The organism is Pseudomonas fluorescens (assembly GCF_040448305.1).
In the GTDB taxonomy this organism is placed as follows: domain Bacteria; phylum Pseudomonadota; class Gammaproteobacteria; order Pseudomonadales; family Pseudomonadaceae; genus Aquipseudomonas; species Aquipseudomonas fluorescens_BH.
In genome coordinates this window covers 3794541-3907300 of sequence record NZ_CP148752.1, presented here as the reverse complement: position 1 = coordinate 3907300, position 112760 = coordinate 3794541, and the positions used below count along the sequence as shown (strand labels likewise).

113 protein-coding genes and 6 pseudogenes (2 of these 119 cut by a window edge) are annotated in these 112760 nt (G+C 58.2%); 57 read left to right on the top strand and 62 right to left on the bottom strand.

Annotation, left to right across the window (positions count from 1 at the left end):
* Positions 1–191 carry the beginning of an electron transport complex subunit RsxC gene (gene rsxC, locus WHX55_RS17765; protein ID WP_353740932.1) on the bottom strand. It extends 1210 nt beyond the left edge of the window, so only the first 191 of its 1401 coding nucleotides appear in the window; it begins with the start codon at positions 189–191; the stop codon falls past the left edge of the window.
* Between the two features lie 360 nt (positions 192–551).
* On the opposite strand from rsxC, the gene WHX55_RS17760 reads away from it, so the two are divergent.
* Positions 552–1565 carry an FAD:protein FMN transferase gene (locus WHX55_RS17760; protein WP_150725613.1) on the top strand — a complete coding sequence of 338 codons (1014 nt, stop codon included), beginning with the start codon at positions 552–554 and terminating at the stop codon, positions 1563–1565.
* A 147-nt stretch (positions 1566–1712) separates the two neighbouring features.
* Here the strand turns inward: WHX55_RS17760 and puuE are convergent, their stop codons facing one another.
* The 5 genes and pseudogenes from puuE to WHX55_RS17735 form a co-directional block, all read right to left on the bottom strand.
* Positions 1713–2606 (bottom strand): allantoinase PuuE, encoded by an 894-nt coding sequence (puuE, locus tag WHX55_RS17755; RefSeq protein WP_353740931.1) that lies wholly within the window; start codon positions 2604–2606, stop codon positions 1713–1715.
* Positions 2606–3478 carry a GNAT family N-acetyltransferase gene (locus WHX55_RS17750; RefSeq protein ID WP_353740930.1) on the bottom strand — a complete coding sequence of 291 codons (873 nt, stop codon included), beginning with the start codon at positions 3476–3478 and terminating at the stop codon, positions 2606–2608. The genes puuE and WHX55_RS17750 overlap by 1 nt, the downstream gene beginning before the upstream one ends.
* A 168-nt stretch (positions 3479–3646) precedes the next feature.
* A complete protein-coding gene (gfa, locus tag WHX55_RS17745) occupies positions 3647–4225 on the bottom strand; it encodes an S-(hydroxymethyl)glutathione synthase (RefSeq protein WP_150725622.1) in 579 nt (192 codons plus the stop codon).
* 405 nt (positions 4226–4630) lie between these two features.
* Positions 4631–5821: pseudogene (locus tag WHX55_RS17740) on the bottom strand (patatin-like phospholipase family protein); the annotation flags it as partial.
* A 725-nt stretch (positions 5822–6546) separates the two neighbouring features.
* Positions 6547–7500: a LysR substrate-binding domain-containing protein gene (locus WHX55_RS17735; RefSeq protein WP_353740929.1), complete on the bottom strand. Its 954-nt coding sequence runs from the start codon at positions 7498–7500 to the stop codon at positions 6547–6549.
* Positions 7501–7632: 132 nt separating this feature from the next.
* Between WHX55_RS17735 and WHX55_RS17730 the strand changes: the two genes are divergently transcribed.
* The 5 genes from WHX55_RS17730 (at position 7633) to WHX55_RS17710 (ending at position 11938) form a co-directional block, all read left to right on the top strand.
* The gene (locus WHX55_RS17730; RefSeq protein WP_150759622.1) at positions 7633–8802 is read left to right on the top strand and encodes a M20 aminoacylase family protein; all 1170 of its coding nucleotides are present in this window, start codon (positions 7633–7635) and stop codon (positions 8800–8802) included.
* Positions 8803–8861: 59 nt separating this feature from the next.
* Positions 8862–9650 (top strand): ABC transporter substrate-binding protein, encoded by a 789-nt coding sequence (locus WHX55_RS17725; RefSeq protein WP_353740928.1) that lies wholly within the window; start codon positions 8862–8864, stop codon positions 9648–9650.
* A 100-nt stretch (positions 9651–9750) separates the two neighbouring features.
* Positions 9751–10440 (top strand): histidine ABC transporter permease HisQ, encoded by a 690-nt coding sequence (gene hisQ / locus WHX55_RS17720; RefSeq protein ID WP_353740927.1) that lies wholly within the window; start codon positions 9751–9753, stop codon positions 10438–10440.
* The gene (locus tag WHX55_RS17715; protein ID WP_353740926.1) at positions 10437–11150 is read left to right on the top strand and encodes an ABC transporter permease; all 714 of its coding nucleotides are present in this window, start codon (positions 10437–10439) and stop codon (positions 11148–11150) included. The genes hisQ and WHX55_RS17715 overlap by 4 nt, the downstream gene beginning before the upstream one ends.
* Positions 11151–11170: 20 nt before the next feature.
* Positions 11171–11938: an ATP-binding cassette domain-containing protein gene (locus WHX55_RS17710; protein ID WP_151215151.1), complete on the top strand. Its 768-nt coding sequence runs from the start codon at positions 11171–11173 to the stop codon at positions 11936–11938.
* A gap of 292 nt (positions 11939–12230) precedes the next feature.
* Here WHX55_RS17710 and WHX55_RS17705 read toward each other — a convergent pair.
* The 3 genes and pseudogenes from WHX55_RS17705 to WHX55_RS17695 form a co-directional block, all read right to left on the bottom strand.
* A pseudogene (locus WHX55_RS17705) lies at positions 12231–12365 on the bottom strand (hypothetical protein); the annotation flags it as partial.
* A 56-nt stretch (positions 12366–12421) separates the two neighbouring features.
* Positions 12422–13318 (bottom strand): EamA family transporter, encoded by an 897-nt coding sequence (locus WHX55_RS17700; RefSeq protein ID WP_150725642.1) that lies wholly within the window; start codon positions 13316–13318, stop codon positions 12422–12424.
* Complete coding sequence (locus tag WHX55_RS17695; protein WP_353740925.1) at positions 13315–14598, bottom strand: MFS transporter; 1284 nt, start codon at positions 14596–14598, stop codon at positions 13315–13317. Before WHX55_RS17695 ends, WHX55_RS17700 begins: the two co-directional genes overlap by 4 nt.
* Positions 14599–14735: 137 nt before the next feature.
* On the opposite strand from WHX55_RS17695, the gene WHX55_RS17690 reads away from it, so the two are divergent.
* Positions 14736–15194: a helix-turn-helix domain-containing protein gene (locus tag WHX55_RS17690; protein ID WP_353740924.1), complete on the top strand. Its 459-nt coding sequence runs from the start codon at positions 14736–14738 to the stop codon at positions 15192–15194.
* Positions 15195–15428: 234 nt separating this feature from the next.
* On the opposite strand, the gene WHX55_RS17685 is transcribed toward WHX55_RS17690, so the two are convergent.
* Positions 15429–17087, bottom strand: a complete 1659-nt coding sequence (locus WHX55_RS17685; protein ID WP_150725683.1) for an arylsulfatase — start codon at positions 17085–17087, stop codon at positions 15429–15431.
* A gap of 373 nt (positions 17088–17460) precedes the next feature.
* Between WHX55_RS17685 and WHX55_RS17680 the strand changes: the two genes are divergently transcribed.
* On the top strand, positions 17461–18234 hold the full coding sequence (locus tag WHX55_RS17680; protein ID WP_224789168.1) for a transporter: 774 nt from the start codon (positions 17461–17463) through the stop codon (positions 18232–18234).
* Between the two features lie 87 nt (positions 18235–18321).
* Here WHX55_RS17680 and WHX55_RS17675 read toward each other — a convergent pair whose 3' ends face one another.
* Positions 18322–18981 (bottom strand): MarC family protein, encoded by a 660-nt coding sequence (locus WHX55_RS17675; protein WP_150754882.1) that lies wholly within the window; start codon positions 18979–18981, stop codon positions 18322–18324.
* 249 nt (positions 18982–19230) lie between these two features.
* On the opposite strand from WHX55_RS17675, the pseudogene WHX55_RS17670 reads away from it, so the two are divergent.
* A pseudogene (locus WHX55_RS17670) lies at positions 19231–19445 on the top strand (IS110 family transposase); the annotation flags it as partial.
* A 65-nt stretch (positions 19446–19510) separates the two neighbouring features.
* On the opposite strand, the gene WHX55_RS17665 reads toward WHX55_RS17670, so the two are convergent.
* Entirely contained in the window at positions 19511–20368 is an 858-nt protein-coding gene (locus tag WHX55_RS17665) for a TauD/TfdA family dioxygenase (protein WP_150754881.1), read from the bottom strand.
* Positions 20369–21030: 662 nt separating this feature from the next.
* Between WHX55_RS17665 and WHX55_RS17660 the strand changes: the two genes are divergently transcribed.
* Entirely contained in the window at positions 21031–22362 is a 1332-nt protein-coding gene (locus tag WHX55_RS17660; RefSeq protein WP_353740923.1) for an MFS transporter, read from the top strand.
* Positions 22363–22511: 149 nt separating this feature from the next.
* On the opposite strand, the gene WHX55_RS17655 is transcribed toward WHX55_RS17660, so the two are convergent.
* Both WHX55_RS17655 and WHX55_RS17650 read right to left on the bottom strand, forming a co-directional pair.
* Positions 22512–23546: an AraC family transcriptional regulator gene (locus tag WHX55_RS17655; protein ID WP_353740922.1), complete on the bottom strand. Its 1035-nt coding sequence runs from the start codon at positions 23544–23546 to the stop codon at positions 22512–22514.
* Between the two features lie 446 nt (positions 23547–23992).
* Positions 23993–25030, bottom strand: a complete 1038-nt coding sequence (locus WHX55_RS17650; RefSeq protein ID WP_353740921.1) for an AraC family transcriptional regulator — start codon at positions 25028–25030, stop codon at positions 23993–23995.
* Between the two features lie 111 nt (positions 25031–25141).
* Between WHX55_RS17650 and WHX55_RS17645 the strand changes: the two genes are divergently transcribed.
* Positions 25142–26185 (top strand): alpha/beta hydrolase, encoded by a 1044-nt coding sequence (locus WHX55_RS17645; RefSeq protein ID WP_353740920.1) that lies wholly within the window; start codon positions 25142–25144, stop codon positions 26183–26185.
* A gap of 60 nt (positions 26186–26245) precedes the next feature.
* Here the strand turns inward: WHX55_RS17645 and WHX55_RS17640 are convergent, their stop codons facing one another.
* The 3 genes from WHX55_RS17640 to WHX55_RS17630 all read right to left on the bottom strand — a co-directional run bounded on the left by WHX55_RS17640 (position 26246) and on the right by WHX55_RS17630 (position 29536).
* Positions 26246–27895 carry a 3-(methylthio)propionyl-CoA ligase gene (locus WHX55_RS17640; protein ID WP_353740919.1) on the bottom strand — a complete coding sequence of 550 codons (1650 nt, stop codon included), beginning with the start codon at positions 27893–27895 and terminating at the stop codon, positions 26246–26248.
* A gap of 180 nt (positions 27896–28075) precedes the next feature.
* Positions 28076–28555: a 2,4'-dihydroxyacetophenone dioxygenase family protein gene (locus WHX55_RS17635; protein WP_353740918.1), complete on the bottom strand. Its 480-nt coding sequence runs from the start codon at positions 28553–28555 to the stop codon at positions 28076–28078.
* A gap of 108 nt (positions 28556–28663) precedes the next feature.
* Positions 28664–29536 carry a TauD/TfdA family dioxygenase gene (locus WHX55_RS17630; RefSeq protein ID WP_353743063.1) on the bottom strand — a complete coding sequence of 291 codons (873 nt, stop codon included), beginning with the start codon at positions 29534–29536 and terminating at the stop codon, positions 28664–28666.
* 610 nt (positions 29537–30146) lie between these two features.
* Between WHX55_RS17630 and WHX55_RS17625 the strand changes: the two genes are divergently transcribed.
* Positions 30147–30392 carry a hypothetical protein gene (locus WHX55_RS17625; protein WP_353740917.1) on the top strand — a complete coding sequence of 82 codons (246 nt, stop codon included), beginning with the start codon at positions 30147–30149 and terminating at the stop codon, positions 30390–30392.
* A gap of 475 nt (positions 30393–30867) precedes the next feature.
* On the opposite strand, the pseudogene WHX55_RS17620 reads toward WHX55_RS17625, so the two are convergent.
* Both WHX55_RS17620 and WHX55_RS17615 read right to left on the bottom strand, forming a co-directional pair.
* Positions 30868–31074 (bottom strand): annotated as a pseudogene (locus WHX55_RS17620) (GDCCVxC domain-containing (seleno)protein); the annotation flags it as partial.
* Between the two features lie 7 nt (positions 31075–31081).
* Complete coding sequence (locus WHX55_RS17615) at positions 31082–31267, bottom strand: cation transporter (protein ID WP_150754874.1); 186 nt, start codon at positions 31265–31267, stop codon at positions 31082–31084.
* Between the two features lie 81 nt (positions 31268–31348).
* Between WHX55_RS17615 and merR the strand changes: the two genes are divergently transcribed.
* A complete protein-coding gene (gene merR / locus WHX55_RS17610; protein ID WP_150754873.1) occupies positions 31349–31747 on the top strand; it encodes an Hg(II)-responsive transcriptional regulator in 399 nt (132 codons plus the stop codon).
* Between the two features lie 84 nt (positions 31748–31831).
* Here merR and WHX55_RS17605 read toward each other — a convergent pair whose 3' ends face one another.
* The 4 genes from WHX55_RS17605 to WHX55_RS17590 all read right to left on the bottom strand — a co-directional run bounded on the left by WHX55_RS17605 (position 31832) and on the right by WHX55_RS17590 (position 36789).
* Entirely contained in the window at positions 31832–32317 is a 486-nt protein-coding gene (locus tag WHX55_RS17605) for an adenosine-specific kinase (protein ID WP_150725658.1), read from the bottom strand.
* Between the two features lie 309 nt (positions 32318–32626).
* Positions 32627–34843: a DUF3604 domain-containing protein gene (locus WHX55_RS17600; protein ID WP_353740916.1), complete on the bottom strand. Its 2217-nt coding sequence runs from the start codon at positions 34841–34843 to the stop codon at positions 32627–32629.
* 39 nt (positions 34844–34882) lie between these two features.
* Complete coding sequence (locus WHX55_RS17595; RefSeq protein WP_353740915.1) at positions 34883–35881, bottom strand: HupE/UreJ family protein; 999 nt, start codon at positions 35879–35881, stop codon at positions 34883–34885.
* Positions 35881–36789, bottom strand: a complete 909-nt coding sequence (locus tag WHX55_RS17590) for a peptidylprolyl isomerase (protein WP_353740914.1) — start codon at positions 36787–36789, stop codon at positions 35881–35883. The genes WHX55_RS17595 and WHX55_RS17590 overlap by 1 nt, the downstream gene beginning before the upstream one ends.
* Positions 36790–36973: 184 nt before the next feature.
* Here WHX55_RS17590 and WHX55_RS17585 point away from each other — a divergent pair, with 184 nt between their 5' ends.
* Entirely contained in the window at positions 36974–37321 is a 348-nt protein-coding gene (locus WHX55_RS17585; protein ID WP_353740913.1) for a hypothetical protein, read from the top strand.
* 201 nt (positions 37322–37522) lie between these two features.
* Here the strand turns inward: WHX55_RS17585 and WHX55_RS17580 are convergent, their stop codons facing one another.
* The 6 genes from WHX55_RS17580 to WHX55_RS17555 all read right to left on the bottom strand — a co-directional run bounded on the left by WHX55_RS17580 (position 37523) and on the right by WHX55_RS17555 (position 43049).
* Positions 37523–37858, bottom strand: a complete 336-nt coding sequence (locus tag WHX55_RS17580) for a hypothetical protein (protein WP_223446778.1) — start codon at positions 37856–37858, stop codon at positions 37523–37525.
* 439 nt (positions 37859–38297) lie between these two features.
* Entirely contained in the window at positions 38298–38696 is a 399-nt protein-coding gene (locus tag WHX55_RS17575; RefSeq protein WP_150725659.1) for a hypothetical protein, read from the bottom strand.
* A gap of 307 nt (positions 38697–39003) precedes the next feature.
* Positions 39004–39720, bottom strand: a complete 717-nt coding sequence (locus WHX55_RS17570; RefSeq protein ID WP_150725660.1) for a gamma-glutamylcyclotransferase — start codon at positions 39718–39720, stop codon at positions 39004–39006.
* A 39-nt stretch (positions 39721–39759) separates the two neighbouring features.
* Entirely contained in the window at positions 39760–40719 is a 960-nt protein-coding gene (locus WHX55_RS17565) for an alpha/beta hydrolase (protein WP_353740912.1), read from the bottom strand.
* Between the two features lie 16 nt (positions 40720–40735).
* Positions 40736–42148, bottom strand: a complete 1413-nt coding sequence (locus WHX55_RS17560; RefSeq protein ID WP_353740911.1) for an FAD/NAD(P)-binding protein — start codon at positions 42146–42148, stop codon at positions 40736–40738.
* A 199-nt stretch (positions 42149–42347) separates the two neighbouring features.
* The gene (locus WHX55_RS17555) at positions 42348–43049 is read right to left on the bottom strand and encodes an EthD domain-containing protein (RefSeq protein ID WP_353740910.1); all 702 of its coding nucleotides are present in this window, start codon (positions 43047–43049) and stop codon (positions 42348–42350) included.
* 271 nt (positions 43050–43320) lie between these two features.
* Here WHX55_RS17555 and WHX55_RS17550 point away from each other — a divergent pair, with 271 nt between their 5' ends.
* Entirely contained in the window at positions 43321–44478 is a 1158-nt protein-coding gene (locus tag WHX55_RS17550; RefSeq protein ID WP_353740909.1) for a two-component system response regulator, read from the top strand.
* Positions 44479–44529: 51 nt separating this feature from the next.
* Positions 44530–48939 (top strand): response regulator, encoded by a 4410-nt coding sequence (locus WHX55_RS17545; RefSeq protein ID WP_353740908.1) that lies wholly within the window; start codon positions 44530–44532, stop codon positions 48937–48939.
* A gap of 14 nt (positions 48940–48953) precedes the next feature.
* Here the strand turns inward: WHX55_RS17545 and WHX55_RS17540 are convergent.
* Positions 48954–49187: pseudogene (locus WHX55_RS17540) on the bottom strand (glutamine synthetase); the annotation flags it as partial.
* A gap of 463 nt (positions 49188–49650) precedes the next feature.
* On the opposite strand from WHX55_RS17540, the gene WHX55_RS17535 reads away from it, so the two are divergent.
* Complete coding sequence (locus WHX55_RS17535) at positions 49651–50754, top strand: GlxA family transcriptional regulator (protein ID WP_150754866.1); 1104 nt, start codon at positions 49651–49653, stop codon at positions 50752–50754.
* Positions 50755–50832: 78 nt separating this feature from the next.
* Here WHX55_RS17535 and WHX55_RS17530 read toward each other — a convergent pair whose 3' ends face one another.
* From WHX55_RS17530 to WHX55_RS17500, 7 genes are all read right to left on the bottom strand, one after another.
* On the bottom strand, positions 50833–52284 hold the full coding sequence (locus tag WHX55_RS17530; RefSeq protein WP_353740907.1) for an NAD(P)(+) transhydrogenase (Re/Si-specific) subunit beta: 1452 nt from the start codon (positions 52282–52284) through the stop codon (positions 50833–50835).
* Positions 52281–52637: an NAD(P) transhydrogenase subunit alpha gene (locus WHX55_RS17525; protein WP_150728424.1), complete on the bottom strand. Its 357-nt coding sequence runs from the start codon at positions 52635–52637 to the stop codon at positions 52281–52283. Before WHX55_RS17525 ends, WHX55_RS17530 begins: the two co-directional genes overlap by 4 nt.
* Positions 52638–52648: 11 nt before the next feature.
* Positions 52649–53770 (bottom strand): Re/Si-specific NAD(P)(+) transhydrogenase subunit alpha, encoded by a 1122-nt coding sequence (locus WHX55_RS17520; RefSeq protein WP_353740906.1) that lies wholly within the window; start codon positions 53768–53770, stop codon positions 52649–52651.
* Positions 53771–53843: 73 nt separating this feature from the next.
* Complete coding sequence (locus WHX55_RS17515) at positions 53844–54965, bottom strand: GlxA family transcriptional regulator (protein WP_150756599.1); 1122 nt, start codon at positions 54963–54965, stop codon at positions 53844–53846.
* Between the two features lie 101 nt (positions 54966–55066).
* Entirely contained in the window at positions 55067–56467 is a 1401-nt protein-coding gene (gene gabP / locus WHX55_RS17510) for a GABA permease (RefSeq protein ID WP_353740905.1), read from the bottom strand.
* A gap of 549 nt (positions 56468–57016) precedes the next feature.
* Positions 57017–57571 (bottom strand): YdeI/OmpD-associated family protein, encoded by a 555-nt coding sequence (locus WHX55_RS17505; protein WP_150723575.1) that lies wholly within the window; start codon positions 57569–57571, stop codon positions 57017–57019.
* Positions 57572–57618: 47 nt separating this feature from the next.
* A complete protein-coding gene (locus tag WHX55_RS17500) occupies positions 57619–58074 on the bottom strand; it encodes a VOC family protein (RefSeq protein ID WP_353740904.1) in 456 nt (151 codons plus the stop codon).
* 47 nt (positions 58075–58121) lie between these two features.
* Here WHX55_RS17500 and WHX55_RS17495 point away from each other — a divergent pair, with 47 nt between their 5' ends.
* Both WHX55_RS17495 and WHX55_RS17490 read left to right on the top strand, forming a co-directional pair.
* Positions 58122–58280 (top strand): hypothetical protein, encoded by a 159-nt coding sequence (locus WHX55_RS17495; protein WP_223442844.1) that lies wholly within the window; start codon positions 58122–58124, stop codon positions 58278–58280.
* A gap of 173 nt (positions 58281–58453) precedes the next feature.
* Entirely contained in the window at positions 58454–58936 is a 483-nt protein-coding gene (locus WHX55_RS17490; protein WP_353743062.1) for a GNAT family N-acetyltransferase, read from the top strand.
* A 186-nt stretch (positions 58937–59122) separates the two neighbouring features.
* Here the strand turns inward: WHX55_RS17490 and WHX55_RS17485 are convergent, their stop codons facing one another.
* From WHX55_RS17485 to WHX55_RS17415, 15 genes and pseudogenes are all read right to left on the bottom strand, one after another.
* Positions 59123–60016, bottom strand: a complete 894-nt coding sequence (locus WHX55_RS17485; protein ID WP_353740903.1) for a LysR family transcriptional regulator — start codon at positions 60014–60016, stop codon at positions 59123–59125.
* Positions 60017–60096: 80 nt separating this feature from the next.
* Positions 60097–61152: an alpha/beta hydrolase gene (locus WHX55_RS17480; RefSeq protein WP_353740902.1), complete on the bottom strand. Its 1056-nt coding sequence runs from the start codon at positions 61150–61152 to the stop codon at positions 60097–60099.
* A gap of 52 nt (positions 61153–61204) precedes the next feature.
* Positions 61205–62275 carry an alpha/beta fold hydrolase gene (locus WHX55_RS17475; protein ID WP_353740901.1) on the bottom strand — a complete coding sequence of 357 codons (1071 nt, stop codon included), beginning with the start codon at positions 62273–62275 and terminating at the stop codon, positions 61205–61207.
* 2 nt (positions 62276–62277) lie between these two features.
* Positions 62278–63063 (bottom strand): carboxymuconolactone decarboxylase family protein, encoded by a 786-nt coding sequence (locus WHX55_RS17470; protein WP_353740900.1) that lies wholly within the window; start codon positions 63061–63063, stop codon positions 62278–62280.
* Between the two features lie 75 nt (positions 63064–63138).
* Positions 63139–63630: a cupin domain-containing protein gene (locus WHX55_RS17465; RefSeq protein WP_353740899.1), complete on the bottom strand. Its 492-nt coding sequence runs from the start codon at positions 63628–63630 to the stop codon at positions 63139–63141.
* A 40-nt stretch (positions 63631–63670) separates the two neighbouring features.
* Positions 63671–63766: pseudogene (locus WHX55_RS17460) on the bottom strand (flavodoxin); the annotation flags it as partial.
* 308 nt (positions 63767–64074) lie between these two features.
* Positions 64075–65814 carry a dipeptidase gene (locus tag WHX55_RS17455; RefSeq protein ID WP_353740898.1) on the bottom strand — a complete coding sequence of 580 codons (1740 nt, stop codon included), beginning with the start codon at positions 65812–65814 and terminating at the stop codon, positions 64075–64077.
* A 160-nt stretch (positions 65815–65974) separates the two neighbouring features.
* Entirely contained in the window at positions 65975–66274 is a 300-nt protein-coding gene (locus WHX55_RS17450; RefSeq protein WP_150756590.1) for a hypothetical protein, read from the bottom strand.
* Positions 66275–66441: 167 nt separating this feature from the next.
* Positions 66442–67656, bottom strand: a complete 1215-nt coding sequence (gltS, locus tag WHX55_RS17445) for a sodium/glutamate symporter (RefSeq protein ID WP_353740897.1) — start codon at positions 67654–67656, stop codon at positions 66442–66444.
* 225 nt (positions 67657–67881) lie between these two features.
* A complete protein-coding gene (locus WHX55_RS17440; RefSeq protein WP_150723586.1) occupies positions 67882–68442 on the bottom strand; it encodes a lipid-binding SYLF domain-containing protein in 561 nt (186 codons plus the stop codon).
* A 302-nt stretch (positions 68443–68744) separates the two neighbouring features.
* Positions 68745–72065, bottom strand: coding sequence for a multicopper oxidase domain-containing protein (locus tag WHX55_RS17435; RefSeq protein ID WP_353743061.1), 3321 nt, complete (start codon positions 72063–72065; stop codon positions 68745–68747).
* 674 nt (positions 72066–72739) lie between these two features.
* On the bottom strand, positions 72740–73789 hold the full coding sequence (locus WHX55_RS17430) for a tyrosine-type recombinase/integrase (RefSeq protein ID WP_150756587.1): 1050 nt from the start codon (positions 73787–73789) through the stop codon (positions 72740–72742).
* A 1-nt stretch (position 73790) separates the two neighbouring features.
* Entirely contained in the window at positions 73791–74033 is a 243-nt protein-coding gene (locus WHX55_RS17425) for a DUF4224 domain-containing protein (protein WP_150756586.1), read from the bottom strand.
* A gap of 764 nt (positions 74034–74797) precedes the next feature.
* On the bottom strand, positions 74798–75154 hold the full coding sequence (locus tag WHX55_RS17420; RefSeq protein WP_151213765.1) for a hypothetical protein: 357 nt from the start codon (positions 75152–75154) through the stop codon (positions 74798–74800).
* 57 nt (positions 75155–75211) lie between these two features.
* Positions 75212–75400 carry a DUF4406 domain-containing protein gene (locus tag WHX55_RS17415; protein WP_353740896.1) on the bottom strand — a complete coding sequence of 63 codons (189 nt, stop codon included), beginning with the start codon at positions 75398–75400 and terminating at the stop codon, positions 75212–75214.
* 187 nt (positions 75401–75587) lie between these two features.
* On the opposite strand from WHX55_RS17415, the gene WHX55_RS17410 reads away from it, so the two are divergent.
* The 3 genes from WHX55_RS17410 (at position 75588) to WHX55_RS17400 (ending at position 77125) form a co-directional block, all read left to right on the top strand.
* A complete protein-coding gene (locus WHX55_RS17410; protein ID WP_150755814.1) occupies positions 75588–75791 on the top strand; it encodes a hypothetical protein in 204 nt (67 codons plus the stop codon).
* Between the two features lie 345 nt (positions 75792–76136).
* Positions 76137–76358, top strand: a complete 222-nt coding sequence (locus WHX55_RS17405; RefSeq protein WP_150755812.1) for a hypothetical protein — start codon at positions 76137–76139, stop codon at positions 76356–76358.
* A gap of 329 nt (positions 76359–76687) precedes the next feature.
* A complete protein-coding gene (locus WHX55_RS17400) occupies positions 76688–77125 on the top strand; it encodes a hypothetical protein (protein ID WP_151213763.1) in 438 nt (145 codons plus the stop codon).
* Between the two features lie 3 nt (positions 77126–77128).
* On the opposite strand, the gene WHX55_RS17395 is transcribed toward WHX55_RS17400, so the two are convergent.
* From WHX55_RS17395 to WHX55_RS17360, 8 genes are all read right to left on the bottom strand, one after another.
* Positions 77129–77446: a hypothetical protein gene (locus tag WHX55_RS17395; protein WP_151213762.1), complete on the bottom strand. Its 318-nt coding sequence runs from the start codon at positions 77444–77446 to the stop codon at positions 77129–77131.
* An 81-nt stretch (positions 77447–77527) separates the two neighbouring features.
* Complete coding sequence (locus tag WHX55_RS17390; RefSeq protein WP_151213761.1) at positions 77528–77989, bottom strand: hypothetical protein; 462 nt, start codon at positions 77987–77989, stop codon at positions 77528–77530.
* Complete coding sequence (locus tag WHX55_RS17385) at positions 77986–78258, bottom strand: hypothetical protein (protein ID WP_353740895.1); 273 nt, start codon at positions 78256–78258, stop codon at positions 77986–77988. The genes WHX55_RS17390 and WHX55_RS17385 overlap by 4 nt, the downstream gene beginning before the upstream one ends.
* Positions 78259–78408: 150 nt before the next feature.
* Positions 78409–78609 carry a carbon storage regulator CsrA gene (csrA, locus tag WHX55_RS17380; protein ID WP_151213759.1) on the bottom strand — a complete coding sequence of 67 codons (201 nt, stop codon included), beginning with the start codon at positions 78607–78609 and terminating at the stop codon, positions 78409–78411.
* A gap of 65 nt (positions 78610–78674) precedes the next feature.
* A complete protein-coding gene (locus WHX55_RS17375) occupies positions 78675–78878 on the bottom strand; it encodes a hypothetical protein (protein WP_151213758.1) in 204 nt (67 codons plus the stop codon).
* On the bottom strand, positions 78875–79324 hold the full coding sequence (locus tag WHX55_RS17370; protein WP_353740894.1) for a TerB family tellurite resistance protein: 450 nt from the start codon (positions 79322–79324) through the stop codon (positions 78875–78877). The genes WHX55_RS17375 and WHX55_RS17370 overlap by 4 nt, the downstream gene beginning before the upstream one ends.
* Before the next feature lie 318 nt (positions 79325–79642).
* A complete protein-coding gene (locus tag WHX55_RS17365) occupies positions 79643–79891 on the bottom strand; it encodes a DUF1654 domain-containing protein (RefSeq protein WP_353740893.1) in 249 nt (82 codons plus the stop codon).
* Positions 79892–80053: 162 nt separating this feature from the next.
* Positions 80054–80776: a S24 family peptidase gene (locus tag WHX55_RS17360; protein ID WP_154859726.1), complete on the bottom strand. Its 723-nt coding sequence runs from the start codon at positions 80774–80776 to the stop codon at positions 80054–80056.
* 106 nt (positions 80777–80882) lie between these two features.
* Here WHX55_RS17360 and WHX55_RS17355 point away from each other — a divergent pair, with 106 nt between their 5' ends.
* The 7 genes from WHX55_RS17355 to WHX55_RS17325 are packed head-to-tail and all read left to right on the top strand — an operon-like array spanning position 80883 to position 85324.
* Positions 80883–81104: a Cro/CI family transcriptional regulator gene (locus WHX55_RS17355; protein ID WP_154859727.1), complete on the top strand. Its 222-nt coding sequence runs from the start codon at positions 80883–80885 to the stop codon at positions 81102–81104.
* Between the two features lie 40 nt (positions 81105–81144).
* Positions 81145–81642: a YmfL family putative regulatory protein gene (locus tag WHX55_RS17350; protein ID WP_151213754.1), complete on the top strand. Its 498-nt coding sequence runs from the start codon at positions 81145–81147 to the stop codon at positions 81640–81642.
* A gap of 1 nt (position 81643) precedes the next feature.
* Positions 81644–82498 (top strand): DNA-binding domain-containing protein, encoded by an 855-nt coding sequence (locus WHX55_RS17345; RefSeq protein ID WP_223543904.1) that lies wholly within the window; start codon positions 81644–81646, stop codon positions 82496–82498.
* The gene (locus tag WHX55_RS17340; protein WP_218543924.1) at positions 82479–83261 is read left to right on the top strand and encodes an ATP-binding protein; all 783 of its coding nucleotides are present in this window, start codon (positions 82479–82481) and stop codon (positions 83259–83261) included. Before WHX55_RS17345 ends, WHX55_RS17340 begins: the two co-directional genes overlap by 20 nt.
* Positions 83262–83292: 31 nt before the next feature.
* Positions 83293–84570 (top strand): site-specific integrase, encoded by a 1278-nt coding sequence (locus WHX55_RS17335; RefSeq protein WP_353740892.1) that lies wholly within the window; start codon positions 83293–83295, stop codon positions 84568–84570.
* 39 nt (positions 84571–84609) lie between these two features.
* Positions 84610–84930 carry a hypothetical protein gene (locus tag WHX55_RS17330; RefSeq protein WP_150755799.1) on the top strand — a complete coding sequence of 107 codons (321 nt, stop codon included), beginning with the start codon at positions 84610–84612 and terminating at the stop codon, positions 84928–84930.
* 4 nt (positions 84931–84934) lie between these two features.
* Positions 84935–85324: an antiterminator Q family protein gene (locus WHX55_RS17325; protein ID WP_178082417.1), complete on the top strand. Its 390-nt coding sequence runs from the start codon at positions 84935–84937 to the stop codon at positions 85322–85324.
* A 337-nt stretch (positions 85325–85661) separates the two neighbouring features.
* Here the strand turns inward: WHX55_RS17325 and WHX55_RS17320 are convergent, their stop codons facing one another.
* A complete protein-coding gene (locus WHX55_RS17320; RefSeq protein ID WP_150755798.1) occupies positions 85662–85976 on the bottom strand; it encodes a hypothetical protein in 315 nt (104 codons plus the stop codon).
* Positions 85977–86531: 555 nt separating this feature from the next.
* On the opposite strand from WHX55_RS17320, the gene WHX55_RS17315 reads away from it, so the two are divergent.
* The 28 genes from WHX55_RS17315 to WHX55_RS17180 all read left to right on the top strand — a co-directional run bounded on the left by WHX55_RS17315 (position 86532) and on the right by WHX55_RS17180 (position 112109).
* A complete protein-coding gene (locus tag WHX55_RS17315) occupies positions 86532–87983 on the top strand; it encodes an amidase family protein (protein ID WP_353740891.1) in 1452 nt (483 codons plus the stop codon).
* Between the two features lie 75 nt (positions 87984–88058).
* Positions 88059–88550: a DUF302 domain-containing protein gene (locus tag WHX55_RS17310; RefSeq protein ID WP_150723658.1), complete on the top strand. Its 492-nt coding sequence runs from the start codon at positions 88059–88061 to the stop codon at positions 88548–88550.
* Between the two features lie 64 nt (positions 88551–88614).
* On the top strand, positions 88615–89187 hold the full coding sequence (locus tag WHX55_RS17305; RefSeq protein ID WP_150723659.1) for a TetR/AcrR family transcriptional regulator: 573 nt from the start codon (positions 88615–88617) through the stop codon (positions 89185–89187).
* A 726-nt stretch (positions 89188–89913) separates the two neighbouring features.
* On the top strand, positions 89914–90237 hold the full coding sequence (locus WHX55_RS17300; RefSeq protein WP_150755794.1) for a phage holin family protein: 324 nt from the start codon (positions 89914–89916) through the stop codon (positions 90235–90237).
* A gap of 81 nt (positions 90238–90318) precedes the next feature.
* Complete coding sequence (locus tag WHX55_RS17295; protein WP_353740890.1) at positions 90319–91059, top strand: hypothetical protein; 741 nt, start codon at positions 90319–90321, stop codon at positions 91057–91059.
* A gap of 162 nt (positions 91060–91221) precedes the next feature.
* Positions 91222–91776: a terminase small subunit gene (locus WHX55_RS17290; RefSeq protein ID WP_353740889.1), complete on the top strand. Its 555-nt coding sequence runs from the start codon at positions 91222–91224 to the stop codon at positions 91774–91776.
* Positions 91739–93820 (top strand): terminase gpA endonuclease subunit, encoded by a 2082-nt coding sequence (locus WHX55_RS17285; RefSeq protein ID WP_353740888.1) that lies wholly within the window; start codon positions 91739–91741, stop codon positions 93818–93820. The genes WHX55_RS17290 and WHX55_RS17285 overlap by 38 nt, the downstream gene beginning before the upstream one ends.
* Complete coding sequence (locus tag WHX55_RS17280) at positions 93811–94023, top strand: hypothetical protein (RefSeq protein ID WP_057714284.1); 213 nt, start codon at positions 93811–93813, stop codon at positions 94021–94023. Before WHX55_RS17285 ends, WHX55_RS17280 begins: the two co-directional genes overlap by 10 nt.
* Complete coding sequence (locus WHX55_RS17275; RefSeq protein ID WP_353740887.1) at positions 94020–95564, top strand: phage portal protein; 1545 nt, start codon at positions 94020–94022, stop codon at positions 95562–95564. The genes WHX55_RS17280 and WHX55_RS17275 overlap by 4 nt, the downstream gene beginning before the upstream one ends.
* Positions 95503–97593: a ClpP-like prohead protease/major capsid protein fusion protein gene (locus tag WHX55_RS17270; protein WP_353740886.1), complete on the top strand. Its 2091-nt coding sequence runs from the start codon at positions 95503–95505 to the stop codon at positions 97591–97593. The genes WHX55_RS17275 and WHX55_RS17270 overlap by 62 nt, the downstream gene beginning before the upstream one ends.
* A gap of 68 nt (positions 97594–97661) precedes the next feature.
* The gene (locus WHX55_RS17265; protein ID WP_353740885.1) at positions 97662–97982 is read left to right on the top strand and encodes a capsid cement protein; all 321 of its coding nucleotides are present in this window, start codon (positions 97662–97664) and stop codon (positions 97980–97982) included.
* The gene (locus WHX55_RS17260; RefSeq protein ID WP_353740884.1) at positions 97979–98344 is read left to right on the top strand and encodes a hypothetical protein; all 366 of its coding nucleotides are present in this window, start codon (positions 97979–97981) and stop codon (positions 98342–98344) included. The genes WHX55_RS17265 and WHX55_RS17260 overlap by 4 nt, the downstream gene beginning before the upstream one ends.
* A complete protein-coding gene (locus tag WHX55_RS17255) occupies positions 98337–98888 on the top strand; it encodes a hypothetical protein (RefSeq protein WP_353740883.1) in 552 nt (183 codons plus the stop codon). Before WHX55_RS17260 ends, WHX55_RS17255 begins: the two co-directional genes overlap by 8 nt.
* Complete coding sequence (locus tag WHX55_RS17250; RefSeq protein WP_353740882.1) at positions 98855–99415, top strand: phage baseplate assembly protein V; 561 nt, start codon at positions 98855–98857, stop codon at positions 99413–99415. The genes WHX55_RS17255 and WHX55_RS17250 overlap by 34 nt, the downstream gene beginning before the upstream one ends.
* 58 nt (positions 99416–99473) lie before the next feature.
* Positions 99474–99695: a hypothetical protein gene (locus WHX55_RS17245; RefSeq protein ID WP_353740881.1), complete on the top strand. Its 222-nt coding sequence runs from the start codon at positions 99474–99476 to the stop codon at positions 99693–99695.
* A gap of 13 nt (positions 99696–99708) precedes the next feature.
* Positions 99709–100035 carry a GPW/gp25 family protein gene (locus WHX55_RS17240; RefSeq protein ID WP_353740880.1) on the top strand — a complete coding sequence of 109 codons (327 nt, stop codon included), beginning with the start codon at positions 99709–99711 and terminating at the stop codon, positions 100033–100035.
* On the top strand, positions 100032–100910 hold the full coding sequence (locus WHX55_RS17235; RefSeq protein WP_353740879.1) for a baseplate J/gp47 family protein: 879 nt from the start codon (positions 100032–100034) through the stop codon (positions 100908–100910). The genes WHX55_RS17240 and WHX55_RS17235 overlap by 4 nt, the downstream gene beginning before the upstream one ends.
* A 1-nt stretch (position 100911) precedes the next feature.
* Positions 100912–101523, top strand: a complete 612-nt coding sequence (locus tag WHX55_RS17230) for a phage tail protein I (protein ID WP_353740878.1) — start codon at positions 100912–100914, stop codon at positions 101521–101523.
* On the top strand, positions 101516–103819 hold the full coding sequence (locus WHX55_RS17225; protein ID WP_353740877.1) for a phage tail protein: 2304 nt from the start codon (positions 101516–101518) through the stop codon (positions 103817–103819). The genes WHX55_RS17230 and WHX55_RS17225 overlap by 8 nt, the downstream gene beginning before the upstream one ends.
* A complete protein-coding gene (locus WHX55_RS17220) occupies positions 103819–104406 on the top strand; it encodes a hypothetical protein (protein WP_353740876.1) in 588 nt (195 codons plus the stop codon). Before WHX55_RS17225 ends, WHX55_RS17220 begins: the two co-directional genes overlap by 1 nt.
* A gap of 102 nt (positions 104407–104508) precedes the next feature.
* Positions 104509–105672 carry a phage tail sheath family protein gene (locus WHX55_RS17215; RefSeq protein WP_353740875.1) on the top strand — a complete coding sequence of 388 codons (1164 nt, stop codon included), beginning with the start codon at positions 104509–104511 and terminating at the stop codon, positions 105670–105672.
* Between the two features lie 12 nt (positions 105673–105684).
* Positions 105685–106188: a phage major tail tube protein gene (locus WHX55_RS17210; RefSeq protein ID WP_353740874.1), complete on the top strand. Its 504-nt coding sequence runs from the start codon at positions 105685–105687 to the stop codon at positions 106186–106188.
* A gap of 11 nt (positions 106189–106199) precedes the next feature.
* Entirely contained in the window at positions 106200–106505 is a 306-nt protein-coding gene (locus WHX55_RS17205) for a phage tail assembly protein (protein ID WP_353740873.1), read from the top strand.
* Between the two features lie 152 nt (positions 106506–106657).
* Entirely contained in the window at positions 106658–108976 is a 2319-nt protein-coding gene (locus tag WHX55_RS17200; protein ID WP_353740872.1) for a phage tail tape measure protein, read from the top strand.
* Between the two features lie 9 nt (positions 108977–108985).
* Positions 108986–109843, top strand: coding sequence for a phage tail protein (locus tag WHX55_RS17195; protein WP_353740871.1), 858 nt, complete (start codon positions 108986–108988; stop codon positions 109841–109843).
* Complete coding sequence (locus tag WHX55_RS17190) at positions 109818–110024, top strand: tail protein X (protein WP_057716592.1); 207 nt, start codon at positions 109818–109820, stop codon at positions 110022–110024. Before WHX55_RS17195 ends, WHX55_RS17190 begins: the two co-directional genes overlap by 26 nt.
* A 52-nt stretch (positions 110025–110076) precedes the next feature.
* Positions 110077–111111, top strand: coding sequence for a contractile injection system protein, VgrG/Pvc8 family (locus WHX55_RS17185; protein ID WP_353740870.1), 1035 nt, complete (start codon positions 110077–110079; stop codon positions 111109–111111).
* Positions 111112–111314: 203 nt separating this feature from the next.
* Positions 111315–112109: a DNA adenine methylase gene (locus WHX55_RS17180; RefSeq protein ID WP_353740869.1), complete on the top strand. Its 795-nt coding sequence runs from the start codon at positions 111315–111317 to the stop codon at positions 112107–112109.
* Positions 112110–112338: 229 nt separating this feature from the next.
* Here the strand turns inward: WHX55_RS17180 and WHX55_RS17175 are convergent, their stop codons facing one another.
* On the bottom strand, positions 112339–112760 hold the 3' portion of the coding sequence (locus WHX55_RS17175; protein WP_353740868.1) for a DUF4435 domain-containing protein. 610 nt of this gene lie beyond the right edge of the window; the window shows 422 of its 1032 coding nt (coding positions 611–1032); the start codon falls outside the window, past its right edge — the gene reads right to left on this strand; it ends in the stop codon at positions 112339–112341.

The following is a 112760-nucleotide window of genomic DNA, read 5'->3' as shown; positions in this document are numbered from 1 at the left end:
GCGACCGGGGCAACCGGCGTGGCGTTGGATAATTCTTTGTAGCCCCTGAGCTCGACCCCTCCGTGCCAACTCCGCTGTGAGGGTGAGGCGATGGCCAGCAGGCTGCGCCAGAAGGGTTTCTGTTGCGGCTGACGCTGGGCGCGGACGCGGCTCTGCATGCGTTCGACGCTTTGCAACGAATGGCTAGACATTTTCTGTCCTCCAATTTTTTGGCAAAAAACACCCCTGTGCACTAATGCACATAATGGTTTTTTTGCTTCCGGGACGTGGAGCGGAAAGGGAGGGGGACAATTGATCACCCGCGGAACTCAGAGTGCCGAATGGAGGCTTTGTTCATTTTTTGATCAGGCTTGCTGATGGACGGTTGGTCATCCCGTGCGGGCGCGTGGGAGCGGTCAGGCAGTGATCGGGGCGGGTAGCGCCAACGTGCGGGGCGTGCCGGGCGCTATTTCCGGCAATGCAGCTTTAATCTCTTGTAAGCAGTGGTGCCCGCAGTTTGGGTAAAAAAGCGCGCCGCGAAGGGGCAGCCGGGATCAGAGAGGTGGTGATTGATGCGCGTAAGCCTGCTGGTGATGCTGTTGACGTTGCTGTATGGCTGTGGCGAACGGATCGAGCGCGTTTCCGGACCGACCATGGGGAGCACTTTTTCGATCCAGTACGTACCCGCCGCGCAGACGCCCGACTCGCAGCGAGTAAAGGCCGAAGTCGAGACGATACTCGGGGCGCTCGACCAGCAGTTTTCCAACTGGCGCGGCGACTCCGTGGTTTCCCGCTTCAACGATCTGCCGGCCGGCGCCTGTCAGGCGTTGCCGGAAGATATGCATCGCTTGCTGGCGTACGGTGAGTTTCTGTTCCGCGAGAGTGGCGGGGCTTTCGACCTGACGGTGCAGCCATTGATGAACCTCTGGGGCTTCGGTCCGCAGTCACGGGGGGAGCACTTGCCGGATGCTGGCGCGCTGGCACGGGAGCGGGCACGGGTAGGGCATCAGCACTTGCGCCTGGATGGCGAAAAGCTGTGCAAGGATGTGGCGGCGCAACTGGATTTCGACAGCATGGTCGCCGGCTATGCGGTGGATCGGGTCGGCGATAGGCTTTCGGCCCTGGGTATCCAGGCCTATCTGGTCGAGATCACCGGCGAACTCAAGGCGGTCGGTCGCAAGCCGGATGGCTCGCCCTGGCGCATCGCCCTGGAGGTGCCGAGCGGCGCAAGCGAGCAGCAAGTGGAGCGCGCCATTGCACTGGATGGCTACAGCGTTTCCACCTCCGGCGATTATCGCAACTATTTCGAGGAAGGTGGTCAACGCTATTCGCACACCTTCGATCCACGTGTCGGCAGACCGGTGAAGCACGCGCTGGCGGCAGTGACGGTGGTCGACCCTTCGGGGCTGCATGCCGATGGCTTGTCTACGCTGTTGATGGTGCTCGGCCCGGAGGAAGGCTATGCCTTCGCCGAGCGGCATGACCTCGCAGCCTATTTCATCATGCGCCAGGGGCAGGGTTTCGTTGCCCGGGCGACGCCGCGATTCGAGTCGTTGTTTCCAGGGCAGGGCAAGACGAAGCAGTAGTTGAAGGAAGCCTCGCCTTTCTAAACGCTTGCTCCCAAGGTTACCAGGATATCCCCCCAGGCTACCTTCTTCCTCGATTACACCTTGGTGAAGGATAGTCACATTGATACGCCAGCGTGGCTCAGGCCGCTCCGAACCACATACCACTCAGGCGGGGAATTGGGCTATCCAGTGCCTGGCAATCTCTTCGCGCCGGCAGATCCACACCGCGTCGTGGCCTTGCACGTAATCGAGAAAGCGCGCCAGTGCCATCGCACGACCAGGATGGCCACTGATCCGCCCATGCAGGCCGACGCTCATCATCTTCGGGTGTTGCGCGCCCTCCTGCCACAGCAGGTCGAAAGCATCCTTGAGTAGCCGGAAGAAGTCTTCACCGCAGGCGAAACCATTGGGCAGCAGGTAGCGTGCGTCGTTGTTGACCAGTGTGTAAGGGATCACCAGGTGGGCGGGCGAGCCTGGGAGCCAATAGGGCAGATCATCGTTGTAGGCGTCTGAGCTATAGAGAAACCCACCTTCCTCACGCAACAGGCGACGGGTGTTCTGGCTGACCCTTCCTGTGTACCAACCTGTGGGGCGTTTACCGCAGATCTGCTCGATCACGTCGAGGGTGAGGCGGATATGGCGCCGTTCCTGGTCTTCAGGCATGTCGCGATAGTCCAGCCAACGGTAGCCATGCCCGGCAATCTCATGCCCGGCAGCGCAGAGCGCATGGCCAATCGCCGGGGTGAGTTCCAGTGCCCGGCCGACGGCGAAGGCGGTCAGCGGCAGGCCTCGGGCGCTGAACAGCTGCAGAATGCGCCACACACCTGCGCGCGATCCGTATTCGTACATGCCCTCGACGCTCAAGTCCGGTTCCCCCACGCGCGGCGGGCGGCCCGGTAGCTCGTGAAGCCAGGCCTCCGACTGTGCATCGCCATTGAGGATGCATGACTCCGCGCCTTCTTCGATGTTGAGTACGAACTGGACCGCGACGCGCGCTTCACCGGGCCATCGCGGGTGGGGTGGGCAGCCGCCATAACCGACGAGGTCGCGAGCGGACATCAGCCCAGCTCGAAGGTCGTGACGCCGAACACACGTTCGTGCGCGATCGCCGGAGGAGGGCCGAGGTACATGCGTGCGCAGCCGAAAACCTCGATCATGCCCTGTTGGTGCACGAGCGCCATCGCGGCGGGGTTATTCTCCGGCGCATCGAGAAACAGCGGGCCACCCTCGGCAAATTCCGCCAGGCGCGCGTAGAGGGCATTGGCTGCCAGTGCGTCATCGGCGAACAAGGGGCCGATCTTGTAGCCTTCCCGGCAGCGCCTTGCTACGCCATAGCCGCTTAGCCTGCCCTCGCGCTGGCAGCCCACGGCGAGTGCATCGGCCTGGGCTATCCACCCGCTCAGGAAGGTTGCGCGCGCGGCGGGGAAGCAGGTGCGGTCGTAATCGACAACTTGATCGAACGGGAAGGTGGCCAACGGAACGATGTCCTGGTCGTCTACCTGCGAGTTCGTCGGGCGGGCGGTGAGATCGGCACGAAAACGCATGTTGCGATGGGAGAAGACGAAACCACCCTTGGCGTAGTAGTCCTGCATCGCGAAGACGCCGTCCATGCCGATGCTCGCGCCTGGGCGCAGGCGGGCGAGGAGTCGCTCACGGCGTGCGTGCCAGAGGGTATTGCCCAGACCTTGACCGCGATATTCAGGCCGGACGATGAAAAAACCCATGAAACCGAATTCGCCGTTGTAGGAGGTGATGGCACCGCCGCCGATCAATTCGCCGCCCTGGTACGCCGCGATGAAGGCGGCAGGGTCCGTAGCCCAGAACAGCTCGGCATCGTGAAGGCCGGGATTCCAACCCTCACGGGCAGCCCAATCGACGAGCTCGTCCAGCTCGGGACGGGTCATGTTGCGTATGACCAGCTGATTCGACACCGCGAAGTTCTCCTCAGTCGCTAATCGAGCGTGTGGTCCATCCCACTCTGAACCCTTTCGGTATAGCTTCAACCGGAGTATTGATCCAGGCCGTCACGTCACCTGCAGGCGCCTGGCCTGCCTGAGTCGCAGCCGCGGTCCGGAAAAGAAACCGCGGCGACCGATCAATCAGGCGGCGGGGAGCAGGCCTTTCTGTTTGGCGACATGAGTCGCCAGTGCGTCCATCAAATCCGGGGACAGGCAGTCGTAGGGTTCCAGGCCGATCGAGCGCAAGCGCTCGCGGATAGCCTTCATTTGCGCTGGCGGTGTGCCGGTTTCGATGATGGAGGAGACGAACGCCGCGAATCCCGGCGCAGCCCATCCGCGCTGTGGCGAAAGCTCGGTGTGGACGAAGTCCAGGCCATAAAACGCATGGTTCTTGTTCTCGATGCGCCCAAAGAGATGAGCGTGACACTGCTTGCAGGCGTGGCGCTGGATGGTGGCGGATTCGTCGACAATCGCCAGTTTTTCGCCGTGGGCAATAACGCTGACCTTATCTCGAGGCACCACGGCGATGACGGCGAATGTCGCGTTTTGTGGTTTCCAGCATTTGCTGCAGCCGCACGCGTGGTTATACAGCGTTTGTGCGTCGATCTTGACCTCGACCTTGTCGGTCGCACACAGGCATTGCAGGGTGCCACCTGTGAAATTCGCGGCGGCGGGTTGGATACCATTGTCCAGTGCTGGGTGAAGTTGCAAGGTGCTCATGCTGGCGTCTCCGTTTCAGGGGGGCAGACAAAAGTGCCTGGGGCCGTGCCCCAGACCGGTAGTTCATCGGAACTCGATGACGGCGCGGATCGATTTGTCTTCATGCATCAGATCGAACCGCGGCGGGTTTCGAAAAGGGCACAGTGCATAAACGAGCGACCTCCTTCGGTGCGACCGGTCGGTTACCCAGATCAAGAATAGTCTGCGATGACGCCTCGAGCGCGGCCAGGGCCAGCGCACGGGCGAGGGTGCAGAATTCAGAGGGAATCCACACACACATGTCCAAGGGTTTTCAGGTCTGCTTCTGGCCGATTGCTGCCCATCGCGACGGGCCGCAATCGACTGTGGATTCAACCGGTCGACGCAACTGATGGGCTAAATCGTTCCGCCGGTGTTTCGTAGTTTAGTGTTTTCCGAGGGCGGCGATTTATGCCACGGATAGCCCTTCGCGCTGAGTTGAAAGGCGTAATCGAATAATCGCCTCATGTACTCGCCATCGAATTTCTGATTGTGCGGAAAGTAAAAGTCGGAGCCAATGTACGCAAGATTGAAATCCGCTCCATCCTGCTGCGCCATACGGTAAATTCGCTCCAGGTCGCTGATCCCCTGAGTTTGAATCAATGCACTGATGGCTCGACCACCGATGCTCAATGTACGGCGTTTCGTCCCGGACCACTGCGGCTCCAGTGTCCCATTACGAATGACATAGAAATGACGTTCGAGTCGCAAAGGTGCTCCGGTGACTCTGTTCAGCGCCATCTTGGTGCCAGGCGGGTAAAGGAACACCTGAGTGATTACCCCTCCGTCCACGTGCATTTCCTGAAACTGTTTGCCGTCAACGTCCACATCGATCATGACGGGTGAGACTGCGCCGGGAATACTCATCGACGCGATCATGATGTTTCGGAAGAGGTCGAGCGCTCCCGGTGCTTCGCTAGAGGCAATAGTGCCCATGTTCCAAGTGACTGGCCGCCCTGAATCAAGGTCGGTTGTGCCGATCAGCAGAATTCTTCCTTTGGCGTATTCCGACGCAATCGCTGCAAGAATCTCCGCAGTGACGTACTTTGTAATGAGCCGCGACAGTGGCTTGCTGTCCGCTATACCGTCGCTGGCAAGACGGGTTAATACGTTTCGCGCATGAAAAACGTCTTTTGGACCGATGGCGTTGGCGATATACCGAATGACGTCGTCGTACCCGGATCCCAGGTAAGCGAACGGGGCGACCAGGGCGCCCGCGCTAATGCCCGTGACGACCTTGAACATGGGTCGAGTCCCATGCGTGGTCCACCCCGTAATGAGTCCTGCTGCGAATGTGCCTGCGTCACCGCCTCCCGAAACTGCCAGCATATTTGCCAGCGGCAGGATGTTGTTCGGTTTCCCTGCCTTGGCGAGAGCCTCGCTCTCGCGTTTGTTGCCCTCAGTTGCATCCTGAATGAACAGAGTCAGGTCGTTGTCCAACCAGTAGCGAGCATTGGGAATGCCTGGGATGACCGCTTTTTCCGTTAACGTTTGCGGCACAGCATCACGGCGTGGCAAGCCCCCTTGCAGGAACATGTTCAGAGTTGAGGCGCCAGGTCTGAGCGGGAATGGTTTCAAAACGCCTCCTCCGGCCCCTGCAGTCGACAGCAAGCGCGCTCATCGTCCCCGAGAAAGTCCTTACCCATGGTGCCCGAGATGACTACACGCCAGCCGACTGCGACACGTCATTCGAACGCCAGGCAGCTCATTTTGCGCTCCTTTACATGATAAAAAAACTCATTGGCTGCGCGCTCCAGGTTCTATACGAAAGCCCTTGAAATCTCCAGGTTAAGGGGCAGAGCGTGATATTCAGGATGGGTCACATCTCAAAAGGAACAGTGTTTGCACAAAATTTTCGGAGTTTCTCTGACGAGTTTCTCCATCAACTCGCGCGCGCTGTCGTGATGAATCAGCGCCGACACATCAGCTGATCTCCAAGGATGCGATCTTGCCGTTGTCGAGTACAAAGGTGTAGGTGAGCTCGACGGGGCTACCAGGAAAGTTCCCGCTCAGCCGAGCGAGCAGGGTGACGGTCTGTCCTTCCTGTGAGCTGCTCAAAGGTTCGATACTGTATTGGTACTTGGCCTGCGAGGCTTGCTTCCAGGCTTTGATAGGGAGACGTTCAATCCAGATGCTTGAGCCCCCGAGATTTCGCAGCCTCACATGAGAGGCAGCTCCTGGTCGAGAGCCGCCTCTGGCCACGTGCAGAAATCAGTCAGAAGTGAACGCTCGGCGGCGGTACCTACAGCCATGTTTGACCCAAAGACGTCCTGAGGTATCAGACATAAAACCGTAGGGTCACCTCACAGCCGCAGCCGTAAGGTTTCAAACAGCGCGCGGTCTTCCTTTTTGGCCGAGCGCGCATGGCGTCGAATGACCTGCAACAGGCATTCGGTGAAGCAGACCGCCGAATTGCTCAGTGCGCCATTGCGGCGCGTCACGATGCTCAGCTGTCGGGGCTCGAACTGCTCGGTCAGCCCCAGGGATACCACACGCCCCAGAAATGGCGGAGCTGTGCTCACGATGGACGGCCCCCAGGTGCACATGTCGGCCCGCTCGACCATCATCTGCAAAATGGCCAGCGAATGAGCACGCACGATTCGATTCTCATCAATCTGCGCGCCGTGTTTCCAGAACAGTTCCTGCATCAGCCCATCGTGCCCGTCCGGCGCGTAGTTCAGGGTCCAGTTTTCTTCCAGTAACTCGTGGATCGATCGCGCATGCTGTCGGGCGTGACCCTCGCGGACCAGCACCGAGGTCTGGTAATCGAGCAAGGTTTCGCAGGCGAATTCCTGGGCCGATTGTGTGGGATGGAGTTGGCCAATCGCGAAGTCCATGCTGCCGTCGCGCAGCAGCGGTTGGGCAACGGCCATCAGGCTTTCGAACAGTTCCAGCTTGATTTGTGGCATACGTTCGCGAAAAGCCAGCACGACTTCGGGCAGGAAGGTCAGGGCGACCCATGGGGTGATCCCGACGCAGAGCCGGCCTTGAGCCTTGCCACGCATGTGATCAAGCTCGGTCTGTGCGTGCTCCAGTTGCTTGATCACCAGCCGGGCGTGAGTCAGTAGCACTTTGCCGTATTCGGTGAAGTTCAGACCGCTGGCGGTTCGGGTAAACAGCGGTAGCTGTTGGCTGGTTTCCAACTCGCGCAGCGCTTTGGTCACAGCGGCCTGGGAAATCTCCAGCGAACGCGCGGCCGCGCGGATACTGCCGGTTTCGGCGCTGGCAATCAGCGCCTGTAATTGATGCAGTTTCATCTGCCCACCTTGGTGACAACTGATGGTTGTCATCATAACCAAACTGCGCCTCCCCAGCCCAGCGTCCGTTCCCTAAGATCGACCCCAACAGCGCTTTCGCTGCTGCACAGCCCCTGTCGAAGGAGAACACCCATGAATGCCGGCCTGGTCCTGCCTGGTATTGCCGCGATGCAAGATGAAATGATCGCGATACGTCACAGCATTCACGCGCACCCTGAACTGGGTTTTGAAGAATTCGCCACCAGTGAACTGGTTGCAGCGTGTTTGACTCAGTGGGGCTTTGAGGTCAGCACCGGGGTGGGCAAGACCGGGGTCGTTGCCACCCTGAAAAATGGCGAGGGTCGGTCCATTGGCTTGCGCGCGGACATGGATGCGTTGCCGATACAGGAAACCTCCGGTTTGCCTTATGCCAGCCGGATCGACGGTGTCATGCATGCCTGCGGTCACGACGGTCATACAGCAGTCCTGCTGGCAGCCGGTCAGTATCTGGCCCGGACACGGGCGTTCAATGGCACAGTGCACCTGATTTTCCAACCGGCGGAAGAAGGGCTGGGCGGTGCCAGGAAAATGCTCGAGGACGGGCTGCTCGAACGGTTTCCGTGCGACGCGATCTTCGCCATGCATAACGTGCCGGGTTATCCCGTCGGGCATTTGGGGTTTTACAGCGGACCGTTCATGGCGTCCGCCGACACGGTGAACATCAAAATCATCGGCAACGGTGGCCATGGCGCGGTGCCGCACAAAGCCGTCGACCCGGTGGTGGTCGGTGCCTCGATCGTGATGGCCCTGCAAAGCATCGTCTCGCGCAACGTCAACCCGCAGGAGATGGCGATTATCACGGTGGGCTCCCTGCATGCCGGGAGCGCCTCGAATGTCATCCCGTCCAGCGCCGACCTGAGCCTGAGCGTACGCGCCCTGACCCCCGAGATTCGCCACTTGCTGGAGGTCAGAATCACTGAATTGGTCAAGGGCCAGGCCGAGAGTTTTGGCGCCCGGGTCCACATCGATTACCAGCATTGCCATCCGGTGTTGATCAACGATCCCGAACAGACAGCATTTGCCCATGAAGTCGCCCGCGACTGGCTGGGAGAGGAACACTTGATCGATGACTTGCGACCGTTCACGGCCAGTGAGGACTTTGCGTTTGTCCTGGAAAAATGCCCCGGCAGCTATCTGGTGATCGGCAACGGTGAGGGAGAAGGCGGGTGCCTGCTGCACAACCCCGGCTACGACTTTAATGACGGCTGCCTGCCGGTGGGCGCGAGCTATTGGGTCAAGCTGGTCGAACGTTTTCTGTGTTGAGACGGCGCATTTTCGCCTGTTGTGCCGGTAAAAAATCTGCGGCCTGAAGAGGAATAAAAATGAACAAGATGATTGCTGCCGTTTCCCTGGTGCTCCTGACGGCCTCGAGCCTGGCGGGGGCGGCCGACTGGTCTGGCAAAGTGTTGAAGTTGGGGGTGGACCCGACGTATCCACCGCTGGAATACAAGAACCAGGATGGCACGCTGACCGGCTTCGGGGTCGACATCGCCGAGGCGTTGTGCGCCGAACTGAAAGCCCGATGCGTCTGGGTGGAAAGCAGTTGGGACGGGATGATCCCGGCACTGCTGGCGCGCAAGTTCGATGCGGTGGCGTCGTCGATGACCGTCACACCCAAACGCCTGGAGCAGATTGCGTTTACCGACAAGGTGTCCAATGCACCGACACGGTTAGTGGCCAAGCGTGGATCGGGATTACAGCCGACCCTCGAATTGCTCAAGGGCAAGCGCATTGGTGTAGTGCAGGGTTCGACCCAGGAGTCCTACGCCAAAGCGGTTTGGGGTTCCAAAGGCGTGGACGTTCTTTCCTATCAAAATCAGGACCAGGTGTACGCCGACCTGGTCGTGGGGCGACTTGATGCCTCGTTGCAGGGTTCCATTCAAGCCAGTTACGGCTTCTTGAAGACAGCGGCGGGTAAGGACTATGAATTTGCCGGTGCCACTCTGGATGCCCCGGGCTTCTTCGGCGTCGGTGATGGCCTTGGTCTGCGCAAGGAGGATGTCGCGTTGCGCGAAGACTTGAACAAAGCCCTGGCCACCATTCTCGCCAACGGTACTTACGCGCGGATCAACAACAAGTACTTCGATTTTGACGTCTACGGTGCCCGGTAACGGCGCCAACTGACGCGTCGTTGTTACCTTGAACAGGGCGCTCGTTCGAGCGCTCTATTGCCCCCCTTCACCTCACCCTAACAAGAACAAGGAGAGTGAGATGCTTCTGGAAGGTTTTGGCCCGCAGATTCTGCTGGGCACCCTGGCTACCATCAAACTGGCGCTTTGTTCATTGCTGATCGCCGTCCTGATCGGGCTGATGGGCGCCAGTTCCAGGTTATCGTCCAATCGTTTGTTGTGCACGCTGGCCACGGCCTACACGACCATGATCCGCAGCATGCCGGACCTGGTAATCATGTTGCTGCTGTTCTTCAGCCTGCAGATGGTGCTCAACCGGATGACCGATTGGCTGGGCATTGCCCAAATTGATATCGACCCGTTTCTGGCCGGTGTCGTGACGCTGGCATTCATTTACGGGGCCTACTTTACCGAGACTTTTCGCGGCGCCTTCCAGGCAGTCCCAGCGGGGCAGATGGAAGCGGCGAGGGCCTACGGCATGACCCACGGGCAGACCTTTCGCAAAATCCTGTTCCCGCAAATGTTGCGCCATGCGCTACCCGGCATTGGTAACAACGTGCAGGTGTTGATCAAATCGACTGCGCTGGTCTCGATCATCGGCCTGACAGATGTGGTCAAGGCCACCCAGGATGCGGGCAAGGGCTCGATGCAGTTCTTTTACTTCACGCTGGTCGGCGGCCTGATCTACCTCGCCATTACCACGGTGTCCAATGGTGTGTTGCTGTGGCTGGAGCACCGCTACTCGGTCGGTGTCAGGAAGGCTGCGTTATGAACGGCATTCTCCAGGACTACTGGCAGGCTTACCTGTGGAGTGACGGGCCATATTTTTCCGGGTTGGCGGTGACGTTGTGGCTGCTCATACTTTCGGTGGTGATTGGTTTTGTGCTCGCGGTGCCGTTGTCGATTGCCCGCGTCAGCCGCAACCCGCTGCTGCGCCTGCCGGTCTGGTGTTACACCTACGTGTTTCGTGGCACCCCGTTGTACATCCAGCTGCTGTTCTTTTACACCGGGGTGTACAGCTTGCATGTGGTGCGGTCCCAGGACTTTCTCAACGCGTTTTTCCGTGACGGTTTCAACTGCACTGTACTGGCTTTCGGGCTCAATACCTGTGCCTACATGACCGAGATTTTCGCCGGCGCCATCAGAGCGACAGCTCACGGCGAAATCGAGGCCGCCAGCGCCTACGGGATGAGCCGGTTCACGCTTTATCGGCGGATCATTCTGCCGTCGGCGTTGCGCCGCGCACTGCCGTTCTTCAGCAATGAAGTGATTCTGATGCTGCATTCCACTTCGGTGGCCTTTACCGCCACGGTGCCTGATTTGCTGAAGATCGCCCGGGATGTCAACTCGGCGACCTATGCATCCTTTACCGCCTTTGGCATTGCCGGGGTGTTGTACGCCGCCAGTGCTTTTTTCCTGATCTGGCTGTTTCGACGCGGCGAATTGCATTGGCTGGCCTACCTCAAACCGCGGACGCACTGACCCCTATCGGACTTGCTCAAATGTATAAATTGATCGTTGAAGATGTTCATAAAAACTACGGCAGCCATGAAGTGTTGAAAGGGGTTTCGCTCAAGGCCAGGGCGGGTGATGTGATCAGCATCATCGGCTCCTCCGGGTCCGGGAAAAGTACCTTCTTGCGTTGTATCAACCATCTGGAACAACCGTCGGCCGGGCGCATTGTCGTCAATGACGAAGAGTTGCTCACCCGCAGAAACTCAAGGGGCGAGTTGTGTGTGGTTAACCCCGGGCAGTTACGGAGCCTGCGCAGCCGGTTGTCGATGGTGTTTCAGCACTTCAATTTGTGGAGCCACATGACCGTGCTGGAAAACATCATCGAGTGCCCGATGAGCGTGCTCGGTATCAGTCGGGCGCAGGCGCTGGAAAGGGCCCGTCATTACCTTGCCAAGGTGGGGCTGCCACAAAAAGTCGAGGCCCAGTACCCGGTGCATTTGTCCGGCGGTCAGCAACAGCGGGTGGCCATTGCCCGTGCGCTGGCCATGGAACCTGAGGTGATGCTGTTCGACGAACCGACCTCAGCCCTTGACCCTGAACTGGTGGGCGAGGTGCTCAAGGTCATGCAGCAACTGGCCGAAGAGGGCAGGACGATGGTGGTCGTCACCCACGAAATGGCGTTTGCCAGGCAGGTGTCGAACCACGTCATGTTTCTGCATCAGGGGCGGGTGGAGGAGTCGGGAGCGCCAGGCACGCTGCTGGAACAGCCTCAAAGCGAGCGGTTGCAGCAGTTCCTGGCCGGGAGCCTCAAGTAGTTACCCGTGGTGAGCCTATCAACGCAGATTTGCCCTTGGAGCTGATTCCGCTCGGCGGCCCCCCCCAAAAAAAAGGTGAATTGCCAATGCCTCTCAGGCTTTCGCCGCCGATAAACAAAGGGAAGGGGCTTCGCTGATCAAGTCAACAACGAATCTGCGAAAGAAAGTCACTGCATCGCCGGGCTCGCGACCGACCATGAGTCACTTATGTGTGACCCTCAATCCGACCCTCCCTGCCTTCAGCGTCCCGAAGGGATACTCAACCGTCCGTTTTCGGACTCGCATCATCTTCCAGATTGACCAGGTAGAGTTCGTCGACAAAGACGTCGACTACGCGCATCGGATTGGTATCGCTGACGTAGTCGTCGAGGCTCTCGGGAAGTAAGGTGCCTTGGCCTCGATGTTCACCTTGGACAAAGCGCTTCATGGGCGATCCCTGCGATGAAATCCTCAGAAATCATAGCTCCAGCGCGTGCTGTTACATCACGATGGGCATCGGTCAGAACGCTTGAGCACCGCACTTAGGACACGCTGTCCGTATAAGCCGACGCCAAGACCCGACACGATGAGAACGACTGCAACGATTTTGTTGACTGACAGGCTCTCATTGAAAATCATGACTGAACCGAGCAGGCCGAATACCGGCACCAACAACGACAATGGCGCGACGGTGGACACTGGATATCGTTTCAGAAGTGAGTTCCACACCCAGTAGCCAAACAGTGTATTGGGGTATACCTGGAACAGGATCGAAAGGACGGCGCGGTAGTCGAGTTGATTCACCAGTGCGTAGTACCCCGTCGAGCCGTTAACAGCGTAATCAAGTGCGAAAAGGGGGATGGGCGAAAACGCGCTCGACCACACCAGGAAGGCGAAAACCTGCGTGGTCTTGGCTTTTTTGTTGATTACGTTGGCCGCACTCCAGGCGACCGCTCCCAGGAGCACCAGAATCAACCCGACCGTTGTTACTGTCCCGTCAACGATGGAGAGGATGTTCAATAAACCACACAGAGCGAGACCCATGCCCGCGTACTGAAAGCGGGAAATGGTTTCCTTGAATATCCATGAGCCCAATACAATGGTGAAAAACGCGCTGAACTGCAGCACCAGTGAAGCGATGCCTGCGGAAAGACCGGACTTGATGCCCAGGTTAACGATGCCCCAAAGTCCGATACCGAAGACCAGGCCGTAACCGATGATATAGCGCCACTGTACATCAGGTTTCGGAATGAAAAAGATCGCCGGGAGCGCGCATAGCGTGAAGCGAATGCCGGCAAGAATGAATGGGTCAACGGTGGTGAGCCCCAGTTTGATAACCGAGAAATTCACGCCCCATATGGCAGTAATCGAGATGGCGAGTAGCAGGTGCCTGGCTTTCATGTTGATCTTCCTTGATTGACCGTTGAGAGATGAAATGTGAGAAACCACAGCACCAGGGCAGCAGCGCTGATCAAGGCACCCAGCAGGCTGACTGCCATCCAGCCCCAAAGCGCATAAATCTGGGTCGCGGCTGCGGCTCCCAGCGCGCTACCGACCGCGTAGAAGCACATGTAGGCGCCGACCATGCGACTTTGGGCGTCGGGGCGTGCAGCGAAAATGATGCTCTGGTTGGTGACGTGTACTGCTTGCACCGCGAAGTCGAGCAGGACTACGCCGCAGACCAGCGCGATCAGGGAAGTCTCGGCAAACGTGATGGGCAACCAGGACAGCGTCAGGAGCCCCAGCGAAAAGCCGGTCACTCGCTGTCCCAGACCTTGATCGGCCCAGCGTCCGGCTCTTCTGGCAGCCAGGGCACCGGCGACGCCGGCCAGGCTAAACATGCCGATGGCAGTGTGTGAAAGCGACAGCGGCGGGGCGCTCAACGGCAGTACCATGGCGGTCCACAGCACGGAAAAAGCGGCAAAGATCAATAGCGCCAGCAGCCCCCTGGTGCGCAAGGTGCGTTCGGTGATGAACAGTTTGAAGAGAGAACTGATGAGCGCGAGGTAGCCGTCTTGATGCCTCGGCGACGGGGTGTCAGGAACCACTCTCCACAGCACCGCCGCGAGGGTCAGCATCAATCCTGAGGACACAAAGTAAACGGCGCGCCAGCCCGCGATGTCTGCAATCAGGCCCGAGGTAAACCGCGCCAGAAGAATGCCCAGGACAACTCCACTGGTTACCGTCCCCACGGCATGCCCGCGTTGTGCTGGCGTTGCCAGTGCGGCGGCATAGGCCACAATCACCTGAACGACCACTGCCAGTAAGCCCGACACGATCATGGCACCCAACAGGGCCAGCCATTGCTGTGCTGTGCCGACCGCCGCGAGCGCAACCGCAGACAGCAGTACTTGAGTCAGAATCAGCCGCTTACGATTGACCAAATCGCCCAGCGGGACGATGAACAGCAACCCGAGTGCGTAACCAACCTGAGTAGCCGTCACCACAACCCCGATCATTGATGAGGTCACACCCAGGCTCTGAGCCATTGAATCGAGCAAAGGTTGTGCGAAATAAACGTTGGCTACTGCAAGCGCGCAGGTGACAGAAAACAACAACGTGAGCAACGGCGAAAGCCCCGCAGTCCGGTCGGTCCTGCTGCTTTCTCCGGTATCCGGATGCCGCAATCCCGAAGGCTGCCTGGAGAGCTGTTTGGTGGCTGAGTTGGCATCTGCTGTCATGAACACCTCCATGGCGTTAAACTGGTTTCAATTAAAAACTAGTTTCAATTGTTGCTGTATCAGGTTTTAAATTGCAACCACATTGCGCCAGGCTGATGGACAGACTTGGCAAATCCACATTCCGGAAGGTCAAAAAGATGGTCAAAGACGCTTTTCCGCAAAGCAGCGAATGCCCGGTAGCAAGGACACTGGAGGCAATTGGGGATCGCTGGTCGCTGATGATCATCCGCGACGCTTTTGATGACATTCGCCGATTCAGCGAGTTTCAAAAGAGCTTGGGCGTGGCCAAGAATATTCTGGCATCGCGACTGAAAACGTTGGTCGAGGTCGGGGTATTCGACGTTCGACCGGCGTCAGATGGAAGCGCCTACAAGGAGTACGTCCTTACGGACAAAGGACGGGAGATCTTTCCGGTTGTGGTCTGTTTGAGGCAGTGGGGCGAACGTTTCCTGTTCAAGCCGCAGGAGACGCGTTCTGTGCTGATGGACAACGAGTCCGGCCAGCCTCTGATGCCGATTGATGTTCGCTCATCAAACGGTCAAAAACTTGGACCGTCTGACTGCCACAGAGTGAGACTTGTTGACGGTGAGTCGTGAATCAACAGCAGACTTGTCTCATACCAGAACGACGCCAGGGGAATTAGAGCCAGTGTGCTGGGCGTAGTTGACAAGAGCATGTCCGCTTTTGGCCGGTTTCTGCCCGTCGCGACAGGCTGAAAACGACCCAATATAGCCATTGAAGACGGCTAAGGATCTCAAGAATGACACTACTCGCAAACATCATATTGAAGGGGCGACCTCTGATGAGGCCGCCATTTTTCAGCTGATTGATCAGTTGCCCGCTGGCAAAGGCAGGTTGATGCCTTCTTTTTTCAAGGTGTCACGCACGTATTGGAATTTCTGGTACTGCGATAGCTCGATCGGCCCGTCGTAACCCATGCTTTGCAATTTGCGTGGCGGGTAATCGACGTAGGTTTTCATAAGTTTCATGATCGCCATCGAAATCGGCACCATTGTCCAGGTGCGCTCAGTAAAGTTGTTCATGAAGAGGTCATAGCGCTCTTGCGGGTCTTGCCACAAGTCAAAGACTTGCGGCACGGTGGCCACATATTTTTGTGCGCCTTTCCATCCCAGGTTAGTGTCTACGGCCAGACCACCGGTTGGCGCGCCATCATCACCCCGCAGGTTGAACACAGCCTTATAGTTTCCGACACGGGCGGCACCCGGGGACAATTCGTTTTCGGTGAAGTAGAACCACTCCTTACGCGGCGAAGGGCCACTGCCAGTGAGCACTGACGTCATGTCATAACTGTCGAAGATGATCGGCTGACCTTCGCGATCTTTCTCGGGCAGCTTTACACCGGCAACAGACGCGAACGTCGCCATCAAATCCAAGCCGCCGAGAATCTCGTGATTTTTCGTGTCCGGCTTGATCTTGTCTGGCCAGACGGCAATTGCCGGAACCCGGTTTCCGCCCTCACGCACTGTGCCCTTGGTCCCGCGGAAAGGGGTGTAGCCGGCATCTGGATAAACATCTTGCCAGGCCCCGTTGTCAGTGGTGTAAACCACCAGGGTGTTTTTATCCAGGCCGAGCGCCTTAAGTTTGTCCATGATGCGGCCAATGTGGGTATCGAGTTCGACAACAGAGTCGGCGTACTTGGACTTGGACATGGACTTATGAATGAATTCCGGTGCCGGCAAGTTCGGTTGGTGCACTTTCATGAAGTTGACGTTGATGAAAAACGGCTTGTCCGATTTGGCGGCGGTGTCGAGAAACTCCAGTGCGGCTTTTTCGACATAATTATCAAAGAATGGAATACCGACCACGCCAGGTTTGCCGTCCACGACAGGCGTGTCCACGTACTGGCCGTTGACCTTGAATTCTTCGATCGGTTTTTCACCGGCCTTGCCGGACAACGCGCCTTTGGTCACCTTTTGAAACATCGCGCGGGTTTCCGGATCCATATCGGGGAACCATGTCGGGTCCGCGTAGGTGTAGGCATTGAGGTGATAGAGGCCGACGTACTTCATCACGTCATAGCCCTGGGCATTGGGCAGTGCGTAATCGGCTTCGCCCAAGTGCCATTTGCCGGTGAAGTAGGTGTCGTAGCCACCAGTTTTCAGCACAGAGGCCAGCGTCCATTCGGCGGCGGGCAAGCCACCACCCTGACCCTGGAAGGCTACGGTAGTCATGCCGCTGCGGTTGGGGATACGCCCGGTTTGCATCGCCGCCCGACCGGGCGTGCAACTTGGCTGGGCATAGAAAGAGTAAAAAGTGACGCCTTCTGCCGCCAACTGATCGATGCTGGGCGTAGGCATGCCTCGACCGACCCCACCGCCGTAGGGACCGAGGTCGCCATAGCCAGTGTCGTCGGAGACGATAAACAGGATATTGGTTTTTTCCGTTTGAGCGGCGTGGGTAAGCCCGCTCAATGACAATAATGCAGCAAACACGACAGACAGCTTGAAACGATCTGATAGCTTGTCCATATCAGCAATCCTCGTTGTTTCATTGTGTTGGCAACCGGGTGATGAGTGCACAACCACATTGACTCTTGGTGCATTGACCACCGAGTAATTAGCCTAGGTACTGCGTACAGAATCATTTCCCCCTGACTGCATGACCATGCACAAGTTAAGGCGCAGGTAGAGTCTAGTGCGGTTTTCCAGTTTAACGGGTAATTACCCGGCTGCATCTACTGTTCTTTCTGAACACGGTTCAAAAACCTGATCTACGCTCAACTTGCGCTAGGGCTAACCCTCAGCCTTACAGTAGCGATGCAGTTGTCCAATTCTCTCCCCCCTGAGAAAGGAGCTGGCAATGAACAAAGGCTTTCAGCTTGCTCGCTTTATTGCCTTAGCGATGGTCTGGTCTGAATCTGGCGTCGCTGCCGATAGCCAGGCAGAGCTAGCCAAACAATCCCTGAACCCGGTCGCCGCGCTATACAGTTTGCCGATTCAATACAACTGGAACCAAAAACTCGGCCCCAGCGGTGAGGGCTATCAGAGCGTCACTAATATCCAGCCGGTGCTCCCTTTCAGTCTCAACGAGGAATGGAATCTGATTTCCCGAACCATCCTGCCCGTCATCGATCAGCATGGCCTGGTGCCCGGCGGGGTTGCCGATAAATCAGGTGTGGGAGACGTCACTCAAAGCTTCTTTTTTTCACCCAAAAAGGAAACCGCCAACGGTTGGATCTGGGGAGTAGGCCCAGCCATATTGGTGCCCACCGGCAGCGACGAACTGCTGAGCAGCGAGCAATGGGGATTGGGCCCTACAGTGGTGGCGCTCAAGCAACATGACGGCTGGACCCGCGGTATTCTTGCCAACCACATCTGGTCGCTGGAAAACAGCCCGCCGGATGACAAGGACAAGGTCAACCAGACGTTCCTGCAACCCTTCTTCAGCTACACCACCCATACCTACACCACTTTCGGTATCAATACCGAGTCCACCTACGATTGGCAAACCCGGGAGTGGTCAGTGCCGATCAACTTGTTCGTCACTCAGTTGTTCAAAGTGGGTCATCAACCCATGACCCTGCAAGCCGGCCCGCGTTACTGGGCCGACAGCCCGGAAGATGGACCCGAGGGCTGGGGATTTCGGGTAGCGTTTACGCTGTTGTTTCCTAAATGAATGCAACGCTGTAGGGCCATTGAGTTAGGAGTGGTCGGGATACTCCTTGCTTTTCGGAGCAAGGCAAAACCCAAAGCTTTTGCAGTCCTACTTCGCTACTCCGTTGAGCAACACCCCATACGACTGAAGAAACTCTACCGTCCCGTGGAAGATCAAGCCTACACCCATCGCCGAAACGAAAAAGCCGACGATCCGGGTCGCGGCGTCGATGCCTTGCGGGCCAATCTTTTTGAGGATGGTATTGGCGTAAGCCAAAGACAGATAGGTGACGAACATGGTGGCGCAGATCGCCAGTGCGATCACGGCAAAGGACAGTATGGCGCGGTCGGAATCCTTAATGGTGCTAGTCAGGCCAATCACTGTGGCGATGGCACCGGGGCCGAACATGATCGGCATGGCCATGGGTATGAAGGATACGTCCTGGTCACTTTTGCCACCGCTTGGAATCAGGTTGCTGTTGGGCGACGGGGCAAAAAGCTCGAAGCCGATGCGCATCAGAATCACCCCGCCGACTACCCGAATCATACTCAGGGGAACCTCGAACAAACGCAGCAGCAGGTTGCCGAAAATCAGAAAGAAAAACATCAGTAGTAGCGCATAAAGGCAGGCCTTGCGTGCCACATGACGCTGCTCAGCGACGTCCTTGTCTTGCAGCAGACCTAGGAAAACTGGAATGGCCTCAAGTGGATTGATGATTGCCAGCAGGGTGGTGAACATGCCGAAAAACAGGGTGAGATACGCGTTCATGGATGATCTGCCAAGTGCGTTGTGTACCGATTCACCATAGCTGATCAAGAACAGTTCGCCTCAATCATTGCCGTAAAACCCAAGAGTTGGGGAGTGGAACTTTACAGAGAGGCATAAAATGGATGAAGGCAGAATTGGGCGATGGATATTGTTTACCATGCTCTAAGGCGAGCCCATTAGCGCCGAGGATGCACTTGCTATGGACTGGTCAGCCGTATGGTGAAGAGCAGAAGTTGGGAATGGACGGGTCAGACCATCAATAAATCCTTTTGGGCTGGAGCTTTCTACCGGCAGCAACGCGCCAAAGGGAGCACCTACCAGGCTGCTGTACGCGCACTCGCGTTTAAGTGGATTCGGATTCTGTATCGGTGCTGGCAGACCAGGACGCTCTACGATGAAACCACCTATTTGAATGCCTTGAGGAAGCGTGGTCACCGCTGCTGAAGAACCTCGATTCAGGTTGACTGACTTCCTCAGGGCGTGAAGCAGGCGCTCAGCAGCGTCTCTGGACTCCGGGCCGTTTTACTTGTCAGTAGGGTTTGTCGCCGATAATGGCCGCGCGCTCCATCTTGCGATGGCAGGGCGGATAGTCCATCACTGCATAGTGCTGGGTGCAGCGGTTGTCCCATATCGCCACGCTGTTTTTCTTCCAGCGCCAACGGACCTGGTACTCGGGGTTGTAGGCCTGGCTGATCAGGTACTTCAGCAGGTCGACGCCTTTTTGGTTGTAGTCCTGGCCGACACGCACACGTCCCTGGCTGTGGTAGTTCACGAAATGCGTAGCGTAGGCATTGACGAACAACACCTTCTCGCCCGTTTCGGGATGGGTACGCACCACCGGATGCTCGGCATCCGGATAATGCGCCTTCATCGCCAGGCGCTTTTCCTTTGGCATGGCGGCGGCGAAGGAGGAATTGAAGCTGTGGTTGGCGATCAGGCTGTCGATTTCCTGCTTCACATCTATGGGCAGGTTGTCATAAGCCAGCACCATGTTGGCCCACATGGTGTCGCCACCGGTCGGTGGGCATTCGATGCAACGCAGTACAGCGCCCATCGGAGGCGATTCACGCCAGGTGGCATCGCAGTGCCACGCATTCTCGTAGCGATCCGCTGGATTCTCCGGGGTCTTGTAGATTTGCACGAGACCAGGGGCCTCCGGGTGGCTGGGGAGCATCGGATGGGTTTCAAGCTGGCCGAGGCGCATGGCAAATGCTTCGTGATCGCGGCGCGAGAGCTTGTCCAGATCCTGGTCGCGCAGGAACAGCACCTTGAACTTCAATAGCGCCGCGTAAATTTCATTGAACAAGCCATCATCGCGCACTGCGTCGCCAAGATTCACGTTGAGCAGTTCCGCACCGATGGCACAGGTCAGTTGTTCGACTCGCATGGCGTCTCCGTTTCGATGGTTTATGGCCGGACCGTGGGCGGGGCAGGTGAAATCGTGCCTTGATACACGGTGGCGCTTTTTATTGTTGATCCAGTCTTTGCGGGTTCGGTGAGTGGGGGTACGCGTGCCCGGCATACGCTCTGGCCCGATCAGCAGAGCGATTGCGGTCCCATGGTAGATTGCTCGATAGCGACGTCATGGGCATTGCGGGACAAACTCTTCGCATATTGGGACGCTGATTGCGCAACAACATCTAGCGAGTTTGAGTTTGCAAGAATGCGCGCAATGGTTGGTTCTTCGCGGGTGAGCAGCGCGAGCATGCCCAAATTGGAAGGTGTCTCATTTGCGCGTCAGGGTGTACCGGGATTCTCCTGTCCCAATATCACAATATTGTGTCCTGAAAAGCTGAGTGCAAGGCGCCCTGTCGGGACTACCTTCAAGCCGACTACTGAAAATAGATGGAGGTAGAAAGTGGATGCACGCACTGCAATGCGCATTGGTCAACCCTGACCGCCGAATCCCTGCCCAAGAACGTTCTGCCGGGCAACAGCATGGCCCTGGCCATGTAGATGCACCCGCGTGCGGGTTTTGAAGACACCATTGCTCGCCGTCCGGCTACACGCTTGATAACAACAATAAAATAAAGACTTCGAGGAGGCTGCATGGCCTTTCACCCAATCGCCGCTGACGATGACGACGCAGGTTGCGTCGGCGTTGCGCGCCAATATGCCTGGATCGTTTTTGCCTTGACGTTCGGCCTGTTGATTTCCGATTACATGTCGCGTCAGGTACTGAACGCGGTGTTCCCGTTGCTCAAGACTGAGTGGGCGTTGAGCGACGGACAACTCGGTCTGCTCAGCGGCATCGTTGCCCTGATGGTCGGCCTGCTGACGTTTCCCCTGTCGTTGCTGGCGGACCGTTTCGGCCGGGTCAAGAGCCTGGCGCTGATGGCGTTGCTGTGGAGCGTGGCCACCCTGGGTTGCGCGCTGGCGCAGGATTACCAGCAGATGTTCATCGCGCGGTTCATGGTCGGTGTCGGTGAGGCTGCCTATGGCAGCGTCGGCATCGCCGTGGTGATCTCGGTGTTCCCCAAACATATGCGGGCCACCCTGGCCAGTGCCTTCATGGCCGGCGGTTTGTTCGGCGCTGTTTTAGGGATGGCCCTGGGCGGCGCCATCGCGGCCAAGCTGGGCTGGCGCTGGTCGTTCGCCGGCATGTCGCTGTTTGGCCTGGCGCTGGCGATGCTTTATCCGCTCATTGTCAAGGAAGCACGCATTGCGCCGCCACGTGCCGCGCAGATTGCGAACAAGACGGCCGCCGCGGTCAAGCGTCCGCTGCGCACGCTCTGGTCCAGCCGTTCGGTGGTAGCGACCTATGTCGCCAGCGGTTTGCAGTTGTTTGTCGGCGGTACGGTGATGGTGTGGATTCCCAGTTACCTCAACCGCTACTACGACATGCCTACCGACAAGGCCGGTGGCATGGCGGCGGGCATCGTGCTGTGCAGCGGTGTGGGGATGATCCTGTGCGGCATGCTCAGCGACCGGCTGTGTCGCCACTCGCCGGAGCGCAAGGTCAGCCTGGCCATCGGCTTCTGCCTGGGCAGTTGCCTGTTGCTGTCGTCAGCCTTTGCCTTGCAAGCGGGACCGGTGCAACTGCTGCTGATCTGCCTGGGCATGCTGATTGCCACCGGCACCACCGGCCCCAGCGGCGCGATGGTTGCCAACCTGACCCATTACTCGGTGCACGGCACGGCGTTCGCCACACTGACCCTGGCCAACAACCTGCTGGGGCTGGCGCCGGGGCCGTTCATCACCGGCCGGGTGTCGGACCTCATCGGTCTGCATGCCGCGTTTCAACTGGTGCCACTGGTCAGCCTCGTGGCGGCGGCGGTGTTCTTTTATGCCAAGTGTCATTACCACAAAGACATTGCCCGCCTTCAGGGGCAGAGCGTGCCTGAGTCCATCAGCGAAGTCGGGTTAGAGGTGAAGTTGTGAGTCGTCGTTTACATCTCGACGTGTGTTTCATTTTCATAGGGGGCTGATTGGCAAATGCCGGTGGGAGGGAACGCGAGGTTCCCGACCTGTTTCACAAACACCGTTTTTGCGGCGACTGTACCAGCAGTCGCCGTTTTTTTGCCGTGTGTTCAGAATGACTTGGAGGCGGCAGCGTCCGAACCGGACTGTTTCTGCGTGCTGCGCCACACCGCTGGTGGCATGCCGAACTGGTTGATGAACCAGCGGGTAAAGGAGCTCGCCATGGAGAAGCCGAACATGTCGGCAATGTGGCTCAGCGAGTGGTTCGGGTTTTCCATATAACGCAGTACCAGGGCGCGGCGCACATCGTTGATCAGATCGCTGAAGGCACAGCCATGGTCCTTGAGGCGACGTTGCAGGGTGCGCACGTTCATCCCCTGGTGCTGGGCGATCTGCTCAATGGTGGCGCGGCCCATGGGCAACAGCAGGTAGATGGCCTTGCGCACTTCGAACAGCGTCGAGGTGGTCTCGGGGCTTTGCAGCGAGTCGAGGTAGCTCTGGGCATGACGGGCCATGGTCGGGTCGGCATTGAGGTTGATCATATCGAGGCTGGCGGCAGGGCAAACGATGCCGTTGAACTCGCTGCCGAATTCCAGGTTGCAGCCGAACACCCGCCGATGCAGGTATAGGTTGTCCGGCGGCTGGTGCATGAAGTTGACGCTGTAAGGGCGCCAGTGTGAGCCGAGCAGGGCCGAGCACAGACCGAACGTCACGCCAATGGCCAGTTCCGTGGCCTGGCGACTGGGCATCGGCGACTCGGTGACCATCTCTTCACGAACGATCACCATCTTGCCGCACTCTTCAACGAAGATGGCCAGCGAGTCGTTCATCAGATGACGGTAGCGCACCATCACCTGCAACGCTTCGCGCAGGGTGCGTTGATGACTGAGCAGCAGGCTGACCACGCCGAAGTCCGAAAGCTGGCGCGACTCGGCCATGCTCAGGCCGAAGGTCTGGCAACCGCTGGCGGTGGCCGAATCTTCCAGCAGTCGCACGGCGGCATCGATGGGGATGCGGGATTCGGGGTCTTGCAGCTGAGCCTTGTTCAGGCCTGCGACTGCCATGACGTCGTGCGGGTTGAATCCCAGGTCCTGGGTAACTTCCAGGTATTTGGTCAAAACGGCGGCGCGAACAAGCGTGGGCATGCGTAGGACTTCCCTCGGCCGATGGTGACGTTTCATTTCCATTGAAGATGTGTTGCGCGATCGGGTGCTGTTCTGATGACGTTTGCGTGGCTTGCGCGTAGATCCCGGTGGAGGACTGCAAGTGGCGCGATCAGATCCAGGATCGTATTTTTTGCATCACCATCGAATTGGTTGCTGGACCCGAATTCACGAACCGCTGGAGCCATCAAGGACCCAGGATCCTGGGCGGTCTACGTGTATCCGGTAGGTGTTGTGGCCCCCATCAACGGAGCAGGGGCCACTGACCCATAGTAGGTTGTACGAGAGTCATGCAAGGAGCATTGTGGGACAGAATCTTCGCGTATTGGGACGCTTGCGCAGGGATGGCGGGGTCAGATACGTCGGGTGTGCGAGGCTCTGGCAATGTGGCTGGCCAACAGGCTTGAGTCGGCCATTAACCTGCTTTTTTACTCAAGCGATAGGGGGCTGGATGCCGTCTTGCTCGCTCGGTAGGAGACGGCCCAAGCCGAGGGTGTCTTGCCAAAACGGCTGCGGAACCAGCGTGAAAAGTCACCGGCAGAGGAAAAGCCGAGGAGTTCGGCGACTTCATACAATCGGCGCTTGCTGTTGGCCAGATACTCTTCGGCGAGTTCGGCGCGTACGGCATTGATGATCGTCGTGACACTCTCTCCCTCGGCCGCCAGGTGTCGGTTAAGGGTGCGTCGGTGCATGCCAAGATGCTGGGCCACGCCATCGACAGAGCACAGTCCGCTTGGCAGCAGCATCTTGACGATCTGGCGTACCCGCTGCGCCGGTTCGTCGCGCAGGTTGGCCAACTGCATGTCCAGCGATCGCTTCACCTCGCGATGCAACGCGGGGTCGGCCATGGGAATAGGCATGTCCAGGTCGCGCCTGCGGCAAACGATGGCATTGAATTCCTGGGAAAACTCGATAGTTGATCCCAGCACGCGCTGGTGCACTTCCAGGCTGGAAGGTCGGTCGTGAGTGAAACTGACCCTTACCGGCCGGAAGGTATGGCCGCTCAGAATGCTCAACGTCCGAAGCATAATACCGGTTGCCTGTTCAATCGCCTGGCGCCAGACGCCATGATGGCCCTGCATGTTCACACCCACATGCAGCAGGGTCAGGTCGCCTACATCCTCGAGCCACAATTGCACACCGGCGTTATGCAAGCGCGTATAGCGAAAGCACGATTGCAAGGCTGCGCGAAGCGTTGGCTCCTCGCGGATGAGTAGCGCGAGCAAGCCAAAGTTGGAAAGGTGCCTGGTTTCCGCGAGCAGCAGTCCGAAGGACTCATGGCCGGACAGGCGGGCTGACTCCTCCAGCAGCCAGCCTACCGAATCGCTACTGATCATGATGTTCGGATCGTCTAGGACACTGGCCGGTAGCCTGGTCATGCGCAGCATGCGAAATGGATCGAGCCCCACTGAACGGGCAACTTGCTCAAAGTCGGTAAGGCTGGCGCTTCGCGTCAAGGTATACATGCTTGGCCTCGTGTCCCAGTTTCACCAGATTGTGTCCTGAGAAGCTTAGTGCAGGACAGCCGCTCAGGGCTACCTTCACGCCGACAATGACAACAAAGCTGGAGGTAGATAATGGACACCCGCACCGCTACAGGTATCGGTCAGCCACTCGCGGCAAGGACGCAGGTGGACGCTGACGACCCGGATGCATTCAACCACTGCTTTGCCGAACTCAACGGCATTCGCATGCATTACATCGATGAGGGGCAAGGTCCTCTCGTCATCCTGCTGCACGGTTTTCCTTACCTTTGGTACATGTGGCGGCGCCAGATCGCGGTGTTGGCTGAGGCCGGCTATCGAGTCGTGGTCCCTGATCAACGGGGTTTTGGCCAAACCGATCGCCCCGATGCCATTGAAGCCTATGACATGAGTCAGGCGGTCGGCGACATGGTCGGCTTGATGGCGACGCTGGGCGAAACATCCGCGGTGATCATCGGGCACGACCTGGGCGCCTGGGTGGCCCAGGCGGCGGCGATGCTGCGGCCGGACCTGTTCCGTGGCCTGGTGATGCTCAATACGCCGGTGCCACCGCGCGGCAAGGTCAAACCGACTGTAGGTTTGCAGGCAATGGCGAAGGGCAGGGTGTATCACCACCTGTATTTCCAGCAGCTCGACAAGCCGGACCGCGAGTTGGTCAGCGATCCGCGCAAGACCTTGCGCAGCGTCTTCTACTCGATCTCCGGCAGTGCTGTCGGGGCTGAACGCTGGCGGCTGTTCGTCGAGCCTGGTGAGCCCATTCTCAACGCGTTCACTGAGCCCAAGGGCGAGTTCCCGTCATGGCTGAGCGCGCGGGCGCTCGACTACTACGTCGCTGAATACACGCGCACAGGGTTTACCGGTGCCTTGAACTACTACCGCTGTCGTGACCGGAATTGGGAGATCACCGCGTTTCTCGACGGTGCAGTGGTACGCCAGCCGAGCCTGTTCATTGGCGGTGCCGCCGACCCTTCGCTGGAGCCGATCGAAATCCGCGCGCTCTACGAACAGCTCGATACTTATCTGCCCGGACTACAGAAGAAGGTATTGCTACCCGGCGTGGGCCATAGCGCCGCGGAAGAAAGCGTCGATCAAGTTAATGAATTGCTCCTGACGTTTCTCGAGCAGTTGGAGCGCTAGAAACGAGTGCACTGTGCGCGGTCGCGATCACTCGCGGCCACGCACAGTGCATGCACTTGCTCAGCCGGTAGCCTTGACCAGCAGATGGTCACCGAACTGCTCCCGAAGACGGTTCTTTTGGACCTTGCCCGTAGCGCCCAACGCAATCGTATCCACAAAGATCACATCATCCGGCGTCCACCATTTCGCGATCTTGCCTTCATAAAAGGCGAGCAGCTCTTCCCGCGTCAGTGTCGCTTGCGGCTTCCTGACGACGATCAGCAATGGGCGTTCGTCCCACTTGGCGTGTTTGGCGGCGATGCAGGCCGCCTGGGAGACTGCCGGATGGGCCATCGCAATGGTTTCCAGTTCGATGGAGCCTATCCATTCGCCACCCGACTTGATCACATCCTTGCTGCGATCGGTGATCTGCATGAAGCCATCGACATCGATGGTCGCTACATCGCCGGTTGGGAACCACCCTTGGCCTGCGTGCTCGAGCAGCGGCGAACTGTTTGCTTCGTTCCTGAAATAATCGCGCACCACCCATGGCCCACGCACCAACAGCTCACCTGAGGTGGCGCCGTCCCAAGGCAATTCCATGCCATCAGCGTCAACGATCTTCATGTCGACGCCAAACACCGCTCGGCCTTGCTTGGATTGCACCGCATAACGCTCTGCCGGGGACATTTCGACGTGCCTGGCCTTCAGGGTGCCGACGGTTCCGATAGGGCTCAGTTCCGTCATCCCCCAGACGTGCAATACCGCTACACCGTAGGTTTGCTGAAATGTGTGCAGCATGGACGGGGGGCAGGTGGCACCACCAATGATGCTGCGTTTCATGCTGGAGAACTGCCGGCCGGTTTTTTCCACATGACCAAGAAGGCTTTGCCACACGGTCGGGACACCCGCGGACAGTGTCACCTGTTCGGCTTCGAGCAGTTCGAACAGCGATGCTCCATCCAGGGCAGGTCCGGGAAATACAAGCTTTGCCCCGACCATGCACGCGATGTACGGAAGTCCCCAGGCGTTGATATGGAACATCGGCACAACGGGCAGGATCACGTCGTGCGCCGAACAATTCAGGGCGTCCGGCAGCGCGGCCGCATAGGTGTGCAGCACCGACGAGCGATGACTGTACAAAACCCCTTTCGGGTTGCCCGTCGTGCCAGAGGTGTAGCAGAGCGTACTGGCGGCATCCTCGTCGAAAATCGGCCAGGCGTAGTCAGGGGATCCCTGTTGAAGGAGGTCTTCATAGCACAGCAAATTGTCGATGCCGGCATCTTTGGGCATATGCGCCTGATCGGTCATGGCGACGAACGCCTTGACCTTATTGCAGCTCCCGGCGATGACCTTGATCAGCGGCAAGAAGGTCAAGTCGAAGAAGATGTACTGGTCTTCGGCGTGATTGGCAATGTAGGCGACCTGGTCTTCATGCAGACGAGGGTTGATGGTATGCACAATGGCACCCATGCCGGCAACGCCGTAGTACAACTCCAGGTGCCGATAGCCATTCCATGCCAATGTGCCGATCCGTTCGGAAGGCTTGACGCCCAGGCGGGTCAGCGCGCTGGCCAGCTGGCGCGCGCGGCGGTGGCAGTCGCGGAAGGTGTAGCGATGGATATCGCCCTCCACCCGACGGGATACGATCTGCCTATCGCCGTGATGGCGGTCGGCATGTTCAATGAGTGAAGAAATCAAAAGCTGCTTTTGCATCATCAGGCCTTTCATGGCATCGCTCCGTTCGCTTGTCTGTGATCGGGGAGCGAGCAGGCGGCCAGGCCCGGGTCAGATTTCGCGTCAAGACCGCGACCCGACACAGCCTGTTTCCCTCCCCTGAATGATTGCTATCCGGCACCTGGCCCGGTCGCCCCTTGAACCAGAGGCGCCGGGTTTCCTATGAAATCCGGATCAGTTGAATGCCGTCAGGTCTTTCGGCGCGATGTCATGCTGCTCGCAATAAGCAAGATAGCGATGCAATCCAGACTTCCAGTTTTCGAGGGCAACGATGTTGTCGTTGCCGTCCAGGAACGCGAGATCGCCATTAACCTGAACCAGGGTGAGCACATAGCCGTCTGTGCTTCCCGTGCTGACGACTTCAGGCGTGTGAGTCGATCCGGCAGTCTCATACACGATACTGCCAGGGCCGGCGATCCAGTCATGCTCCTTGTATTTCCATTGGCCTTCGATCGTGTAGACCATCACCGTACCCGTGTGGTGGTGCTTGGGCAGTTGCATGTCGATCGGCGACTTCATCATGACGATCCATTCACCGCGGATCGGGTCAAGCTTGAAGTACTTGAGCAGGACGTTTTCGGCGTAGGGCGTAAAGGGTATCCACGGCAGCGATTCGCCATCGATGACTGCGGTGTCGACGTGTTCATAGAGCATGTCATTTCTCCAATGATGCGGTTCAGATCGAGTTTTCGTCGGCAGCCAAGGCCGCCCGACAATTTCTGCTGGTCGGGTGCCCCGGTTTATCTGGGGAGACTGTTCGGATCAGGTGAGCGGGGTACCCGCGAGGGTCGCGCGCAGCATCTTTCTTGGCGCATTGCCGTAGTCAGCTACCGCGTAGTGCTGGACTTGCAGGTTGTCCCACATGGCAACCGTATTGGTTCGCCACTTCAGACGTACCTGGTACTCCGGAATGGCGGCCTGAGACATCAGGTAGTTCATCAGGTGATGAGCCTCTGGCATGAAGTCCTGGCCGTAGCGGATATTCTCGAAGTTGAAGAAATTCGAGAAGTGGGTGGTGAACGCGGAGTTGACGAACAAGACCTTTTCGCCAGTCTCTGGATGGGTAAGCACCACCGGGTGTTCAGCGGCAGGGTTCTTCGCGGCCATCGCATGACGTTCTTCGCGTGGCAACTGGGCGCCAAAGGTCTGCTCGGCACCATGTTTTGCGTACAGGCCGTCGATTCGTTGCTTGATGGCCTGCGGCAGGTTTTCGTAAGCCATCACCATGTTGGAAAACAGGGTGTCGCCGCCGGCCTCCGGTCCCATCTCGCAACGCAATACCGCTCCGCGGGGCGGCGCCTTCTTGTAGGTGACATCGGCATGCCAGAGGTTTTCGCGGCTGGCCTTTTCAACATAGCTCTTGGGTTTGTCCGGATCGAGATTGCGATACAGCATCAGCAGCTTGTCCGCCTCCGGATGGCTCGGCGCCAGGGGATGGGCTTCCAGCTCAGCGAATTGCGCGGCGAAGTGCTGTTGCTCCAGGGGGGTGATGTCCTGGTCGCGAAAGAACAGTACTTTGTGCTTCAGCCACAGCGCCCTGATTTCTGCGATCAGTTCGGGATCCTGGGCAGCGTCGGACAGGTTGACGTTGCTGAGCTCGGCACCGATGGCGGGGGAGCAAATCTGCACCTTGATCGAATGCTGGCGCACTGACGACCGGATAATGGCGGGTGCGGAGGGGGTGAGGGGTGAAGGAGCGTCTTGGGTTGCGGCGACTTTTGTCATTGTTGTCTCCAATCCGTGCTGTACGGCGGTGCGCAATTTGTGCATCCGGTATAGGTAACTGCCTCCTGCTGATTGGGCAGGGGTGGCGGTCCTATAGTAGGTATCCCGGGCGCGATGCCATGGGCGTAGCAGGACAGTTTCTTCGCATATTGGGACGACGAGCCGGGTTCATGACTGGAAGCGATGACGGCCACATCAAGTCGTCGGTTTGCTTTCTGGTTCCTTCGAACATTGCCGTTTTGTCATGGCGATAGCCTGTCGTTCGCGAAGCGATGTGCAGATTGAAGGGGGTGTGGCGGTGATAGTCGAGAACCTGCGAAGAGAGAGTGAGGGGATGTCTTTGTTGAATCTGGTCGACAGGTCAAAGGGTTATTAGTTCACGAGTGTGACCATCACTTGTCTGTATTTTTCAACGGAATCATTAAGTTAGTCAGTGGTCACAGTTACGGCTGAACGTTGTCCGGATGAAGATTTCCAGCAGCCATAACCATTCAATACCCCCGATGTTTTGGACGTTCCTATGAATCGCGCAGTCATCACGATCCTGGCCATTTTCAGTTTCTTGTTGTTGGGAGGCTGTGGCCCTCACTGGGATGATGGAGAAAGGTACGGCCGATATCACGACCATGATCATCGACGTGGTTACGACCAAAGGGATGACGATGATCAAGGTTATGGCCGCCACTATGATCGTCGTGGCTATGATTCTCGTGACTATGATCGCGATCACCGTCGCTACCGCGATCGCGACGACAACGACGACTGATGCATTAAACGTCCTGGAAGGGTGGGGCGATTCAGCGTCGTAGCGGTGAGCGGGCGCTCTGTTTTGCAAAAAATCATCGGGCGTCTGCTTTTGGCCATAGCTGCCGGTCATCTGTGTTTATAAAATCAGGTGGTGATTCACTTTTCCCATTGGTTCAAAGCCAATACAGGACAGCAATGGACCACAACCAGCCGATGCTGAGGGTGATCGTAAGGTAGATCACCACAAGCATCAGAGGTTGATTCCACATGACACACCTCCCATAACCGCTGCTTTTACATGGGTGCCTGGTAAGTTGGGAGCTCGTATGAGCAATAACGCAATAATCAAGCCATTTGAGTGAAAGACGCTTGTCCGCAAGCCTGGGGCCTTTTGCGCTACCTTCCAGGCTACTTCCTGCAGACGAAAGCTGACCCTGAATCTCCCCCCCGAAAACGGGATTTCCCCCAGGTGGAGGAACATTCGTGCGAATGCCACAGCATCCGCGCTGCTCCTGGATCGGCGGGCACTTCATCGAGCCAAACGAGCAGAACACACAGCAGTCACCGGGATTTGGGCGTAGCAGAGTCCTGCAATTGTCACATTCGTAGAAAAACTGACAGGCATTTGTGGGCATGGCCTCCTGCTTGGCGAAGCTGCAATGCGGGCAGGTCAGCACGGATTCGAGGATGACGGGACTCATGGCTGCCTCATTTGTGCACGGTGGAGGGATAGCCTGCATTCGTCGTCGCTTTGGTCAGCGCCTCGGGATCGGCTTTATCGGGGTCATAGGTGACGATGGCCATCCTCTCGGCTAAATCGACCTTGACGGTACTCACGTCGGGCAGCTGCTCCAGCGATCTCTTGACCGTGATCGGACATACCGCACAAGTCATGTTCCGCACGTCGAACCTGATGGTTTCTAACCTGGAGTCACTCTACACTCCGTACCCAGGTACGGAATCAAGGGGCGCGTGATGGCGACAGGAATGAGTATCGGCAAGTTGGCGGAAGCTGCCGGCGTGAACATCGAGACTATTCGTTATTACCAGCGACGCGGCTTGCTGGATGAGCCGCCAAAGCCGCTCGTCGGTTATCGGTGCTATCTACCGGAGCAGGTCAAACGGCTGCGCTTTATCAAACGGGCACAGGCGCTGGGATTCACGCTGGATGAGGTGGGTGCACTGCTGACACTGGATGCGGCCTGCAGTTGTAGCGAGACTCGGGCACTGGCCGTGCGCAAGCTGGCCCTGATCGAGCAAAAGATGGCCGACCTTGCAGCAATGCAGCAGGTGCTGGGTGGACTGGTGCGGCAATGCGATGCAAGCGGCGGCGGGGCCGTATGCCCTATCATCGATGCGCTCGACAGGGAGTGATGCCTGGTGGCAGGGCACCCTGCATAGGCGTCAGGCCAGCACCCCGTGCAGGGTACGCAGGGCCGAGCGTGCTCGCTTTGCCATTCACAGCTTGTAGCCAATCTGCCGCAACAGGTTCTTGCGCCACAGGATGTCTTCATCGCCTTCAATGTCTTGGGCACAGAAGCCATCCACTACGCCCAGGATTGCTCGCCCTTGTTGCGTCTCGGCGAGAATCACTTCGGTTGGATTGGCTGTTGCACAAAAAATACGGCAGACCTCTGGAACCATTTTGATGGTGTTCAACACGTTCAGCGGATAGAAACCATCACCCAGGAAAATGATGAAGCTATGGCCTGCGGCGATGGCTTTCGCATTCTTCTGTGCCAGTTCAATCATTGAGGTATCGGTGCCAGACCATCGCACCAGGCATTTGCCAGAGGCTTCACAAAAGGCCACGCCAAACTGGATACCTGGCACGGCATTCACCAGCGCTTCGTGGATGTCCTCGACGGACTTGATGAAGTGCGTCTGACCCAAAATGAAGTTCGTCACATCCGGCTTATCGATTTTCAACGTGATGAGTTGCATCTCAAACGCCTCCTTTCACGATGTTGCTATCAGAGTCTGGCAACAAAACAAGCATAGCTACTCATTTGTTATTGCTCCGTCAACTGACGGCTTCTGGCCGATTGCTGCCTGTCGTGAAGGGCTGTATCCGACCCAAAGCGAACTACCATCGATGACTGCTTTCGGTAACAGCGCCTATTCAAGTATCAATGTCTGAATAAGTACATTGGGGCCGATTCGCGAACAGCTTTTTTTCTGAACTACGGCAATATCGGTTCGCGTCAATCTGCCAGTACCGATGTATGCAGAACATCGGTGCTGGCTTCGGCGCTACTTGACCTCCTCAACCTCATAATTCACATAGCCGAACTCGTTGCTGCGAGCCGCCATGTATTTGCCGTTTTGCTCGAATACTGTGGCCTCGAAGGGTGTGCCGCCGAGTGTTATCACTAGATGCCCGTCCTTGATTTCATAGTTGGCCGGCACGCCAAACTGGCCGTCATGCAGCATGTTCAGGTATTCCCCATGCGTAGGCGGCTTGCCATCGACGCTGGTGACCAGGCGTTGGCCTTCGGTGCCATAGACGATCTCGAACGTCTGGCCGGTGACGGTATTGCGCACCTTGATGGTTTTGCCCACCACATAGGCTTGCAACTGCTCGTTAGTGAGCGCTTTGGCTCCTTCGGTTTTCAGCTGATCGATGGTTTTGCCAGCAGCGACAAGCTTGCTGTCCTCAACTGTCGGCGTGTACCAGATCGGCGAAGTCCACGCACGTTCCTGGACGGTGGCCGAGACGTCGGCCGGCGGCGGTACTTGCAGCTTGGCCGCGTCATAGGTGCTCCAGCGCGGGGTCGGAATCTGTAGCACGCGAGCGTAGTAAAACGCGTGCCGGGCCGGATCGAAATCCGGATCGACCCAGATTTTTTTCAGCTCGGTGGCACCAATGGTATTGGTGTAAGTCGCCTTGGAAACATCGACCGTGGAGCCCACCAGTGGGATTTTGCCGGTGGCCTGGTCCAGTTGGCGATCACCGGACCAGGCGACGTCGTAGATCTTCTCGAAGGTCTGGCCGTTTTTGGTCCAGCCCTTGATGATCTGGATTCGGTCGAGGTTGCCATCGTCGACATCCTTGACCGCCCACACCACGAAGGACGGCGTCTGTTTACCCTGTTTTGCCGGCAAGTCGCCGCCCATGGGAACGCCCTTGGCGTAGGCGGCATGCACCCAGTCTTTTTCATTCCACAAACTGCTGTCGAAGCCCCAGCCACCAAACATGCGCACGGGGATGCGCACGCCGCTGGTGCCATAGACTTCTTTACGCTTCATGGCATCGAAGATCGATTCACGGGTGTTTTCTTCGGCCCAGACACCGGCCAAACCGGACGTGCTGGTTTGCAAGGCCAACAAGCCTGAGTTCTGTTTGCCGGAAAGGCGCGCCGCCGGGGTGCTGTCGGTAAAGCCGTGGGAGCCGAAGTTGTAGCTCTGCGAATAAGGAATTACTCCATTGTGCGAGTCGCTGGCGCCGACCACGCCCATTTTGTAAGGGTTGTATCCACGAGCTTGCTGCAAAGCCATGCCGTTTTGCCAGGCTTGCCTGATGTAACTGCCATTGAGTTTCGATGTGCTGTTGTCGATGCCAAGCAGGAAATTCATGATTTCATAATTGGCAAATTCGTCTGTCGGCGATAGTTCGGGGTGGGTTTCCGAGGTGCCCTTTACCTGGTGAATTTCGGTGAGGGATTCATTGCGCATCCGCGTCTCGGCCCAGGCGGCATCAATGGGGCGGCCACGGTCATCTACGTCCACCGCAAACATCAGGCCGTTGCTGAGGTTGGCATTGTGGGAGATCGCCAGCACCTCGTTGCCTTTTTTACGTTGATCGTCCATCCAGCCCCACAAATCCTCCGGTTTGTCCGAATCGAGGGCCGTGAAGGGCAGGTCCGGCACCTTCTTCGAGTCGCGGAAAAACACATTGCGGTGCATGTTTTGATTGTTGGGGGCTGAGGTCCATTCATAGGCGACAAACGTAGTGAACTTACCGGGTTTGTAGTATTTGTCGGCGATGGCGATGCTCTGCTGCCAGATACTGCCGGCAACCTTCGGATCAATCAGCTCCTTGATCGGGTGGCTCAAGCTGCCAGCGATCCATTTGAACACCCGGTTGAAATCTTCCGGGGATTTGACAATCAGCTTTTGCGCGATGGGCAGCTTGCTGAAGTCTGACTTCGGATCGTTGGCCAGGGCAATCACGCCCACGTATTCCGAGTGGTCGGTCACGCCATGGAAATCCAGCGGGCGACCCTTGAGTTGCACTTCAAACCCCATTGGATGCTTGATCGGCATCCCAAGTGAGTATTGGTACGTCTGCTCGGGATCGACCTGGTGGTTGCCGATCAGGTAGGCATCGATCGACCAGGAGGTGTGCGAGTGCGTCTGGCCAAAGTAAACCTCGCGATCCGGGTTGCCCTCTGCCAATGCCAGCGCGCTGACTGTTAACACTGCGCAACCGAGCAGTGTTGGCGCGGTGAAGTGTGTAGGGTTTTTCATATTCCACGTCTCCGGAATACGGCAATGACAGGGCGCAACTCAGGACAAGAAACTCGAGACTCTTTGGAAAAACCAGAAGGCAGCCAGCGTACCCAACCCGTAAGAAGCAATCGGTCGGGCATACAGGACCGCGGGCCGTGGCAGTCGACAACGCAGCAACAGTGCGCGCAGGCTCAACGCGGCGGCGATGAACATCAGCTGGCCGATCTCGACGCCGACATTGAAGGTGAGCAGCGCCAGCGGCAGATCACGCTGCGGCAAACCGATTTGCGCCAGCGCACCGGCAAAACCGAAGCCATGCAACAAGCCAAAACAGAACGCCACCACCCATGGCCACTGGAGGGTGAAACTGGTTTCGTCACGGTTCTTGCGGGCGATTTCCACTGCCAGCAACAGAATGCTCAGCGCAATCGTCGCTTCCACAGGAGGACCGGGCAGCCGCACCGCACCCAGTGTAGCGAGTGCCAGAGTGACGGAATGGGCGAGGGTGAATGCGGTGATGGTCTTCACCAGCATCCAGCCATTACCCACCAGCAGCAGGAGAGCGAAGACGAACAGCAGGTGATCGAAGCCCACCAGGATGTGTTGGATACCATGAACCAGAAATGCACCGGCCACCGAAAACGTTCCCGGCGTGGCCGCGATCTCTATCCAGGGTTGCGCAGGGTGGACGAGGGTGGTCGTCAGACTGCCGTCCAGGCGCGAGACACGCACCAGCACATCGGTGATGCTCGCTTGCAGGCCGATGAATTCAATACGTTGCCCGACCAGTCCTGCGGGGCCGGCATCAATGACCCGACGCTCGATCAGTGAATCGTTCAGTTCGCTTTCCACGGGCTCAACGACAGTACGCACACCTTCGGCAAACCGGAGCGCAATCGGCAACCGCATGCCTGAAAGCACAGGCGTGCGCCAGAGTACGTCATAGCGCCCGGCGGCCGTTTCGTTGAGTTCCAGGTAAGCGGGGCGCGACTCATGGGCCATGGCCGTCAGCCCCACGAACCAGAGCACCAACAGCAGCCATACCGTACACCGCATCACGGCTGCTCCTTGTGTGTGGCGGCAATCGCACCGGCGGAAGCAGGTACCATCAGCACGACCTCATAGCGTGCTTTCAGTGCATCGAAATTTGCGCGTTTCGATGCGCTGCGTTGTTCGGACAACCAATCGGACTTGACCTGCTGGGCCACTGCTTCGAAGGGCGGAGGAGGTGATTTGGCCAGCGCATCAATCCACACCAGGTGCCAGCCAAAACCCGACTCCACAGGCCCCACCCAGCTACCTGGCGTGTGCTTGAACAATGAAATGGCGTACGTTGAACCAAAGACCCGCGCCACCTGATCCTGGGATTGTTCTGAGTAGGCGTTTTTAAACATGAATGCATCGCCTTCACCACTGTTCTTGTCAGACAGCCCACTGAGTGCGGACTGAGCCTGCGCTTGCGCATCCGCACCACGTTTGTCCAAGGCGAAAAACAAATGATGGAAGGTCACAAGTGGCGGCGGAGCATATTGGTCCTGATGCTGGTTGTACCAGGCCTCAAGTACACCGGGTGCCGGCTCGCGAAGTGACGCTACATCTTCGGCGAGGAAATCCATTTTTTGCGCCAGTCGGCGGCGAATAATAGTGTCGTCTTTATCCAGGCCAAGTTTCAGTGCTTCGCGATAGAGGATTTCCTCTTTCACATACTCCTCAATCAGGCCCTGCAACTGTTGCTCCGATGCGGGTCGTTGCCATCGCGCCAGCCAGGAAATCGCGATCCGCTGAATAACTTCTGGGGTGATTTCGATGCGTTGCGGATCTTGATCAAGGGTTGAGCGGTGTAAACCTCCGTACAACACAAAGAGTGCAAAACCGGCGATTAGAAAGTGCAATAGCGGCTGGCGAATGCATCGCTTGATTAACGAAAGTCGAGATTCTTTCGCTTCGCAGACGCTTAAGTTCATGACTTATTGCCCCACGCTATACTGCGAATAGTTTTCGCGGCCGAGTGGAGTATTGCTGCTGTACCGGAACTTTCCACCAAGACTAATCACGATAAGCACTAAGGCTTAGTAGCAATCGGATTAACCAATTCCCCAGGGCCGTCCAGTCTTGCACCTATACAGCCCGGGACGGAGCGCCCATGTGATGAAAGGACTGCTTGTTTTCGCCGCGATCATCGAGGCAGCCACTGGTGTGGCGCTCTTACTTGTCCCATCGCTGGTCGGGCAACTTCTGCTTGGCATCGAACTGACGGGCGTCATCGTCCCCTTGGCCGGCATCACCCTCATCGCATTGGCCATCGCCTGCTGGCCCGGACCAGCAATGCTCGGGATGTTGATCTATAACGCAGCCGCTACGCTTTATCTCGCCTACGTTGGTATCTCAGGGGAGTCGAGTGGGGCTTTATTGTGGCCAGTGGTCGTATTGCACGGGATCATGACGGTACTTTTGATTCGAGCAATGACAAGCCAGACGAGGAACTCACAGACGTAGTCAACGCCTGGCAATATGCGTTTTCAGGCGCCGGCAAATCCTGCGGTTTTAAGGGGCACGGTCATCTACTCCTTGTCGGTTGCAGTACTCCTGAAGATTCGAAGCCAGGGCAACAGTGCAACGACTGCTTTTGGTCGATTTCTGCCTGATGCAAAAGGCAAAAAAAGCCCGCTTAATGGCGGGCTTCGTAATCGGCTTTTCCTATAGCGCGTGATCCAGACTCTTGCGGAATTCGTCCTCCAGCTTTCGACAAACCTCTGCGATTACGCCTTTCCCGACTGCTGGGCCGGAGTAGCTGTCTACTTCCTCGCGGCATCGTTCGGCGGCATCTCGGGCCTGCATTCTTTCCTTGCCTTGCGATGTGTTGCTGACATAAAAACCAAAAGCCAGGTACAAGGTAATGGCGATAATGATTCCGGCGACGATCTTGCTGACCAGGCCAATTCTCTTTTCTGACGGCAGTGGCCACCCAGGTGGGATGCGTATTTTTTGTCTGAGGTCAGATTGGCAGTGTTTGCATAAAATGGCTTCAGTCATGATGACTTCCGCGCAATAGGGGCAACTCTTTTTTCCAGCCTCCACAGATGAAACTCCTTTTCCAAAACAAGATTCTATCATTGGGCCTGAGGGGCGAGGAGCGAGGGGCTGTTTTCCACTAAAAGATATTCTGGGGGCGTAATGTCACACCAGCCTCAATCGCTCCCAGTAGGCCAGGCAAAACAAAATCCGATATTGAATGAGTGCTTCTGGCCGGTTTCCGCCAGTCACGAAGGGCCGCAAACGACCTGAAGCGGACGGTCAGACTTCACTTGGGAAGCGCTGAACAAATATCCGATTCATACCTCGTCGACGTTTTCCGCTTGATGTCTACATCCTGGTGGGCGAGCACTGCCATTTCGGGTCGGTTTGAGTCCTGGTTTCGCGAGTTGGCGGTGCATCGCCCGTGTTGCAGGCGGATTGATCCCTAAGCGTCGCACTAGCGACGATAGTAGCGGCGATCGTCCTCGTAGCGGTGCCGCATGGCCCGATCCTGGTGGCGCTCCCAATCACGACGGCGTTCTGCTTCTCGGCGGGCTTGCTCTCTGCGCCAGTTATCTCTACGCCAGTCGTCTCGGCGCCAATCGTCTCTACGATTGTGCCAACGGCCGTCATGCCAGTATCGGTCGTCATGGGCAAGCAACGACCCTGGCTGCTTGTCGGCCGTACTGACCAAGGTCGGCCAAGGGTTGCCGGCAGCGTGGACCGGAACCTGAACTACTGCGACTTCAGTTGCGAAAACAGGGGTTGGGGTCTTCATCTGTGTTGCTGATGCCGAGCCCACTGCCGCGAACGCGAACAGGCCGAAGAGCACCATCCGTGGGTCATGGAATTTCATGAGCGAAGACAACCTCTGATTGACATTTTGACGTGTGATCATCTGGCTGCGGGAAGCAGGTGAGTTCGCGCTTACCGAGCGGATGTGCCTATTCACATAGACCGATAAATAGGGAAAAGTTCTAGGGGCCGCTGCTTAAATAACCAACAGCGTCAGTGTGCGGCCCCTTTGAGGTTTGCTATCTCGATGTCCGCTCCTGGCTGTGGATTCAAGCGGTCACAATGGACCGCAATCGACCCATTACAGGTTTTGTCGGGTGGATAACCCTCAAAGGGCGAGCATCGCGGGATGCGCTCGCCCAACCTGGCTATTGCACAGCAAGCAGGGAGTCTTCGATTTCCTGTGCGACAAGGCTTTGTATCCGCCACATATTTCGGTCCCGAATGCCATGCTCCTCGAGCATTGTCACAGTCCGGAACAGGTATTGGGCCGCCGAGCCCCAGTGCCCGGCTGCGCGAGCCAATACATGGGCAACCTTTTCCATGGGCAACTTTCCGGCATAGGCCATTCCGTCGCGTGCTGCGACAAAAGCTAATGCACGCACTATCCCGGACTCGGTTTTAACCGAAATCCAGCGCGGAACATTGGTTGGTGGGTTTGCGTCTATTTCCCGGACCATCAACAGTCCCAATTGCTTGAAATGGTCTTGCGTTGGCAGCCGGTATGCCAACCCGTTGCAGCTTCCGCCCCGGTCGAGGGCCAACATCAGGGCTGGCAACTCGCGTGTGCCGCGCCAGCGCGTCAGTTTGAGGCAGAACGATCGATGCCAGCCGAAGGCGGTGGCGCTGCGGCTCTCCAAAAAATCGAACTCTGGATTCCAGATCAGTGAGCCGTAAGCAAAGATCCAGAGCTCCTGCGGTTTGTATTCAAACAACAGTGCCTCCACCATCGCATCAAACTCTGCTTCGGTGTGTTCGGTCGTGCCCGGTTCGGGTCCGGGATCGGGCTCAAAACGCTCAACGCGAGCGACGAGTTCTGCAGTCAGGTTCCGTCCTTTAGCGGGTGTGGTTCTCAGGGGTGCCATACCGGCCCTCCCACCATGGGTAAAAATTGAACCTCCTGATCAGAGTTTTTTCAGGAAGCCCAGTAGCAACTCATTGACCTCGGTCGCGCGTTCTCGCTGTATCCAGTGGCCAGCACCTTCGAGAATATGACACCCGTGCAGGCCCGGCAGTGTCTGCGCAAAGGCTTCGATCTGCTGCGGGGCGCCCGGAAACTTCAGCACGGCGTCGCGGCTCCCGGCAATGAACATCGACGGCTGCCGGATAATGCAACCGCGCCAGGGTGCCAGCAGTGCCCATGAGCGCGTCATGTTGCGGTACCAGTTCAAGCCGCCGCGAAATCCGCTGCGGGTGAATTCGCGAGTGTAGTAGGCAATATCCGCAAGGCTTAGCCAGGCTGGCAGGGTTTCGGGCTCGATCATCCCCCCCAGGAAGCCCTGGCCCGGCTGCAGCCGGCCAAACACCGGACCATCGGGCCCGTCACCCGAGCCATTGAAGTAGATGCGCCGGATCGACGACTCGACGTCCCTTTGCAGCTCGGCCTCGGCCACACCCGGCGTCTGGAAATACTGGATGTAGAAGTCGCTGATACCCCGCGAGGTCAGCGCGCTCAGGAGCTCCACGCGCCCCGGTGGCGAGAAGGGAACGCTCATGCCGACCACTGCGCGGAACAGATCGGGCCGCATCAATGCTGCGCTCCAGGCCACCAGCGCGCCCCAGTCATGGCCGACGATCACGGCTTGCTGTTCGCCGAGTGAATTGACTAACTCCACCATGTCGCCCACCAGGTGGAGTGTGGTGTAGGCGTCGGGTTCGGCCGGCGCTTCGGTGCCGCCATAGCCACGCATGTCGGGCGCGACCGCTCTATAGTCGGCGGCCGCCAGCGCAGCAAGCTGGTGGCGCCACGAGTACCACAGCTCCGGGAATCCGTGGCATAGCAAGACCAACGGACCTGAGCCCTGAATGGCGACCTGCATGCGGATGCCGTTGATGTCGAGTATTTCGAGGTGTGGTTCGTTCATGTGTGCTTCCTGCAATTCAAGCGATGGACCCCAGCAACCGCGGCAGATTCGCCGCAGCCTGCTGCCTGCTGACAGAGAGGCGATGCAGCTGTGCCAGTTTCTCGGTGTCGGTTTCCTGCAGGCCCCTGACCACCGCCGTCAGAAAGTACAAACGCGACTGCCTGATCCAGCGGGCCAGGCCTTCATGTTCTCCCCAGCGTAGTTGGTTACCCAGGTAGACCGCCCACATTCTGATCCAGTCCGTGGGGACGTGAGGCGGGGGGACCATGGTGCAAAGCGCGTTCATTTGCGCTTGATCGTCCAGGTGGCTTTCCACATAAGCGATCAAGGCCGCGCTGAACAAGGGTTGGCAGGTGCTTACCATCAACAGGTTAATCTTGCCGCCGTCGAACACCTTCATTTCAGGCAGTGACGGGATGGCACTGGCGCTGCAGTCAATGTGCAGAGTACCCGGGCTCGTGGCGATGCTGCCGTGCTCGAGCACAATGCGCGTTGGCTCGATCACTCGCACCCGCCCCAGGCGCACAATGTTGTCGATGCGTCGAAGCTCACGTAATTCCGCCTGTGTGACGGTGGCGCAGCGGTAAGCAGTGGGTTCCACTGACTTGTCTATGCGCAGGAGCTGGCCCGTCGCCTCAAGCCTGGAGAACAGGTCCGGGATCGAGTCTGCGGTTGTGATGGCCTCAAATTGTGCCGTGAGGCCGCCGATTGTTCGTTCGAAGCTGTCGAGGCCAGGTTGCAGGTTGGCCCGGTCGATCAACCACGGGTCATTCGGCATGATCCAGCAGATTTTTTCGGGCGCAATACCGTTTTGCAAACACCACAGGCAAGCGTCGATCCCGGTCTTGCCCGATCCCACCACTACGTAGCCAGAGTGCGGGTGCCGGATCTTCGGCAGGTCGTTCAATGGCACGCATTCCACGCCGGGTTCCACCCTGTACCTGGGCGGGTGGGTCGAGGGAACTGCCGTCTGGGCATGGGTGGCGTCCACCACCTTTTTGTGCACCCGGACCTGATGGTGTGCGCCGCTGACCAGCGAGGTAAAGCGGTGGTCGTCAATGCGGTCGCCGGTGTAGTTGCACATGGGGAAGTAACGGACTCGACCTGACGGCAGAAACTGCTGATTCATCACCTGGTCGAAGTAGCTCACCACCTCGGCGCCGGAGGCTAGCTCATACAAGCCCTCGTTCAGTTGCGCCTGGTCTTTCGTTGCGCTGCCCAGTTCCCGTGAGTTGACGCCATAGAAGGCCGAGGGCTGGTGCAACCGGACGAACGGGTAGGCATCATTCCAGTGCCCGCCAGGTCGCTCGTGTCGATCCACCATCATGACGCGTGCATTGGTTTCCTTGAGTAGCGTATCGACGAAAGCCATGGCCGTCGCGCCAGCACCAATGATCAGGTAGTCGGTTTCGATCAGATTTTCGTCCATATGCTTGCGCCTTTCTGAAGGTTGCTCCTTCTCAAGTTCAGTAGATTAGCTACCTGTACCAAGCCCAATAGAACGAATGCTCCTCACTCAAATAACCGATGGAATTAATGGCTGCGGCCGCAGTGATCATTAGCGCCGGCGGGCATGCTATTGCAGTGAATTCGCGTGAGGGGCCTTCACGCATGACGATTTCCCGGTCCTACAGGCAGTACTGGCTGGTGGGTAGCACGTCGATCCTGTCGAAATCGATGAAGCGGCTGCAGCTGTCCATCATCGCGGCCAGGTTGCGCTGGAATTTCGCTTCGTCGCCCACCGCATCGAAAAAGGCCATGGGGTCGGTCATGGCCGCTGGCGGAAAACATTCTTCGACTATGGCATCGATCCGTGGGGCACCATGCGTCAGTGCCGACACCACCAGGTTTTGCACGTACTGGAAGTTGGCTTGCGTGTCCACGGCCACCGTCGTGTGATGGTTGCGCCAGATGTCCAGCCAGGCCTCGGGGGTCAGGCGTGGAGGGCGGGTCAGCAGGGCCAGTTGGGCAAAGCCGTGGGTACGCTCACCGAGCGTTGCAGGGAAGCGAGTATTGGCGATGGCGACCGACTCGCAGACCAGGTAGGCGGCCATGCGCGCCGTTGCCGCGCTGATCAAGTGGTCGAAAGGGCGACGAGCCGGCCCGTTGGCACTGTCCAGCCACAGCGACAGGCTGCCATCGGGCAATGGCCGGTTGTTTTCCTGGCGCAGGCCGGCTGCAGGCAGAACATCGGCATCGGCCAGGTTCAATTGCACACCACGGGCACCGAGTGCCTGCAATTGCCCGGCGACCTCACTGCGCAGGCGATGGGCGAAGGTATCAGGACTGACTTGAGTATCACGCCACAGCAGATAGATGACTTTTTCCATAGCTATCAAACTCCTCGTTGCGGTTGATGGATGGAGCAGCGGTCGTGCTGCCGGGTCCATCCGGATGACCGAAAATCCCTGGCGTCATAGTCATTCAAGGTCCGCGCCGGGTAATACCTCAAACAGACTATTGACCCGCAATATGAGGGCAATGGCTGCGCCGCTCGACGCCGGGCAGCCCTGGAGAACAGCAGCTAAGCTTTCCTGCGCTGGGGCGGCAGTGGAAGTGTTGCCTTGGGATGGTCCATGTCTGGCAAGGGAGCCCCCCGCCATGAGTGCCGAACAGCGTCATTACAGTCCACCAACCCTCCTGGTGGTCGATGACACGCCCGATAACCTGATGCTGATGACTGATCTGCTCAAGGATCGCTACCGGGTCAAGGCCGCCAATAGCGGTGAAAAGGCTTTGCGCGTACTACAGGGCGACACACTCCCGGACCTGATCCTGCTTGACGTGATGATGCCCGGGCTGTCCGGCCATGAAGTGGCGCAGCAGCTCAAGCGCGACCCGCGTACCCGCGATATTCCGATCATCTTTCTGACGGCCATGGCCGCGACCGAAGATGAGATCCATGGCCTGGAACTGGGCGCTGTCGACTACATCACCAAACCGATCAGGCCGGCGCTGGTCCTGGCGCGGGTGGATACCCAGCTCAAGCTCAAGGCGGCGCAAGACTTCCTGCGTGATCACAACGACTATCTGGAGCGGGAAGTGGAGCGCCGGACCCGCGAGGTGATTGCGATCCAGGATGTGGCCATCCAGGCCATGGCTTCACTGGCCGAGACTCGCGATAACGAAACCGGCAACCATATCCGGCGGACCCAGCATTACATCAAGGTGCTGGCCGAGCATCTGCGTGATCATCCGCGTTTCAGTCATTTTCTCACCGAGGACACCATCGCGTTGCTGTTCAAGTCGGCGCCGCTGCACGACATCGGCAAGATCGGTATTCCCGATCATATCCTCCTCAAGCCGGGACGCTATACCGAGGAAGAATTCGAGATCATGAAGACTCATACAACGCTGGGACGCGACGCCATCCAGCATGCCGAGGATCAGCTCGGTATTCGCGCCGAGTTCCTCAGCCTGGCCAAGGAGATTGCCTACAGTCACCAGGAAAAATGGGACGGCAGTGGGTATCCGCAGGGGCTGGCGGGTGACGACATCCCCGTCAGCGCCCGGTTGATGGCGGTGGCTGACGTCTATGACGCGTTGATCAGCCGTCGGGTCTATAAAGCGGGGATGCCCCACGCGCAGGCCGTCGAGATTATTCGTCAGGGGCGAGGCACGCACTTCGACCCGGACATCTGCGATGCCTTCCTGGTCTGCGTTGAACAGTTCCAGACCATTGCCGAGCGCTTCGCCGATACCGAACAGGACATGGCCGGCCAGCGGGCTGCCCTGGAGCGTATCGGCCAGACTCCGTGAACCCGTTACTGCCCTATATCAGTGTTTTCATCAGGTCCACGAGGACAGGTCATGGCCGGATTGCGCACCCTGCTTGAGCGCCTCGCGCTGCGTCACAAACTGATCCTGGGTTTTGCAGCGCTGCTGCTGTTGGTGCTGGTGCTCGGCGTGCAAAGCCTGCGCACCCAGCAATCGCTGAAGCAGGACATGCAGAACCTCTACCTGCAGGAACTGGTCGGCATGGAGCACTTGCAGGAAGCCCGTGTGCAATTGCCCCATATGATGCAAGCACTGCAACGTGCGGTGGGCACCGACAGCGCGCAGATTCGCGTCGAATCCCTGCAGCAACTGCATGAAATCCGCGAAGGCCTGCAGCAGGCTGTGGCCCACGCCAAAGTGACCCTCAGGCGTGCGGAGAATCTGGCGCGTCTCTCCGAGTTCGACCTGCTGCAGCAACAGTTGCAGCGTTATAGCGACCAAGCCTTTGTATTGATCGACCAGGGCCAGCAGAGTAGGGCGTTGTTGCTGCTCAATAGCAGTGAGTTCCAGCAACTTGCCCAACAGGCCGACAGCCTTTTGTACGCGATCGCCCAGATCAAGGAAGCCTCGATTCGCGACACGGCCAAGGACATTGCCGAGTTTGCCGAACACAGCACCATGCTGACTTACGTACTGTTGTTCGGTGGCTTGTCGCTGGCGTTGCTGTTGTCCTGGGTCGTCAGCCAGTCGATCCGCAATCCGCTCAACCGGGTGCGAGTGGCGGTAGACCACTTGGCCGCCGGGCAGCTCGATCAACCGATTCCCCACACCGACATGAACAACGAAACCGGCGATCTGGCGCGGGCCATCGCCAAACTGCAGACCGAGTCCCAACAACTTGAGCGTCAGCGCTGGATCAAGGCGCATACCGCCCAATTGCAGGTCGATCTGCAGCAGGCAGAAACCCCAGCCGAACTGGCGCAGGTGTTCCTGCAATGCATGGCCAGCCTGCACGGAATCTGCCAGGGGGTGCTGTACAGCGCACAGGAGGACGCCGGTACGCTGCTGCTGATGGGCCGCTATGCCACCGATTCCGAGCGGCCGCCCGAGGCGCAAGTCATGTTCGGCGATGGCCTGTTGGGGCAGTGCGCGGTGGATCGCCTGCCGCGTCAGTTTCAGGCGATGCCGGAGCAATACTGGCGTTTGCGCTCGCCGCTTGGCGAGGTCCCGGCCCGTTGCCTGCTGCTGCAACCCATTGTGCGTGGCGAGCGGCTGCTGGGCGTGCTCGAACTGGCTGGCCTGGAGCCATTGGGTGAGCGTGAATTGCTGCTGTTGCAGGAAGCCACCCCACGCCTGGCCGCGGCCATGGCGATTCTGGAGCGCAATCAGGCGGTCAAGACCCTGTTGGCGGAAACCCGGCGTCAGGCCAATGAAATGGCGGAACAGGCGCTGCAACTGGAGCAGCAGGCGCAGGCACTGGAAACCCAGCAATCGGCGTTGCGTGCCACCGAGGCCTGGTATCGCGGGATTATCGAAGCGGCGCCGGACGGCATGCTGGTGGTGGATGCCGAAGGGCAGATCCTGCGCACCAATCGTCAACTGGATCAGCTGTTCGGCTATAGCGCCGGTGAGTTGCTCGGCGAGTCCATCGATCGTTTGGTGCCGTTGGCCAGTCGCGGGCGCCACGAGGCGCTGCGCAAGGGCTTCACGGCCCACGGCGCCACTCGCCAGATGGGGGCCAACCTGGACGACTTGCAAGGCGTGCGCAAAGACGGAAGTCTGTTCTCGGCAGAGATCAGCCTGTCGCATTTGCCGAGCCTGGAAGGGGGCGGCGTCTGCGTGTGCGCTTCGGTGCGCGACGTGAGTGAACGCCGTCATCTGCAGGCGGCACTCAAGGCCAGCGAGGCACAGTTGCGCGCGGTACTCGACAGCAGCCCGGTGGCCATGGTGATCAGGGACGTCGATGGCCGCCCGACCTACTGTAATCCGCAGTTCGACAGCTTGTTCGGGACTCGTCTGGCTGAACTCGAAGGTACGGATCCGGCGCAGTTCTGGGTCGACCCGCAGGCACACCAGCGCTTTCTCGCAGCGGCAGCGCAAGGTCCAGTGCTGAACTTCGAGACCACCCTGCAGCGCGCTGGAGGCGAACGCGTCGACGTATTGGTTTCGGCCATCACGATGACGCTGGGGGAGCGGGGCATGGGGGCCAATTGGTACTTTGATATCACCGACCGCAAGACCGCCGAGGCTGAGGTGCAGCGCGCACGCGAGGCCGCAGAAGAGGCGACTCGGGCCAAGAGCAACTTCCTGGCCACCATGAGCCACGAGATCCGCACGCCGATGAACGCGATCATCGGCATGAGCTACCTGGCATTGCGCACCGAACTCGACCACCGCCAGCGCAACTACATCGAAAAGGTCCATCGCTCGGCGGAATACCTGTTGGTGATCATCAACGACATCCTCGACTTCTCCAGGATCGAAGCCGGCAAGATGCACCTGGAGCATATTCCCTTCCACCTCGAAGCCGTGCTCGACGGCTTTGCCAGCATGATTGGCCTGAAAGCCGAGGACAAAGGCCTTGAGTTGTTGTTCAGCACCGATGCCGAGCTGCCGACCGCCTTGATCGGCGATCCGTTGCGTCTTGGCCAGGTGCTGATCAACCTGGGCAACAATGCGACGAAGTTCACCGAGCAGGGCGAGATCGTGCTCGGTGTAGAGCTGCGGGGCTCGGCAGGAGAGCAGGCGCAGTTGCATTTCTGGGTACGGGACACCGGGATTGGCATGAACGCCGAGCAATGCTCGCGCCTGTTTCAACCCTTCAGCCAGGCCGATAGCACCACCACCCGCAAGTACGGTGGCACCGGATTGGGCCTGGCCATCTCCCGGCATCTGGTGGAATTGATGGGCGGGCACATTTGGGTAGAGAGCGAGCCGGGCCATGGTTCCACCTTTCATTTCGAGGTGAGCCTGGGCGTGCAGCGCGACAGCCATTTGCGGCGCATGGTGACCGCCGACGAATTGCTGGGCAGCCGTGTGTTGGTGGTCGATGACAACGCCAGCGCGCGCGAGATCCTGTCCAGCATGGCCCGCAGTTTTGGCGTGGAGGTGGACGTCGCGCAAAGTGGCCGGGCCGCACTGGCCATGCTGGTGGAGGCCGAGGCGAAGGTGCTGCCCTATGATCTGGTGCTGATGGATTGGCGCATGCCAGGCATGGACGGCGTGGAAACGGTGCGGCAGATGCAGGCCGCCAAGCTGGCGCAAACGCCGTCGGTGATCATGGTCACTGCGTTCGGTCGCGAGGAGGCCCGCGAGGAGGCCAGTCGGCACGGCATTCAATTGCCGGTGGTACTGACCAAACCGGTGACGCCGTCCACTTTGCTTGAGGCGCTGGGCTCGGTGCTCGGCAAGATCCCCCAGGCCGATACCCGGGTCAGTGAGCAATTCGGCCAGAGCGCCAGCGCCCTGGCCAGCCTGTGTGGCGCGCGACTGCTGTTGGTGGAAGACAATGAGCTGAACCGCGAGCTGGCCTGTGAACTGCTGGAGAGCGCCGGGATCGAGCTGTGCCTGGCCGTTCACGGCGCGCAAGCGCTCGAGCAACTGCAGCGTGACGCAGACTTCGATGGTGTGTTGATGGACTGCCAGATGCCGGTGATGGACGGTTATACCGCGACCCGCAAGATACGCGAGCAGCCACGCTGGGCGAATCTGCCGGTGATCGCCATGACTGCCGACGCCATGGCGGGGGACCGTGAGCGCGCGCTGGCCTGCGGCATGAACGACCACATCTGCAAACCCTTGAACGTCGACGACATGTTCGCCACGTTGGCCAAGTGGATACATCCACGAGCTGACCGTGGCGCGATGTCGGCCGACGTTTCGCCGCTCACCACGGTGCCAGTGGCGAGCCTGCCAGCCAGCCTTCCCGGTATTGATTTGAAAGCGGGCCTGGGCACCTGCATGGGCAAGGTCGAGCTCTATCTGCGCCTGCTGCGCAATTTTCGCTCCAGCCACCAGGCTTTTTGCGCCGAGTTCCTGGCTGCCCGAGGTCAAGGCGATTCTTCGGCGACGGTCAGACTGGCCCATACCTTGCGCGGTACGGCGGGCAACATCGGTGCTGTTGAAGTGGCGAGTGCAGCCGGCGCGCTGGAGCAGGCGTGTCTGAACGATGGGGCGGGCGATGGGGTGGAGCAGGACCTGGCCGATCGGCTGGTGGAGGTCGAGCGTTGCCTGACACGGGTGCTGGAAGGCTTATCGGTGCTCGGCGAACCGACATCGTCCACAGACTCATCAAGCGCGCCACCGGGCAGCGAATGGCATGCGCAATTGGCCCACGTCCGGTCTCTGCTGGCCGAGAGCGACACCCAGGCGCTGACGGCCTTGCTCAAACTGCAGGGGCTGGCTTCAGACCCGCGGATGACCGAGCAGTTGCTTCGGGTTGTGCGGCAAGCGGAGTGCTTCGATTTCGATCAGGCGCTGGAGTTGCTTGAAAACCTGTCCTGATCATTAAATCGGTGGATCGGCCGCGTGGGCATACGCATCAGGCTGCCTTCCAGTGGGTAGGCGCGGCAATCGATATCGCCCACATCCCGGGCCAGCCCTGAGTCTTCGACATCATCGCCGTTGAGCGTCAGGCCGAGCATGGCACTGGGCAAGGAGCGCCCGCGTTGGTAAACGGTCAACAATTCCTCTCGCTGCAGCAGCTCGCCGCGAGGCACGCCATTAGCGTCGAGGATGAACAGCTCGAACATTTCAATATCAGGGTTCTGCGCTCCTCAAGAACCTCGATTTAGGTTAACTGACTTACTCAGGGCGTGAAGCTGACGGTCGCCTTAGCCTGCGTTCAGATTGAACAAACCGGCCTTTGTGTCAGCCCAAATCGGGGCATTGGTTATTATTTTATTCAAAAACCGACATGTGGGTGTCGGTGAAAAATAAGTTGTCGTTTATAGATATCTCTCGCGTATGTGCTACGAATGTGCACAACGTTGATGAGCGCAGGCTCAAATTCAAGCGTTTTCCTTATGGCTCCCGCCCTGAAAACCCTCAGCATAGAGACATTGGGTGATGTCGTTTTTGGATCCACTCAAAGTTATGTAATTGGGTATGACCTTTGCAGGTTGAATAGGAACAAACCCACCAACTTTTGGATGGGAGAATAAAAAGAGCCTTTGCCTGAGGCCATTCGCCTGCTTTGTGTGAGGAGATACCGCGATGACGTCGTTCAACTCCGGGGCCCAACCCCAGAACCGTGCGCCTCAATCCATCGGCTTTCTGCTGCTGGACAATTTCACGCTGATTTCTCTGGCGTCCGCTGTAGAACCGCTGCGGATGGCCAACCAGTTGTCCGGTCGCGAGCTGTATCGCTGGACCACCCTCACCGTTGATGGCGGCCAGGTCTGGGCCAGTGATGGCCTGCAAATCACCCCTGACGCCTCCATGCACAAAGCCCCACCAATGGACACGATCATCGTTTGCGGTGGCGTCGGCATTCAGCGCACGGTTACCCGTGAACACGTGTCCTGGTTGCAAAGCCAAGCCCGTAAGGCCTGCCGCCTCGGCGCGGTGTGCACCGGCAGCTGGGCCCTGGCCTGCGCCGGCCTGCTCGATGGTTTCGATTGCAGCGTGCACTGGGAGTGCCTGGCGGCGATGCAGGAAGCTTTCCCGCGGATCGTAATGAGTACCCGTTTGTTCACCCTCGACCGTAACCGCTTCACCAGCTCCGGCGGCACCGCGCCGCTGGACATGATGCTGCACCTGATCAGCCGTGATCACGGGCGTGAACTGTCCGCCGCGATCTCGGAAATGTTTGTCTACGAGCGCATCCGCAACGAACAGGATCACCAGCGCGTGCCGCTCAAGCACATGCTCGGCACCAACCAGCCGAAGTTGCAGGAAATCGTCGCGCTGATGGAGGCCAACCTTGAAGAACCGATCGACCTTGACGAATTGGCGGTGTATGTCGACGTGTCCCGTCGTCAGCTGGAGCGGCTGTTCCAGAAGTACCTGCACTGCTCGCCGTCGCGTTACTACCTGAAACTGCGTCTGGTCCGTGCGCGCCAGTTGCTCAAGCAAACGCCGATGTCGATCATCGAAGTGGCTTCGATCTGTGGCTTCGTGTCCACGCCGCACTTCTCCAAGTGCTACCGCGAATACTTCGGTATCCCGCCGCGTGACGAGCGCGTCGGTTCCAATACCGCGCAGCAGGTGGCGATGATACCGCTGCCGCCAGCATTGGTGCTCTCGCCGTTGGCCGGTTCGATGTCAGCTTTGAGCCAGGCACGTAACGAGTCAACTTTTGCCAGCGTTCGTCTATAAATCTTCACCCCTATCCTGCGAAAGCGTAACGTTCGCAGGATAGGGGGGCTTCATTTTAGTGTTGTGCTGAGGCAGGACTTACTCGACGGCTTTGACCATGTCTTCGATGACCTTTTTAGCGTCGCCGAACACCATCATGGTCTTGTCCAGGTAGAACAGTTCGTTGTCCAGGCCGGCGTAGCCGCTGGCCATCGAGCGCTTGTTGACGATGATGGTCTTGGCCTTGAACGCTTCGAGGATCGGCATGCCGGCAATCGGCGATTTCGGATCGTTCTTCGCGGCCGGGTTGACCACGTCGTTGGCGCCCAGCACCAGCACCACGTCGGCCTGGCCGAACTCGGAGTTGATGTCGTCCATCTCGAACACCTGGTCGTAAGGCACTTCGGCCTCGGCCAGCAGCACGTTCATGTGGCCAGGCATACGACCGGCAACCGGGTGGATCGCATACTTCACGGTCACGCCGCGATGGGTCAGTTTCTCGGTCAGTTCCTTCAGCGCATGCTGTGCCCGCGCTACCGCCAGGCCGTAGCCCGGCACGATGATCACGGTGTCGGCGTTGGTCAGCAGGAAGGTCGCGTCGTCAGCCGAACCGGATTTCACCGGACGGGCTTCTTTCGAACCCGCCGGGCCGGCCGCATCCGCCGTATTGCCGAAGCCACCGAGCAGCACGTTAAAGAAGGAACGGTTCATCGCCTTGCACATGATGTACGAGAGGATTGCGCCGGACGAACCCACCAGCGAGCCGGCGATGATCAGCATCGAGTTGTTCAGCGAGAAGCCGATACCCGCCGCTGCCCAGCCGGAGTAGCTGTTGAGCATCGACACGACCACTGGCATGTCCGCGCCGCCGATCGGGATGATGATCAGCACGCCGAGCACGAAGGCCAGGGCCAGCATCACGGCGAAAGCGGTGTAGTCGCCGGTGAGCATGAAGGTCACGCCCAGGCCCAGTGTGGCCAGGCCCAGCAGCAGGTTCAGCTTGTGCTGGCCACTGAACTGTACCGGTGCACCCTGGAACAGGCGGAACTTCTGCTTCATGAAAAAAGAGCCGCCCGACAGCTTGCCGAAGGCAATGACCGAGCCGGAGAAGGTGATTGCACCGATGGCGGCACCGAGGAACAGTTCCAGGCGGTTACCGGCCGGGATCGCGTCACCGAGTTGCTTGACGATGCCCAGCGACTGCGGCTCGACCACGGCAGCCACGGCGATGAACACCGCCGCCAGGCCGATCATGCTGTGCATGAAGGCGACCAGCTCCGGCATCTTGGTCATTTCAACGCGTTTGGCCATGATCGACCCGGCAGTGCCGCCGATCAGCAGGCCGACGATCACGTAGACGATCCCGTCATGTGCAAGTTCGGCGCCGAGCTTGTAGATCAGGCCGACCGTGGTGAGGATCGCCAGGCCCATGCCGAGCATGCCGAACAGGTTGCCACGACGCGACGTGGTGGGATGCGAGAGGCCCTTGAGCGCCTGGATGAAGCAGACCGAGGCGATCAAATACAGGGAAGTAACCAGGTTCATGCTCATGCTTGCTGCACCTCAGCCTTGGCTGCTGCGGCTTTGGCTGCCGGAGCTTTTGCCGCAGGCGCTTTTTTCTTGAACATTTCCAGCATGCGCCGGGTCACCAGGAAGCCCCCAAACACGTTGACCGCGGCCAGGGCCACGGCCAGGGTGCCCATGGTCTTGCCCAGCGGGGTCACGGTCAAAGCCGCTGCCAGCATGGCACCGACGATCACGATGGCCGAGATGGCGTTGGTGACGGCCATCAGTGGCGTGTGCAGTGCAGGGGTCACGTTCCAGACCACGTGGTAACCGACATAGATAGCCAGCACGAAGATGATCAGGTTGTAGATACCGTCAGAGATCAGCATGTCTTCCATTGTTTTTATCCTCAGCCGTTCTTGCGCACGATCTGGCCGTCGCGGCACATCAGGCACGCGGCGACGATATCGTCTTCAAGGTTGATCACCAGTTGTCCTTCTTTATCGAACAACAGTTTCATGAAGTCCAGCAGGTTGCGGGCGTACAGCGCCGAAGCGTCAGCCGCCACGGCGCTGGCCAGGTTGGTCGGGCCAACGATGGTCACGCCATTTTCGATAACCACCTGATCGGCCACGGTCAGCGGGCAGTTGCCGCCCTGGGCCGCCGCCAGGTCGATGACCACCGAACCCGGTTTCATCTGGGCCACGGTTTGCGCGCTCAACAGGGTTGGTGCCTTGCGGCCGGGAATCAGCGCGGTGGTGATAACGATGTCAGCCTGCTTGGCGCGTTCGTGCACCGCGGCGGCCTGGCGCTGCATCCAGCTGGCCGGCATCGGACGGGCGTAACCGCCGACACCGACGGCGCATTCACGCTCTTCGTCGGTCTCGTAAGGCACGTCGACGAACTTGGCGCCGAGGGATTCGATCTGCTCTTTTACCGCAGGACGCACGTCAGACGCTTCGATCACCGCCCCCAGGCGTTTCGCGGTAGCGATGGCCTGCAAACCGGCCACGCCGGCACCGAGGATTAGCACGCGCGCCGCTTTCACAGTGCCCGCAGCGGTCATCAGCATCGGCATGAAACGCGGATAGTAGTGAGCGGCCAGCAACACAGCCTTGTAACCGGCGATGTTGGCTTGCGACGACAGTACGTCCAGGCTCTGAGCGCGGGAGGTACGAGGCGCGGCTTCCAGGGCAAAGGCGGTAATCCCGCATTCGGCCAGCTTGGCGATGGTTTCGTTGCTGAACGGGTTGAGCATGCCCACCACTACGGTGCCGCTTTTAATCAGCGCCAGCTCGCTGTCGCTGGGAGCGACCACCTTCAAAATCAGCTCTGCACCAAACGCATCGTTGGCGCTGCCAATGCTTGCGCCTGCCGCTTCATAGGCACTGTCGACAACGCTGGCATTAATACCGGCGCCGCTTTGTACAGTGACCTTATGGCCCTGGCCGATCAGCTTCTTGATGGTTTCCGGGGTTGCAGCAACCCGTGTTTCACCGGTCTGGGTTTCGAGAGGAACACCAATATGCACGTCAAATCTCCTGCGTGATCTTATTGAGTAAACCCATGCACTACGGATGAATGGGGACGGCAGGGACGGCCGATCAACATGATTGCGCCAAGTCAGAACGATCAATCATCCGAACACTGGCAAAAGTCGATTCGTTTCGTGCCTGGTCGAGCGCTGTCAGCGGTCTGGTCGATGATTGCTGCGTAGTCGCAAGCGTTGCAGGTTTGCGACTCAATTCAGAGCTGGAACGTTCGTCGCTTGGTGGAACACCAAAGTACTCGCGATAGCATTTGGAAAAGTGTGGTGTGGACACGAAACCGCACACATACGCCAACTCTATGATCGACAATGATGTTTGCTTAAGCAGTTGTCGCGCTCGAATAAGACGTAACCTTAGGTAGTAGCGTGACGGCGTACAATGAAGGTATTTCTGAAATAGTCGTTCTAGCTGTCGACGTGACAGATCAACGTATTCTGCAAGGTTATCCAGGTCGATCGGTTCCTCGAGATTGGCCTCCATCAACGCGACGATCTCCTGCAGCTTAGGCTGATGAGTTCCCAGCACATGCCTGAGCGGAACGCGCTGATGGTCCTGTTCGTTGCGTATGCGCTCGTAAACAAACATCTCAGAGATGGCAGCGGATAATTCACGACCATGATCGCGACCGATCAGGTGCAACATCATGTCCAGCGGCGCTGTTCCCCCGGAGCTTGTGAAGCGGTTTCGGTCGAGGGTGAAGAGACTCGCGCTGATGCTGACTCGCGGGAAAGCTTCCTGCATGGCGGCCAAAAATTCCCAATGCACGCTGCACTCGTAGCCATCGAGCAGCCCGGCTTTTGCGAGCGCCCAGCTACCGGTGCACACACCTCCCAACCGTCTGGATTGACGCGCCAAGGCTTGCAGCCAGGTAATGTGCTCGCGGGTAATCACGCTCTGGACTCCAACACCACCGCACACGATTACAGTGTCCGCCACTAATGGATTGTTCCACGAAGCATCCGGAGTGATCGGCACACCGTCACTGGCCCAGACAGGCTCTCCATCGGGGCTGAACGTATGCCAGCGGTATAGCTCTCGCCCCGACAACTGATTGGCCATGCGCAGTGGCTCTACGGCGGACGCCAGGGAAATCAACGTGAATTTATCCAACAGCAGAAAACCAACGGATTGAGTCGTACCGTCGGACACGGTGGAGTTCGATGACATCGTGGTCATGTCCTCACAAAGAGCGATTACGGCCTGAGACACAGGAGCTTGTAATACCCCCCAGCCTCGGCATAGGGAGTATCAGGTTGGGCGCAAGTACCTCCTTGGTTTTATCCCACCGACGTCGCCCTTGCATCCCGCGCAGGCTGACGCGATGTCACAAGACCAATAAAGGAAATCGCCAGCGCCAGGCCAATGGTCGAGCTCACTTCGGTACGGTGTTCCGGGGTGATCATCATGACCGCCAACGCTGCGCCAATGAACGCGATCACCAGCCATGTGAGCCACGGGAATAGCCACATACGAAAGGTCAGTTCGACATTCTGCCGACGTAGCATCCGGCGCATACGCAGCTGCGACACTGCAATGGCCAGGTACACCAGCAAGGCAATCGCGCCGGAGCTGGCCAACAGGAAGTCAAACAGCCCGGCGGGCATGAAGTAGCTCCACACGGTGATCGCTGCGCCCAGCACGGTACTGGCGATGACTGCTGCCCGTGGCACGCCTTCGGAGGAGGTCGCCTTCAGCGCCTTCGGCGCATCGCCACGACGGCCCAGCGAGTACAGCATGCGCGAGGCAATGTAGATCGAGGAATTCATGCAACTGGCCACGGCGATCAGCACCACCACGTCCACCATGAACTTGGCGTGGGGAATGTTCATGATTTCCAGTGCCCGCTGGTAGGAACCTACCTGGGCCAGTAGCGGATCGTTCCAGGGCACCACGGAGATGACCACGAAAATCGACAACAGGTAGAACACGCCTATGCGCCAAATCACCGAACGCGTGGCTTTGGCAATATTCTGCGCCGGGTTGTCGGATTCGGCGGCGGCGATGGTGACCGCTTCAGTACCAATGAAGCTGAACATGATGGTGATGAAAGCGCCGACTACCGCCGACAGGCCGTTGGGGGCAAATCCGCCATGCTCGGCCATCAGTCCGCTCAATCCGCTGACTTCCCGATCGGGAACCCAGCCCATCAGCACGGCAAAACCCACGCCGATGAAACCGATGATCGCCACCACCTTGGCCATGGCGAACCAGAACTCGAATTCACCGTACTTGGAGACACTGAACAAATTGGTGATCACCAACGCAATGATCGACACCAGGGCGAACAGCCAGGCATCGATCTGGGGAAACCATTGGTTCAACACATGGCCGGCCGCCAGTGCCTCGATGGGAATCACCAGCACCCAGAACCACCAGTACAGCCAACCGATGGTGAAGCCTGCCCAACGACCTATTGCCTGGTCGGCATAGGTGGAGAACGAGCCTGTGTCCGGGTTGGCCACCGCCATTTCACCGAGCATGCGCATGACCAGAACGACGAGCAGGCCTGAGAATAGGTACGCCAGTAGGACTGCTGGGCCAGCAGCTGCAATGGCATGTCCTGAGCCAACGAATAAACCGGCGCCGATAATTCCGGCGATAGACAGCATTGTTACGTGACGAGGCTTGAAGCCCTGCGCCAATTGGCCACTCGAATCCTTGGAGTTCGGGCTAATCATTGGTTTTTTTTCTCTGCTGATCGACATTTAAGCGAATTGATAGGGGCAACAGATCATCATTGTTGCCTGCTGGCCTTCCTGAAAGTGGCACCCTTCAAACGCTGCAGTTCTTATCAAACCCATCTTCGTGATGTGGTTATTTCGATGAAAAGATGCGCCACCTTACCCGGCTTGTCCGACGTTTCAGTTACCTGTTCGCGTCGCCTTCTTGTCTGATATCGACACATGCAAATTTAGCGTTCACGGTGAATACCAGTCGGTCATGAAATGGCCAGGCGCAATCATTTTGTTTTGTTGAGGAATCTGCTAGAGCAGCAACGGATGGGGATAGCTTGGAAGGTTTAAACGGGCGAGAAGGTTTCGGGACTAGGGCCGCGAGATCTCTCTGGGACGAGCGGATTGGATGATTACTGCCTGTCGCGACCGGTTGAAAACGACCCTTTGCAGACATTCATAACAATTAAGCTAAAAGGCCGGCTTTAGCCGGTCGCGGTGAACGACGCGAACGATTTGAACGCATTGTCAGGCGTATTCAACGGAATGTTCCATTTAAAAATTTTCTGCCTCGGGTGCACGGAAGGCCTTACTGTAGTAGCCGGACTGGTCGAAACAGCAAACCTGCTTCTTGCCGGATGCAAGCATATCGCAGGCATCACCCATTCGTTTTGCGCGCGTCTTAAGTTGCTTGGCTGAAGTAATCCAGTGTATCCAGTCTACTCGTGCGATGGTCGTCGTATTGTTCCAAACTTTACGAGCCTCAGGAGTGGCTGCCAGTGCCTCCTGAAAATCTGGCGGGATGTCAGGCTCGGGTTCCTTCTTCACAGGGATTAGCTCTAGTGTAACGATATCCCCAACGGCCGCGCCTGCGGCTTCGAGTAACTCTCTACTTACCTGCAGCCAATGGCTCAACTGACCATCCGGCTCAAGGGTTGCCTGGAATTGGTGCCCATTGATTGTGCCTTCAACTGTCGTCCTTCCTCGCCTCGGAAGCTGTTCACTCGCGTCTCTTGGCAGTACTACGAACGCCCACGACGTATCATTGCCAGGCTTTGCCGGACGAAGAAGCTTTGCTTCGAATCGGGATTTCACATCGATTGTTGTCATTGCAACTCCTCCAACTAATACGCCTAACTACTATTTGGCGACATCACTCAGGCAAATGCAGCCTCTACAAACGCCTCTAGCGCCTTGTCTTCCAGGATTTCGATAGAGAAGTGCCCGAAGCGCTTGGGCAACCAGATAATGCGTGTCCCGGACGGGGATTGCAGGTTCGCGCGGGCCATTGGCTTTCCGTTTTCGTCTTCTGGCTGAACACCGGCGACCATCAGTTCGTCATAGGCCTTCTCGATGTCCGGCGTCGAATAGCAGTGGCGATAAATCATCCCTTCGCCCGAGGAGTCCAATAGCTCCCTCAGGTTCCCTGCCAACGGCTGTACCAACATGAAACGCTCTTGACCGATCAGCGCAATCGCGTAGCGCACATGCAGACCACCTCGTTCCCAGACGAGCGTTTTGGAGATCCTGGCGTTCAGTATCTGTGCGTAGTAAGCACAGGCTTCCTCGAGATCCTTGACCAGTACATCGATGTGACTGAACTTCAGTTCCATTACATGCCTCCTGCTGCCCCGGCGTCCTATTGACCCATGGATGAGAAATGGGTACTGATCTCGAGATTGCTCAATCACAGACCGAGGCCAGCATGCCATTAACCACTCTCTGGCGTTGCGATGATCTTGTCGATGTCGACACCGGCAATTACTACCGTAAAACGCTTGGTTTCACAGTGGCTGACCTCAATGTTCACCTTGAATGAAGCGTTTCACCGGCTTCCCCCTGTAAATGAATACGCAAAAATAATAGTACACAGAGGCAGCCCTTCATTCGCATTTGAGGTGGACGTATGTATTCGACGGTGAAGCCGAACTGGGAACCACCTATCAGGCTCTCTATACTGGCCATCTCTGGATGGTAGTTAGAGTGCAAAATATGCCCGTCACACCCAATCAAAATTCCCCAGTCGTTTTGGTCCTGGCTCAACAAAGCGACTTGGACAATCTTGTAGCCATTCGAATTGAGGCTATGCGCGACAGTCTGGAGCGTGTTGGGCGATTTGATCCAGTGCGTGCGCGCGAGCGGTTTCTTAGCGGTTTTGAAGCCCACAACACACACTACATCGAGGTATCTGGAGAGCGGGTTGGTTTTGTAGTGGTCAAGCATCACCACAATGAACTCTTGCTCGACCACTTGTATGTGAGACCGAGCGCGCAAGGATCAGGGATAGGCTCTGCTGTTCTCACACAGATTTTCAAAGAGGCGGATGCAGCTGCACTCCCTATTAAAGTTGGTGCTCTCAAAGAAAGCGCTTCGAATCGCTTTTATACCCGCCATGGCTTCCAATTCGTCGAAAGCAATGAATTCGACAATTATTATGTTCGTCAGAGCGTTCCGCCGGTTGGCCCAGCTTGCTAGCTGGATGTGATGCACCTTGACGTACGTTTTTACACACTCTGGGCCGATTGCTGCCTGTCTCGAAGGGCTGCAAACGACTGTGGATTCAACCGGTCGATGCAACACCCCTAAGCAGTCCTCCATGGCGGACCTGCTGTGCGGAGTTCCCCGTTAACGTGCCATCCAGGCACCTTAACGATGGACGACTCAACGCTTATAACGCAGCGCGTTCACCACTACGCCGAACGCTGAAGAATGCTCACGGCGATTGGGGTAGTAAAGGTGGTAACCGGCAAAAGGTTGGCACCAATCTTCGAGTACCCGCACAAGGCTACCGTCGGCAAGCTCCCTGGACACCATATCTTCTGGCAGGAACCCCAGCCCACAACCCGCGACGGCAGCGCGCAGGATCGGCACGCTGCTGTTGAACGTCCATTGTCCTTCGACACGTGCCTTGAGTTCGTGACCGTCCTTTTCAAAATCCCATTGCATCAGGCTCCCGTGAGTGGGCAGGCGCAAATTGATGCAATTATGTGTGGCCAAATCCCTTGGCTCATGCGGGAACGGTCGTTGTTTGAAGTATTCGGGAGACCCCACTACCGCTATGCGCAATGCTGGCCCGATCGGCACGGCGATCATGTCCTTGGCCACCTGATCACCCAGACGCACGCCTGCGTCGTAGCGCTGCGCGACGATGTCGGAGAGGGCATAGTCGACGGTGATTTCGACCTTGATGTCCGGGTAGTCGGGAAGCACCTTCAACAGCTTGGGCCAAAGAATGTTGTTCGCCGCATGTTCGGAAGCTGAAATCCGCACGTTACCTGCCGGGGTATCGCGAAACTCGCTGACCGCGGCCAGTTCAAGTTCAATTTCGTCGAAGCGCGGCGCCATGGACTGATACAGCCGTTGACCGGCCACGGTAGGGGATACGCTGCGCGTGGTCCGGGTCAGCAGGCGAACGCCGAGCCTGGTTTCGAGCGCGCGCATGGTGTGGCTCAGCGCAGACTGCGAGACCCCCAGCTGTGCGGCGGCGCGAGTGAAGCTGCCTTCGCGGGTAATGACCACGAAGGCTTGCAGATCGTTGAGGTTGGCGCGGGACATTGATGAGAGCCTCTCATACGGAGCGCGGGATTATTCCATGTAATCAGGTTGCGCATGGATGCGCGACCCCAACGAGCCCATCACAGGGTTCTGGCGAAGAACGGCGTCAACTTGCCGAGTGCAGCGTCCACATACTTGGGAACCCAGTAAGTTTCGATGTGCGTTGCGCCGTCGATGATGAACAATTCCTTGTCTTTCGTACCTGTGGCCTTGGGGAACGCATCCTGGGTCATGTACAGGCTGTCGGCCTTGCTGCCGGCGATCATCAGCAATGGCTGATTGATCAGTTTCATCTGGTTGGTGGCGTCGAAACGCATCAGATCCAGCAGGCTGCTCGTGGTGTATTTGAAGGTCGAGTCAGGGTGGGCGTGCGTCTTCCAGTAGTACTCATAACCCTGGCGATACAGCTCGAACGGCAGTTTGGCGATCTGCTCGTCGGTGAGATTGGCATCACCTGAATAGAGCACCGCGCCGCCGGCTGCTTCCTGAGCACGGGCAGCAGAAGCCTGTTGCAGGCGTTGCTCGATGGTGTCCAGTTGCGAGTCGTTGTAGCCATTGCGACGCACCCGGCCAGAGTTGAACATGCTCACGGTCGCCACTGACTTGAATCGCTTGTCGGTTTGCGCCGCGGCCAACGAGTAGCCACCGCCACCGCAGATGCCGAGCAGGCCCAGGCGCTTGCCGTCGACGCCGGCATACTGAGTGATGAAGTCCGCCATGCCGTGAATATCCTCGATACGGTACGCCGGCTTGTCGATGCTGCGCGGCTGTCCGCCACTTGCGCCTTGATACGCGGCATCGGCGGTGATCGTGATGTAGCCTTGTTCAGCCAGGCGCTGGGCATACAGACCGGCGACTTGCTCTTTCACGCCGCCGTTCGGGTGCGCCACCACCACCGTCGGGTAGACCTTCTTCGCATCGTAGTTGGCAGGGGTGTAGACGTTGGCAGCGATGTCCAGGCCATTGAGCTTGTAGCTGACCGGGTGGATGTTGACCTTGCCGGGCTCGTTCTTGGTGATTGCACCGTCGTAAGCCAGGGTGAACGGGTTCTTTTTGTAGTCGGCGGCACCGGCTTCGCCAGCAGACATACCGACCATGGCGGCCATCAGCGAGGCTTTCAGAATGGTGTTTCTCATAAGCGTCTCCGGAGCATTGAAAGGGGGCGTTTGAAAAAGTGTTCTGTCGCCGTCAATCCAGATGTTTTTCGGTCAGAAACCCGGACACCAGGTCCGCGATCTGTACGTTGTTCAAATCCGACATGGGGAAGTGGGTATTGCCCTTGATGCCAATCTCCGGCAAGTGGATCAGCCGCACGTCACCGCCGTGCCGGTTGACGGCATCGCGCCAAAGCCGGGCCATCGTGAGGCGGGCGCGCCAACTGTCCTGGGCGGGCAGGTCGACGGCCTGCTCCGGGATGTTGTCGCCGTAGAGGATCAGGATCGGAATGCGCGTGAGCGCCATGAACTGACCCATCGGCACCGCTGCGCCTTGCACCGTGTCGAACGCGCTGGGAATCGGCGCGGGGACCTCACCCTGCGCGAAGACGAAGCTGCTGCCCGGCTCGAAAGCCACGATGGCCTTGACCTTGTTGTTCTTGATCGCCGTCAACCAACCCGGTCCGCCACCCTGCGAGTGAGTGAACAGGATGCCGGGGCCGATTTTGTCGAACACCGCCGACACGCCATCGGAGACCACGTTCATGTCGAACGGCCCGGTGTTCGGCGTCATCGCGCGGAAGAACTGGTCGCGGGTTTGCGCGTCCCGGGCAACCTGCACACCTTCGAAATAGTCGGGCCACAGGCCGATGCGGAACTGGTTGAACCAGAGCTGCTCGTCCGGGACAGGCTTGACCGTCGCCTCGACCATGCTGCGGCCGGCATCGCCACGACGCGGCTGGTCGATCAGATACACGCCGAACTGGCGACGCAGAAAGATGTTCTGGAAACCTTCCCGGCCATCGGCAGTAGTTTCCCAGGTCTTGGAAAACTGACCGGCGCCGTGCCACATGACGATGGGCAGTTTTCGCGCATCGACCGGGATCTGGTAGAAGGTGTAGGCATGGTCGCCGTGGTAGGTCTGGCCGTCTGGCGTCATGGGCTTACGCGGATTGAACGTGCCTGGTGCGGTGACCATCGTCCCGCCGGCGGCGAAGCTGCCTTGCTCCTGAATCATCAAGGGAGCGGCGGCATTGGCATGGCTTGCACAGGCGGCAAGCCCGCTCAGCAGGGCAATGCTCAGCAGGTTTTTTCCAGTCTTCATGTTCAACCTCCCGAGGCAGCAAGTGCCTGTGTCAGGGCTGTGTCTGCACGTTTGGCGGATTGTTCATCACCGTGCCCGGCGAGAACCGCGATGACCTGGCGCAACTGTTCCTCGGTCAGCCCAACCCGCATGCTCGCCCGCATGTGCGAGCGCAACTGCGATTCCACCCCCGGCGTTGCGGCCAGCGCGCCGACGGTCGCCAGCTCGCGGCTTTGCCAGTCGAGGTTGTCGCGTTCGAAGATGTCGCCGAACAGGTGGGTTTGCAGGAACTGGTTGATGACCGGGGCGAAATCGAACACCGGCCCCTTGACCGGCCCACCCGAAATTCGGGTTTGATTGGTCGTTCCTGCCGCAAGCAAAGCCTCACCGGTTGCAATGGCTCGGCTGGGTTCGCTTCCAGGCGCATCCTGGATGCCACGCTGTTTGCGCGCTTGCACCACCGTCATCAGTTCATTCAATGCATTGAGGCTGCGCGGGAAGCCGACATAGGCGTAGAGCTGCACCAGGATTTCCTTGGTCTCGCTGACCGTCAGGCCGGCGTCCAGGCCTTGGTTCAACGCAGCGTTGAGCTGGGGCATGTCACTGGTCGCCATGAATGCTGCGATCAGCGGAATGGCCTGTTGCCTGGTCGACAGCGTTTGGGCCGCAGGTTGTGTACTGGTCATGGGTTGCGATGCCTCGGCTTTCTGAGTGGCAACACCCGACACCAACCCGAGGCCCAGACACAGGGCTATCAGCGCGGGGAGGGGGCCGGTCTTGCGATGTGCGATCGGTGTGTTAGTGGTCATCGTGGAAGGCTCCATCCATTGCTCATCACTGCCTGGCAGGCGGTGTTCGAGTGAGGTTTGATCTACAACAAACAGCTACATGCCCTGCGCGGGCGATTGACCTTCGTACTGTGCATCCGAAACTTTTTCCGCCCAGGTGACAGCCTTTCCGTCCTCGGCTTCGGCGATGGCGATATGAGTCATTCCGTTGGTGGCCGTCGCGCCATGCCAGTGACGTGTTTGCGGCGGGATCCAGACAATGTCGCCCGGACGGATTTCCTGACGTGGGCCGCCCTCTTGCTGCACATAGCCGACCCCGGCGGTGACGATCAGCGTTTGCCCCAGCGGATGGGTATGCCAGGCCGTGCGGGCGGCGGGTTCGAAGGTCACGGTGCCGCCGCCGATGCGGGCAGGGGAATCACCCTTGAACAGGCCATCAACCCGAACCGTGCCCGTGAAGTTTTCTGCGGCGCCCTTGACGGAGGGCTGGGAGCCTGCGTGGGTGATGCGGATCTCGTTGGAGGCCTGGGCGCTGGTTTCTCCAGCCATGAGGGATAAGGCCACCAATGGGGCGATCAAGGGATTCATCAATGTTGCTCCTAAAGGCGGGTTAGCCAACTTAGAGGCAGCCGCCGTGGGTGTTGAAGGGGATGATGGTTTTCCCGCTGAGGTCGTGGGCCGTCAGGAACGAGCGCACAACGGGAGGCGTGGTTTCACCCCAAACTCCCGCTTTTGATGGTCAGGCTGCACGTCAGTGGTATCGGCTGGGTACAGGACCGCTGGGGAAACAGTAAGCGAGCTAACGGATGAGCACTAGACGGGTAAATCGGCAAGGGTTCATGAGGTTTGTTCATCAATCTGTGTAGGAGCGAGCTTGCTCGCGATGGAGACCAACGATGACGCGGGAAACCAGACTTACCGCGGCGTCCTCTGGTTTTTCGCGATCAGGCTCGCTCCTACAGGGGCCGGCATGTGATTTGGGAGTGGAAGTGAAAGCAATGGACCCGCCAGGGCGGCGGGTCCGAAGGGGGATCAAAGTTTCGGCAATTGCCCGATGCGGCCCATCATCTCGGTCACGATCTGCAAGTCCAGCAGGAACTGCTCGGTGGTCTTGAACTCGTTGTCGTTGTGACCGGTGTATTTGACGTCCGGCATGGCCAGGCCGAATTGCACGCCGTTGGGCAGTTCATGCACGGAGGTGGCGCCGGCGGAGGTGCCGAATTTGTGTTCCATGCCGAGGTTTTCGCTGGCCACCGCGAGCAGGGCCTTGACCCATTCACCCTCGGGGTTGCGGTACATCGGTTCGGCAATCGACAGGTCGAAGGCCGGTGCGATCCGGGTCTTCTTGCTCCAGGCGTCCAGCTTTGCGGCGATTTCGGACTTGAGCACTTCCGGGGATTTGCCCTTCGGTACGCGCAGGTTGACCGCGAGCTTGAAGGCTTTGTCATCCATCCCGACATAGGTCAGGGAAGTGGTCAGCGGGCCCATGAACTCATCGGCAAAACCGACCCCCAACTTGCCACCCAGGTAGTCCAGCCCCCAGTTGTCGGCGGTGTAGCGGGCGGCGTCCGTGATCTGGTTGTGCTTGAGCGCGACCTTGCCGTCGAGGCTATTGATGAAGTCGAGCATCCTGGCCACCGGGTTGACGCCGGACTCGGGCTCGGAGGAGTGGGCGGACACACCGGTGACCGTCAGTTTGACGTCCTTGCCGTCGACCTTGGCAGCCACCTCGAAATTGCCGCCATTGCGCTTGGCATATTCGGTGCCGGCCTTTTGCAGGCTGGCGGCCAGTTCGGCGGGCTTGTCGGTCACCAGGGTCGCAACCGATGTCGACGGAATCTGGTTGGTGGCCAGGCCGCCGGTCATCGAGGTGATTTCTGCGCCCTTGCCTTGCGCGGCGCGCTTGGCGAAGCTGGCCATGACCGTGCCGTAGCCTTTCTCGGCGATCACCACCGGGTAGCCGCCATCCAGCGCCAGGTTGTAGTTGGGTGTGGGGTTGCGTTCGAAGTAGTAGGGGATGGCGTCGCCCGTGGTCTCTTCGGTGGTGTCGACCAGCAGTTTGAAGTTGCGGGCCAGCGGCAGCTGCTCTTCCTTGATGATCTTCATGGCGTAGAGCGCTACCACGATGCCGTTCTTGTCATCCTCGGTGCCGCGGCCATACATGCGATCGCCGATCAGGGTGACCTTGAACGGGTCGAGGCGGGTGCCATCCTGCAGCACCCAGTTTTCCGGCGTCACCGGCACCACATCGGCATGGGCGTGGATGCCCACGACTTCATCGCCGCTGCCTTCCAGGGAGATCTCGTAGACGCGGTTGTCGATGTTGCGAAAGTTCAGGTTGAACGCCTGGGCCAGGCCCTTGATCTTCTCGGCAATCTTGAGGAATTCGGGGTTGTCGTGCTGGGCCACGCCGTCCACGTTCACGGTAGGAATGGCCACCAGTTCCTTCAAGGTTTCGGTGGCCGCGCTGCCGTATTTCACCCGGGCATAGAGGCCAAGCAAACGATGGATTTCGTTTTGCTGTTCAGCGGAAAGCGTCTTGTTGTCGAGGAAGGCGCGAATGGCTGGGCCGAGGTCGTCGGTCTTGGCGATATCGCTCTTGGCCAGGCTTCCCAGGAACTGTCTGAAATCCTTGACCGATGCATCGCTGAAGGTCTTGAGGATGATTGCGCTCTGTTGCGGAGTGATGTTGGCGTGGGCAGCGGTGGTGAACGACGAAAGGCTGGCGAGCATCAGGGTGGTCGCAGCCAGGTGCTTGAGGGAAAAATCCATTGCTGGGGGCATTCCTTTGCAGGCGGTTTGTAAGAAATATCTGATCGGTTGATCAGAAACCTTTCAAAACTAACACCGCGAGCGTGTGAAACGGGAGCCCCTGAAGTGGGATCTGTCGCACAGAAAGGCAAAAGCGACGCAGAAATGAAAAACCGCTCTATCAATGCTTACATTCCGCCATCACCACTTTGCAGGTATCTGGCGTACCACCGGATCGGCCGGCATAACGTATGCAATTACTCAGGGATTTCTGCCGAGCCATTTCCAAGGTGTCGGCCCAGGCGAGGCCGCCTTCGCCGACAGTGGGGAGGGCTTTTGCATAGCAGGTCGAGCCGGTGCTGGGGGCTGAATAGCGAGCCGTGGTGGCTTTGCCTGAACAGCCGGCTATCAGCGCCAGATTGACGGCGAGCAGGGATAGCAGGATCCATGATGAGCATTGGCGCGCAGTGTGTCCCGTCATCCCGGTTCCCCTATAGCAAGAGGCGCATTTGAGATCGTACCTGGCCGGATCAGGGCTGGGGCACACTCTTTCTCTGAGCCTATCCTTGCGGCACCGATCCTGCTGCTCCTTTCGTCTGCTTTCCTTTCTTCAGTCTGTCTGGCCGTCCGAGAGTCGAGGTGAGGTCGCTATAGACCACTGAACATGCTGATGATCACGGCATTGACCAGGTCAATGAAAAAGCCACACACCAGCGGCACGATCAGGAAGGCCTGGTGCGCTGCGCCGTATTTTTGCGTCACGGTCGACATGTTGACGATGGCTGTCGCCGTGGAACCGAGGGCAATCCCGCCGAATCCGGAAGCAATCACGCTGGCTTCGTAATTGCGTCCCATAAAGCGGAAGACCACGAAATACGTATAGGCGACCGTCAGCAGGATTTGCAGGGTCAATGCACACAGAATGAACATCAACGCGCCGCTGAGCTGCCATAGCTGAAGCCCCATCAGGGCCATGGTCAAGAACATGCCCAGGCAGATATCGGAGATCAGCGACAGGCCCAGGCTGGCGCCGCTCCAGGTTTTCAGTCGTTGATCACCGACAAAGGCCAGAACGAGGTGGTGGATGACGATGCCCGCGAACAGGCAGCTGACAAACTTGGGCAGGGTGATGCCGGCATCGACCAGCAGCAGGTTGAGTCCATAGCCGAGCATCAGGGTCAGATTGAGCCACATCCAGGCCCAGAGCACGTCGTAATAGTCCAGCGCCTTGCCCGGTTGTTGCTCGAGAATGCCGACTTCCAGTTCCGCATCCCTGGACGGCGTCAGTTGATAACGGCGAATCAGCTGGTTGGCGATAGGGCCGCCGATGACGCAAGCGGCAATCAGGCCGACGGTATTGCTGGCGATGCCCAGTTCATGGGCGTTACTGATGCCCAGCTTTTCGACGAAGAGCGGTGCCCAGGCCAGTGTGGTGCCCACTCCACCGGTGAGGGAAATGGAGCCCACCATCAAGCCCGCCTTGGGATCAAGCCCAAACGCCTGGGCCACACCCATGCCCAGCGAGTTCTGCAGCAGAATGAACACAGCGGCGAGTAACAGCAGGATCAGCAGCGGGCGCCCACCCTTGAGCAGTTGGCGCATGTCCGATTTCAAGCCAATGCCGGCAAAGAAATAGAGCAGCAGGGTGTCGCGAACTTGCAGATCGAACTCGATCTGGATATTCAGGCCGAAGTACAGCAAGGACGTCACCGCCGCACAGACGAAGCCGCCAACTACCGATTCGGGGATACAGTATTGGCGCAGAAAGGTGTTGTGCTGGACGAGGGTCTTGCCGAGAAAAAGCAGGAGGATGGCGAGGGTAAAACTCACGAGGCCGTGAACCTGGAAGAGCTGTGAAGTCATTTAAGGCCTACCTAAAAAACTGGAAAATCATTATCAGGATTCGCTCATTCAATGTTTAGACCTGAATCAATGAACGGTCGAAACAGCCTTGCTCATCCAGATGGCTTCCCAATCATCAGGTGCGTCTGTGCGCCAGGAGTGAGGACAGCCTAGCCTAAGCGGGAAAACCCATCCGGGTTGGCACAGGCTGCCATCTCGCTCCCGATGGCCAGTCAGACGGTGACTTCAGCGCTTGATCAGAGAAATCTTCGTTCCCTCGATACTGACCCCCGCCATTAATCCTTGCTGGTCGAAGATGAATGCGTAGGCGTCGTCTTTCAGCGTCGAGCTGGACAGGTTCTTCGCAACCCCTTCATCCACAAACACAACTGTTGGCCCTACACCGATTTCCCAGCCCTTGGTTTTGGCGACATAGTCCACGGCTTTATCGGTCATCAGGAAAACCACATAGCCGTACGACTGGGCGCCAGCCTGCAGCCCCCATGAGCCGCTGACGGAGTTGTAGTAGTTCTCGACTTTCGTGCCCTTCATTAAAACGCCTTCGCCATAGCTACCGCCGAACACAAGTCCCGCCTTGATGATGTTCGGGAAGACCAGCACAGCCTTGGCTTGGTGCGAGATGGTTTCGGAGAATGGATTGGTCTTGTAGAGCGTCTGCAACGCTTGTCGAGCGTCGGCATTCAGATCCTCGGCGGTGGCCGCTGCGGCATTGTTCAGGAAACCAGCCGATGCCAGTGTTGCAATCGCGAGGAAGAACGAGAGGAAGAAGCGCATTGATTGAGTCATTTGCGTACTCCGCTGAGGGAGCATGGGATGAGCGCAGCGGCAAGTGCCTGTGTCATGCAGGAACCGAACCCACTGAGGTTATCCGGCGCACCCTGAAATGTGTGAATTGCAGGCATCGCTCGTGAATTTGCGCTGCCTTCAGCTGTTATGACCGTTGCGTAATGGACGGGTTCGTTGTCACTACTGCTTCTGGCCGATGGTTTTCTGTTGCGCGGGGTTTATCCAGGGGCTGGGCTGAAGTGGGGGGAGGGCTTGTAGCAAGAGGGCTCAATGAAGCCCTCATTGCTAAAGCCTGGCTGTACTCAGTTCGCCTTTATCGGCACCGTCACGGTTTTGCCGAAGGCCGATTTGATGGTCGCCGTCGGGCTCGGCGACGGGCCACTGCCAGCGGTCGTCACCGCTATATTCCAGCGTGCGCCTGTAGGCGTCAGCGTCAGGGTAGCGGCGCCAAGGTTTACCGTACCGGTTGTGGTGGTGGCCGTCGCCGTGATGGTATTGCCCGTGCCACGCGAGGTGGTGCCTGACAGGACCCAATAGTAGCGGCTGTTGCTGCGGGCGGTCACGGTAGCGCTGGTGACGATCAGGCTCTCGTTGATCGCTGCCGAGACCGCCACGGACACCGTCGCCGGTGCCGACTCCGCGTCCTTGGCATCGGCGGCCTTATAGGTAAAGGTCGCGGTGAACGGCGCGGGGACCGTGGCCGGTGGTGTGTAGGTCACGCGCAGACCATCGGTGCTGACCACGCCCTTGCCGGAGTCCGGTTGCTCCAGACCCACCACTTTAAGTGGCACGTTACCGTCGGGGTCGCTGTCGTTGGCCAGCACGTTGATGGTCACCGGTTGGCCGGTGTTACTGATGGCGCTGTCGGGGTTGGCGATCGGTTTTTGGTTATCGACGTCCTCGACACGGGTATCGCCAGTGCGGAAGGTCGGCAGCGCGGCAGAGTTGACGTAGGTGACGCCGTCCCAGCCAGGCAGGGGCGTTGGCATCAACTGGAACTGGCCGGGGTTCTCGACATCCCAGCGCAGCAGCATGGAGGTGTCCTCGTGCTGGGTGTTGTGGCAGTGCTCCATGTAGGTCCCGGCGAATTCCCGGAAGCGGATCGCCATTTCCACATCCACTGAGCTGTCGATGCCCTCGCCGATGCGATAGACGTCCTTGCGTGCCCATTTTTCCCATTCCGGTGGTGCCTTGCCGTCGCGGTGGAGGATGATCCCTTCTTCGAAGTGCACATGCACCGGGTGGTTCCAGCCGTTGCCGCCGTTCCTGATATTCCACACTTCCAGGGTGCCGTCGCCGGAGAACCCGGCAGCGGTCGGGCCATTGGCCAGTTGCGGAGCGGCACTGATGATTCGAGGGTCCATCTGGTAGCCTAAACCGCCGTCAGTCTTGATGGTCCAGGGTTCTTCGTCGGTGCCGTCGGAGCGGCCGAAGATGAACTCGCGATGGCGCGCCAGTTTCAGTTTGGCCTGCACCGTCGGGTCGTCACGGTTGAGGGTCAGCGGGATCATGCTTTGACCCACCGGCTTGCCCGGCTTGGCGGGTTCGTAGTCGGCGGGGTTCATGCTCACGTCCTGGCCAGCATAAGGCTGGACCACCATCTGCATGAACTTGCCCACCGCCGGGTCGCCGGCGTCCCATTCCAGCCCTTTGCTGCCCAGTTTGAGCACCGCCTTGTACTTCCCGGACAGGACATCGGCCAGACTCAGCAGTGTGGCCTCCGGCCCCTTGCCGTTCTGGTGCTCCATCAGGTTGACGAAGTACAGCTTGTCGCCGGGGTTGATCCCGTTTTTCGCGAAGTTGACGATGATGTCGTAACGCTCGGCAATGCCCATGGTGGGCAGGATGGCGTTGTGGTTCTGCATGTCGCCGTTACCTTCCAGGTCCATGCTGCCGTCGAACGGCACGGCATATTCCATAAGGTTGCCGTCGTTGGCGATCAAGTGGAACGGCACGCGGCTATAGGACAGGCCGGAACCGGCCGGGCCGGGGAATTCGCCGCCGGTACCGGCGACTTCACGCACCAGCGCGAACCTGAAGTAGCGCGACACCGAGCCATTGAGGATGCGGAAGCGATAGCTGCGCGCCCGCACATTCAGGCGCGGCTGGTACTGCCAATTGACCAGGACCTGATCGCCGAGAAAACCATCGGTGTTGAACGGGTTGAACCACAGCTGGCCGTTCTGATCCCAGGCCTTGTCGGCAATCATCAGGTTCACATCGTAGTCGCGGTTGCCCCAGGGCAATGCCGAACCGCTGGGCAGGCGCAGGTTGACGCCGTCTTCTAAGGCTTCGTTACCGCGATCCAGGGCGCTGTAGTAATTCATCATCACCGCGTTGCCCTTGTAGACGTTCTGCGCGGTGAAATCGACCATGTGGTCATGGAACCAGTGGGTGCTCATGGTTTCGCGCCAGTCGCCACGGATCTTGATGCTGCCGTTGTTGCACGTCTTCAGGCCCGGAGTGGCATCGTTGACGAACAGGGTTTCGCCCGGGGCGCAGGGGAACGCTGCACGCGGATCCTGAGCGCTGGTGTTGATGGTGTCGTAACCGGCCAGTTGTATCGGCCAGCGATAGTCGTAGTACTGTCCCGGAAAGAAAAACGCACCGGAAAAGCCATCGCTTTCGGCCGGAGAATGGCCGTTGTGTTCGTGGGTGGTGAGGGTGTGCAGGCCAAATCCCATGTTGGCCGACGGATCGATCGGCAGGGCGTTGTAGTGGCGCATCAGCGCGGCTTGACCGTAACGCACCATCAACAATTTTGGCGGAAAGGTGCCGTCGAAGGTCCAGAGCGCCTTGTGGTTCTGAATCGGCATGTTGGGGTGAAAACGAACATTTATGCCTTTGGTGGTGCCCGCAATGACCGGGGTGTTTGAGGTCTGGTTGTAGAGCCCGCCAGGCCCGAACTCACCGACGGCGTAGTTGTGCAACTGTCGGCGGTCGCGCATGCCGCTGTTGAGCTGGGCGCCCGCTTGAGCGGTTTTGAAGCCGACCTGTGGGTAAAACTCGTTCCAGCGCTGATGCGACCAGCCTTTTCCTGGTGGACGACCTTCGGCCGGCGAGCCGACCGGATGGCGGTTGAGGAAGGCTTCGACCTGCGCTTTCCACGGGTTGCGGTCCAGCACGTTGGAAAATTGCGACGGAAACGGGAACAGCCCCGGCTGGCGCATGAAGGCTACCAGCGCCGTGGGCGAAGGGCCGCTGCGGGCGATGTTGTTCGGGTCCTGCGTGGGCGCCGGGCCGACGAGCGGAACCGGGAAGGTCAGAGGCGGTGCCGGCAGTGTCGGGTCGAGTTTTTCCGTGCCGAATTCTTCGAACAGCAGCAGTTGCTGAGTGTACGGCTGGGCCCCGAACAAGGGGCTGGGCTTGCCATTGGTGGGGATTTTGAAGGATGTCTGCAGGGCTGGCGGCAGCACGTTGTCGGCCGTTGGCGTGGTGCGGGTGCCAAAAACGCCATTGGGCAGGGCGATGGCGCCCTGGTTGACGGGTGGCATGGCCCGTAAGGCATCCGCCGCGGCATCGAGATCGGCCGGCGGGTTGCTAAACGCCGAGGGGTCCGTCGGTGGTGGCGGGCCGAAATCATCCAGCGGTACGGCATTGACGGTGGTTAGGGTAAGAAGCATCGCATAGGGCAGTGACCTGCGCAGCAAGGCGATGGAGCTGCATGGTAGTGTCGCGCGTTTCATTTTTCACCCCTTGCGTCATGCCGAAGCTGGCAAGCCCCGCCGTCTCCATGATGTCCGGGACGACAGCTGTTGCGGGTATCAAGGGGTGGTGCAACTAATGAGCCACTACCATGGCGGGAAGAAAAAGTTCAAATTAATTAGCAATTTGTTTCTGAATGTTACAGGTTGGGGTAGGGGGGGAGTGGGGAATATTCCTCAACTTAGGTGGCAATTGCCCGGTTGAGTGGGTGTAGTGCCCCATTTATGGAGAGAGTAGCGGCTGTTTCACCGACCGTTTTTGGTAGGGACAAAGAGACCATTCGAAAAACTGGCCGCTGCTCGAAAAGCAGGACTCCATCCAGGGTGTAGGCTGAAGTGTGGGCTGGGGCTTTTTACCAAACCCCAGAAACGACAAAGCCCTGAATAATCAGGGCTTTGTTGTATAAAGATGGCGGAGGCGATGGGATTCGAACTCATGGACCTGTTACAGTCGACGGTTTTCAAGTCCGATATGCAAGTCCCTTTATTCTGCGGTGTGCAGCTCCTTTTCGTTCTAATACGAATTTTTTTTGCCACCTCTACAGGCCGCGTTTTACAAGGGGTGGTATTCGGGTTTTGTAACACTTTTTGGGCTATTTTGAGGGCTTAGCAATGGCGCCGACACGACGGTAAACGCGCTCGGTAATGTCGCCTTTGGTATGTCCTAGCAGCAAGCTGGCCTCACCAATATCCGTGATCTCTGATGCTGCTTTAGGTCGGATGTCTCGGAATTGAAACTCTGCGATCCGGCTCGCTAATTGCTTGTCACTATTATCAAGTGCCGCCTGCTTCGCCTTCTCTCTTGCCTCATCCCATCGCTTACGCAGCATGGTAGCGGTCATCCGTTTTCCTCTTTGACTAACTATCAGATAACTCGACAGATGCTGCGCATTACGCTTGGCGATCTGGGCGATCAGCAAGCCCAGGCTGTTTGCAGATCCATCAGTGGTAGTCTGTATTCGAAGTTTTTTACTGGTTTTGTTTTGCTGAACCATCAGGAATCCTCCCTCGATGTCATCCTTGCGCATTACTAATACGTCCGCTGGCCGTTGACCGGTCAGGTAAGCCAGGTCCATGGCATCTTTCAGCTCTTGACCTGCCTTCTGGTACACCGCCTTCCAGACCGCATCGTTTGCGTAGTAATCGCGCGGGGTTTCCTTGTTTTTACGGACTCCTTGGCACGGGTTTTCCTTTGTGGTTAGACCCCATTCTCGTGCCATGTTGAATACGTGGGAGAGGGTGGCGATTTCGCGATTTGCCCGCACTTTTGCCGAGCGTGCATCCCTGTAACCGGCAATTGCTGCAGGTGTTATGGCATCGATAGGTGCGCTGTCGAACATTGGTCGCAGTTGCTTAATCTCTGACAGGTTGTCCTTCTGGGTGCGTGCTGCTTTTTTGGGGACAATATCGCGAATATACCTATCAAAGATGCCTTTCATGGTTCGAAGATCAAGAGGCGCCTCCTTGGCTTCGAGTTCAGCCCATTTGACCCTGGCCTTGTCCAAGTCTTTGCCTAGCGGTATCGCCTTTCCCGACATATCCAAGTAGTAGTAAGCAATCCAGGTTTTTCCGCTTTTCCGGGGACGTGTCCACTGATACATCCTTGGCGGTAAGTTGCGTGTTTCGGCATTGCGGGGGCGCATATCAGTTCACTCGTGAGAAGTCTGGCGTCCATGCTGGCGCCGCGGGAGTGGAGGGCGGGTTGAGAGCGGTAGGTGACACCATGCCCAACTTCATGCGGACATAGTGCCGACCAACCAACGGGCGCTTGCCTCGGCTTTCGATGAAGACCCATTGGTGGTCGATCAGCCAGCGTCGCTGGGAAGCCCTGGCCTTGTAGCCGGTGATAATCGCCAGTTCTTCGTCCGAAAGAATTTCGGATTCCATGTGATGCTCCATGCCGCGGGGGGCGGCAGAAGGTGGGTGAGTGGAGGTGGCAGTTCGTTTGTTGAAGGCGCCAAGTCGGCGGCAGTTGCGCTGAAGCTAATCAGCGTCTTGCGGGTCCGGGTGAAACTGGGTGAATCGGTTTTCTGTGGGCATGGGGATGTCCTTCGCCGGTGATCGGCTACAATTGATGGGTCACTGATATGGAGATCGAATATGAAGTGCTTAATCTGTCAGGCTGCCGCCAGGATTGTTCAAGCGCCTGGAGACTGGTCAGAGATCAAATGCTCAGCTGGTTGTGGACACTTCAGAGTTTCAGCGAACCTTGTTGCGAAGATGAAGTTCAAGAAGAAATCCTTCGACATCGAACGCACAAGGCGATGGCTTGATATGTCCCGGAATGAGGAGCCTGTGCCATTGATATCGACCTACGATTACAACGTTTCCTTACTACATCGGGATGCAGAAGAGAGATCTACCAGCCTGCGGAATCGTTCTAGAAAGTCGGTAACTTCAGATTAGATAGAAGTTCTTGCTTCGATCTGGCGAAGTGCATGCTGCATGGCGGTGATGACCCGCTTCATCACCGTCGTGCGCTCATCCTATGTCGGCGCGACAGGTTTGGTTTTCTGTGGGCATGGGGCGTCCTATGCCGGGGCTTGCCATTCTTATCGTGGACGACAGGGGCTGGCTGGATCAAAACGATTTCTTCAGGTATGACTTCGTCCTTGCCGCTATAGCGGCTGACTTTGAAGGGGAAAGTGGTGTTACTTGTGGGGAGAGGCAGAGAGTTTGGAGTAAGTGTTGATATCAGTTGTGGCAAGAAGGCTGCGGCCATCTTTGAATTTTGCGTAGAAAGTTATTTCCTTTTCTTTATCACATAGCCACCAGCCCGCAACTAGTCCAACCGGACCTAAAAGCAATGCTCCAGCCAGACTCCATCGAATAGCGCTCCCTTTCTTATTAACTATTTCCTCGGTTGCTGTTTCTAAAGTCTCTAGTTTTGAAATGGGTATCTTTATTTCAAGAGAAGGTTTTACTGCGGATTTTAAAATGAACAGTCCAGATTGAAATTCAGCATCACCGGCCAGAAAGTCACCGGATATCACCGTTATCTTCGACATGGTGTTTCTCTTCTGATCAGGTTTAGCCAGCTGATTACTGGGCTCCAAAGGTCCCTGTCAGTCAATCGACTTGCGACAAAAGGTGAGGTTGATGGTCTCCATCGATACCAGATCATGGGCCTTCACAACCGTCATGCTGAGGCAGCCGGCGATCAGCACTTCCAGTCCTGCACCTTTCGAATGCTCCCAGCCAGGGAGCGTTGCCAAGGTGTCGCAGTTCATCAGGGCTGCGATGTCGCGGCGCATGCAATCGTTCCAGGTTCCGCAGCCCGGGTTGAGTTCGCACGGCACCGACCTGCGACCTCCTGCATGGCGACTACCACCGTGGTACCAGCGCCGCCCTCCGTGACCGGATGCGACAGGGGGTGGTACTTTTATTGTGGGTGAGCTATTAATCTTTCAGGCCGGCATGGGGTCGGTTCAAGGAGTTGGAATGGTCAGTGATCGCGAAATTGCACTTGAGCAGGCGCTTGTAGCAATTATTGGAGCGGCCATCGACAGCGGGCTTGATGTAAAAAGCCTGATTGACAACGCGACAGCCGGCTTACTTGGAGATGCTTCATACCGCTGGGTTGAACATCCGCATGTATCAAACGCCATTAAAGTGATGATTGATGCATATGATCAAGTCAAGTAGTGGGCACTGCACCAGTGCAATAACTAGACCGTCAGATTTCGACACCGGTCTTGGCAGACTCTTCAAACTGTCGCGACCACTTTTCCTTAACGACGATTTCAGGTTGCGACATGCTCGCAAAGCGGGCGGACTCTTCGGCAGGCACGGTTGCAAGGGTGATCAGGAGCGTTGATACAGTCTCCTGCCATTCCTTGAGCCTGTGGCGCTCGCCTAGCACCTGTCAGCCACAATTCAGCAATCAGGCACCGCCCTCCGTGTCCGGATGCGACAAGGTATAGTGGCATTTTGATCGCCTGTGAGCTATTTATCTCTAGGGCCGGCATGGAGCCGGGTCAAGGAGATGAAATGGTCACTGATCGCGAAATTGCACTTGAGCAAGCGCTTGTAGCAATTATTGGAGCGGCCATCGCCAGCGGGCTTGATGTCAAAAGCCTGATGGACAACGCGGCAGCCGGCTTACTTGGAAATGCTTCATACCGCTGGGTTGGGCATCCGCATGTGTCAAACGCCCTTCAGGTGATGATTGTTGCTCATGCGCAGGCATTGGACACCATGCCCCCGCAGTAACTGAAGTTTCAGGCTTCAATACCCGTCCTGGCGAACTCTTCGAGCTGACGCGACCACTTTTCCTTAACGACTATTTCAGGTCGCGACATGGTCGCAAAGCAGGCGGACTCTTCGGCAGGCACGGTAGCGAGGGTGATCAGGAGCGTTGACACAGTCTCCTGCCCTTCGTTGAACCTGTGGCGCTCGCCCAGTACCTGTCAGCCACATCTCAGCAATCAGGCGCCGCCCTCCGTGACCGGATGCGCAGCGTAGTAGCGAAATAATGTTGAATGGCCTACAAAGGCATGGTCTTAATTCGTCCGATAACGGACTCAATCGGAGCATGTGCAATGGATTTCACAAGAGACCCAAACGATTTCCTCAGTTACATCACCACAGTCAAAGGGGACTGGGCTCGTGCTTCTTCTGAGTTGCTCGACCTCGTTGAGCATTGGCAAGATTTGTCGATGAAGCATTTCGCAGGTATGACTTCAATAGCTGCGAAGGAGCGCAGCATCGAGGGAGAAGTATTGGGTAAACAGTTCTCCATCGAGATCAACCCAATCTCCCTGCATAAAGCTGGGCTGGCAGAAGCTGTATTGTTCTTGCGCCAGGTCGGAGGTTCAAAATCGGAATTGGGTCGATTTAGCGTTCGTCGTGATGGAGCGATTTTAAGCAGCGATGGATCGGTTCTCGTATATCCGCAAGATGATCACTACAGCTACCAAATATTCACCACAATCATGCACGCTGTGATTGAGGCGCCCACTCCAGTCGATGCTGAATAACCGTCAGGTGTCATCGCTGCAGCCGCGTAACTCGTCGTGCCTGTATGCCCGTTCCAATTTTCGCGACACGTTTTCGCTGATCGTGATTTCGTGTCGCGACATGTTGGCGAATCGGGCGGACTCCTCGGTGGGAGCCGCTGCTAGGTTAAGAATGAAGGTTGACACCGTCTCCTGCCACTCCTCGAAGTCGTGGCGCGCGCCCAGCACTTGGAGTGCATCTGCCAGCGCCTTCGACACAATTAGCGACCGTTTCTCGGCGCCGATCCGGTCCAGCAAGGCTTTCTCCTTGGCGCGCTTGTTCCGCTGAATATCCGTGGCCATAGCCTGTCTCTTCAATTCTTTGGGCTGGTAGATCCAGCCATGTCTGGCGTCGGCGCTGGCGCACCTGGTTGCTTATTCGTCTCATGCTGCCCTCTGTTGACTCCAGACACCCACGGCGTCGAACACCCGTGCGGCCTGCTCTTCAGTCAGCGATATCTCGGCGGGGATGGCGATCCAGCCCGAAGCGACCCGATGATTCGGATTGCTCTCGGCGACCAAGTCTTTGTAGGTTTCCTCGATCACGTCTTCGAGGTGCGCGGCCAGATAGTTGCCTTGGGGAGCAACCTCTACTGATTTAGTGTAGCGGTGCCCTCGTTGATCGCGACACTGGACGCTGAGATAGATCGTCCAACGGTGGGGGAAGTCGCAGACTGCTTCGGCCATGCGTGGTCCTGGCGGGATGCTCTTGCAGCTCTTCCTGTTGATCATCCCTTGGCGTCCGCTGGGGTCGATGTGGACCACCGCGACGTGATTGGCATTGAGCAGTGCCCGGCTCGCTCGCTCTATCCGGGTACGCATGTTGTTGGGCTTTCGCTTTTTCATAGCGTCACCGCAATCTGGCGATTGGCCTTTACTTCAAACTGCATGGCGAGTTCGTGAGCGGCCTTGTAGTCGTCACGGAAGGCGCGAGTCTTGCCGGTGGTGCGGTCTTTAATCTGGTACATGCCGATACTTTTCCCGTTGACTTGAAAGCGCACCGGTTTGGATGGCTCTTGCCGATCAGGGCGCCCGCATAGCACGACTTGTGCAGCCTTGGTTTTTTGCAGTAGCACACCGAGTTCATCGAAGCGCTCTTTAAATGATGGATGCATGGCTGATCCCTCGGAGTAGGTTGCGTGTATTCGTCAGCACTCCGACCACCTGCTGGTCGCCATTGGGCAGAGAAGGGTGCTAATTGATAAAAGGCAGGCGTAAAAAAGCCCGATCGGAACCGGGCCATTGTTTGCGTCACGAAGACCAGCCTAAGTGATCGCAGGTGTTGCCATCGGGGGCTTCGAAAAGCCTGCCTGAATGCGCTGCGTGATTTCTTCTCGATGCACTGCGACTTCCTTGGGCGCGCTTGTCCCGATGCGTACCTGTTGGCCGCTCACACCCAGTACGGTGATCGTGATGTCATTGCCTATGTTGATGCTTTCACCTGTTTTACGAGTCAAAATCAGCATTGTCCATTTCCTTGCGTTAGTTGGTTTCCCAATGCCGCCTTGTAAGAGGCGGCATCAGTGAAACATCACTGCATTACGCGGATTTCATTACGAGGGAACCACGCATCGTCGAGCTTCACCATGCAGCCAACAAAGGCGGCGTAGCGAGTCTCTCGATCGGTCTGGAAGCCGTAGTAAGAGCAAGTGGCCCGCGAGGCAAGACCGCTCAGCAACATGCAGCCCACGATCAGTGTCAGCAGGATCAGCAGAACCTTTGTCGCGTACTTCACGCCTCGATACCGTAGTCAGCCAAGCGTAGACCGAAGTGCATGCCTATTTCCTTCAACACCACCAACTCTGCTGGCTCGATCTGGCCGTCAGCCTGGGCAACGGCAAGAATGTTGACGTAGGCTTCCTCCGCATCGGCCGGAAAGTTTTTGATGTCGGCCAGTTCCCGCTTGATCGCCAATCGTCCTACTTGAAAGTTGGCGTTCAACTGGCCTGTAAAACGATTGATGGTTTCGGTGATCTCGCTGCCGAAGTGCGTCAAATTCGGGTTGGAGCGAATCAACTCATCCAGCTTGGAAACCTCGCTGGCTTCAATCTCACCATCAGCCGCAGCGACCAATAGGCCGCCACCGACAATGGCCTGCATCAAGTCGCGGTTAACAACCTTCTTCATTTCGGCCTGGGCGTTGCCGACTTGTTTTCCGAAGAGTTTTTTCATTCCGAACATGGTGTTTCCTCATACAGGGGAGGGGATTTCCCACATGGCCCTATTGCCAAGGCTATGAAGTGAAATCTGATTGGGCTGTCAGCGGGACTCAGATACGGCGCACTTAGGTGGGAGTCGCCCACGCCTGGTGCGTTAGTCTTTTTGCAGCTGACAGCATTGAATCGATTGGGTTGTTAAAGAGCGGCGGGTGGCCCCGTATTGCCGCTGTGATTCACTGCGACGAGATAATATTGCCGCCGGGGATATTTAATGTCAATGCCGCCGGAGATATAATTCCGCTCTATGAAAAAAGCCCGTGCTGGACGGGCTTGCTTTGGGCTAGATATTTGCGGGGAGGTCCCAAGAGATACGCGCGGCGCAGCCATCTTCTCGACGCACTAGTACGTGCTCGTTTTCTGCTATCTCTTCAAGGAGCTGTTTCCAGTCCTCAAGGCATTCATCTGCTTCCTTGCAAATGACTGCCGTTTTTCGTTTTTGGGCAGCGGGGGCGCTGATGATTTTTTGGATGCGGAGTCCAAGAAGCTCAAACGAATTTGGCGGTGTTGGTTTGTTTTTTGGCTTTGCCATAGCACTGCTCCTTTTATGTATGGATACACAGTGAATGGCTTGAACCCTAAGCGCTAAAGATTAACGATTAAAAACAATTATTTAACAGAGAAAAGCCCGCAATTTGCGGGCTTCAGGAGGGAGGTGTCCAAGGGAATTAGAGACAAATCGAAGGGCCCAAATTTAGATTCTGCCCAGCACCTTGCTGGGAGCAAGAATTGCCCCTACGTAATGGATTTTCTCGATATCAACCCGAGCTACTGTCAGCCGCTCGCCGTAAGCCGAGTTGATCGACATGAGGCTGACCTCTTCTTCGGTCTCGAAGAGAAGTTCTTTAACCATGCTCTGTCCATCAACGGTGGTGACCATCACATACTCACCCGGCACTAGGCGGTGATTGGGTTCGCAGACAGCGACCCACCCGCTACGGATCGCTGGTGCCATTGAGTCACCCTTGAGCCGAAGTGCGTAGGCGTCCTCATCTCTGGAGTAGGTCTCAACCCAGCCAGCTGCCTGGTCAAGGCTTGTCCAATATCCCTCACTGCCGAGCTGTGCGGTGCCTTCGATATTGATTCTGCGAGGTGAGGAATAGATGGGGGGGCCAGCCTCGACATTGGATTCGAAGCTGGACTTCGCCATTTTCGCAATCTCATCAGCCAGTCGAGGGCTGAATGACTCCACGGGCTTGGAAATCAATCCGGCAATTGCGCTAGCGACTTTCGCATTCAGTGCGTTGTAGCCGTTCAGGTACGAACTGACGGAGCCCTGATTTATGCCTAGGGCATCTGCGATCCTTCCCTGAGTCAGGGCGTCACGCCGTGACTTGCCTGTGTTGAAGGCATCCACAGCCATTTTGAGTGCCAAGCACTCTTCTTTTTCCCAGTCTTCGAGTTCGCGTTTTTTCATTCCACGATTATTCCTAGCGGCGATATTTAATCAAATGCCGCCGGGCTTGATTAATTAAATTCCGCCGGAGATACTTGTTGGGTGTTTAACAAAGGAGATCGGCGAGATGAGCCGAAAAAGTCTGGATGAGTTTGCTCGTGCACGCGGGCAAACCAACGCAGCAAATCTGCTTGGGATGTCCCAAGGGTCGCTCAACAAAGCGCTGCAGGTTGGCCGTGACATTTTTGTAACTGAACACGCAGATGGCTCTTTCACAGCTGAAGAGCTCAGAGCATTCCCGGTCCAAAGCGCAAAAAGGTCGCGTCGCCAGATGCTGCCCATTTCATGAGCAAACTTTGAGCGCAACGGCGCCGAGAGAAAACTAGACGATGAAATTGCCAGTACTAGACACCCGCCGCAAAGCCGTCATTGCCGCTGCCAATGCATTTCCCGGCGGACTTGCATACGCCTCTGACTTCCTGGGTGAGGTGAATCTCAAGCGCTTCAAGAACCGAATTTACGAGTCAGCAGGGGTCAAGCCCCTCACCGACGATGAGATTTGCACGCTTGAGACTGAAGCGAAAACTACCTTCTTACCGGATTACATCTGCGCAATGTATGGCGGTGTGTTTGTTCGCCTGCCTGAGGTTGCCGATCTGGACAACGTCGACATCCACCGGCGCTCTTTGCGTACCTCTGTGAAACGCGGCCGGGTTGACCAGCTTCTCGCCATGGCACTGGATGACGGCGAGATTTCTGGAGCGGAAGCGGCAGATATTTTGGCCGGGCATGCCAAGTACTTGGCTGCGCGACACGAGGAGGTGATCGCACAGATTGAATTGTACAAGTCGAATGGTCCCGCCCGAATCCCAAGCGGGAAGGGTTGATATGCAGTTCACCATCACGATCAACCAAGTGAAAGCGCTGGAGTGGGGATTGAACTCCCAGCAGGCGCAATTGTTTTCCTTCGTCTACGAATGCCCCAGCTGGGCCAAAGCAATCAAAACCGATAACGGGATTTTCTTTGTCTTGACCAAGGCAAAGATCATTGAGGAATTGCCTCTGCTCACCGATAAACCCGATACCGCGTATCGGCTTCTCAAAGGGCTCGAAAAGGCAGGTTTGGTGGAGTTATCCAGCACCGCGAACGTCTCGTTGTTTCGCTTGACCGAGAAAGCCAAAGAATGGAATCGCAAGCTGGATGGGTCGGAAAAATATCCGACCTCTGATGTGTTTGAGGGGCGGAAAAAAATCCGATCTACCTCGGAAAAATGTCCGAGCAAGGTCGGAAAAATCTCCGAACAGGGTCGGAAAAAAATCCGAGAAGGGTCGGAAAAATCTCCGACAAATCAGGGTACCAGTAATCAGGGTACCAATCAGGTAACCAGTAATCAGGAAAAGCAGGGCGCTAACGCGCCGGGCAAATCAGCAAAGTTTGATCCGCTGATGGCCAAGCCAGACCACGTCAGCGTCGAGGTTTGGGCGGACTGGTGCCAGCACCGCAAGGAAATCCACAAACCCCTCACAGCCAAGACCTGTGAACAACAGGCCAAGGCCTTGGCGAACCACCCAACCCCCGATTCGGTGCTGACCCTTTCGATCAGCAACGGATGGACAGGGATCTTCCCTGACAAGCCGGTCGGCCCCGCACATTCACTTCCAGTCAGTCGCCACTCCGGCTTCGACACTCGCGATTACAAGGCCGGCACCAAGGAGAACGCCAATGGCACCTTCCGTCTCTAACTTCGGCGCTCACATGGACCGCAAATTCGGCGTCATCGGCCGTCAGCCAGCGAGCTGCCTGGATCATGGCGGTTACTCAGCGGTCATTCTCAAGGGCGGCAGTCTGTCTGGTTGCCCCATCTGCGCGAGCAACAAGCGCGACATGCAAGAACTCGAGCGCAAGCGCTTTCAGTTTCGGATCGTTCAGCATTCAAGCGCGCGGATTCCTAAGCGTTTCGCGGAAAAGTCATTCGCCGATTTCGTCGTGTCGAATCCGGCCCAGCAGATTGCCCTGGATGCGTGCACCGACTACGTCGACAACTTTTCGAAGCATCGCCGGGAAGGTCGCTGCATGTTGCTGTTGGGGAAGGTCGGCACGGGCAAGACCCACCTGGCCATTGCCTCGGCCAGTCACCTGATCAACGAATGCATGGTCAAGGCGATTTACCGCACGGTGGGCACGCTCATCGGCGAGATTCGGGCGACGTTCAATGAGCGCTCAGGCGAGTCCGAGGCGCACATCTTGCGTGAGGTGATTGGCGCGGACCTGCTGGTGCTCGATGAAGTCGGTGCAACCAAGCAGAGCGAGTTCGAACTGGCCACTCTGTTCAGCATCATCAATGGTCGTTACGAGCAATGCCGTCCCACGATCATCGTCAGCAACCTGTCGCCCACCGAATTGAACGACGCCATCGGTGCGCGCTGTGTCGACCGCATCCGCGAAAACGGCTGCATTGGCGTGGCATTCGAGTGGGAATCTCAACGCGGCAAGGAGGGCTTCTGATGATCGATCGGTTTAGCGAGGGTGATGAGCAATGACAGCTCCGTTGAAAACCCTGACTGTGAAACTGTCTGATGCCGTCATCAAACAGCATGCCATCAACCCGACCATAACCGAGCTGAAAGATCCGCGGCACCCGCTGCGGTTTCGTTATCGTCACGACCGCAGCAAAGGCAGTTGGCACCTTGTGCGTTTCGACAAGGGCGCCAAATGGAAAAAGGCTGCCAATTGGCCCGACGTGCCTGCGCGGGTGATGCTCGACAGCTTGCCGGTAGTGCAGGCCCGGTTGTTGGCCGATCCGACGGCAGCAGCCACAGTGGATGGCTGGGAGCGGGTCGGGCAGGTGCTGGAGTGGTATGCCGCGCGCTTGAACACCGATAACAGTTTGTCCAAAAGCCGCCGGGGATCGTCGTTGTCGGCGATTCGCTGCCAGTTGTTGCCCGCTCTGGGTGATTTGCCCTTGTGTAAACTCAATGCCGATACCTTGGACCGACACTTGGTCTGGCACATGCAGGCCGAGTACAGCCTGTCCTACGTCAAGTCGGTGTTGGACGTACTGAAGGTGGTGTTCGGCGCCGCCTTGACGCTGAAAAAGATCACCGTGAATCCACTACTCGGGGTGTCGTTCAGTCACTTCACCAAGGCCAAAATCAAGCCCAAGGGCGCGCGCTTGCGACACGTTGCCGTGGTGGACCTGCTGGCCGAATGGGGCGAAGCGTTCAACGCGGAACCGGTGGCCGTGACGCTGCTGGTGTTGATGCTGACCCATGCTACGCGGATCACAGAAACCCGTCTGGCAATGTGGAAAAACATCCACCTGGACGCGGGGGAGTGGTTCATCCCGGCCGATGACACGAAATCCAAGCGCGACCACCTGTTGCCGTTGACCACGCAGGCCGTGGCTTTTCTGGAGCGCTACCGAGCGCAGCAGCGGGCCGAAGGTTACGACGGGGCGTACCTGTTTCCGGCGACTTCACGTGCGGGGCGCCCGATGTCACGCAGCCAGGCCTTTGCCATTTTTGCCCAGTTGGGGGCGGGCGAGTGGACCAGTCACGACCTGCGCAAACTGGCGCCTTCCATCTGGGCCAACCTCGGTGTCGATTCGCTGGTGGGCAAGCTGCTACTCAACCACGCCCTGACCGAATTGGAGCGCACTTACTTTCAGGCAATGGGCGAGATGGTAAAGCGCAACGCTCTGGAACGATGGCACGGCTGGCTCGACGCACAGGGTTTTGATGCATTGCAGGACAAGACAGGAGCAAGACGCGCGAGCAAGCCGGTTGCCCTGGACCCCTCGGGCTGGTTGGCTTGAAGCCGAAAACAGAAATTAATCTTACAAGAGGATTTAAACATGCAGAAAGGGCAGGGGCTTGGCATTAAGAGGGAGCGGATCGAGCTGGAGCCTTGCTCGACCTGCAAGGGCAAAGCGGTAGTAGAAGGGGTGTGTTATGAGCGGATTTGTACTGCTTGCAATGGCTCAGGTTGGGTTGTTCTGGGTAGTAGGTTGGTGCTTTCTTCCGACGAATTAGTTACCCAACTGAGCTTCAAATTGCAGCAGGCGCAGCGCGAAATTGAAGTGCTCCAGCAGGGCTCGTCGATATCTGGCCCGGCCGCGTACTACCAACAGAACAATCGTCGCGGTGCCGGCGGAACGAATTACACAGGGGATTGAGAACATGATGATTCGAAAGCCGGCAGGCCGACCTTTGGGTGATACCGAATACCTGCTGGAGCAGTGGGGATGGTGGCGGATGGATGGGGCCGGTGTCCCAACCTATATCTCACCGACTTTTGCGCTAATGCGTCAGGCAATGCCGCAAGTGTCGGCGAGCAAGAGCTATTGCATCACAGATGAATGGGCCGGAGCTATTGATAGCGCGATTGCACGGCTCTCACATCGTGACCGACAAATGGGCGATATTATTTGGCTTTACTACGGTGCTAAATGGCCCATGCTTCGGGTTGGCAAGCACTACGGCATAAGTGAAGGGAAGACGCGGGAATTAGTGAGAGCCGGAATCGCGTGGATCGATTGTGCTGTCGATGAAATGCGGAAAGCTGCTTAAGCTATTAGCCGATTGCTGCCTGTCGCGACAGGCAGAGAACGACCCAATATAGATAGTCCGTCCGACCAAAGTAAGGTTGCAACATGAGGCCTAACCCTTCGTTCAATCGGACCGGAATCAACCGAACTGAATCTTGCATCCATTGATACGGGTGCGGCGGTCACTGGTGAGGGGATAACCCATGAGTAACCCCAACCCGAAGCGCCAAGGGCCTGCGATTATGCAGGCCCAGTCAGGTTGGGTACACCGCGATGGGTAACCGTTGTGGTAACCCAACAGCGGCATTCTGCTTGGAGCCAGTATCTACGCAGCCTGTAGGCATTCAGTGCGCGACCTATCAAGCGGCACTCGCCTCATTGGTAGGATTCAAATAGCAGGCCATCTCCCGTTCGACAACGTCGATCTCATTTAGCCCCCAGTTTGTCAGGGGGGCGGAAGGTTTGCCGGTCGACGCAAAACTCGCCGCCAGCAGACGGGTCATCAGCGTCTTTGCCAAGTCCAGTTGCTTCTGAAGCTCCTGAGCCGCGCGATCAGCCTTGTCCAGGCGCTGTTGCAGGGCATCGCGCCCGGCAGTGATCTGTCCGATACTGGCCATCGTTTCATGTGGGGCGACCATCACTGCCGCTTTTTCTTCCAAAGATTTATTACTCATCAATGTGCTCGTTCGCTCAGATTCAAGGTCAGGCGCGCGTAGGCCTTGCCTCACTGATATCGGCACGAGAGTTTATTCCTATAGTTCTCTATCGCACTGCTGCGCAAGGCGCCGACCAACGGCAGCGTAACCCATCAGCGAACCCAGCCTAGTTGTGGGTAATTGCACGGACTTGCCCACCCATTTGCATCGGATTTGACCATCACTCTGCATGGCCATGACCGGCAGAGAACGACCATAGCAGACGGTCAAGGGGCCGATAAGAGCCCGACCAACAATCGCAGAAGCCGTTGAAAATGGCGCTGACGCACTCAGCGTTTGTCTTTTCAACCTCAGACGCAATCGATAGATCAACAGCTTGGTCTGCACCTCACCTTTTGCACCAAAGGCTAAACCTCCTTCTCGCGGTGAATTGAACCCTAGGCATTCGAGCCTTGTCAGGCATCTTCCTTTGGATTACGATCGTAATGTAGAATTACGGTCGTAATTCAAAGCTGTCTCCGTCGCTTGAAAACCGGGACGGTTCCGATTGATTCAGTCACGTGAGGGTTCGTCATGCAGGAAATATCCGAAATTCAGAAAAGTGATGATGCTGAGGGCTTCGCTGCACTCGGCGTCGCAGCGGCAGCTCAGGCCATTCGCAAAGGTGAAATTTCATCTGAAAAGTATGCAAGCGCTCTACTTCAGAGAGCCCAAGACCATTCCGACTTACAGTCCTTTATTACGATAGATAAGGAAGCTGTGCTCGAGTCCGCAAGGGCCGCGGATAAGGAGCGTGCACGAGGTACGTCGGCTCCTCTGCTCGGCGTTCCAATTGCGATCAAAGACAGCTATCTCACCCAAGGCCTGCGAACGACTCTAGGTGTATCTACGCTCGAAAAGTTTGTGCCAGAGCAAGACGCCGACATTGTCAAAACAATGAAAGACGCCGGCGGCATTGTTTTTGGCAAGAACAACCTCGTCGAAATGTCCTTCGGCTTGACCGGTAACAACGGCCCTTACGGTCAAGTGAAGAACCCTCATAGCAAGACCCATGTGTCGGGTGGCTCTTCCAGCGGAGCAGGCGCATCCGTTTCTGCGCGTCTCGTGCCAGCGGCCCTCGGCGGCGATACGATTGGTTCCATTCGAGTACCCGCATCTCTTTGCGGTGTAGTCGGCTTCAAGCCGACTACAGGGCGTTGGCCCCGTGATGGCGTCGCGCCTATCTCCCATACCCTCGACACTACAGGCGTATTTGCCCGTAATGTAGAAGACTGCATTCTGATCGACGAGGTAATAGTCAAGAACGAGGCTCCGAGTAATTTTGATCAGACTAATCTGGTTGGGGCGAGGTTCGCATATGCGCCTCGACAATATTTTGAGCTCATAGCTCCGGATGTTGAGGCGCAATTCAAAGAAACTGTTCGTCGGCTGCGCGATGCCGGCGCTGAAGTTGTTGAAGTCGATCTAGGGAATGACTTTTCCTCACTTGCACTGACAGCGACCTGGAATATTTTCTTCCGCGAGACCCAAGAGGCGGTCACAGGCTTCCTGCGTCAAAACAACATCCCGGCCACCTTCGAGGAAATTTACTCGGGACTGAAACCTGGTCTGAAAGAAGTATGGGGGCAACTTGTTCTTAAGAATGGGCCAGGATTTCTCCCTGCGGAGACTTATAACGCCGCCTTGGTTGAGCGCTTGGAAATCAAGCGCCGTTTCGACCAAGCATTTCTGAGCAGTGGGGCTGAGGGCCTGATCTTTCCAACAACCCCGTGCACAGCACCATTGATCGAACATCAAGAACAGTTATTCATCTCTGGTCAGGAAGTCAGTTATCTAGTGCTGGCTAACCACACCATTCCCGCGAGCGCTGCAGGTATCCCAGGCATCAGCCTTCCAATCGGCGTGTCCAAAGACGGCCTGCCTATTGGTCTTGAAATTGATGGCCCATATGGTCGAGATCGATCCCTGCTCCATGTTGCACGTCGAGTCGAAGCGGCCGTTGGCGTGCTGACCTCGCCGATCTGATTTTTGAGCGATCGCATTCCAGTGATCAGGTGTAACGGGCCTAAGTAGCTGTATCACTCTATAGGATCAGTAAAAATGGAAAATCAAACTTCCTTCATGAAAACGATTGCCGTCGAGCATGTCACGATTCAATCGAGCAACTCATTCGCCGTCGTCAAGGCCAAACTTGAACGGTTAATCCCTCGGATCGACGACGGCATTTTCACGCTGCTACGGTATGGAGAAACCATCCGCGCATTGAAAGAGCTTGAAGCTCTACCAGCGTTGTCCATCTTTGGAGTTAGAGATCACGGCGCGTTGCTGGGAATCGCCGGGCTCCAGCGTCACGCGATTCAATACGACATTGGAAATCCACTCACGGCATCCAAAATGTCGCGGCATCATATCTCCGCCTCGTTGTACGCCCCCATTCGCGTGCTTTTACGCGAAGACGCAAATGGAGTGGCCGCCTTCGAGTACGACCGCCCGCTCTCCGTTTTTGGCCAATTTGGCAATAACAAGGTCGACGCGGTTGCGCGTAAACTTGATGAGGACTTGCAAGCGGCACTGGTAGCCGCAGTATCGTAAACAGAAGGAACGCGGAAATGGGTGTGCTACCCGGTTCCAGGTATCCGATGATAGGTAAATTAAAATGCGCTTTGATAAAGGCCATAAAGAAAACACGCGGAAACGCATCATTGACATTGCGTCTAGACGCTTTCGCAAAGATGGGATTTCTGCATCTGGTTTGGCCGGCATCATGGCTGAATCGGGGTTGACGAAAGGTGCCTTTTATCCGCATTTTGATTCTAAGGATGCCTTGGTCCGGGAAGCACTCTCTAACGCATTGGCTGAGCAGCTCGGAAATTTGGTTGATGCCGCTGCCGGGTCGATTGGTATTGAAGATGCCATTCGGCGATACCTGAACACATCACACCTGAAGGGATACGAGGAAGGATGTCCTTCTGCAGCTTTATTGCCTGAAATAGGTCGCCAGCCAGATCTGACAAAGGAAGCCTATGAAGAGGGCCTGGTCGCGTATGTTCGAAGCCTCGCAGCGTTATTCCCAAATCCGAAGTCTGAACACAATCAAAAACGGGCGACAGCGGTTTTCAGCCTTATGGCCGGCACGCTTCAAATTGCCAGGGCAGTAGCTGATCCACTGCTAGCTGAAGAAATTTTAGAGGGTGGGGTGCAAGCAGCACTGATATTAGTCGAAGCTTGATAAGCACGCGCGACCATTTCACCTGTTGCCCAGTCCTGTTTGGTTGAAATGTGCTGTCACGATTGGCAGGCGACATGCACGGGCTTGTATAGCGGTTTTCGACCTAAGCCTCGAAACCTTAGCGCTGACTGCCAGGGTATGATTTCGTATTCGTTCTAACATGAAAGAGCCAATGTCCGCTCTTGGCCGATTGTGTTGAAAAAGTCGGTCTGCCCAAACTGCCTGACCATTGGCTGGTTAAAACGCCTTTTTGGGACGCTGCTACGTAAAATCCGAGTCCGCAAGCCTCTGCCAAAAGTAAAGATTTCAATCTCGGACGCGTACTTTTCCGATGCGCAAACCATGGCCGACTTTTTCGACAGTATCGGCCGTTCTCTGCCGATCATGGTTACAAAGCGTGCTGGTCAAATCCGATGCAATCGGTGGTCAGAACGAATGCAAATGACTGGTCAGGTCGAATGCAAACGCGTGGTCAAGTTGGGGGTAATTTCGCATACGCTGCGGAAAGACCTTTTCCGCACGGAATAGACCTGCTTTTATAGCAGCGTGTGTTGCTGTGAACGCAGCGAGACGCCTTTCAAGAGCCCGACCGTTGAGTCGGGTTTTTTGTGCCCTTTTATAAGCCCTGCCATTGAGCGGGGCTTTTTCGTTTTCGGCCCTATGCCTGGCTCTTTGCTCCGAGCGGATGACAGTGACATGGAGGCCGGATCTACTCGAGGACTACAGATGAACACAGAGCATCAGGCTCTCGCCGACGTGCCTCTTTGGCTGTTGGTATTGTTAAGCATGGCCGGATTATCTGGGGAGATGTTGAGAGCCTCAGGTACTGACCTTGGTCTTCGGCAGATCCTCCAGCGTGTAGCACTACGTTTTCTTGCGTCTGGCCTGTTGGGTATGGCCACGCTGCTGCTCGCGATGGCGCTGTGGAGCAACTTTTATCTTGCCGCCGGTCTGGGCATCGTAATCGCGGTCATTGGTGCTGATGTAACCGGCGGTTTGTACACCCAGTTTCTGGCCAGGAAAGCTGGTATCAACTCCCGTAATTCATAGCGAGGTAAAGCAGTGATGGCCCGCTATGACTCGCTCAACGGGCCGCCAGATAGTTACGGCTCGGCTATCGCGGAAAACTAAATGGTCAAAATCAAAATCACACCCGACTTGCTGCCCGTGTCCGAGGCGTTGCTGGAGCTGGAGAAAAAGCACATTCCGCATGTGCTTGCCCTGACCGCGACCCGCTTGGCCCAGCGGGTCAAGAAGGGCGAACTGACCGTCATGGCGCAGCGTCTGGATCGGCCAACTCGGACTACGATGAACAGCTTGTTTGTCAGAATGGCCACCAAAAGTAAGCCGGCCGAAGTCTTTTTCAAGGACTCTTGGACCTCTGGCATTCCCGCTGATACCTACCTTCAGCAGACCGTCAGGGGCGGGCCACGACCGCATAAGCGCTTTGAAAAAGCCCTGATCGCGCGCGGCTTTATGAAATCCAGCCAGTTCGCAATCCCTAATCCCAACGTGCTCGACAAGCATGGCAACGTTTCCCGAGGAACGATGACTCGGATCTTGTCGGGCTTGGGGGCTGCCGAAACCTCGCGTGGCTATCAGGCCAACGCCTCCAACAGCAAGCGCAGTCAGCGCAAGGGCAATGCTAGGAGTTATTTCTCGGGCGTTGTCGGGGGAACGGCTGGTGTGTGGGAGCGCAAAGATACGGCGTTCGGCGATGCCGTCAGGCCGATGTTTGTCTTCAGCCGGAGCGCGCCGATGTACCGCGCCATCTTCCCGTTCTTCAAGATCGCCAACAACATCTGCAAGGCCCACTACGGCGCCGAGTTCCGCGGTGCATTTGTCGATGCTATGGCCACCGCCAAGCCCTGACAGACAGCAGGAAAAAGCTGTTTCTGTACCGTTATTACTTGACCTGCTGAGTTTGGCGTGAATTCAACGGGTCCTCCCGAGGAGGGAGGCCTAGGGGGTAATTCGGGCCCCGCTGCTTCGCTATGTATGACCCATTTTTGAATCGAGGTTGTTGTTTAGTCCATGGCCAATCCGACCATCTCCCGCGAGCCTCATTGGCTGAACAAATCGCGCATGGCTACCAGCCTCGGTATCACGACTCAGGCCTTTGATAAATGGGGTGTTCAGCCCGTTGCGAAGATCGGCCGCGACGTGTTCTACGACGTCCGGTCTGTGCTGGATAACCGACTCAAGCATCAGGTGACAAAAGACCAACCTGTCGACGACAACGGTGATCCGCTCGATCCGCTCATTGAATACAAACAGGCGCAGCAAAAACTGCGACTGACAACTGAGCAGGCAGACGCTCAGGAAATGCGAAACAAGGTTAAGGCCAAGAGGCTGGTACCGGTTGATTTTTGCTTGTTCGCATTGTCTCGTCTGAGCGCAAAGCTCGGGTCAACCCTCGACACCGTGCACTTGAAGGTCAAGCGCAAGTGTCCCGACATCGAGGTGCGTCACCTTGAGGCGATACAGCGCGAAGTCGCCGTGACGCGTAACGATGCGGTCGGCTTGGCTGATCTATTGCCGGAGTTGCTTGATGAGTTTGTCGAAACCTTGGATGAGGGCGCTGGTTGAGGGAGTCCGCAAGGGACTCGCCGGCCTCTATAAAGAGCCGCCGCGCACAGCGGTTGAATGGGCCGATGATCATTTCTATCTGTCGTCCGAGTCGTCCTATCAGGAAGGTGATTGGACGACAGCGCCTTTTCAGGTCGCGATTCTCAACGCAATGGGCAACGACCTGATCCGTGAAGTCAACGTGCTGAAATCGGCGCGGGTTGGCTACACCAAAATGCTGGTGGCCAACATGGGCTACAAGGTCCAGCACAAGAAACGCAACGTCATTGTCTGGTGCCCAACCGATGGCGACGCTGACGGCATGATGAAGCGGCACATCGAAACGATGATTCGTGACAGCCCTGTGGTGCGCGCCTTGGCACCTTGGTATGGGGTGAAGCATCGCGATAACACGCTGGATGAAAAGCGCTTTGATAACGCCAAAATGCTGTGGTGCCTGGGTGGCACGGCGGCGAAAAACTACCGGGAGAAAAGCCCGGATGAAGTGATTTATGACGAGCTGTCGAAGTTCAACGCGGACATCGAGGGCGAGGGGGCGCCGACCATTCTTGGCGACAAGCGCCTGGAAGGTGCCACGTTCAAAAAGTCCATACGCGGATCGACCCCGACGACAGTGGTTGTCGCTGACGACAATGAGGAAACCTCGGGGGAGGGCTGCCAGATCACGCGGGCGGCCAATGACTCCCCGCACTTTTTGCGTTTCAACATCAAGTGCCCGTGCTGCGGTACCGAGCAGTATCTGAAGTGGGGTGACCCGGCTACGCCGTTCGGTATCAAGTGGGCCGTGGACGAGCTGGGGCAGGTGGTGAAGGCCTGGTACCTGTGCGAGTCCGGCCATGGCTGTACCTTCGAATACCACGAAATGGTCGCGGCATCCGTTAACGGCCGGTACATCTGTGAGCGGACCGGGATCTGGACGCGCGACGGCATGGCCTGGTTCAGCGCTGCAGACGAATCAATACAGCCGCCGCGTTCGGTGACTTTCCATATATGGACGGTGTACTCGGAGTTTGTGACCTGGGCTGAAGTCGTCACGGAATGGCTCAAGATCAAGAAGGATCGGGGCAAGCTCAAAACCTTCGTCAACACCACTCTGGGCGAAGCATGGGAAGAGGACCAAGGCGAGCAGTTGGAATGGCAGCAGCTGCACGCGCGCCGGGAAATTTATCCGCAAGTGCCGGCTAAAGCGGTTGCCCTGTTCGGCGGTATTGATACCCAGGATGACCGCTATGAAGGTCGGGTCTGGGCGTTTGGCGCGGGAGAGGAAGCGTGGCTGGTCCATAAGTTCGTGCTTCAAGGTGACCCGGGCAGCATCGAGCTACGGGCCAAGGTCGGTTTCGAGATCCACAAGACCTTCACCCGGGTGGATGGCACGGTGATGGGCGTGGAGCGTTGGTGTTGGGACCAGGGTGGTCACTACTGCGATGAAGTACGTGAGGAATGCATCAAGCATGGCACCCAGTGGGTGATCCCTGTATTTGGTGCCTCGACCTATGGCAAGCCGATTGCGACTTGGCCGCGTAAGAAAACCAAGGTCAAAGGGGGACGTGCCTACCTGGTCGAAGTGGGTACCGACAATGCCAAAGAGTTGATTTATGGCCGCCTCAAGATGCAGCCGGATGGCTCGGGCGCGCCTGTGCCTGGCTGTATTCATTTGCCTGCCAACGAAATGATTTGCGGCGAAGACGAGTTACGGCAACTGACTGCCGAGCGCCGCAAGTGGGTGATCGTCAAACACCAGCGCGTGCAGCGCTGGGACGCAGGCGGGCGACGAAACGAAGCGCTCGACTGCCTGGTGTACGCCTTGGCGGCGTTACGCATAACGCAGCAGCGCTTTGGCATGAATCTCAACCTGCTCGCACAGCAGTTGCCGTCAGGCACCTGGACTGTGCCGATGAGTCACGAGCAGAAAAGCAAACCGGCCACCGTTGCCGCTCTGACACCGGCCACGGTGTCGGTACCTGAGGTAGAGCCTGAACATTCACCCGACCAGCCCGCCGAGTCGGGCGGCTGGCTTAATACAGGACAAGGCGCATGGCTATAACCGCTCAAGACATGGTGGACCGCTATCTGGAGGCCGAACTGGCCATCCTGCAGGGCAAGGAAATCCTCTTTAACGGTCGCAAGCTGATCATGGATGACCTGGAAGAAATCCGCGCCGGCCGACTGGAATGGGAGCGCCGGGTGCGAGCACAACAGGCAGCGGCGGCGGGGCAGCCGCCGTACGCCCTGGCGACATTCCGATGAACCTGCTGGATCGCGTGCTGGCCCCGGTGTTTCCGGGGCTGGTGGCTGAACGTCTGCATGCCCGTCACAAGATCATGGCCTTTGAAGCCGCGCAGATGACTCGCACGCACCAGGCCAAGAAACAATCCGCCAGCGCGGACCGCTCGCTGCAGCGTTCGGCGCGTTCCCTGCGCGAGCAATGCCGCAAGCTGGACGAAGACCACGACATAGTTACTGGTTTGTTCGATCGCCTGGAAGAGCGCGTGGTGGGCGGCATGGGCATCGCGGTCGAGCCGTTTCCCTTGAGCTACGCAGGGGAAGTGCACTTGGAGTTTGCGGCGCAGATCAAGGCCCGCTGGGCCGAATGGTCGTTGCACCCGGAAACGTCCGGCGAGCTGTCCCGCCCGCAGATGGAGCGACAGGTGTGCCGTACCTGGCTGCGCGATGGCGAAGCCTTGGCGCAGAAGCTCAAGGGGCGAGTGCCCAGCTATGAGCATTTGAACGTGGTGCCCTTCGCCCTGGAGTTGTTGGAGCCGGATTATCTGCCGTGGGAATACAACGATGAAGCCAAGGGCATTGTGCAGGGGATCGAGCGCAATCAGTGGCGCCGGGTTCGTGCCTATCACCTGGTCAAGCATCACCCCGGGCACGCGGCCGGTTACCAGCTGACCCTGGCCACCAAGCGTGTGCCAGCCGAGCAGATGATTCACATCGCGCACCGAAAACGCATCGGTCAGAACCGCGGGCAGCCGCTGCTACATGCCGTGCTAGTCCGCCTGGCGGACATCAAGGATTACGAGGAAAGCGAACGAGTCGCCGCCCGCATCAGCGCGGCGCTGGCCATGTACATCAAGAAAGGGACGCCGGACGACTACACCGCACCGTCTGCCGTGAATGGTCAGAGCGTCAGCGCCCGCAGCATTCCCATCGGTCCGGGCATGGTGTTCGACGGCCTGCTGCCCGGCGAAGACGTCGGCATGATCGAAAGTAATCGGCCCAACCCCTTTCTGGAAGGCTTTCGCAACGGTCAGCTCAAGGCCGTGGCCGCCGGCACCCGGGGCACCTACTCCAGTGTGGCGCGCAGTTACGACGGCACCTATTCCGCACAGCGTCAGGAGCTCGTCGAGGGGCAGGCGGGTTATGACCTGCTGCAGCACGAATTTATCGACTACTGGAGTCGCCCGGTCTATCGCGAATGGCTGCACATGGCGATCGCCAGTGGGGTGATCCAAGTGCCGGTCGACGTCGATCCGGACACGGTGTTTGGCGCGATTTACCAAGGGCCGGTAATGCCTTGGATCAACCCGATCCATGAGGCCAATGCCTGGAAGATCCTGGTCGAGGCCGGCTTTGCCGACGAGTCGGAAGTGGCGCGGGCGCGGCAGCGCAATCCGCAGGAACTCAAGCGTTCCCGAGCTTCGGAAATCAAAACCAACCGGGAGCAGGGACTGGTCTTCAGCTCGGACTTCTATCACGAGATTTATGGAAAAACGCAAACCGATGAACAGCCAAAAAAACCTGTCGTTGATGAGGCCGAGAGCCTCGATAACCCCGACGAATAAACCCGGCGAAAGCTGGTACTCACTGAGCGCCGCGCTGCAACGCGGGGTGGTCGAGGTGATGCTGTATGACGAAATTGGCGCGTGGGGCATTACGGCCAAACAGTTCGCCCGCGATCTGGCCGCCATGGGCGATGTGTCTCAGATCAACCTGCACATCCACTCGCCGGGTGGTGACGTGTTTGAAGGGACCACCATGTACAACCTGCTGCGCGGCCATTCGGCCCGGGTCGTGGTGTACATCGACGGTCTCGCCGCTTCGATGGCCAGCGTGGTCGCCATGGCCGGCGATGAAATCAACATGCCGGCCAACGCAATGATGATGATTCACAAGCCGTGGGGTGGTCAGGTCGGTGATGCCGATGCCATGCGCGAGTACGCCGATTTACTCGACAAAGTCGAGAGCACGCTGATTCAGGCGTACATGCGCAAGTCAGGCAAATCGATCGAGGACATCCAGGTGCTGCTCAAGGCTGAAACCTGGATGGATGGCAACGAAGCGGTGGCCGCCGGTTTCGCTGACAAGGTGCTTGATCCGTTCAAGGCGGCTGCTCAACTCACTTCAAAACGAATGCAGGAGTTCACCAATATGCCTACCTCGGCGAAAAATCTGTTCGATCCACGTGCTTCCGCTCCAACCCCAGCTCCGAGTCCAACGTCGGCCCCAACTCCGGCACCGGCGGTCGATCCGGCGCCGGTCGCGCTGACCCTGGATCAAATGCGCGCCCAGGTCATGGCAGCGGACGGTGCTCGCCGTACGGCGATCAATGCCGCGTTCTGTGGTTCGCTGGTCACCAGCCACACCGAGCTGCTCAACACCTGCCTCAATGACCTGAGCTGTACGGCTGAGATGGCGCGGGAAAAACTGCTGGTTGCGCTGGGCTCGACCACCACCCCCACGGGTGGACCTCACCACCATGGCCACATCGGCAACGGCAACCTGGTTGGCGATTCGGTGCGCGCCTCGCTGGCCGGTCGTTTGGGTCAGGCGGAAAACCAGAAAGACAACGCCTATAACCACATGAGCCTGCGCGAGCTGGCCCGCGCCTCGCTGCATGATCGCGGCATTCTAGTGGCCACCCTTGATCCGATGGCCATGGTCGGTCTGGCGTTCACCCATGACTCCAGCGACTTCGGCAACATCTTGGTGGACAGCGCCGCCAAGTCGGTCCTGCTCGGTTGGGACGAGGCGCCGGAAACCTATCACCTGTGGACGAAAAAGGGCCGTTTGAGTGACTTCAAGGTGGCGTCCCGGGTTGGCATGGGTGCGTTCCCGAGTCTGCGTGAAGTTCGCCCAGGAGCTGAATACAAGTACATCACCACCAATGACCGTGGCGAAAAAATCCGCCTGGCCACCTACGGTGAGATGTTCAGCATCACCCGTCAGGCGATCATCAACGATGACCTCGACCAACTGAGCACCGTGCCTTACAACATGGGCCTGGCCGCACGCGGCACCATCGGCGATCTGGTCTATGACACGCTGATCCATTCGCCGGTGATGAGCGACGGCAAAGAGCTGTTCGATGCCTCGCGCAATAACCTGTTTTCCGGTACCGGCGCCAATATGTCGATTGAAGCGCTGAGCAAGGCCAAGACCGCCATGGCCTTGCAGAAAACCGAGGTCGAGGGCGGCAAGGCCCGCACCCTGAACATTCGCCCTGCGTTTGTCCTGGTGCCGGTGGCGCTGGAAGACAAGACCAATCAACTGATCCGCTCGGCGTCGGTGCCTGGGGTCGATACCAATGCCGGCATCGACAACCCGATTCGCAATTTCGCCACGGTGATCGCCGAGCCGCGCCTGGACGATGATTCGCCAGTCACCTGGTATGAAGCCGCCCGCCAAGGTGCCGACACCATCGAAGTCGCTTACCTGGACGGCGTTGAACAGCCTTACATGGAGCAGCAACAGGGTTTCACCATTGATGGCGTGACGAGCAAGGTGCGGATCGATGCCGGGGTCGCGGCGCTGGATTATCGCGGTCTGAACAAGTCGGTTGGTGTGGTACCACCCGCGAAAGCCAGCCGTTAACGGTTGAAGAGTCCCCTAAACACCCCGCCGCGAGCGGGGTTTGTTGTTTCTGTACAGGAGAAAATCGCATGTCCAAGAATTATTCGGGTCCCGGCAGCACGCTGACTTTTGTGGCTCCAGACGGTGGCGCGACGGCGGGGGTGCCGTTGGTGCTGGTGGATACGGTAGTCATTCCCATGGCCAATGGTGCAGCAGGCGCTGTGCTGGTCGGTCATCTCGACGGCGTTTGGCGCCTGCCCGCCGATGTAGCGCTGCTGCAGGGGCAAAAGGTGGCCCTGCAAGCCGGTGTGCTGGTAGATCCGCTCACGGCTACCGGTGACACGGTGCCATTTGGCAAGCTGATGAGTGCTCCGGTCGGCGGGATTGCCGAAGCGTTGTTGATTCAATGACCACGCTGGGCCGCTTTCGTGACATCACGGCCCGGATGGATGCAGTGTTGGTCGATCGCCTCGGCGATCGCGCCATCAAGCCGGACGGCCTGGCACTGTTCGGTGCGTTCTTCTCGCCCTTTGTCGGTGCGGATGTCGGCGGCAAATCGAAGAGCGTACGCCTGGGCAATGCCATCGTGACGGATAACGTTCTGGCACCCACCTTCACGGCTCGCGTGGTGGAGGCGGTGGGCATCGAGAAAGACACCTTTCTCACCATTGATCTACCGGTGGAGCAGGGCGGCGGTCGCTACAAGGTCAGCAAGCGCGAGCCGGACGGTGCCGGTATGGTCACTTTCATACTGAGTTTGAACAATGGATGAGCTGACGACCTTACACAATGCGATCGAGGCGACGTTCCGCGCCGGGTTGCCGTCGGTGGTGAGCGTCGAGGCGTTCCCCGAACTGAACGCTGAAGTCGGTCTGCCGGCGGTGTTGTTCGCCCTGACGGAAATCGGCGAAGCCGCCGACAATGGCAGCGGCAAAACCTCCCTGAGCGGCCGCTTCCAGGTGTGCATCATGGTCGATTCGACCATCAGCAAAGCGGCCTTGCAGGCCGCCATTCTGGCCGCCGAGATCAGCAAAATTTTGCGCGGGCAGTATTGGGGGCTGGACTTTGTCGAAGAGGTGCAGGAGGTGCGTGCATTTCCGGACGACTCGATGCCGGAGCTGGCGCAATTTGTGGTGTGGATCGTGGAGTGGAAGCAGGTGTTCCAGATTGGCGAAACCGAATGGTTATGGCCAGTCGAACCGCCCGGTTCCCTGTACCTGAACGTCGATGGCTGCACCGGTACCGGCAATGAAGATCACTACTTTCAGCCGGAGGATCTGGCATGGGATACGCAAGCGCCGAACACGACCGGATGATCGCCGCCATGCTGCTGCCTTGCGTGGTGGTCGGCGTCGATCTGAGCGCCGGGCGGGTGCGGGTCAAGGCCGGTACCTGGGTCAGTGCCTGGGTGCGCTGGCACAGCCTGGCCGCCGGCAAAGCCCGTCATTGGCGTGCACCGAGCCCGAATGAGCAGGGCGCGCTGTTCAGCCCGAGCGGTGATCCGGCCATGGGCACCTTTATCCCGGGGCTGTATGGCAACGCCGGGGCACCCCCGGATAACCGCGATCACGTCGAGGCCTGGTACTTCGACGATGGCGGCTCGCTGGTTTATGACTGGCAAGCTGGCAGCTACAGCATCGATTTGCCCAACGGCAGTAGCGCGACGATCACGGTCGGTGGCTCGCAGCTTGACGTGACGCCGGAGCAAGTCCGGGTGACGGCCAGCCAAATCACCCTGGCGGGTGACGTGAGCATCGACGGCACGCTGAGTGTATCCGGCGACATCACCGGCGCCGGCACGATCATGGACGCCGGTGGCAACAGCAGCAACCACTCGCATTGAGTGAAACATTCACCTTCATCCCGCCGCGTGCGGGTTTTTTTATACCTGGAGTAAATCCATGACAAGCAAAACCAAGGAAGTATCAGCCGCCAGTGAGGCGCCCGCGCCGGCCACGCTGAGCCTCTTTCGCGACACGCTGTATACCTCGCGGGTGCTGATTCTGCTGGAGGCCGAGCGCACCTTGAAAGTGGAAAAAGGGCAGGTCGCGGTGGCCTCGGATGACACGGTCGCGATCGAGTATTTGCATGGCCGCAAGGATTTTGTCGCGGTCGAGGGCTGATCCCATGATCGGGATGATCGGACTGGACCGCCGCACCGGCCAACTCATTTCCGGCCTCGATCACCTTCGCCAGTCCATCGAGGACATCTTGTCCACGCCCTTGGGCAGCCGACGCATGCGCCCGGAGTACGGCAGCAAGCTGCGGCGCTTTGTCGACCTGCCGGTAAATGACGGCTGGAAGAGTGCCGTGCAGGCCGAGGTGGCCAGCACGGTGGGGCGTTGGGAGCCGCGCCTGAAGCTGGGCCGGGTGCGCGCCGTGGCCATCCTCGACGGGCGTATCACCTTTGAGCTGACCGGGCAGTACCTGGGTAGCGACGTGACTTTGGAGGTGTCCGCATGACCATGGAACTGGCGGCCCTGCCGCCGCCGCAAGTGCTGGAGGACCTCGACTTTGAAGCGGTCTACCAGGAGAAACTCGAAGCCTTCCGCCTGAGCATGGGCGACAACTGGAGCGCGGAGCTGGAAAGCGACCCGGTGCTCAAGCTGATCGAGCAGGCGGCGTATGGCGCCTTGCAGAACCGGGCGCGGGTCAACGACGCGGGCAAGGCCTTGCTGTTGGCCCATGCCGAGCGGGCCGACCTCGATCACCTGGCCGCCAACGTCAACCTGCAACGCCTGGTGATTCAGGCGGGAGATCCGAGCACGGTGCCGCCGACGCCGCAGGTGCTCGAAGAAGACGATGCCCTGCGCGAGCGGGTGCAGCTGTCGTATGAGGGGCTGACCACGGCGGGGCCGCGTAACAGCTACATCCTGCATGCGCGCAATGCCTCGGGCCTGGTGGCCGATGCCACGGCGGAAAGTCCGTCACCGGCCGTGGTGGTGGTCACCGTGCTCAGCCTGGAAGGCAGCGGCGCGGCCTCGTCGGAACTGCTGGAAGAGGTCCGGCTGCACCTCAATGACGAAGACGTGCGGCCGGTGGCCGACCGCCTCACGGTGCAGAGCGCCGTGGTCATCGACTACCGCATTGAAGCGGTGCTGTACCCGCAGGCACCGGGTCCGGAGAACGAGGCCTACCTGGCTGAAAGTCAGAAACGCCTGAGCGAGTGGATCAACCCGCGCCGTCGCCTGGGTCTGGAAGTGGCGCGCTCGGGCGTCGATGCGCAGTTGCACGTTCCCGGCATCGCCCGGGTTGAGCTGCTGGGCTGGAGCGACCTCAAACCGAGCAAGGCCGAGGCGGCGTATTGCACGGGCTATAGCGTGACGCTGGGGGCCTGACATGAGCAGCCAGTTACCGCTTAACAGCACGCCGCTGGAACTGGCCGTGGAGGCGGCCAACTACGAAAACACGCTGATTACCCTGCGCAGCTTGTACAACGCCGACACCTGTCCCGAGCACTTGTTGCCGTACCTCGCCTGGGCCTGGTCGGTGGACCGCTGGAACAACAACTGGACCCAAGAGGCCAAGCGCACGGCGATCCGTTCGGCGTACGACGTGCACGCACGCAAAGGCACCATCGGTGCATTGCGTCGGGTGGTCGAGCCCTTGGGCTACCTGATCGACGTCGTGGAATGGTTCGACACCGTGCCGGAAGGCGTGCCCGGTACGTTCGCCCTGGAGGTGGGGCTGAATGACGCCGGCATCACCGAGGAACTGTACGAGGAACTGGCGTGGTTGATCGACGACGCCCGCCCGGTCAGTCGGCACATGACCAACCTGGCGCTCAGTTTGCAGACCGAGGGCGTGCTGGGCATTGCCGTGTGCGTGCAAGAGGGCGAAGAGATCGACGTTTACCCCCCGGCTCCGAAAGACATCGACGTGACCGGCACCTTTGGCCCGGCGCTCTGCGTCGATGAAACCGATACTTTGGACGTTTATCCCTATGATTGATAAGACCAGTCAGTTTTTTGCCATTCTCACGGCGGTGGGCGAAGCCAAACACGCCAATGCCATCGCCATGGGTCTGGACTGGATGTTTACCGAAATGGGCCTGGGCGATGCCAACGGTACCGACCCGATTCCAGACCGCCTGCAAACCCAGTTGATCAATGAATGGCGCCGGGCGCCGATCAACCAGATCCGCGTCGATGCGGCCAATCCCAACACGGTGATCACCGAACAGATCATCCCGCCAGAAGTCGGCGGTGAGTGGATTCGCGAGATCGGCCTCTATGACGTCGACGGCGACCTGGTGGCGGTGGCCAACTGTGCGCCGAGCTATAAACCGTTGTTGGCGCAAGGCACCGGCAAGACGCAAGTGGTGCGGATGAACTTCGTCGTCAGCAGTTCGGCGAATATCGTGCTGAAGATTGACCCGGCCGTCGTGCTGGCCACGCGTGAATACGTCGACCTGGCTATCAGTGAGGCGCTGGCCAAGCTGGATCACAAACAGTCAGCGCGGGTGGCGGCCACGGTCCCCATCACCCTGAGCAATGTGCAGACCATCGATGACGTGGCCGTGGCCGCCGGTGACCGCGTGCTGGTGACCGCCCAGGCAGAGGCCCAGGACAACGGTGCCTATGTCGTCAGCGCCGACAGCTGGACGCGGGCCGCCGATGCCGACAACAGCCTGGAAGTGACACCGGGGTTGTTTATCCACGTCGAGCAGGGTACGACCAACGGCGACAGCCTCTGGCAGTTGATCACCGACGCGCCGATCACCCTCGGCACCACCGGTTTGCAGTTTGAAATGATCGCGGGCGGCAGTGGGGGCGGAGTGGGCACGTTTCGCAGTGTCACCGTCGATGCCCTTGGGCGTGTGATCGCCGGCACCAACCCGACCACCCTGGACGGCTACGGCATCACCGATGCCCTGGCCGTCAGCGAAAACCTGGGCGATGTTGCAGATGTGGTCGAGGCTCGGAATAACCTCGGGCTGGGCACCGCCGCGACCGCTGCTGTGCAGGTCCATCTGCACGATGAAACGCCTGATGCGCTGATGAAGGTCGGAGCGTTCGGCTGGGGCGGGGCCGCCTATGCGGTCAGTGATGTTGACATCGGTGGCCTGAACGCGGTGACGGCCCTCTATTTCGTCAGCAATGGCGCGGGAGGGCCAGGTGGCGCGCCCTTTGAGGGTTGGGTCCGCGTCTCGGCGATTATACCAGGTCAATACGCCTTTCAAGAGATTTATGGGAATGCCGACCACACCCTACACCGCCGGGCCTTGACTGCCGGTGTTTGGGGCCAATGGGAAAGCACCTGGGACTCAAGCGATCTGGTTAAACAAACCTCTCCCCAAGATGACACACCAGGCCGTGTATTGCTCGCGGGGGCGTATGGCTGGGGCCAGGGTGGCATCTTTATTGCGGATGGAACCGACATTGATACCCTGACGGATGCGGGGGTCTATCGGATAACCACAGGGCCGAATGTACCAGTCGGCGCCCCGAATTCAACGTTGTTGGTGATGGAAGGGGTTGATGTAATAACCCAGCTGGGCATCAACAATCAGACGGGCACTATCAATACACGTGCCCTTATTTCCGGCGGCGCGGGCTGGGGGGCATGGTCTACCAGTTGGGATACTTCTAACTTCAATCCGGCCTACTACCAGGCGGCACTGGGTTTCACTCCCGTGCAGCAAGGCGGTGGTGCGGGTCAGGAGTCGAACAAGGTCTACATTGGTTATCGACCCGCCTCGAGCGACGTGGGTTTACAGGTTGATGCATCCGACTTCGGGAAGATCTGGACCGAAAGCAATTTTGATCCTGCTTCCATATTTGCCGTCCCTGTCGGCGTGCCGTTTCCATGGCCAACCGCTACGCCGCCAGAAAATTGCGTCGTGATGACGGGGCAGCCGTTCAATGTCGAGTGGTACCCAGCATTGCTGGCCGTGTATCCCAACGGCATCCTGCCAGATCTGCGCGGTGAGTCGATTCGTGGCCTGGATGGCGGGCGCGGTGTTGACCCCGATTCGGGACGCCCCGTGTTGAGCGCTCAGCTCGACACGCTGCAAAACATGACGGGCGAGTTCGTCCTGCAAGACGACGACTCGACGTTACTGGTGAACACCGCGACTGGTGCATTTTCGAGTGGCAATCACAGCACGGCCATTACACCGGCTGCACCGCAAGTCACTACAACGGGTTACCGCTCAGTCGTTTTCAATCCTTCAGCCGTCGTCCGTGTGAGTACGGAAACCCGTATGCGTAACGTGGCGTACAACTACATTTGCAGGATGTACTGATGCCGACTTTAGTGAATGGTTTTTTTGAAGAGAGCGGTTGGATCGAGGTTTACACGTTCAGTGAAACCACCACCGAATACCTCGGCCAACACGAAACCTATGTCAGCTGTGGCTGCGGTCTGCCAGCGGGCGCCACGTTGGAAGAACCGCCCGAAGCCGGGGACGGGGAGGTGGTGGTCTGGAGGGATGGCACGTGGCTGGTGGTGCCCGACTACCGAGGCGTGGCTTACCGCACCACCGATGGCGCCGAGGTGACGCATTCGATGCCGGGCGAACTGCCGGCCGAGCTGACGACCATGCCGCGACCGAGTGCGGCCTATGTCTGGAATAGTCTTGTTTGGGTATTGGATGCCGCGCGCGATCTGGCGATTCAAAGCCAGCGAGAACGGTCCTGGATCGAAAATGAATTGCATTGGGCGGGCAGAGAGGTCGACAAGCACCAGGATGCGGACCCGGGCGCGATTAGCACGGAACTCGCCTGGCGCACCTATCGCAACGAGCTGCGGGCCTGGCCTGGATCGTCGGACTTTCCGGCCAGTGATAAACGGCCGCTAAAGCCGGACGGATCGACCAACACCGCGTCCTGACGCCCCGCATTGCCGGGGCGTTTTCTTTTCCATGCTGCACGTCACCGCACATCCCCACGGCCTCGCTTATGCGGGGCTTTTTCGTTTCTGGAGCATCACTCTATGAGTTTCTTTCACGGCGTCACCGTGACCTTGGTGGACACCGGGGCACGCCATATCGCCACCCCGTCCGCGTCGATCATCGGCCTGTGCAACACCTTCACCGTGGCGCCGCCGGCGACCGCGGCGGCCAACGAACTGCTGCTGATCACCCGCGAAAGCGAAGCGGTGGCGGCCTGGGGCCCGGACGCCGCGATCACCCAGGACTGCAAGGCGATTTTCAAACGCTCCAAGGCGGTGATTGTCGCCGTCGGCGTGCCGCAGCTGGAAGACCCGGCCGAACAACTCTCGGCGATCATCGGCGGGGTGTGGGCCGACGGCAGCCGTACCGGCATGCAGGCGTTGCTCAACGGTAAAAGCAAGTTCAACGCCCAGCCGCGGTTGCTGGTGACGCCGGGGCACTCGTCGACGCTGGCGGTGGCCACCGAGCTGGTCGCGCTGGGCGACAAGATGCGGGCCATGGCCATCCTCGACGGGCCGAACACCACCGACGAAGCCGCGATCGCCTATGCCGAAAATTTCGGCAGCAAACACGCCTACATGGTCGACCCCGGCGTGCAGTTCTGGGACACCGGAACCAGTGCCACGATCAACGCACCGGCTTCAGCCTGGACCGCCGGCCTGTTCGCCTGGACCGATGCCACCTACGGCTTTTGGGCTTCGCCGTCGAACAAGGAATTTGTTGGCGTCACCGGCACCACGCGGCCGATCGAGTTTCTCGACGGCGATGCCTCGTGCCGGGCCAACTTGCTGAACAACGCCAATATCACCACGATCATTCGTGATGACGGTTATCGCCTGTGGGGCAACCGCACGCTGTCCAGCGACCCGAAATGGAAGTTCGTCACCCGTGTGCGCACGCTGGACATCGTCATGGACGCGATCCTCTACGCGCACAAGTGGGCCGTGGACCGCTCGATCACCGCGACCTACGTCAAGGACGTGACCGAAGGCCTGCAGGCGTTCATGCGTGACCTGAAAAATCAGGGCGCGATCATCAACTTCGAGGTGTATGCCGACGAAGAGTTGAATACCTCCAGCGAACTCAGCGACGGCAAGGTGTACTGGAACATTCGTTTCACCGACGTACCGCCGGCCGAAAACCCGAACTTCCGCGTGGAAGTGACCGATCAGTGGATCACTGAAGTGCTCGATACCGCCGCCTAAGGAGGCCGCTTAATGATTCCGGAAGTGCTCTACAACACCAACCTGTTCGTTGACGGTATCAGCCTGCAAGGCGATGTGCCGAGCCTGACCCTGCCCAAGTTGACCCTCAAGACTGATGAGTATCGTGCCGGCGGCATGGACGCGCCGGTGGAGATCGACATGGGTACCGAAAAGCTCGAGGCCAGCTTCATCACCAACGGCGTGCGCCGCGAGGTGCTGAAGTTCTTCGGCCAAGCCGACCTGACCGCGTTCAACGCCTCGTTTCGGGGTGCCTTCAAAGGCCAGAAAGGTTCGGTCAAGTCGGTGGTCGCCACCCTGCGTGGCGGCCTCAAGGAAGTGGATCCGGGGGACTGGAAACCGGGTGAAAAAGGCGAGTTCAAGTACGCCGTTGCGGTGACCTACTACAAGCTGGAAATCGACGGCAGTGTGATGTTTGAAATCGATCCCCTCAACTCGATCCGCGTCATTGACGGCGTCGACCAATTGGCCGCTGTGCGGTCTGCCCTGGGCATGTAAGGAGCAACACCATGAGCAACGCAAAAGACATCCTGCCCAAGTGGCTGCAACTGGGTGATGGCATCGCCACCGTGGCCTTGTCCCGGGCGAGCCAGGCGAATGGCATTCAGGTCGACAAACTGACCCTGCGCGAACCGACGGTGCGTGAGATGCGCGCCGCCACCCTGCAGGGAGGGAGCAACGAAGAGGAGCAGGAGATGGTCTTGTTCTGCAGCCTGGCGAGCATCGGCCGTGCGGATCTGGAGGGGCTGCTGATGCGTGATTACCGTCGTTTGCAGACCGCCTATTTTCGTCTGGGAGCAGATGACGGGGTTTAACCCCCGGCTGCAAAAGGCCTTGGCCAAACGCTTGGCCGTCGAGCTGAATTTTTCGGCGGCCGAGATTCAGAGGCTGTCGTTTTCCGAGATGGTCTGGTGGCTCACGGACTGAGCCTAATCCCGTCGCACACAGGTAACCTGCATGGCGAACAATGGTGATTGGCGGTGCCGTCGATTCATCCCTGGGCGCCGCCTTCAAGAACGTCAGCGGCGAAATGAAAAAGCTTGAGGCGCAAACCACCCGCGCCAAGGGCTTGCAGAAAGTCATCGGCGAGACCATGCGTCTGCGCGATGAATGGAAAAAAGCCCACGACAGCGGGGCGGCCAATGCCGACGCCTTGCTGCGCAAACTGGAAACCAACACCAACAGCCTGCGCAAGCAGGGTGTCGAAGTCGGGCGCCTGCGTCAGGAGTATCTGGCGCTGGGCAAGGTGGTGCGCAGTGCCGAGTTCAAAACCAAAGGCATGGGGCAGATCGAAGAGGGACGGGAGAGCCTGCGTAGCGGATTCGGTACGGCGGTGGCCGGTACCACGCTGGCCGCGGTACCGACCAAAGTCAGCGCGGATTTTCAGGCGATCATCCGGGACATCGCGATCAAGTCCGGTACCGCCAACACCCAGCAGGAAGTAGACACCGCCCGCGACATCGTTCAGACCTCAAAAGACACCGGCATGGCCAACACCCAAGTGGCGGACCTGGTGAACCAGCTGGTCGGTGGCGGCATGGATCTGACCGAAGCGCTGAAGTACGCCCCGGTGGCCGCCAAGTTTGCTGTCGGGCAGGGCGCGTCGGGTACCGACACGGCGAGGATGATTCTGGCGATGCAGAACAACGCCAAGATCACCGACCCGAAGAAAATGGAACAGGCACTGGCGTCGGTTGCCCTGCTGGGCCAGCAAGGCAGCTTCGAGGCGGCCGACATGGCCAAGTGGTTTCCGGAACTACTGGCGCAGATGGCCAACAGCGGCATCACCGGTCAGGATGCGGTAACCCAGTTGGGCGCCATGCTGCAGGTGCAGATCAAGAGCGCCGGCAGTGCCGATGAGGCGGCGAACAACCTGAAAAACTGGATCGCGAAAATCGGTTCAGGGGAAACAGTCAAAGGTTATGCCGATGCCGGGATCGACTATCAGGGCTCGATGAACGCCGCCATTGGCAAGGGCCTGTCGACCTTTGAAGCCAGTTTTGAACTGGCGCGCCGGTACGTGGAAAAGACCGACCCGAAGAAGGCCAAACAGCTGGATCAGGGCCTGACCCAGATCAGCCAGGAGACGGACCCGGCCAAGGCACAAGCGATGGCCGATGCCCTGGCCGCGACTCTGCGTACCGGCGACGTGTTTGCCGACATGCAGGTCAAGACCGCACTGATGGCCTACACCCAGAACAAAAAATTCTACGCGGACCTGAAAAAAGGCGCCTCGGACCCCAACGGCGAGCGCAAGGTCATTCTCGACAAAAACCTGAGTGAACGGCGCGAGGCCTCGTCACAACGCTGGGCCGAAACCGGTCAGGCGTTCAACGATTCGCTGCGAGCGATCGGGGATGCCTTGCGTCCGGCGACAGATGCGCTGGCCACCGGCATTGGCGCGGCAGCCCGTGGCTTGACCGCCTTGTCTGAGGAGACGCCCAAGGCGGTGCTGGGCCTGGCGGCACTCACTACCGGTGCGTTGGTATTGGGCAAAGCCTGGGCCGCGCTGAAGATCGGCCGGGGGCTGGTGAACATCGCCCGTGGTTCGGCCGGTGACCGGTCCAACATCGTGCAGCGGGTATTCGTGACCAACGCGAATGACGGCGATGATGACGGGCTGGATCACGATTCAGGTCGAAAGAGAAAAGGCCCTGCAGGTCGGCCGTCCCGTGGCATGAAAGTGGGTGGGGCGCTGGCGGTGGTCGGTGCCGGCGTTCAGATGTTGGACACTTACCAGAACGCCATCACCCGTGATGAAAAGGCCGAAGGCTACGGCGAGGTGGCGGGTGGGCTTGCCGGTGGATTGGCCGGTGCAGCAGCGGGTGCGGCCATCGGTTCGGTCATCCCGCTGCTCGGCACCGCGGTGGGCGGGATGATCGGTGCCTGGCTCGGGGCGATGGGCGGCGGTGACGTGGGCGCGACCATGGGCAAGGCGTTGTTTGGCGGGCCGGACACCCCGGTCGTACCCAAAGCACCGCTCGGCCTCTTTCCCATGGCCGCCGGCCAGGGGGTTGGCGCGGTCGTGCGCTCGATGGACAGCGCCCCCGCCGCGCCGGTTACGGCGGCGGCATTGATGTCGACCACCGCAACAAAGACACTCGAATGGCCGAAGGTCGATCAGCAATTCACCTTCGCTCCGGCCCCAGTGTTTCAGGTGCACGGCGATGTGAAGGACCCGGCGCAGTTGGTCCGGGAATTGATGCCGTATCTGCGCCGTCAGTTCGACGACTTCGCCCGGGAAGCGCGCGCCCGGCAGTTGTTTGATGCACCCCACGTGGGTTGAGGAAGTGATATGGCGGTTGAAAAAACTTACCTGCAGCACCTGCAGGGCGGGCTGAAGTACATGGTTGACGCAGGGGAGGCCGGGCGCACTGACCTGGAGTCGATGACCGGGCCCATGAATGGCGCGCTCAATGAGATCAGTGGGGCGGCCGATGCGCTGGAAGGTCTGCCCTTTATCAGCGAGGATCTGAGCGACAAGACCCGGCGTCTGCAGGATGCGATCAACTCGGCGCAGGCCAAGATTGGCAAGGTGGCCAGCTTCTACAACCAGACCCAACGCGCGCTGGCCCAGTTCGATGAGCACTTTTCCGCGCTGACCGAACAGATCGGCCGGTTTGGCGCGGCGTTCAGCAAGGTCGCCGGCAAGGCCAATGCCGCGTTGGGCAATATTTTCCCCTCTGAATGGTTTGCTGGCGACATGACGCCGATTCCCGAGGCGGTGAAGCCATTCCCGCACTTGCTGATCCTCTACCCACTGAAAGCCAATGAGCGGCCGTATTACTTCAACCTGGACACCGCCGCGTTTGACGAACTCCGGCGGCAGACGTCGTTTCGCTGGGCCGCGCAGGAGCGCCTGACCCGACGTCCGGCGCAGCAGGCGGTGGGCCTGGGTGAGGAAAAAATTACCATCAAGGGCGCGATCTATCCGAGCTTCAAGGGTGGGCTGAAGCAGCTGGATACGCTGCGCAGTATCGGCGCCAAGTTGCTGCCACTGAACCTGACTACCGGTTATGGCGAGGTGTTGGGCAACTGGTGTTTGACCAATATTGAAGAAGAGCAAAGCGCCTTACTGCCCGGGGCGATCCCGCGCAAGCAGGGCTTTTCATTGGAGTTTGTCCGCTATGGCGATGACCTGCAGAACAGCTGACGGGGATCTGCTCGACACCCTGTGTCACCACTATTACGGTCACCTGAACCGCAGCGTCGAGGCGGTGCTGGCAGCCAACCAAGGCTTGGCCGATGAGCCACAGCCGTTCCGGGCCGGCGTTCTGATCACGCTGCCAGACTTGGTGGTGGAGACGGACAGCGTCATTTCGTTGTGGGATTGACCGCGTTACGCAGCCCGCTCAGTGCGGGCTTTTTCTTGCCTGGAGTACCGCTATGCAACCGCTGTTTCGTATCGTCGCCGACGGCGCCGATATTACCGCGTTGATCAATGATCGGCTGGTCTCACTGCAGCTGGCCGACCGACCGGGGATGGCCTCGGATTCGTTCGAACTGCGCATTGATGACCGTGACGGCGCGGTGTCGCTGCCTGTGCGTGGCGCGAGCATCGAGGTCTACCTGGGGTATGCCGGTGCCGACCTGACGCGCATGGGTCGCTACACGGTGGACGAAGTGGCGGTCTCCGGCCCGCCGGACACACTGGTGATCAGCGGAAAGGCCAGCGACATGCGCGGCAGCGGCAAGACCACACGCAGCGGCAGTTGGGAGGACGTCAGCCTGGCGCAGATCGTTGGCGACGTGGCCGCACGCAATGGCTGGCAGCCGTCGTGCCCGGTCGACACCCGGGTGCCGCGCATGGACCAGCTCAATGAATCCGACTTCAACTTCATCACCCGCGTGGCCAAGAAGCACGACTGCACGGCCAAGGTGGCCGACGGCAAGCTGCTGGTCCTGCCGCGACAGGGCGGGCAAAGCGCCAGTGGCAAGGCCTTGGGTATGATCACCTTGCAACGCAATGACGTGACCCGCTGGCAGTTTCGCTTGAGCGACCGCAGTGCCCATCAAGGGGTCAGCACCCAGTACCAGAACCCGGCGAGCGGTGAATTGTTGGTCTCGCACCTGGACAACCCCAATGTACCCGAGGGCATGCCGCCGGTGCATACCGATCGGCACATCTACCCGGACCGCACGGCGGCCGATGAGGCGGCCAAGGCGCGCCTGGCGGCGTTCAATCGTTCGACCGCCTCGGTGCGCCTCGACCTGCCGGGCCGGACCGACCTGTTTGCCGAAACCATGATCAAGGCGCAAGGCTTCAAGCGCGGGCTCGATGGCGAATACCTGGTGGAGTCGGTGGATCACACCTTCACCCCGTCCGGGTGGACGGTGTCGGTGGAGTGCAATGGTGGCAAGGAGGGCAAGGCCAAGGCCTCCGGCAAACCACAGAAAGTCGTGCTCGACGTGGCTGATTGATTGCCGGGCGCGTGAGTCGTGCCCGGCCAAAGAAGTTTGAATCTCAACGTAAAAAAGGAGCGGCCAGTTTGGATGCGTCAACATCCAGCCTGGCCACCGTCCCCGCAGATTGTCCCTGCAAGTCCCGCCAAGGCTCCTGCTCTGTGCACAAAGCAGAGCGAGCCTAGCACCTGTTTATTTATACAGTAAAGGTCTTGCTATCCATGTCTACTCCTATCATCCCTTGGATGGGCGGCAAACGCCGTCTGGCCGATCGCCTCATCCCGCTGTTCCCACCCCATGAATGCTACGTCGAAGTCTTTGCTGGCGGCGCCGCGTTGTATTTCATGCGACCTCAGGCGGCGCCCGTCGAAGTCCTCAACGACATCAATGGCGACCTGGTGACGCTGTACCGCGTCGTACAGAACCACCTCGAAGAGTTCGTGCGCCAGTTCAAATGGGCGCTCAGCTCGCGCCAGGTGTTCGAGTGGCAGAAGATGACCCGCCCGGAAACCCTCACCGACATCCAGCGTGCCGCGCGATTTTTCTACCTGCAGCATCATGCCTTCGCCGGCAAGGTGTCCGGGCAGACGTTCGGCACCGCGACCACCGGCCCGGCCATCAATCTGCTCCGTATCGAGGAAAATCTCTCAGCCGCCTGGCAGCGTTTGTCCGGCACCTATGTCGAGCATCTGCCTTGGCTGGAGTGCGCCGAACGTTACGACCGGGCCCACACCTTCCACTACATGGACCCGCCTTACTGGCAGACCGCCGGCTATGGGGTGGATTTTCCGTTTGAGAACTATGAGCGTATGGCCGACTTCATGCGCCGCTGCAAGGGCAGGGTGATGGTCAGTATCAACGACCACCCAGACATTCGCCGGGTGTTCGAGGGCTTTCACTTTGAGACGCTGGATATCCGCTACACCACGACAAATCAGCGCCAGGGTCGGGCCGACATCAGCGGTGAACTGATCGTAATGAATTGGGAGCCAGCAGCTTTCGGAGGTCTTTTTTAGAGGGAGACAATAAATAACGGTTAGCCACCCGATAATTGCAAAATTTAGCAATAGGGTGGCTGTGTCTAGGGTTTTTAAAATTAGGAGTATAGTGAGTCTAATTATTGTCGATGGCAAAAAAGGCTTTATCTATCTATTTGGGGTAATAGCAGGCTTCTGTGAGCAGATGTAATGTGTACCGCAACAACATTCGCTAGCGTCATCAAGCGATACGTTACACTGTAATGATCTAGCTATACTGTTCGGAAAGCTCTGTGACAGTGTCAGCCAAGAATTCAACTTCAAGACTTGTGTAATAGAAGCATTGTTTTAGCGTAGAAGCGAATTCAGCCCACTCATTTTTTAGCGCTTTAACAACGTCACCTGGGTTTTGATAGATGCCTTTGATTCGGACTTCCTCTTGTCGTTTTAGATGTTTGCTCATGCGGTCGGCAACAGAAATTATCATATCAAATACATCGTGGCCTCGGATAAACAGGAATGCATTTGATCTGTTTAGTCCAATCGATAATAGTTTTGATTCATATGCTTCAAATTTGCCTTCGAATCCTGCATTAATAAAGTTTGTTTTAATGCTTTCGTTTAAGGAATTTAAGGTGCCTAAATATTCTTGGTAAACTGCTGACTCGGCAAGTGGGACTTCAAAGTCAA

Bases quoted from the DNA above. Each gene is read 5' to 3' on its own strand.
- WHX55_RS17530 (WP_353740907.1), bottom strand. From the start codon at position 52,284: ATGAGCATGAACCTGGTTACTTCCCTGTATTTGATCGCCTCGGTCTGC.
- WHX55_RS17180 (WP_353740869.1), top strand. From the start codon at position 111,315: ATGTCTACTCCTATCATCCCTTGGATGGGCGGCAAACGCCGTCTGGCC.
- WHX55_RS17495 (WP_223442844.1), top strand. From the start codon at position 58,122: ATGGGTACTGATCTCGAGATTGCTCAATCACAGACCGAGGCCAGCATG.
- WHX55_RS17470 (WP_353740900.1), bottom strand. From the start codon at position 63,063: ATGACCACTAACACACCGATCGCACATCGCAAGACCGGCCCCCTCCCC.
- WHX55_RS17235 (WP_353740879.1), top strand. From the start codon at position 100,032: ATGACCATGGAACTGGCGGCCCTGCCGCCGCCGCAAGTGCTGGAGGAC.
- WHX55_RS17595 (WP_353740915.1), bottom strand. From the start codon at position 35,881: ATGCGGTGTACGGTATGGCTGCTGTTGGTGCTCTGGTTCGTGGGGCTG.
- WHX55_RS17330 (WP_150755799.1), top strand. From the start codon at position 84,610: ATGCAGAAAGGGCAGGGGCTTGGCATTAAGAGGGAGCGGATCGAGCTG.
- WHX55_RS17505 (WP_150723575.1), bottom strand. From the start codon at position 57,571: ATGACAACAATCGATGTGAAATCCCGATTCGAAGCAAAGCTTCTTCGT.
- WHX55_RS17465 (WP_353740899.1), bottom strand. From the start codon at position 63,630: ATGAATCCCTTGATCGCCCCATTGGTGGCCTTATCCCTCATGGCTGGA.
- WHX55_RS17560 (WP_353740911.1), bottom strand. From the start codon at position 42,148: ATGGACGAAAATCTGATCGAAACCGACTACCTGATCATTGGTGCTGGC.
- WHX55_RS17340 (WP_218543924.1), top strand. From the start codon at position 82,479: ATGGCACCTTCCGTCTCTAACTTCGGCGCTCACATGGACCGCAAATTC.
- WHX55_RS17395 (WP_151213762.1), bottom strand. From the start codon at position 77,446: ATGGCCACGGATATTCAGCGGAACAAGCGCGCCAAGGAGAAAGCCTTG.
- WHX55_RS17195 (WP_353740871.1), top strand. From the start codon at position 108,986: ATGGCGGTTGAAAAAACTTACCTGCAGCACCTGCAGGGCGGGCTGAAG.
- WHX55_RS17285 (WP_353740888.1), top strand. From the start codon at position 91,739: ATGAGTTTGTCGAAACCTTGGATGAGGGCGCTGGTTGAGGGAGTCCGC.
- WHX55_RS17215 (WP_353740875.1), top strand. From the start codon at position 104,509: ATGAGTTTCTTTCACGGCGTCACCGTGACCTTGGTGGACACCGGGGCA.
- WHX55_RS17420 (WP_151213765.1), bottom strand. From the start codon at position 75,154: ATGTCGAAGATAACGGTGATATCCGGTGACTTTCTGGCCGGTGATGCT.
- WHX55_RS17435 (WP_353743061.1), bottom strand. From the start codon at position 72,065: ATGCTTCTTACCCTAACCACCGTCAATGCCGTACCGCTGGATGATTTC.
- WHX55_RS17760 (WP_150725613.1), top strand. From the start codon at position 552: ATGCGCGTAAGCCTGCTGGTGATGCTGTTGACGTTGCTGTATGGCTGT.
- WHX55_RS17655 (WP_353740922.1), bottom strand. From the start codon at position 23,546: ATGCCCACGCTTGTTCGCGCCGCCGTTTTGACCAAATACCTGGAAGTT.
- WHX55_RS17675 (WP_150754882.1), bottom strand. From the start codon at position 18,981: ATGAACGCGTATCTCACCCTGTTTTTCGGCATGTTCACCACCCTGCTG.
- WHX55_RS17190 (WP_057716592.1), top strand. From the start codon at position 109,818: ATGGCGATGACCTGCAGAACAGCTGACGGGGATCTGCTCGACACCCTG.
- WHX55_RS17570 (WP_150725660.1), bottom strand. From the start codon at position 39,720: ATGGCACCCCTGAGAACCACACCCGCTAAAGGACGGAACCTGACTGCA.
- WHX55_RS17585 (WP_353740913.1), top strand. From the start codon at position 36,974: ATGAAAGGACTGCTTGTTTTCGCCGCGATCATCGAGGCAGCCACTGGT.
- WHX55_RS17400 (WP_151213763.1), top strand. From the start codon at position 76,688: ATGGATTTCACAAGAGACCCAAACGATTTCCTCAGTTACATCACCACA.
- WHX55_RS17500 (WP_353740904.1), bottom strand. From the start codon at position 58,074: ATGGAACTGAAGTTCAGTCACATCGATGTACTGGTCAAGGATCTCGAG.
- WHX55_RS17405 (WP_150755812.1), top strand. From the start codon at position 76,137: ATGGTCACTGATCGCGAAATTGCACTTGAGCAAGCGCTTGTAGCAATT.
- WHX55_RS17590 (WP_353740914.1), bottom strand. From the start codon at position 36,789: ATGAACTTAAGCGTCTGCGAAGCGAAAGAATCTCGACTTTCGTTAATC.
- WHX55_RS17665 (WP_150754881.1), bottom strand. From the start codon at position 20,368: ATGCGAGTCGAACAACTGACCTGTGCCATCGGTGCGGAACTGCTCAAC.
- WHX55_RS17690 (WP_353740924.1), top strand. From the start codon at position 14,736: ATGGTCAAAGACGCTTTTCCGCAAAGCAGCGAATGCCCGGTAGCAAGG.
- WHX55_RS17250 (WP_353740882.1), top strand. From the start codon at position 98,855: ATGGGATACGCAAGCGCCGAACACGACCGGATGATCGCCGCCATGCTG.
- WHX55_RS17555 (WP_353740910.1), bottom strand. From the start codon at position 43,049: ATGGAAAAAGTCATCTATCTGCTGTGGCGTGATACTCAAGTCAGTCCT.
- WHX55_RS17725 (WP_353740928.1), top strand. From the start codon at position 8,862: ATGAACAAGATGATTGCTGCCGTTTCCCTGGTGCTCCTGACGGCCTCG.
- WHX55_RS17440 (WP_150723586.1), bottom strand. From the start codon at position 68,442: ATGACTCAATCAATGCGCTTCTTCCTCTCGTTCTTCCTCGCGATTGCA.
- WHX55_RS17310 (WP_150723658.1), top strand. From the start codon at position 88,059: ATGGAAAATCAAACTTCCTTCATGAAAACGATTGCCGTCGAGCATGTC.
- WHX55_RS17200 (WP_353740872.1), top strand. From the start codon at position 106,658: ATGGTGATTGGCGGTGCCGTCGATTCATCCCTGGGCGCCGCCTTCAAG.
- WHX55_RS17645 (WP_353740920.1), top strand. From the start codon at position 25,142: ATGGACACCCGCACCGCTACAGGTATCGGTCAGCCACTCGCGGCAAGG.
- WHX55_RS17605 (WP_150725658.1), bottom strand. From the start codon at position 32,317: ATGCAACTCATCACGTTGAAAATCGATAAGCCGGATGTGACGAACTTC.
- WHX55_RS17485 (WP_353740903.1), bottom strand. From the start codon at position 60,016: ATGTCCCGCGCCAACCTCAACGATCTGCAAGCCTTCGTGGTCATTACC.
- WHX55_RS17255 (WP_353740883.1), top strand. From the start codon at position 98,337: ATGGATGAGCTGACGACCTTACACAATGCGATCGAGGCGACGTTCCGC.
- WHX55_RS17715 (WP_353740926.1), top strand. From the start codon at position 10,437: ATGAACGGCATTCTCCAGGACTACTGGCAGGCTTACCTGTGGAGTGAC.
- csrA (WP_151213759.1), bottom strand. From the start codon at position 78,609: ATGCTGATTTTGACTCGTAAAACAGGTGAAAGCATCAACATAGGCAAT.
- WHX55_RS17425 (WP_150756586.1), bottom strand. From the start codon at position 74,033: ATGGAATCCGAAATTCTTTCGGACGAAGAACTGGCGATTATCACCGGC.
- WHX55_RS17365 (WP_353740893.1), bottom strand. From the start codon at position 79,891: ATGGCAAAGCCAAAAAACAAACCAACACCGCCAAATTCGTTTGAGCTT.
- WHX55_RS17220 (WP_353740876.1), top strand. From the start codon at position 103,819: ATGCCGACTTTAGTGAATGGTTTTTTTGAAGAGAGCGGTTGGATCGAG.
- WHX55_RS17290 (WP_353740889.1), top strand. From the start codon at position 91,222: ATGGCCAATCCGACCATCTCCCGCGAGCCTCATTGGCTGAACAAATCG.
- WHX55_RS17260 (WP_353740884.1), top strand. From the start codon at position 97,979: ATGACCACGCTGGGCCGCTTTCGTGACATCACGGCCCGGATGGATGCA.
- WHX55_RS17480 (WP_353740902.1), bottom strand. From the start codon at position 61,152: ATGAGAAACACCATTCTGAAAGCCTCGCTGATGGCCGCCATGGTCGGT.
- WHX55_RS17270 (WP_353740886.1), top strand. From the start codon at position 95,503: ATGAACAGCCAAAAAAACCTGTCGTTGATGAGGCCGAGAGCCTCGATA.
- WHX55_RS17735 (WP_353740929.1), bottom strand. From the start codon at position 7,500: ATGAAACTGCATCAATTACAGGCGCTGATTGCCAGCGCCGAAACCGGC.
- WHX55_RS17325 (WP_178082417.1), top strand. From the start codon at position 84,935: ATGATGATTCGAAAGCCGGCAGGCCGACCTTTGGGTGATACCGAATAC.
- WHX55_RS17385 (WP_353740895.1), bottom strand. From the start codon at position 78,258: ATGCATCCATCATTTAAAGAGCGCTTCGATGAACTCGGTGTGCTACTG.
- WHX55_RS17710 (WP_151215151.1), top strand. From the start codon at position 11,171: ATGTATAAATTGATCGTTGAAGATGTTCATAAAAACTACGGCAGCCAT.
- WHX55_RS17280 (WP_057714284.1), top strand. From the start codon at position 93,811: ATGGCTATAACCGCTCAAGACATGGTGGACCGCTATCTGGAGGCCGAA.
- WHX55_RS17320 (WP_150755798.1), bottom strand. From the start codon at position 85,976: ATGAGTAATAAATCTTTGGAAGAAAAAGCGGCAGTGATGGTCGCCCCA.
- WHX55_RS17525 (WP_150728424.1), bottom strand. From the start codon at position 52,637: ATGGAAGACATGCTGATCTCTGACGGTATCTACAACCTGATCATCTTC.
- WHX55_RS17295 (WP_353740890.1), top strand. From the start codon at position 90,319: ATGGTCAAAATCAAAATCACACCCGACTTGCTGCCCGTGTCCGAGGCG.
- merR (WP_150754873.1), top strand. From the start codon at position 31,349: ATGGCGACAGGAATGAGTATCGGCAAGTTGGCGGAAGCTGCCGGCGTG.
- WHX55_RS17225 (WP_353740877.1), top strand. From the start codon at position 101,516: ATGATTGATAAGACCAGTCAGTTTTTTGCCATTCTCACGGCGGTGGGC.
- WHX55_RS17370 (WP_353740894.1), bottom strand. From the start codon at position 79,324: ATGTTCGGAATGAAAAAACTCTTCGGAAAACAAGTCGGCAACGCCCAG.
- WHX55_RS17565 (WP_353740912.1), bottom strand. From the start codon at position 40,719: ATGAACGAACCACACCTCGAAATACTCGACATCAACGGCATCCGCATG.
- WHX55_RS17345 (WP_223543904.1), top strand. From the start codon at position 81,644: ATGCAGTTCACCATCACGATCAACCAAGTGAAAGCGCTGGAGTGGGGA.
- WHX55_RS17515 (WP_150756599.1), bottom strand. From the start codon at position 54,965: ATGACCACGATGTCATCGAACTCCACCGTGTCCGACGGTACGACTCAA.
- WHX55_RS17245 (WP_353740881.1), top strand. From the start codon at position 99,474: ATGACAAGCAAAACCAAGGAAGTATCAGCCGCCAGTGAGGCGCCCGCG.
- WHX55_RS17315 (WP_353740891.1), top strand. From the start codon at position 86,532: ATGCAGGAAATATCCGAAATTCAGAAAAGTGATGATGCTGAGGGCTTC.
- WHX55_RS17600 (WP_353740916.1), bottom strand. From the start codon at position 34,843: ATGAAAAACCCTACACACTTCACCGCGCCAACACTGCTCGGTTGCGCA.
- WHX55_RS17450 (WP_150756590.1), bottom strand. From the start codon at position 66,274: ATGACGGGACACACTGCGCGCCAATGCTCATCATGGATCCTGCTATCC.
- WHX55_RS17300 (WP_150755794.1), top strand. From the start codon at position 89,914: ATGAACACAGAGCATCAGGCTCTCGCCGACGTGCCTCTTTGGCTGTTG.
- WHX55_RS17205 (WP_353740873.1), top strand. From the start codon at position 106,200: ATGAGCAACGCAAAAGACATCCTGCCCAAGTGGCTGCAACTGGGTGAT.
- WHX55_RS17660 (WP_353740923.1), top strand. From the start codon at position 21,031: ATGGCCTTTCACCCAATCGCCGCTGACGATGACGACGCAGGTTGCGTC.
- gltS (WP_353740897.1), bottom strand. From the start codon at position 67,656: ATGACTTCACAGCTCTTCCAGGTTCACGGCCTCGTGAGTTTTACCCTC.
- WHX55_RS17545 (WP_353740908.1), top strand. From the start codon at position 44,530: ATGGCCGGATTGCGCACCCTGCTTGAGCGCCTCGCGCTGCGTCACAAA.
- WHX55_RS17575 (WP_150725659.1), bottom strand. From the start codon at position 38,696: ATGAAATTCCATGACCCACGGATGGTGCTCTTCGGCCTGTTCGCGTTC.
- WHX55_RS17695 (WP_353740925.1), bottom strand. From the start codon at position 14,598: ATGACAGCAGATGCCAACTCAGCCACCAAACAGCTCTCCAGGCAGCCT.
- WHX55_RS17185 (WP_353740870.1), top strand. From the start codon at position 110,077: ATGCAACCGCTGTTTCGTATCGTCGCCGACGGCGCCGATATTACCGCG.
- hisQ (WP_353740927.1), top strand. From the start codon at position 9,751: ATGCTTCTGGAAGGTTTTGGCCCGCAGATTCTGCTGGGCACCCTGGCT.
- WHX55_RS17580 (WP_223446778.1), bottom strand. From the start codon at position 37,858: ATGACTGAAGCCATTTTATGCAAACACTGCCAATCTGACCTCAGACAA.
- WHX55_RS17490 (WP_353743062.1), top strand. From the start codon at position 58,454: ATGCCCGTCACACCCAATCAAAATTCCCCAGTCGTTTTGGTCCTGGCT.
- WHX55_RS17730 (WP_150759622.1), top strand. From the start codon at position 7,633: ATGAATGCCGGCCTGGTCCTGCCTGGTATTGCCGCGATGCAAGATGAA.
- WHX55_RS17350 (WP_151213754.1), top strand. From the start codon at position 81,145: ATGAAATTGCCAGTACTAGACACCCGCCGCAAAGCCGTCATTGCCGCT.
- WHX55_RS17430 (WP_150756587.1), bottom strand. From the start codon at position 73,789: ATGCGCCCCCGCAATGCCGAAACACGCAACTTACCGCCAAGGATGTAT.
- WHX55_RS17360 (WP_154859726.1), bottom strand. From the start codon at position 80,776: ATGAAAAAACGCGAACTCGAAGACTGGGAAAAAGAAGAGTGCTTGGCA.
- WHX55_RS17635 (WP_353740918.1), bottom strand. From the start codon at position 28,555: ATGCTCTATGAACACGTCGACACCGCAGTCATCGATGGCGAATCGCTG.
- WHX55_RS17210 (WP_353740874.1), top strand. From the start codon at position 105,685: ATGATTCCGGAAGTGCTCTACAACACCAACCTGTTCGTTGACGGTATC.
- WHX55_RS17455 (WP_353740898.1), bottom strand. From the start codon at position 65,814: ATGGATTTTTCCCTCAAGCACCTGGCTGCGACCACCCTGATGCTCGCC.
- puuE (WP_353740931.1), bottom strand. From the start codon at position 2,606: ATGTCCGCTCGCGACCTCGTCGGTTATGGCGGCTGCCCACCCCACCCG.
- WHX55_RS17700 (WP_150725642.1), bottom strand. From the start codon at position 13,318: ATGAAAGCCAGGCACCTGCTACTCGCCATCTCGATTACTGCCATATGG.
- WHX55_RS17390 (WP_151213761.1), bottom strand. From the start codon at position 77,989: ATGAAAAAGCGAAAGCCCAACAACATGCGTACCCGGATAGAGCGAGCG.
- WHX55_RS17550 (WP_353740909.1), top strand. From the start codon at position 43,321: ATGAGTGCCGAACAGCGTCATTACAGTCCACCAACCCTCCTGGTGGTC.
- WHX55_RS17410 (WP_150755814.1), top strand. From the start codon at position 75,588: ATGGTCAGTGATCGCGAAATTGCACTTGAGCAGGCGCTTGTAGCAATT.
- WHX55_RS17680 (WP_224789168.1), top strand. From the start codon at position 17,461: ATGGTCTGGTCTGAATCTGGCGTCGCTGCCGATAGCCAGGCAGAGCTA.
- WHX55_RS17230 (WP_353740878.1), top strand. From the start codon at position 100,912: ATGAGCAGCCAGTTACCGCTTAACAGCACGCCGCTGGAACTGGCCGTG.
- WHX55_RS17535 (WP_150754866.1), top strand. From the start codon at position 49,651: ATGACGTCGTTCAACTCCGGGGCCCAACCCCAGAACCGTGCGCCTCAA.
- WHX55_RS17355 (WP_154859727.1), top strand. From the start codon at position 80,883: ATGAGCCGAAAAAGTCTGGATGAGTTTGCTCGTGCACGCGGGCAAACC.
- WHX55_RS17650 (WP_353740921.1), bottom strand. From the start codon at position 25,030: ATGTATACCTTGACGCGAAGCGCCAGCCTTACCGACTTTGAGCAAGTT.
- WHX55_RS17305 (WP_150723659.1), top strand. From the start codon at position 88,615: ATGCGCTTTGATAAAGGCCATAAAGAAAACACGCGGAAACGCATCATT.
- WHX55_RS17265 (WP_353740885.1), top strand. From the start codon at position 97,662: ATGTCCAAGAATTATTCGGGTCCCGGCAGCACGCTGACTTTTGTGGCT.
- WHX55_RS17685 (WP_150725683.1), bottom strand. From the start codon at position 17,087: ATGGACAAGCTATCAGATCGTTTCAAGCTGTCTGTCGTGTTTGCTGCA.
- WHX55_RS17625 (WP_353740917.1), top strand. From the start codon at position 30,147: ATGAATCGCGCAGTCATCACGATCCTGGCCATTTTCAGTTTCTTGTTG.
- gabP (WP_353740905.1), bottom strand. From the start codon at position 56,467: ATGATTAGCCCGAACTCCAAGGATTCGAGTGGCCAATTGGCGCAGGGC.
- WHX55_RS17640 (WP_353740919.1), bottom strand. From the start codon at position 27,895: ATGAAAGGCCTGATGATGCAAAAGCAGCTTTTGATTTCTTCACTCATT.
- gfa (WP_150725622.1), bottom strand. From the start codon at position 4,225: ATGAGCACCTTGCAACTTCACCCAGCACTGGACAATGGTATCCAACCC.
- WHX55_RS17275 (WP_353740887.1), top strand. From the start codon at position 94,020: ATGAACCTGCTGGATCGCGTGCTGGCCCCGGTGTTTCCGGGGCTGGTG.
- WHX55_RS17335 (WP_353740892.1), top strand. From the start codon at position 83,293: ATGACAGCTCCGTTGAAAACCCTGACTGTGAAACTGTCTGATGCCGTC.
- WHX55_RS17615 (WP_150754874.1), bottom strand. From the start codon at position 31,267: ATGACTTGTGCGGTATGTCCGATCACGGTCAAGAGATCGCTGGAGCAG.
- WHX55_RS17475 (WP_353740901.1), bottom strand. From the start codon at position 62,275: ATGAAGACTGGAAAAAACCTGCTGAGCATTGCCCTGCTGAGCGGGCTT.
- WHX55_RS17415 (WP_353740896.1), bottom strand. From the start codon at position 75,400: ATGCGCCGCGACATCGCAGCCCTGATGAACTGCGACACCTTGGCAACG.
- WHX55_RS17240 (WP_353740880.1), top strand. From the start codon at position 99,709: ATGATCGGACTGGACCGCCGCACCGGCCAACTCATTTCCGGCCTCGAT.